Origin of the sequence: Segniliparus rotundus DSM 44985 (assembly GCF_000092825.1) — a bacterium.
In the GTDB taxonomy this organism is placed as follows: Bacteria; Actinomycetota; Actinomycetes; order Mycobacteriales; family Mycobacteriaceae; genus Segniliparus; species Segniliparus rotundus.
On record NC_014168.1, the window covers coordinates 2,021,989 to 2,135,402 of the forward strand.

Genomic DNA, 113,414 nt, shown 5'->3' on the forward strand with positions numbered 1-113,414 from the left:
GGCCGTACTCGGCAAGAATGGTTTTTTTCGCCTCAGCGCTCAACGCCATGAGGGTGCTCCTTTGTTTCAGCTCCGCAGGTCACATCTGATTGGCGCACCGCTGCGGGCCGCAGAAACGCCAGGTGTTGACTGTATCAGCAGAGAGCGAGGAACGCGAATCGTCACTGCAGGGCCTTGCGGGTGTCCTCCACGTCTTTCGCGATAGCGTCGATCAGCTCCTCGCGGGACTGGAAGGCCCACATGTCCCGCAGCCGCCGCACGAAGTCGACGGCCACGTACTGGCCGTACAGGTCGACGTCTTTGTCCAAGACATACGCCTCCACGGTCCGCTCCCGGCCAGAGAAGGTGGGGTTGGTGCCCACCGACACGGCGGCGGCGACCCTCCCCAGCGAAGCCCGGTTTTGCTTGCTCCCCGGCGCCGACGGGCGGGCCGGGCTCGAGATCGAGAACCATGCCGCGTACACGCCGTCGGCGGGGATCGCGGCATACATCGGCGGCGCCACGTTCGCAGTCGGAAAGCCGAGTTCCCGGCCTCGCCCGTCCCCATGCACGACCACACCCTCCACCCGGTGCGGGCGGCCCAACGCTTCGGCGGCGGCCGCCACATCGCCCGCCGCGACAACAGAGCGGATGTACGTCGAAGAGACCGTGACGTCGTGCTCGGCGAACAAGCGGACCGACTCCGCCTCGAAACCGAATCTTTTGCCCAGTTCGACGAGCATGTCGATGTTGCCTGTCGCTCTGTGGCCGAAGGTGAAGTTCTCCCCCACCAGCACCTTCGCCACATGCAACCTGCTGACAAGCAGCTCGTGCACGAATTCCTCCGCCGACTGCTTGGCGAGTTCCCTGGTGAACGGGATGACGCAAAAGACGTCGATGCCCAGCTGCCCGACCAGCTCTGCCCGCCTGGCGAGCGTGGTGAGCTGCGCCGGATGGTCCCCGGCCCGGATCACCTGGGCCGGATGCGGGTCGAAGGTGATCAAAGCCGACGGCAAGCGGCGTTTGCGAGCCTCGTTCACCGTGCGCCGGACCAATTCGACATGGCCTCGGTGCACGCCGTCGAAGGTCCCGATGGTGAGCACGCACCTTCCCCAGTCAGGGGGGATGTCTTCAATACCGCGCCAATGCCGCACGTGGTCAGCTTACCGCGCGCGCCCTGGGCGACGCCGTGTCGTATGCCCGCTACCCCGCGCCCAGCACGCTGTGCGCGCGCTCCCGGCGCTCACGCAATGCGTCCCGCCGAGCCGCCTCCCGTGCGTAGCGCTGCCATTCGCGCCGAGAACGCTCGGCGAGCACCGTGACGATCAAGACGCTCGCGGGCATGTCCGAAGGCGGCGGCGGAGAAACCGAAGCCGCGACCTCGTCCGCGATCCGCCGCTCTAACGCCTGCGAGACCTGGGGGCGCAGTTCACGAGCCCGCCGCACATACTGTTGGGCGAGCAGGGCCAATTCCGGCGAAAGCTTCGCGAGGGAGAGCGAGCGCGCCCAGGGCGCGAGCCCCACAGGCATCGGCAACGGGGGCGGGACGCGCTCGGCCCGCTCATTGATGACGACAGTTCCGGCGAACATATCGCCGATCCGTTTGCCCTTGGCCGAGACCAGCGAGCTGATCACCGCGGGGGCCGCGCCGAGCGAGTAGATCTCGAACACCGCCATCAGCCCCCGGACCAGGGCCTGCCGGAAACGGACCGGGCCGCCGTCTTCCGCGACCACGCGCAAGCCCATCGCCATCTTCCCGACTGTCCGGCCCCTGGTGAGCGTTTCGGCGAGCACGGGATAGCCCACGACGATCATGACGGCCAAAAAAAGAAACATCGCGAAGACCCACGCCCCGTCCATCCGGTGATAGGCGGCGGCCGCGACGGCGCCGAAACAGGCGACGAACAGCACCAGCACAAGCACGGCGAGCTGCAAGGCCGCGTCGATCAGCTTGGCGAGCGCGCGCACCGGCAACTGGGCGAGCTGCACGTCGAGCACAACGGCGTCCCCTGTCACCAGTTCCGGCATGGCCCGCAGTGTACTCGACAGCTGTCCTCCTCAGCGTTGCCGATCCACGCGCTGACGTTATGCTGAGCGGGTGGACTCGAACGCGTTCGCCAGCGTCCACGGGGAAAGCTGGCGCCGGCTCGAATCATTGCTGCGCCGCAAACGGTCCCTCACCGAGGCGGAGCTGGACGAGCTGGTCCAGCTTTACCAGCGCACCGCCACACATCTGTCCATGCTGCGCTCCGCGGCGGAGGACCCCGCGCTCATCAGCAGGCTCTCGGTGCTGACCGCCCGCGCCCGCGCGGCGGTGACCGGCGCGCACGCGCCCGCGTGGCGGGAGTTCGGCCGGTTCTGGACGGTCACCTTCCCTGTCGCGGCCTACCGCGCGAGATGGTGGTGGCTGGGAGCCGCCGTGTTCACAGCGGTGATCGCTGTGTCGGTGGGCTGGTGGGTGGGCCACGACCCCGCCGCGCAGGCGGCGATTGGCGATCCGGCGGACATCAGGCAGCTCGTCGAGCATGATTTCGAGCATTACTACAGCGAGCACGAGGCGAGCTCGTTCGCGACAAAGGTGTGGCTCAACAACAGCTGGGTGGCCGCCCAATGCCTGGGGATGGCCGCGTTGCTCGGCGCCCCCATCCCCTTTGTCCTCTTCTCGAACGCGATGAACGTCGGAGCGAGCGGCGGACTGATGTTCCACGCCCACAAAGGCGGGCTTTTCTTCAGCTTGATCGTCCCGCACGGCCTTTTGGAGCTCACCGCCGTCTTCCTGGCGGCTGGGGCAGGAATGCGCCTCGGCTGGCAAGTGATCGCGCCTGGACAACGGCAACGCGTCCAAGCTCTCGCCGAAGAAGGCCGGTCTATGATCGCGATCGCGATGGGCACGGCGCTGGTGCTGCTCGTCTCGGGCGGGATCGAAGCCTTTGTCACGCCTTCTCCCCTGCCGACCTGGGCCAAAGTCGGCATTGGGGCGGCAGCCGAGGCAGTGTTCCTCGCGTTCGTGATCGGGCTCGGCCGGCCCGCGGCCCGCGCGGGCGAGACCGGCGACGTGGAAAGGGCGCCCGACTACGCACCCGCCGCGTGACTACAGCTTGCCGGAAGCCTTCATCGCGATGTACTTGTCGGCGAGCGCGGGCGCGAGCTTCTCCGGCAGCTCGTCGACGACCTCCACGCCCATGGCGCGCAGCTCCTGCGCCACAAAGCCCCGGTCGGCCCGCATGAGCTCGGCGGCGGCGGCCCCGTAGACCTGCTCCGCGTCCGCGCGCCCAGCCGCGAGCTCCGCGATGCGGGGGTCGGCAACCGCTGCCAGCAGCACATGGTGGCGCGAGGTGAGACGACCCAGCACCGCGAGCCAGCTCTCTTCGAACGTGGACCGGGACAAATCCGTGAGCAGGACGACGAGGCTGCGGCGGCGGGCGCGCGCCAAGACCGTCTCGACGAGCCCGTCGGCGTCCACCTCGGCCAAAGCAGGTTCCAAGGGCGCCATGGCCTGGACTATCTGCGGCAAAAGCCCGCTCGGAGCAGCAGAAGCAGCCCAACCCCGCACACGCCGGTCGTAGGCGAGGAAATGCACCTTGTCCCCTGCCTTGCTGGCCAACGCGGCGAGCAGGAGCGCCGCGTCCATCGACCAGTCCAGCCTCGGCCAGCCAGCGGGGTCGGCAGACAGCGGGTCCACGCCGATCCGGCCTGCGCTGGTGCGCCCGCAGTCCAACACAATGAGCACTGGTTGGTCCCGTTCTGGGCGCCAGGTCCGGACCAGGACGTCGCCGCGCCGGGCTGAAGCGCGCCAATCGATCGAGCGCACATCGTCCCCGTCCACGTACTCCCGAAGCGAGTCGAACTCAGTGCCTTGTCCTCGGAGCAAGGCGAGCGTCTGGCCTTCGAGCTCGCGCAGCCGCATGAGCCGGGCGGGCAGGTGTTTGCGGGAGAGGAACGGCGGCAGCGCGCGCAGCCGCCACGGGACGAGGGCCGAGCGCTGCCTGCCCGCGAACCCGAACGGCCCGAGCGCGCGGACTGTCACTTTCGCCGCCTCCTGCTCGCCGCGCCGAACTGGCCGGAGCAGCGTCTCCACGGACATGCGCTCGCCCGGGGGCAGCGCGACGCGATGCCGCGCAGGGCTCGCCGACGCGCTCGGAGCCCACGCGTCGCGCAGCAAGCCCTGGACCTTGCGCTTGCCGAGATTCTCCACTGCGAGCCGCACCCGCGCCGTCTCGCCGAGCCGGACCACTTCGTCCCCCGAACGGGCGAAAGAGAGCTGTTTGGGGCTGCCCGCGAGCACGACGTCCACCAGCACGAGGACCACCGCGACGGCGAGGACCGTCGCGAAGACCGCCTCGGGGCGCGGGAGCAGGAGCACCGCAAGGGCTCCGCACGCGACGGCGGCGCCGACTCGCCAGGTCAACACCACGGGCGTCTCACCGCGCTCTGCGCGGCGGAACGGTGTGCCGCGACGTCGTGCGCTTCGAAGATCATCGGGGCACCGGCACCGCTGCGAGAAGCCCGTCGAGCAGGACGTCGGCGTTCATCCCTTCGAGCTCCGCCTCCGGGCGCAACGCGATTCGGTGCCGGAGGGCGGGCCTGGCCATGACCTTCACATCGTCCGGGGTGACGAACGCGCGGTCCGAGAGCCACGCCCAGGCGCGGGCCGAGGCGAGCAGCGCCGTCGCCCCGCGCGGAGAAACACCAAGGCGCAGCGCGGGCGACTGCCGCGTGGCCCGGACGACGTCGACGATGTAGCCCAGGACCTCCGGGCTGACGTGCACCTGCTGGACCGCTTCCCGGCCTGCCGCGAGGTCCGACGCAGAGGCAACGGGCTGGACGGCGGAGACGTCTCGCGGGTCGGCCGAATCAGCGAATCGCGTCAAAATGCCGATCTCTTCCTCCCGCTGCGGCAAGGGCACGACGAGCTTGAGCAGGAACCGGTCCAGCTGCGCCTCCGGCAACTGGTACGTGCCCTCGTGCTCGACGGGGTTCTGGGTGGCCGCGACGATGAACGGGTCCGGCAGGGGCCGCGAATGGCCGTCCACGCTCACCTGCCGCTCCTCCATCGCCTCAAGGAGGGCCGCCTGTGTTTTCGGCGGCGTCCGGTTGATCTCGTCCGCGAGGAGCAAGTTCGTGAAGACCGGGCCCTCGCGGAAGACGAATTCGGCGCTGCGGGCGTCGAAGATCTGCGAACCGGTGACATCGCCCGGCATGAGGTCGGGAGTGAACTGCAGCCTCTTGAAATCGAGGCCGAGGCCTCGGGCGAGACTGCGGACCAGCAGGGTTTTCGCAACACCAGGCACGCCTTCCAGGAGCACATGCCCCTGCGTCAGAAGCCCGATGAGCATGCCCGTGACCACAGAGTCCTGCCCGACCACGACTTTGGCGACCTCGTGTCGCAACGCGGCGAACGACGCCTTTGGATCTGCGATCGCCGGATCTGCGGCTGTGCTCATGCCCCGCGCACCTTCCCTTCACATACACCGTGTTCCACTTTGTCGAGTTCTTGCGCCAAAGCCACCAATGCCGAATCATCAGCAGGAACTGGACCGTACAATACCGATCTGATCTCGTCCTGGCCGCGCCCCAGCCGTTCCGCGAGCGCCGCCGTCATCACGCCCGAATCCCGAACGGGGACCGCGAGCCGTGTCGACAAGCGCCCCAACGCCGCCTCGCGCAACGCGGCCGCCGCTCTGCCTCTTGCCCGCCTCGCCTGGTACAGCTTGCCCAATCCTTCCGCGGTCTCCGAGGCGCGGACCACGACCGGCAACCGTTCGACGATCACCGGGCCAAGCCGACGCGCCTGCCAGAGCGCGGTCGCGACCACGGCGACAGCCAGTGTGCGCGTCGCCCACCAGACCCGCTCTGGAATGAGACCGGTGAGGCTCGGCCCGACTTTCTCACCTTTGATCTCAGGGAATTCCGGGGCGAGCCAGACCACGGCGCGGCGCGCGCCAAGGATGTTGAGGGCGAGCGCGGCGGAGCCAGGGGCGGCGATCCTCTCGTTGGCCATAAAGCTGCTGTCCGCGAGCACTGTGATGATCCTGCCGTCGTGGCGGTAGCGCAGAACCTCCCCGTCGTAGCAGGAGTCCTGGGTGTCTGGGGCGCGCAACGCCCAGCCGTTCATGCGCACCGCGCCAGCGCGCAGCGCGCCGCTCCACGCGCAACCCGGCTCGCGCGGGCTTTCGCTCTGATCGGTTCTGCTGTGCTCGACGCCGGGCGCGAGGACGCGCACTATGGCTGAGAAGGAGGCTTCCGCCACGACCCGGTCCCCTGGAAGCGCCGCGACTTGGCGCAACGTGTCCTCACCCGAAAGGTAGCCGCTGTTCGTGATGAACAGCAGGGTGTCGCTGGTCGTCGCCGACCGGGCCTCGTCCGCTGTCCGCGCGATGCGCAGATCGACGCCGTGCTGGCGCAGAAGCTCGGCCAGCGCGTGCCCGCCGTCCTTGCGCCAGCCCTGCGGGTCGAGCGGTTCTCGCGATCCCGAGTCCTCGCTGGAGAAGAACACGGTGAGCCCGACCAAGGCCGCCACAGCGAGCAGCAGGAGCGCCGACACCGCCGCTCCCCGCTTGCTGCGAAGCGCGCCCGTTCGGTTCACCACGACGGGGCCTCCCGGCCCTCGCGTTGCGGGACGTGCCCCAAGATTTGGGCCTCGGGGCCGCTGTTTTCTCCGTCGGCGCGGTGCTGCTGATCGGCTTTGGCCAAGGAACGAACAGCGCCCTCGATCGCCTCGTCCAGCCTGGCCGCTTCCTGGTAGGCGCGCTCCGAGCCCGGCCGCTCGCCGTAGACGACTTCGTCGAACGCGCGGGCGGCGGCGGTGAAACCGTCTTGGAGCTCGGGGAGGAGACCGCTGGCGAGGAAGGCGAACTCGTCCGCTGTGCGGCCAGGGGTGAGCGCGAGCGCCGAACGCTCGTCCAACTCTTTGACCACCGCCCGCACCCGTTCGGCGATCGCGGCCGACCAATCCCCCGCCGAAGCGGCGCGGCGCGCCCGCGCGCGGTGCTCCTCCGCCGAAGACAGCTCGGCTGATTCGTCCTCGAAGATCGTCTTCTTTTTCGCAGTTCCGCGGGTGGCCCTGCGGGCGAAGAAGACGACCAACGCGCCCAGCATGAGGACGACGAGGAGCACGAGGAGCGGCATGACGTTCGCGTCCCAGAAGCTGTCATGCGAGTGGGCGTGGGAGGAGCGATCAAGCGCATGCCTTCCAAGCCAGTCCACAAAATCTTCCCACCAGGTACGATGCTCGTAGCGAGGGTCGGTGAGCTCGCGTTGCGCTGCTTGCCGGGCGGGTTCTCGGTCCACTTCCACAGTCACGCCCCCCGTCCGCCGACAGCATCGGCGCTGCCGTCACCCGCGCTGATGCCGTCCACGCGGGCAGCGTCGGCCCCGTCTCCTGACCGCCCGAGCAGCACGAGGTCGTACGCCTCTTGGCGCATCCGCTGGTCCACGTACAAAAGCCCGGTCACGCCCGCTGTGAACGGCATGAGGATCGTCCTGGAGAGCAGCTGGCCGAGCGTCAAAACCACCACGGCCCACACGCCTTCGCGCTTGCCGGGGGAGGCGAAAACCTCGGCCGCGACAGTGAACGGCAGGGACAACGAGAGGCCGACGAACGCGGTGACGAATCTGGTGAGCAGGCCGACCCCGAGAATCTTCCAAAATCCCCGCCACACCACACGCGCAGAGCGGCGGCACGCCGCGAACACACCGAGGCGCTCGCTCATCATCGCAGGCGCGGACAGGGAGAGGAAGACACCGGCGACATATGCGAGCGGCAGAAAGACGAACATCGCGAAAATCAGCAGGAGCACGGCGGCGGGCAGGGCGAGGCCTGCCGCCGCCAAGAGCAGCACGGCTGCCACCGGGAGCAGCACGATCAACGCCTGCGAGAGAGGCACGAACAAGGAAAGCCCGAACAGCGCGAACCCTCGGCCCCGGACCTGCCGCCACACGCTGACGACCGCCTGGCGCGGCGCGGAGCCGGGGGCCGAGACCAAAGCTCTGGCGAGCACCGGCATCACGAACCCCGCGATCAGCGTCGCGGCGACCGCGGCGACCGGGGCGTCGGCCAAAAAGTCGGCCACCGATACCGTCGAGCGCGCATCAGAAGAGTCCGCGGCCGCCGAGCTGAAGACGCCGCTGATGGCCAACGCCCACCGCAGCGCCGGAGCCAACAGGGCCACTTGGAGCAACGCCCCGACTGCGAGCACGACGACTGAGAACGCGAGCGCCGCTTTCGCATTGGAGCGCAGAGCTGCCACAGCGCCGTTGTAGATTTCGGCGAGGCTCAACGGCCGAAGCGGGATCACGCCGGGCTGGAAGACGGAGCGCGCGCCGTCGGAAGGCGTGCGCGCCAGGGCCGCGCGGACGATCGCGTCCGCCAGGGCCCACGCCTCGCCGCTCGGCTCAGGCCGCTGCGCCGGGGGCGAAGCTGGGGCGTGGGGAAAAGGCCGCCCCGCCCCCGCGAGCCCGGACGCGCCCTGCCCGTCGGATTGCTCGGCCCCCAAAGCCGGGTAGGTGTAGTGCGCCGCGCGCGCTGCCCCCGGAGCTGTCATTTTTCCATTCTGGCAGAAATGTTCCCGGCCAGCCGCAGCAACCCGAGCCTTCTGCGCGCTTCTAGTACACGTCCCGGACGTAGCGCTTCTCGGCCGCGAGCCGCTTCTTATACGTTTTCGCCTCGTCTTGGGACATCCGCCCGTGCGTCTGGATGATCCGCACGAGCGTTTCGTCCACGTCTCTCGCCATCCGGCTCGCGTCGCCGCAGACATATACATACGCCCCGCCCTCGATGAAGCGCCAGAGCTTGGCTCCGTGCTCGACCATCCGGTCCTGCACGTAGATCCGCCGGCGTTGGTCGCGGGAGAAGGCGAGGTCGAGCCGGGTCAAGAACCCGTCGGAGAACATCCCCTCCAGCTCCGCCTGGTAGTAGAAGTTGTCGGCGCAGTGCTGCTCGCCGAAGAACAGCCAGTTCTTGCCGGTGTGGCCGAGCGCGCGCCGTTCGTGCAGAAAGCTTCGGAACGGCGCCACGCCAGTGCCAGGGCCGATCATGACGACCGGGGCTTGCGGATCGGCGGGGATCCGGAAGTGCGGGCAGCGTTGGAGGAACACCGGGACGAGCCGGTCGTGGGCCCGGTCGGCGAGGAAGCTCGAGCACACCCCCCCTCGGGTCCGCCCGTCCACGCCGAGGAACCGCACCACGGACACCGTGAGCTGCACTTCGCCGGGGGTCGCATGGGGGCTGGACGAGATGGAGTACTGCCGAGGGGCGAGCTTGGGCAGCACTTGCTGCCATTCCGCGAAATCGGCTTGAACGGGGAATTCGCGCATCAGGTCCGCGCCTTGCCTGCCGAACAGCCAGTTGTCCAGTTCGACTTTGTTGTCTCGGCGCAAAAGCTTCGCGAGGGCGAGGTCGTTGTTGCGGGCGGCGACGAAGCGCAACAGCTGCGGCGTGATGCGACAGATGTCGTAATGTGTGGTGAGCGCGTCCACGAGCGGGGCGGACGCGCCGTCCACGGCGACAGGCCGGTCTGCGTCGAGGCCGGTCGCCATGAGCCAGGCATCGACGTCCTCGGGGGCGTTCGCCGGGTACACGCCGAGCGCGTCTCCTGCTTCGTAGTCGAAGTCGTGGCCGGAGACGTCGAATCCGAACTGCCGCACCTCCTTGGCGGAGTTCGCGCCGGAGATGACTTGGTTGCGGCACATCGGCACGGCGATGCGGCGGTGTTTCGCAGGCGCGTCGCAGCGCTCTTCCCCGGTCTCCAGGACTGCGGGCGCGGGTTCGGCGACAGCGATGCGCGCAGCGGGCACGGCCGAGGGCTGCGCCGTCAAGGCGCCCACCACCTCGCGCAGCCAGTTCTGCGCGATCATGTCCTCGTCCGCCTCGCAGACCGCCAACGGCAGAACCCGAGCCGCCCCAAGCTCCGCAAGCCGGACGTCGAGGGCCTTCGCGTAGCCGCAGAAGTCGTCGTAGGCCCGGTCCCCGACGCCGAACACGGCGTACTGCAAGCCAGAGAGCTTCAGCTCCGCGTCAGCGTCCAGCCTGGCCCAGAAGTCCGACCCGTTGTCGGGCGGGCCCCCGGTCCCGAACGTGCTCGTCACCACCAGCGCCCGCGGGGTTCTGGCGAGTTCGGCGAGGTCCAGTTCGTCCATGTTGGCGCCTCGCGCGGGCAGCCCCGCTTCGACGAGCGCGCGCACGCATGTCTCGGCGAAGTCCTGCGCATTGCCCGTCTGGCTCGCCCACACGACGAGGACCGGGGCTTCGGCTCTGCTCTCGCGCGCAGGAGCAAGGGGGCTCTGGGCGGTTTCGGCCCGTGAGCACATGCCCGCGAGCAGGCCGTCGACCCAGAGCCGCACCTGTTCGCGCACCGGGGCGGTGGGCGGCAGCACCGGAACGCCCCCCGTTTGCGGCAGCGTCAGAGCGCCCTCCGTCTGCGGCAAGGACAGAGCGCCGGGGCCTCGGACCGCTCCGATCAGGAACCCCGAGACGTACAGGCCTTCCGCCTCGGTGAGCTGCGGCGCGGATATCAACGGGAACGGCAGTTCGCGCAAGGGCGTCGGCGTTGCCGCGTCGGGCAGCGAGAAGACTTCCTGCGCGGCTTTGGGCAGCGGTTCGAGCGCGACCGCGCAGGCTTTCAACTCCGGCTGGAGCGACTCGGGGTCCACCGCGTCACTGGTCACGGCATTGATGGCGAGGTTGTGGCCGTGGGTGTCGTTCCAGTGGAACGGCGCGAAGCAGGAGCCCTGCCGGATCCGGTCGGTGACCACGGCGGGCAGCACCGCTTCCCCTCGGCGCGAGCGGACCCGCACCTGTTGCCCCTCTTCGATGTCGAACTGTTTCGCGTCCACCGGGTGGATCTCCACGAACGGGCCGGGGTTGAGCTTGTTCAGTTTCGCCACTTTCCCCGTCTTGGTCATGGTGTGCCATTGGTGCTGCACCCGCCCGGTGTTGAGGATGATCGGAAACTCCTCGTCCGGCAGCTCTTTGGCCTCCATGTGCGGACGGGGGAGGAAGACCGCCTTGCGCGAGGGCGTCGGGAATGCCAGCCGGGGGGCGGCCCCGTCCTCCCCGACGTGCAGGCTCTGGCTCACGCCATCGTTGATGTACCGGATCGGATGGCGCCCGCCCGGTTGCCGCTCAGCGTGCGCGCCCGTGTCGCCCTCGGGCGGGCAGGGCCATTGCAGCGGAGTCTGGCGCAACCTCTCGTAGCTGGCTCCGCGCAGGTCCCACCCGGTCTGCGGGTTCCAAAAACCCCGCAGCTCGTCGAAAACCTCCGCGCTGGACGCAAACGCGAAGGCGTCCGCGAAGCCGAGTTCGGCGGCGACCATGCAGATGAGCTTCCAATCCGGCAGCGCGTCGCCGACCGGCGGGACCGCCTGCTGCAACAAGGTGAGGTTGCGCTCCGAATTAATCATCACGCCCTCGCTCTCCGCCCAGAGCGCGGCCGGCAGCAGCACGTCCGCGTAGCGGTTCGTGGCGGTGTCGAGAAAGGCGTCTTGCACGATGACCAATTCCGCCGCTTCGAGACCTTCGATCGCCACCTGCCGGTTCGGCGTGCTCGCCACCGGATTGGTGCATATGATCCAGCAGGCTTTGACCTTGCCGGATTTGAGCTGCTCGAAAAGCTCGACCGTCCCTGGGCCGACGTCGGATCGGATCGTCCCTGGCGCGAGGCCCCACGCCGCTTCGACGTGCTCGCGGTCCTTGGGGCTCACCACCGAGCGCTGCCCCGGCAGGCCCGGACCCATGTACCCCATCTCGCGTCCGCCCATCGCGTTGGGCTGGCCGGTGAGCGAGAACGGCCCGGAGCCGGGACGGCAGATCGCGCCCGTGGCGAGGTGCGCGTTGCAAATCGCGTTGGTGCTCCACACCCCGTGGGTGGACTGGTTGAGCCCCATCGTCCAACAGGTCATCCACTCCCCCGCCGCCGCGATCATCGCGGCGGCTCTGCGGATGTCCGGCTCGGGGAGCCCGGTGATCTGCGCGACCTTGTCCGGGGGGTAGTCGAGCAAGAACTCCTCCATGCCCTCCCAGCCCTCGGTGTGCTCCGCGATGAACTCGCGGTCGATGTGCCCGCCCGCCACGAGCACATGCAAGATGCCGTTGAGCAGCGCCACGTCTGTGCCAGGCCGAACAGGGAGGTACAGGTCGGCCTTGTCGGCTGTGGCGGTGCGCCGAGGGTCCACCACGATCAGCTTCGCCCCCGCTTTGAGCCGGTCCGCCATGCGCAGATAGAGGATCGGGTGGCAGTCGGCCATGTTGGAGCCTATGACCACGAACAAGTCCGTCTTGTCGAAGTCCTCGTACGATCCAGGCGGGCCGTCCGCGCCGAGGGACTGTTTGTAGCCAGTCCCCGCGCTCGCCATGCACAGCCGAGAATTGGACTCGATATGCGTCGTGCGCAGGTAGCCTTTGGCGAGTTTGTTCGCCAGATATTGGGCCTCGATCGACATTTGCCCTGAGACATAGAGCGACACCGCGTCCGGGCCGTGCTCGGCGAGAATTTTCTTCAGGCGCGCGCCTGCTTCTTGCACCGCTGCCTGCACAGCGACCGGCTGCAGCGCTGTGTCCTGGCCAGGGCCGCCGCGCTCAGGCCGCAGCCACGCCGAGTCCAGCCGCCCTTTCGCCCGCATCATGTCGGCGTGGGTCTGCCCCTTGGTGCAGAGCCTGCCGAAATTTGTCGGATGCGCTTTGTCTCCGGAGACCTTCGCGATCACCGGGAGGCCGTTCTCCTCTTTCGTCTCGACCACGATTCCGCAGCCGACACCGCAGTACGAGCACGCGGTTCTCGTCTGGGCCACCGCATCATTGTCCGCGTTTGTCCTGCCTCTGACGGTTCCAACCGCGTTAGGTTTGCGTCAAACCCGCCTCACAACCACTGAGGGGCGCGCCGTGCGGGCGCGGGGCCGCGGCCTCTCGGCGTTGACGCCTTTTTGGCCGCTGGGCTGCGCGAGCCGCGCTATCATGTGGCCGCCCTGCTGGCCATGCGCTTAGGATACCGGCATGGCATGTCAGAAATTTCCCCGAGCTTGGGCGTTGCTGTGGGCTGCGCAAATCCAATTCTTCCTCGCCTACGCTGTGACGCTCTCGGCGTGGACGACCCCGTTCCGATGGCAAGTGCACACGATCAGCGAATTGGAAGCCCCCTACTGCAAACGCGTGGGCGCCGACGCGCACTGGACGTGCTCACCGTGGCATGTCGTGATGCAGATTTCGTTCTTCGCCGCGGGCGTCCTCATGGCCGCAGGGGCGCTGCTCCTGCCGCGCCAGCTCGCTGGACGGGCGATGCGGGCGCTCTTTGTCCTCGCCGGCGCGGGGTTGGTCGTCGTCAGTCTGACGCCGAGGACAGAGAACGCCGCGGTCCACATGCCTGCCGCGATCACTTCGATTCTGCTCGGCAATCTTGGGCTCGTCCTGCTGGGCTGGCGAGGACGGCAGCGTTTGCGGTGGGCCGGGCTCGCCGCTGCGGCGCTCGGCGCTGTGGGCTTGGCGGGGTTCGCCGTCACAGTGGCGAGTCAGATCCTCTGGGCGGCAGACCAGCTCTGGCTCGCGTCCTGGTTCGGCGCGGTCGAGCGCGTCGCGGTGTACCCCACGTTCCTCGGGATGATCGTTTTAGGTTTGGGCGCGCTCAGCGCCAGACCGGGCGGGCACGAGCTTGGCGATCAGCCGCCAGCCGAGCAGAAAGACCGCCGTCGCGATGCTGGCGACGAGCAGGAAGCTCCACGCCACGCCCTGCCGGTCGAGCACTCGTAGGAGCATGCCCACGCAGACCGCGCACACCCACACCGCCAATCCGGTGGGAGCGATCGCGCGCGGCGCGCGCCAGCCCCGGCTGATCGCCCATCCGACAGCCGCGCCGACCAGGAAAGGCCATGCCGTGCCCAGCACGCCGAACACGTCGTCGTGCTTGTGATGGCTGTGGCGGCCGATGGCCGCGAAGACCAGAAGGGACGCCGCATCAGCCACCAGAGCGGCCAGGGTCCGCGTCCTCGTCAAAACTGCCGCCACACAGCCCACTGTAGACTCATCGGGTGACAAGGGCGCAGACAACCGGGACCCCGGCGTCCAGACGAGCGGCTTTGCAGGAGAAACGTCGGCGCACGGCGAAGCCGCCGAGGCCTGCGGGCGCGACGCTCCTCGACCGGATCACCAGCTGGTGGACGCTCGGCGTGTTTGCGGCAGCCTGCGCGGTCGCCGCCCTCGCCGTGTGGCTCTGGCCCAGGCCGTCCGAGCATCAGGCGAACCCGGCCGCGATGCGCGTCAGCGCCGACGAGTTCCCGCCCGAGTACACCGCGAAGGAGAACCTGAGCCTCGACTCCGTCGCCTACCCGCAACAGAACCTGCCCAACACCAGGTACGACCCGCCGCGATGCGCCGAGTTCACGACGCAAAAACCGCTTGCAGAGCTCGGCGACGGCAAAGCCTCCTACGGCGTGCAGCGCACGCGCGACGAACTTCGGGCGATGACGTTCGGCGTGGTCGACCGAGTGGTCTCGTGGGATCAGTTCGCCCAATTCGCCCAGTCCTGCTCGATATTCTCGATGACGAACGACTTCGGGGACGGGAATGTGCGCATCGCCTCGCTCGGGGCCCCGCCTTCTGCCGCCGATCAGGCTGTGAGCTATTTTTTGACAACGCGCAGCGCGGCGAGCGGCGCGAAGAAGAGCGCCGCCAAAGACGGGGCCATGCTCATGGTCCTCGCCCATGTCAGCGGCCGCACCGTGTTCGCGGGGCTCACGTTGCAATCGCTCAAACCGGCCTCGGCGGAACAACTGCCGGACAAGGAGGCCTTCATCAAGCTCTACGCGACGCTCGTGCAGCGGGTCAAAGACAACAGCTGAACAACACGCAGAGCGCGGGGCCGCATGCGGCCCCGCGCTCTGCGTGTTCCCCGGTGGCTACACGGTGTCGTCAAGCGGGTTGTCCACCCAGCTCATCAGACCGCGAAGACGCTTGCCGACCTCTTCGATGGGGTGCTCGGCGTTCTTCTTGCGCAAGGACTCGAGCTCCGTGTTGCCGCCTTCGACGTTGGCGACGAGGCGCTTGACGAAAGTCCCGTTCTGGATATCGGCCAGGATTTCGCGCATGTGCTGCTTCGCGGACTCGTCCACGACCCTGGGGCCAGAGAGGTAGCCGCCGAACTCCGCCGTGTCGGACACGGAGTAGTTCATCCGGGAGATCCCGCCCTCATACATCAGGTCAACGATGAGCTTGAGCTCGTGGAGCACCTCGAAGTAGGCCATCTCCGGGGCGTAGCCCGCCTCGACCATGACCTCGAAGCCGGTCTGGACCAGCTTCTCCGTGCCGCCGCAGAGCACCGCCTGCTCGCCGAAGAGGTCGGTCTCGACCTCTTCCTTGAAGGTGGTGGCGATGACGCCGGCGCGGTGCGCGCCGAGCCCCGCCGCGTACGAGAGGGCGAGGTCGAGGGCTTCGCCCTTGGGGTCCTGGGCCACGGCGACCAGGGCCGGAACGCCCTTGCCGTCAACGTACTGCCTGCGCACCAGGTGGCCGGGGCCCTTCGGGGCGACCATCGCGACAGTCACGCCCGCAGGCGGGGCGATCAGCTCGAAGTGGATGGCGAGGCCATGCGCGAACAACAACGCGTCGCCGTCTTTCAGGTGCGGCTCGATCTCTTCGGAGAAGATCTTGGCCTGCGAGGTGTCCGGGGCGAGGACCATGATCACGTCAGCCCACTCGGCGACCTCGGCGGGGGTGCCCGCGACCAGGCCCTGCTCCTCGACCTTGGCGCGGGAGGCGGACCCCTCGCGCAGGCCGACGCGCACCTCGACGCCGGAGTCGCGCAGGTTCAGCGAATGGGCGTGGCCTTGACTGCCGTACCCGATCACCGCGACCTTGCGGCCCGCGATGAGCGACGGATTGACGTCGCTCTCGTTGTAGACGGTGACAGACCCTTGTTTGCTGGGCATAGGAACTCCTTTATGTGTTGGCGTGGTTGTTGTCGGTCATTTGTGTTCGGATCACCAGCGCTGGTTTTGCGCGGTGATCGGTTTCGAGCCGCGCCCGAGAGCGATGAGCCCGGACTGGACGATCTCTTTGACGCCGAGCGGGTCGAGCACCCGCAGCAGGGCTTCAATTTTCTGCTGGTCGCCGGTGGCCTCGATGACCACCGTGTCCGAGGTGATGTCCACGACTTTCGCCCGGAAGAGGTTCGCGATCTCGATCACCTGGCCGCGCGATGCGGCGTCCGCGCGGACCTTGAGCAACACGAGCTCGCGGGCGACCGAGGTCTCCACCCGGTGCTCGACGATCTTGATGACGTTCACCAACTTGTTGAGCTGCTTGACGATTTGCTCGAGGACCGGCTCCTCGACGGTGACGGTGATCGTCATCCGAGAGATGCTCGGCTGCTCGGTCGGCCCCACGGCGAGCGAGTCGATGTTGAACCCTCGACGGGAGAACAGCGAAGACACCCTGGCGAGCACGCCGGGTTTGTCCTCGACGAGGACGGACAGTATCCGTGTCTGGATTGGTGCTGTTGTCGTGCTCATTCTAGCTTTCCGTGGCCGGGGAGGGGCAGGTCCTCCGAGTCGTCGAACAGCGGCCGGATGCCCCTGGCAGCCATGATCTCCGAGTTGCCGGTGCCCGCGGCCACCATCGGCCACACCTGGGCGTCCTCGCCGACCACGAACTCCACCACCACAGGCCGGTCTGTGATCGAACGAGCCTGGGCGATCGCTGAAGCGACGTCCTCTTTGCTTTCGCAGCGGATTCCGACGCAGCCCAGCGCCTCAGCCAGTTTCACGAAATCGGGGATGCGCAGCTTGTGCGTGCCGAGGTCCGTGTTGGAATAGCGCTCTTCGTAGAACAAGGTCTGCCACTGGCGGACCATGCCGAGGTTGCCGTTGTTGATGAGCGCGACCTTGATCGGGATGCCCTCGATGGCGCAGGTCGCCAGCTCCTGATTGGTCATCTGGAAGCAGCCGTCGCCGTCGACGGCCCAGACCTCGCGGTCGGGCTCGCCGAGCTTCGCGCCCATCGCGGCGGGCACGGCGTAGCCCATGGTGCCCAGGCCGCCGGAGTTGAGCCAGCTGCGCGGCCGGTCGTAGCGGATGAACTGCGCTGCCCACATCTGGTGCTGGCCGACGCCTGCGCAGAAAACCCCCTCCCGGCCGACCGCTTTGCCGAGTTCTTCGATGACGTACTCGGGCGAGAGCTTGCCGTCCGAAGGCCAGTCGTAGCTGAGCGGGTAGGTGTTGCGGAGCTGGTCGAGATACGCCTGCCATTCGGCGAGGTCGCTCTGGTCGCCGGTCGCGGCAAGCGAGCGGATCGCCTCGGTGAGCTCGATGATCGTCTCTTTGCAGTCCCCGACGATCGGCACGTCAGCAGCGCGGTTCTTGCCGATTTCCGCCGGGTCGATGTCGGCGTGGACGACTTTCGCGTACGGCGCGAACGAGTTCAACTGCCCGGTGACCCGGTCGTCGAAGCGCGCGCCGAGCGCGATGAGCAAGTCGGCTTTCTGCAACGCTGCCACGGCCGCGACGGTGCCGTGCATGCCCGGCATGCCGTAGTGCTGGCGGTGGCTGTCGGGAAAAGCGCCTCTGGCCATGAGCGTGGTGACCACCGGAATGCCAGTGAGCTCGGCAAGGGTCAAGAGCTCCGCGTGCGCGTTCGCCTTGATCACGCCGCCGCCGACGTAGAGGACCGGGCGCTTGGAGCCGAGGATGATCCGGGAAGCTTCCCGGATTTGCTTGGAGTGGGGCCGGGTGGTCGGCTTGTATCCGGGCAGGCGGCGTTGCGGCGGCCAATGGAAGGGGGCCTTGGCCGTCTGGACGTCCTTCGGGATGTCCACGAGCACCGGGCCGGGGCGGCCGGTGGCGGCGAGGTGAAAAGCCTCGGCGAGGGTCCTTGGAATGTCCGCGATGTCGGTGACCAGGAAGTTGTGCTTTGTGATCGGCATCGTGATGCCGCAGATGTCCGCCTCCTGGAAAGCGTCCGAACCGATCAAGCCCTTCGGCACCTGGCCGGTGATCGCGACGATCGGCACCGAGTCCAGGTACGCGTCCGCGATCGGGGTGACCAGGTTCGTCGCGCCGGGGCCAGAAGTCGCCATGCACACGCCGACCTTGCCGGTGGCTTGGGCGTAGCCGGTGGCGGCGTGCCCGGCGCCTTGCTCGTGGCGGACGAGGATGTGGCGGACCTTCTCGGAGTCCAGCAGGGGGTCGTATGTCGGCAGAATGGTGCCGCCGGGGAGGCCGAAGACGGCCTCGACGCCCAGCTCTTCCAAACTGCGGATGATGGTTTGCGCGCCGGTGAGCATCTCCGGGGCGTTTTGTTGCCGGGGCTGGGCCTGCATTTGCCCTTCTTGGCTGCCGTCTCCGAAATCGGACTCGGGCTGCATGGTTGAGGCGGTCACTGTTGTGCTCCTTTTCTCTTTTCCTCTGTTCGCCGGCCTCAGGATCACTGATGGCACGCGTTGTGCTGATCGCAGCACGCTGTGTTGGCCACGCGCTGTGCTGGCCACACAAAAACACCCCCGCCAGGATCTCTGGTCAGGGGTCAGGCGCGTCGTCGCTTCAGGCGGAAATCACTGGGCGCTGCGGTGAAGCGGGACGCGCCTAGATACGTACCTCAAGAAGCTGCTCACGCATGATCCAAGTGTAGCGCCGCGGCGGCGCGCGGGGCAAATCGTCTTTTGCCGCGGGCTCGGCGGCTGCGCGTTGCCCGGCTTTCGCTCATGCGGGCAAGGCCTCTTCCAACGCGTCGGCGACAGGTTCCGCGCCCTCCCCTTGTGGGTCCGCCGCGCAGACCATGACCTCCAAAAACACGTTGCGGCGCACTCGCGCGTCATAGGAGCAGCTGCGCGCCGGGGCGCCAGCTTTCTCCGAGCGCCACCGAATCGAATGCTCCTCGTCTGACGGCTCGACATGGAACGTCAGCGGGAACTCCGCGCCGATGGCGTCGGTTTCCGTCGCAGAGACGCCGTCGCAGGCGCGCAGCTCCGACACGAGCGAGACATACCGTCCGCGCGGTTTCGACTCGGAGGGATACAGCCCGACCGACATCACGATCTGCGTCGAGTCGTCGTCCTCTGCGGGCTGGACGGTGGTTTTGCGGAACGCCGTCCACTCCTCGCCGTACGCGGCGCGGGTGCCGACGGGGTCGGCGAGCAGGCACTGGTTGGCCGTCGTCTTGGAATCTGCTCCCGGCGCGGTGACGTCTCGCGACCAGGCAAGGGGCGCGTTCACAAGACCTGCCGCCTGATCGGCGGGGACGGCGATCGACTCCAGCGCGCTGGCAGGGACGAGCCGGGTGGCGTCGGGGACGGCCAACGGCAGGAGCCTCCCGTCCGGGGCGGCGTGTCCGGGCACGACCACAACCCCGGCCCAGGAGCCGAGGCCCATGCCGGTGAACACGGCGGAAGCCACGCACAGGCCGAGGGCGGCAGGGCCCCCGGGGAATTTTTTTAGCCGCCCGAAGGCACCTAATCGCATGAGCAAGTGTAGCGGCGCGGCGAGAGATTTCTCTGGGCGCCCAGCGCGGCAGCAGCCTCGCCGGCGCCGGTCGGGGCTGCGCGCGGCGGACCATGCGGTATCGTGAGCGCCATCACCAGCGGGGCCGCAGTCGCGCCGACACCAGGCCCAGCCGCACGCAACAGAGAGATAGGAAGCCATGCGCATGCTGTCGTGGAGAACCTCGGCGAAAGCGATTCTGGCCTTCGTCGCCGCCATCGCCTACACGCCAATAGCGACTCCGGCCCAAGCCCTTGCGGCTGCCGATCCTGGGCGCGGCGCCCTTGCCGCAGTCAGCTCCGCGAGCGCACAGGACTCGGCAGACGAGGACGACCCGCCCGCCGACGGCGACGATGACGCGGACGCTCCCCCTCCTTGCCTGCCCGGCAACGCGCCGAGCGCGGTCACCGGACGGTGCGTCCCCGACTTCCCCGAGCATGTGTGCCCAGACGGGGGCATGAGCATTTGGAACCGTTGCCCGCAAAGCGACCCGTGCGTCGGCGGCGGCGCGAGCGTCAACGGGCAGTGCCCCGGCCCGACCGAGCGTTTCTGCGACGAAGGCGTCAGCTTCGAAGGCTCATGCGGGGAGGACCGTGCGGACGAAGAGAGCTTTGCGGACGGGGAAAGCGCGTTGGAAAACCGGTTTGCCGCTGCCGCTTCGTCAAGATAACCCCCTGCGCCGCGCATCGCCGTCGCGTATCGCAGCCCATAGTTTTCGGTGAGACGAACTTTTGTCTTCGTCTGTACGATGACAACCGTGAACGTGCGCGTCAAGGCCTTGCGGCCGATCATCTCGCTCCTGGGCCCGGCTTTCGTGGCGTCCATCGCCTATGTGGACCCAGGCAACGTCGCCGCGAACGTCGCCGCGGGGGCGAACTACGGGTTCTTGCTGGTGTGGGTGGTCGTGGCGGCAAACCTGATGGCCTGCCTGGTGCAGTACCTTTCCGCGAAACTCGGGATCGTCGCCTGTCTGACCTTGCCAGAAGCAGTGGGGGCCCGCCTGTCCAAACCCGCTCGAATCGCCTACTGGGGGCAAGCAGAAATTGTCGCCATGGCAACCGACCTGGCAGAAGTCATCGGCGGCGCGATCGCGCTTTTCTTGCTCTTCGGGCTGCCGCCGCTCGCCGGGGGCGCCATCACCGGCGTGGTGAGCATGGCGATGCTCGCGGTCAAAGACCGTGAGGGCCAGCGGACTTTTGAGCACATGGTCATGGGATTGCTCGCCGTCATCGCCGTGGGCTTCTGCGCCAGCCTGGCCATCGCGCCGCCGGACGCCGGCGAGGTCGCCGAAGGGCTGCTGCCGCGATTCCACGGCTCCGGGAGCGTGCTCATCGCCGCGGCCATGCTCGGCGCGACGGTGATGCCGCACGCCGTGTACCTGCACTCCGGTCTCGCGAAGGACCGGCATGGGGCCGTCGAGCCCGCCCAGCGGGGCAGACTGCTCCGAGCCACGCGGTGGGACGTGGGATTCGCGATGGCCCTCGCGGGAACGGTCAATCTCGCGATGCTTCTGGTCGCGGCGCAGAACCTCACGGGAGTGACAGGAGTGGACTCGATCGAGGGCGCGCACGCCGCCGTCGCGGAACGAGTCGGCCCCTTCGCCGCGCTCTGCCTCGCGATCGGACTGCTCGCCTCAGGACTCGCGTCGAGCTCCGTCGGCGCGTACGCGGGATCGATGATCATGCACGGGCTCCTGGGCGCGAAGATCCCGCTGCTCGCCCGCCGCCTCGCCACCCTGGTCCCAGCCTTGGTGATTATCGCCTTGGGCGCAGACCTCTCTGAAGCGCTCGTGCTCTCCCAGGTCGTGCTCTCCTTCGGCATCCCGTTCGCGCTCATACCGTTGGTGCGGCTCACCAGCGACCCAGCGGTCATGGGCGAAGCGGCCAACGCGAAACCCACTCGCGCGCTCGGCTGGCTGGTCGCGGGGCTCATCACCGCCCTGAATATTCTCTTGATCTGGCTGACAGCGAAAAGTTAGGCTGACCTGTGAGCACATATCGAGCGCCCTTGCGCGTCCTTGTCTGCGGCGGCGCGATCGCCGGTCCGGCGATCGCGTTCTGGCTCGCCCGAGCCGGGCACACAGTGACCATCGTCGAACAGTCGGCAACGCTGCGCGGGGGCGGACACGCCGTCGACTTCCGAGGCCCGTCGCTGACCGTCCTGGAGAAAATGGGCGTTTTGCCTCAGGTGCGCGCGCAGGCGACGAACATGGGCCCGACCATCAGGGTCGACGCGCAGGGGAAGGAGATCGCCCGCCTGCCCGCCGAGGTGACCGGCGGGGAGCTGGAGATCGTCTGGAGCGACCTTGTCCGCATCTTGCACGACACTGTGCGCGGCGACGTGCGCTACCGTTTCGGGGTCCGGATCACACACATCGCCGACCTTGGCGAGCACGTCGACGTCGTCCTGAGCGACGGCTCGGCGGGCAGCTATGACTTCGTGGTCGGAGCCGACGGGCTCCACTCGGGCGTGCGATCGCTCGTCTTCGGCCCAGAGTCCGAGCTGGTCGCCCAGCTCGGCCGGATCTTCTGCCTCTTTTCCGTGGAGAATCATTTGAAGCTCGACCACCTGAGCATGGACTACAGGACCCCGGACGGCAGGGTGGTCCTGCAAGGGGACGATCCGGACAAGCCAGCCCGGGCGAATCTGTGGCTCATCGAACCCGACGTGTCCGGATTCGACCACCGGGACGCGCAGAAGGCGAAACAGCTCTTCGCCGAGCGCTTCGCTGACGGCGGTTGGGAGACCCCGAGGATCCTCGAAGCGCTTGCCGCCGCCGATCCCGTGTATTTCGACACGCTCGCCCAAGTGCGCCTCACGGAGTACAGCAAGGGCCGTGTGGTGCTGCTCGGGGACGCAGCCTGGTGCGCTTCGCCGCGATCTGGCATGGGCACCTCCCTCGCGATTGTCGGCGCGTATGTGTTAGCCCACGAACTGCTCCGCGCGAACGGCGACCACGTTGCAGCGTTCGCGCGCTACCAGCAGTTGCTCAAGCCGTATGTGGAGCGCTGCCAGAGATTGGCGCTCGACGGCATTCGGGCCGACACGCCCACAACAGCATTCGGCAGATTCAAGCGCCGTCTGACGCTGTGGTCGCTGCGCCTCCCAGGCGTGAGCGAGCGCGTCGCGAGACAGTCGCTCGCCGTGGGGCGCTCGTTCGCGCTGCCGGAGTACTCGGGCTTCTGAAAGGAGCTAGCGCAACTGGAAGACCGTGCGGTGCCAATCCTTCTTCGGCTCGCCGGCGATGTCGCTCATCACATGCTTCACCGTGAGATATTCCTCCAGCGAATAGGCGGAGAGGTCTTTGCCGAAGCCTGATGCGCCGAAACCGCCGTGCGGCATCTCGCTGACGATGGGGATGTGGTCGTTGACCCACACGCAGCCCGCCCGTATCTCGCGCGAGGCCCGCTGTGCCCGGTAGACGTCGCGGGTCCACACGGAGGCCGCGAGCCCGTACGCGGTGTCATTCGCTTGGCGGATCGCGTCGTCCTCGCCGGTGTGCGGGCGGGCGGTGAGCACGGGGCCGAAAATCTCGTCGCGATACGCCTCGGAGTCCTCGGCCACATCCGCGAGGAGCGTGGGCCGGTAGAACGCGCCAGGCAGATCGGGCGCGGCTCCGCCCGCCAAGACGCGGGCCCCGGCGGCTTTGGCCCGGTCCACGACTGCCGCGATCCGGTCGCGGTGCGCGAAGGAGATTTGCGGCCCGATGTCTGTGCCCTCGTCCAGCGGATCGCCTTGGACGACCTTCCCCATCAGTTCCGCGACTCCGGCGACGAAGTCTTCGTAGACGCTTTCGGCCACGATGGCGCGCGCGGCGGCGGTGCAGTCCTGCCCGGAGTTGATGAGCGCGCCAGCCACCGCACCGTGGATCGCGGCTTCCAGGTCCGCGTCGTCAAGGACCACGAACGGCGCTTTGCCGCCGAGTTCGAGCTGCGCTCTCGCGCCCCGCTCCGCAGCTCGCGCCATGACCTTGCGGCCAACGGCGGTCGAGCCGGTGAAGGTCACCACGTCCACGCCCGGATGCCCGACGAGCGCCTCCCCCGCCACCGGCCCCGTTCCGGTCACGACGTTCAGCACGCCGCGCGGCAGCCCGGCCTCGACCGCGAGCGCGGCGAGGCGCAACGTGGTGAGCGGGGTGAGCTCGCTCGGCTTGATGACGACCGCGCAGCCCGCCGCCAGCGCTGGGGCGGTCTTCCACACCGCCATCTGCAGCGGATAGTTCCACGGGGTGACCGCGGCGACCACGCCGGCCGGCTCACGCCGGATCGAGGAGGTGTGCCCGCCCGAGTACTCCGCCGACGCCTTGCCCTCCAAAAGCCGCGCCGCGCCCGCGAAGAACGCCACGTTGTCCGCGCTGCCCGGCACGTCGAACTCGGCGGCGAGGCGCGTGGGCTTGCCGGTCTGGGCGACTTCTTCGGCGACGAACTCGTCAGCGCGCTCCGCGAGCAGGGCGGCGAGTTTGGCGAGCACCCCGGCGCGGTCGGCCGGCGTCGCCCCGGACCACTCGGGCAACGCGGCCCTGGCCGAAGCGACAGCGGCTCCGACATCCGCCTCGGCCGCCACGGCGATGCGGGCCACCGCCTCGCCGTTCGCGGGATTGACCACCGTGTGGCGTGGACCTCCTGCCGCCGCGCGGGCTTCGCCGTCGATGAAGCAACCGGGCAGTTCATGCGTCGTCATAGCGGCCATACTACTGACAATTCGACGGATTCACAAGAAAAAACTCTAGTCATCAGCGTATTCCGTTGTAGATATTGATATTGACAATCGAAAACGTTAGAGTTGTCCGTGTGGCGACATATGTCAGACAACCTCTCGACGACCTCTCCAAAGCGATCATCGAGCAGCTTCAAGAGGACGGGCGGCGGTCCTACGCCGCCATCGGCAAGCTCGTCGGCCTCTCGGAGGCCGCCGTCCGGCAAAGGGTGCAGAAACTCGAAGACAGCGGCGTCCTGCAAATCGTCGCTGTGGTCGACCCGAAACAAGTCGGCTTCAGCCGCCAGGCGATGATCGGCGTCCGCTGCGCGGGCGACGCTCGCGAGCTCGGCGAACGCCTCGCCGACATCCCCGAGGTCAAATATGTGGTGCAGACAGCGGGATCGTTCGACATCCTCGCCGAAGTCGTCTGCGTCGACGACGGCGAACTGCTCGACGTCCTGGGCGGACGGATCCGGGCCCTGCCCGGCGTCGTCGCCACCGAAACTTTCGTGTATCTGAAAATAGCTAAGGACCAATACACATGGGCGAAACGCTGACCGTTCCCAAAAATCTCGCAGAGACCGCCAAACGCCACGTCTGGGGCCATTTCGCCCGGCACGGCGAGGACATCGCCCCGCCCGTCATCACCCGAGGCCAAGGCGCGCGGATCTGGGACGACAACGGCAAAAGCTACCTCGACGGGCTCTCGGGCCTGTTCGCGGTCCAGGTGGGCCACGGCCGCGCCGAACTCGCCGAGGCAGCGGCTGCACAGACCCGCGAACTCGCCTACTTCCCCGTCTGGGGCTACATCACCCCGCCGGTCGCGGAACTCGCCGAACGGCTCGCGGGACACGCGCCCGCGGGCCTGGACCGGGTGTTCTTCACCGTGAGCGGCAGCGAAGCCGTGGAAAGCGCGTGGAAGCTCGCCAAGCAATATTTCAAACTGGTCGGCAAGCCCGCCAAGCACAAAGTGCTCTCCCGCTCGCTCGCCTACCACGGCACTTCGCAAGGCGCGTTGTCCATCACCGGCCTGCCCGGCCTCAAAGTGCCGTTCGAGCCCCTCGTCCCCGGCGGCTTCCGCATACCGAACACGAACTTCTACCGCGCCCCGGAGCCGTACGCGTCGGACTACCAAGCCTTCGGCCTCTGGGCGGCAGACCGGATCGAAGAGGCGATCCTGTTCGAGGGGCCCGACTCTGTCGCCGCGGTTTTCTTGGAGCCGGTGCAGAACACCGGAGGCTGCTTCCCCCCGCCGCCCGGATACTTCCAGCGGGTGCGCGAGATCTGCGACCGCCACGACGTGCTCTTGGTTTCCGACGAGGTGATCTGCGCCTTCGGCCGGATCGGGCCGATGTTCGCCTGTTCCGAGTACGGCTACGTCCCCGACATCATCACCTGCGCGAAAGGGCTCACCTCTGGTTATGCGCCCATCGGCGCGATGATCGCCAGCGAGAAGCTCTTCGAGCCGTTCTCCGACGGGACCACCCTGTTCCCGCACGGCTCCACCTACGGCGGGCATCCGGTCGCGGCAGCCGTCGCCCTGGCGAACCTGGACATTTTGGAGCGCGAAGGGTTGAACGCGCATGTGGCGGAGAACGCCCCGGCCTTCAAAGCGACCCTCGACCGCCTGCTCGATCTGCCGATCGTCGGCGATGTGCGCGGCGCGGGCTTTTTCTACGGCGTCGAGCTGGTCAAGGACAAGTCGACAAAAGAAACCTTCAGCGCGGAGGAGTCCGAGCGCGTGCTGCGCGGTTTTTTGTCCACCGCGCTCTTCGACGGCGGCTTGTACTGCCGAGCCGACGACCGGGCCGAGCCGGTGGTGCAACTCGCGCCGCCGCTCATCTGCGGGCAGAGCGAATTCGACGAGATCGAGTCGATCCTTCGGGCGGCCCTCGCCGAGGCCTGGTCCAAGCTCTAAACGTTATGGTGGACGGATGCTCCGCTCAGCCCTCCGGAATGTCATCGCCATTGCGGCGGCCCTGACCGCCGCAATGGCCCCCGCCGACGCGGACCCCGCCAGCGGAGTGCTCCAACCCGCCGGATCGGCGCCGGCCCCCGAGGGCGCCGCGCCAGCATGGCTGGTCGCAGACCTGGACACAGGAGAGGTCCTCGCCTCTCGCGACGCCCATGGCCGCTACCGCCCGGCCAGCACCATCAAGACTCTGCTCGCGATCGTCGTCTTGGACGAGCTCGACACCGCCCAAAAAGTCACCGAGACCGACGCGGACGAGGTCGCGGATCGGGAGAGCGTCGTCAAATTCATCCGGCCTGGCGAGGTCCGCAGCGTGTACGAGCTGCTCGAAGCAACGCTCATGATCTCGTCGAACGGCGCGGCGAACGCCCTCGCCCGGTCGCTTGGCGGGGTCGGAGCGGCGGTCGCGAAAATGAACGCCGAAGCCGCTCGGCTCGGCGCGCTCGACACTCATGCCGCAACCCCGTCCGGTTTAGAAGCCCCGGGGGCCTCCACTTCGCCGAACGACCTTGCGCTTCTTTTCCAAGCCGCGCTGCGCCGGCCGGACTTCGCCGCAATCGTGGGCCAAGAATCCGCCGCGCTCCCCGGAGCCCAGCTCGTCAACAGGGACCCGCTGCTTGGCTCCTATCCGGGGATGCTGGGCGGGAAGACCGGTTTCACAGACGAGGCGCAGTACAACTTCGTCGGCGCTGCCGCCCGAAGCGGAAGACGGCTCGTCGTGGCGGTCATGCACAACCCCGGCTCCTACCCGGCGCGGCAAGCGGGCGCCCTGTTGGACTGGGGTTTCGAACTCGAACCAGGCCTGGGCGTCGGATCGCTGCGCTCGTCATAGCGACCTGAGGGGTTGGGCGGGGATCGCCGCCTCAGACGCGGCGGCGGGTGATCGTGACCGATGTGTCGAATTTCTTCAGTTGCGCGAAATGCTCGGCTGGCACGCCGAAGAGCGTCCCGAGCACTTCTGGCGGGATCGCGCTGATCGCTGAGGCGATCCCGATGTCGTCTTTGCCCTCCTGCGTGCTCGCGTTGAAAACAATCAGGACTTTCAGCGGCTCGTCGTCGGAGTTCTCGAAGTAGTGGAAATCGCCTTGGGACGCGAACACGACGTCGCCGGGGCCCGCCTCGAACACCTCGTGGTGCCCTTCTGGTTCCAGGATGGTCCATTTCGCTTTGCCAGAGACCACCACGTTGATCTCCCAGGCGCTCGGATGCCAGTGCGGTTCGCGGACGCCGCCCTTGTCCAAGGTCACCATGACGACGCTGGCCTGTTGTCCGGCGAGGATCGGGAAGTTCCTCTCGCTGGCCTGGCGCAACTCCCCGCCATCGAAGCGGGTCGGCTCCAATGCGCCGAGGTGGAACAGGTGCGGCTGTTTCGTGTCGAGCTCAGCGGGGATGCGCGGGTCCCCGAACCGGGCAGGGTCCGTTTCGGGGACGCCGCCATGCGGCGGGGGCGGCTCCTGGTGCGCGCTGAGCGCGCGCTCCGCGCCAGCGCCGCCGAGCGCGGAGGCCCCAACAAGCCCCGCGCCGCCAAGGACTTGTCTTCGGTTCAAGGTCATGGGGCCATGATAGTGGAATCCGGGCCGCGATGCGCCCGCCGCTCTGCGGCGGCATATGCTCTGCCATGCGGTTTTCCTATCGCTGGGCGGGGCGGGCGGCGACACAGCCGTGCCACGCCCATCCCGTTGTTGAGCTTTAGCACTCAAGCATGTAGAGTGCTAGTGGCTTCGCAAAGCGTCCTGCACCCGCGACACAGGGCGCGTGAGCGAGCCGAGAACCACTCAGGATCAAAGTGAAATTGGAGGCTCACCGCGATGAGCGTGAACATCAAGCCGCTTGAGGACAAGATCCTCGTCCAGGCGAATGAGGCCGAGACGAAGACCGCTTCTGGCCTGGTCATCCCGGACACCGCGAAGGAAAAGCCCCAGGAGGGCACCGTCGTCGCGGTCGGCGAAGGCCGGGTCACCGAGAAGGGCAACCGCATCCCTCTCGACGTCAAAGCCGGTGACACTGTCATCTACAGCAAGTACGGCGGCACCGAGATCAAGTACGACGGCACGGAGTACTTGATCCTTTCGGCGCGCGACATTCTGGCTGTGGTCGAAAAGTGATTGCAAAGCTCGCCCGCCCAGACCATCTGGGCGGGCGAGCTTTCATTTCTGCCCCTTTTTTCTTTTCCGTAGGTTTTCTCTTTTAGGACTTGCACCATGGCAAAACTCATCGAATACGACGAGACGGCCCGGCGCGCGCTTGAGCGCGGCGTGGACCGGCTCGCCAACACTGTGAAAGTAACCCTCGGCCCCCGCGGCAGGCACGTCGTGCTCGCCAAGGCCTACGGCGGGCCGACCGTCACCAACGACGGCGTGACCATCGCCCGCGACATCGACCTCGAAGACCCCTTCGAGAACCTCGGCGCGCAGCTCGTGAAGTCTGTCGCCACCAAGACCAACGACGTCGCTGGCGACGGCACCACCACGGCGACCGTGCTCGCCCAAGCCCTCATTCGCGAGGGCTTGCGCAACGTCGCCGCAGGCGCGAACCCGATCTCGCTCGGCTCTGGCGTCGCCAAAGGGGCCGACGAGGTGAGCGAAGCGCTTGTGAAGCTCGCCACCCCGGTCGACAGCGAGGAGCACATCGCCCAGATCGCCACCGTCTCCTCGCGTGACGAGCGCATCGGCCAGCTCGTCGGCGAAGCGCTGACCAAAGTCGGCAAGGACGGCGTGGTGACCGTCGAAGAGTCGGGAACGCTTGAGACCGAACTCGTGGTGACCGAGGGCGTCCGTTTCGACAAGGGCTTCCTCTCCCCCTACTTCATCACCGATCAGGACGAGCAAGAAGCGGTCCTGGAAAACGCCTCCGTGCTGTTGCACCGGGACAAGATCAGCTCGCTGCCCGACCTGCTTCCGCTCTTGGAGAAAATCGCCGAGGCGGGCAAGCCCCTCCTCGTCGTCGCAGAGGACGTCGAGGGCGAGGCCCTGTCCACGCTTGTGGTCAACGCTCTGCGCAAGACACTGCACGTCGTTGCCGTGAAGGCTCCGTACTTCGGCGACCGGCGCAAGTCGTTCCTTGAGGATCTCGCGGTGGCCACCGGCGCCCAGGTCGTCAATCCCGAGGTCGGTCTCGCCTTGCGCGAAGTCGGCCTTGAGGTGCTCGGCTCCGCCCGCCGTGTCGTCGTGACCAAAGACGAGACCACAATCGTCGATGGCGCGGGCTCGGGCGAGCAGGTGCAGAGCCGAATCGCTCAGATCCGCCAGGAGATCGAGAACACCGACTCGGACTGGGACCGCGAAAAACTCCAGGAACGCCTTGCCAAGCTCGCTGGCGGTGTCGCGGTCATCAAGGTTGGCGCTGCCACCGAGACCGAGGTCAAGGAGCGCAAGCACCGCGTCGAGGACGCCGTGTCCGCTGCGAAAGCCGCTGTGGAAGAAGGCGTCGTCCCTGGCGGGGGAACTGCGCTCGTGCATGCTGGCGCGGGCCTTCCCGCTCTCGCCGCGAGCCTTTCCGGCGACGAGGCGACCGGGGTGCTCGCCCTCGCCAAGGCGATCAAAGCTCCGCTGCACTGGATCGCGACCAACGCGGGCCAGGACGGCGCTGTCGTGGTGGACAAGGTGAGCGGGAGCCCGGAGATCGGCTTCAACGCCGCGAATCTGACCTACGAGAACCTTCTCGAAGCCGGGATTATCGACCCGGTGAAGGTCACCCGCTCGGCAGTGGTGAACGCGGCCTCCGTGGCTCGCATGGTGTTCACCACCGAAACCGCCATTATCGAGAAGCCGGCGAAAGAAGACGGCGCAGGCCATCACGGCCACGCCCACTAAGTCGCAGCGAGAGCGAAGAAGGAGGGCGGCCGGAGTACTCCGGCCGCCCTCCTTCTTTTTCTTTGCTCGCTCGCGCTTTTGCTAGCTCGCGAGCCTGCGTCGGCGCTTCTCCATGGCGACAATTCGCTCGGACTCGGACAGTCCGCCCCAAATGCCGTACGGCTCGCCGACGCGGATCGCATGCTCGCGGCATTGCATGACGACCGGGCATTGCCTGCAGAACTCTTTCGCCTTGTTCTCCCGCTGCCTGCGCGCGCGACCGCGCTCACCCTCAGGATGGAAGAAGATCGACGAGTCCATGCCGCGACAGACGCCCTTGATCTGCCAATCCCAAAGATCCGCGTTCGGACCAGGGAGGTGTGGAATCGACATCGTGATGGTGCTCCTCAATTTCTGATTCTTGTCAGCCTTACCTTTGACCAGAACACACGGAGCATCTTCGCCCTCCGAACGGAACCGGCCTTGACCACCTCGTTGTGTGGGAGCTACGGTACGAGGCGACGGCAGCGCCGTCAAGACCTCGAAGAGTGGTCTTTCACATAGTTTCACCCTGGTTCACCCTGTTGATAGGAGAAAAACTCCTTGATAACAGGAAATTCTTCGAAAAAATTTCATTGGTTAAATCCCTAGTAAACTGCGCTCTTGCCGATGCCGCTTTTGGCGGTCAACCAGGCCTGCACCCGTTGCCGATGGCAAAAACCCCGTATGAACGCTGGCTTCGCGCCGTGGCACTGGCAGGGCGGGGCTCTTACACCGAGGCTGCGGAAAACAGCAAACCGCTCCGCAAGAGGAACCACCCTGTCGAACTGCGATCCACAGCTCTGAGCCTGGACGCGTCCATGCTCCGCCAACAAGGCGAGCACGCGCGAGCTTTGGAGCTCGACACGCACGCGCTCGCCCTTCTGCCACAGCAGAGCCGTTCGGAAAGCCCCGAGCTCGCGCTCGCCCGCTGCGACGCGGCGACGGGGATCGCGGCCGATCATCTCGGCCTGGGAAGTTTCCACACAGCCCAGACGGCCTTGGCGGACGTCGCAGCGCTCGTCGACCAAGCCGCCAGGGCAGCATTCGGCTGGCGGGCACAAATGCGCTGGCACTGGGTGACTGCCGAAACGGCGATGGCCACTGGCGACTTCGACGGCGCGCTCCGCTCAGCCCAGGAGAATCACGGCCTCGCGCGGCTCTGCCCGAGCCTGCGCCATCGGGTCAAGTCGCAGCTGGTGCTCGCCGCCGCGCACTTCCTCGCCCAAGGTGGAGGCGCAGCCCAGGTGCGCGCCAACGCGGTGTTCCACGACGCCCAGACCAGCGGGCTGACACCACTGGCCTGGGCGGCCGCGATGCTGCTGCACGCCATCGAGCCGGAAAAGGGCTGGGAGGCCATCGCCGCTGCATTGCGCGGCCAGTGGAGGTGACTCGGGTTATCCCGACCGAGCCCATGTGCGCAGCAGTTCGATACGCTCCTTGAGCTGATGCGCGGAAGCCGCCGCGACTGCGGGCCCGCCGAGTTTCGCCCGCAGCTCTGTGTGCACGACGCCATGGGGTTTGCCCGTGCGGTGGTGGTACGCGGCGACGAGGGCGTTGAGCTCTCGACGCAGATCGGCGAGCGATTTCCCGTCGCCGCCCGCAAGCCGGGCCGGTTCCGGGGCCACAACGACCTGCGAACGCCGGGCAAGCTGCTCCTCTTGCCGCTTGCTCAACAGGGCGCGCATCTGTTCCGCGTCCAAGAGCCCCGGCAAGCCCAAGTAGTCCGCCTCCTCGTCCGAACCCGCGAACGTGGCCGTCCCGAACGAGTTCCCATCGTAAATCACTTGGTCCAACTCGGCTTGCGCGCCGAGCGCCTCGAACGCCTCCGGCGGCAGGTCCGCGGTGGACTGCGTGCGGTTCGCTTCCGAGAGAAGCTCGTCCTCCCAGCCTTCCTCGTGCCGCTTGGGGGCGCCCAGCACATGGTCGCGCTGGGCTTCCAATTCGCTCGCAAGGCCTAAAAGCACCGGCACAGAAGGGAGGAAGACGCTTGCCGTCTCCCCAGGCCGGCGGGCTCGGACGAAACGGCCCACGGCCTGCGCGAAATAGAGCGGCGTCGCCGAGCTTGTCGCGTACACGCCGACGCACAGGCGTGGGACGTCCACGCCTTCCGACACCATCCGAACCGCCACCAGCCACTTCGACGTGCCCTTGGAGAACTCGGCGATCTTCGCGGAGGCGCTCGGATCGTCGGAGACGACCACTGTCGGCGCCTCTCCGGTGATCTCACGCAGCCGCACCGCGTATGCGCGCGCTTTGTCCTGGTCGGTCGCGATCACAAGCCCGCCCGCGTCCGGCATGCCGGACGCGCGTTTGTGCTCAAGGCGCCGATGCGCGGCGGCGAAGACCGCGGGGATCCAGTCGCCGTGCGGGTCCAAGGCAGTGCGCCAGGCGCGGGCAGTGTGCTCCCTGGTGAGGGGGTCGCCCAGGCGGGCGGCGTACTCGTCGCCAGCGTTCGAGCGCCAACGCGCCTCGCCGGAGTACGCGAGGAACACGACAGGGCGGACCACCCCGTCGGCCAATGCCTGCGCATAACCGTAGTGGTGGTCGGAGCGGCTCATGAGCGATCCGTCTCCGACCGGCTCATATCGGACAAAAGGAATGGGATTGTCGTCGCTGCGGAACGGGGTTCCCGTCAATGCCACCCGGCGCTCGGCCCCCTCGAACGCCTCGCGCGTGGCTTCGCCCCATGATTTCGCATCGCCAGCGTGGTGGACCTCGTCGAGCAGCACCAGTGTGCGCCGGCGTTCGGTGCGCACCCTGTGGCGCGCGGGATGCGCTGCCACCTGCGCGTAGGTCACCACAACACCGTGGTTGTCGCTGGAAGTCGCGCCGACCGCGTTCGAGAAGCGCGAGTCGAGCAGCAGCCCGGCCGCCTCGGCGGAGGCAGCCCACTGATGTTTGAGGTGCTCTGTCGGAGTCACCACAGTGACCTGGTCCACCGTCCGGTCGGCGAGAAGTTCGGCGGCGATTCGCAGGCCGAACGTCGTTTTCCCCGAGCCGGGGGTCGCCACCGCGAGGAAATCCGTCGGGGCCGAGCTCAGGTACTTCGCCAGCGCACGCCGCTGCCATGCGCGCAACGGCCTCGTTTGGGCGCTCGCCTGAGTCAACCTGTTCGTCTCCTGTGCCTGTTCCCGTCTGCCTTGCCCATGATACGGCGGCGGGCCCGCTGTCAGAAATCCGAAATTTTTCTTTTGCGCTAGTTCACATTTCTTGTAGTATTGATACACACCACTCAGTGACACACACCATAATTTTGAGAAGAAAGAGATTTGCAGCATGGCATCGATACTGTCGAAAGCACCGGGCGCCGCATTGATCGCCGCAGTGGCCGCGGTCGCCTTCTTCGCCCCGACGGCCGCCGCCGACGAGGACGCCCCCTCCGGGCCGACGCAGTGGAACCGCCTTTCCGACGGCTCGCCCTATCCAAGCGATGGATGGCGCAGCTGCGCCGAAGCCGCCGCCAACGGCGTGATCTACGTCAAGCGCGGCCAACCGGGCTACAATCCGGCGCTCGACCCCGCGGGCAGCGGCTTCGAATGCATCGACGGCTGACCGGCGCCGCAACGGAAATCACCACCGCGCGACACGGGAGATCCACACCCTTCGTAATATTTGATTTACATCACATCTTTTGATAACATGATGTATACAACACACAGCGCGGCGCAGGCCGACGACAGATTGAGGTAGATGGCATGAGGAAAACGGCATGGGTGGCATATTTGCTCGGTGTCGCAGGCGCGCTCTGCATCCCCACGGCCTCACTGGCTTCGGCGGACGACAGCGACCCGCAGCCTTCCGCTGAAGCCGCTTCGGGACAAACACAAAAGTCCCCTGCCGTCGGCGGGACCGTGTGGGTGAGGGGGCCGTTCGGAGACCTCCTGCCCCTCAACGGGTGGCGCAACTGCAACGAGGCGAAAATGGCTGGCCACTTCCCGGTCACGCGCGGAGAACTAGGGTACAACCCGGAGCTCGACCCCGAGAACACCGGCCTGGAATGCACCTAATGCGCTGTCACGCCAGCGCGCGCTGAAGATCGGCGAGCAAGTCCCTCTCGTCCTCGATGCCGATCGAGAGGCGCAAGAACCCCTCCGGCACCGCGTCTCCCCACCGCGCCCGCCGGTCCGCTGTGCTGTGCACGCCTCCGAAACTCGTCGCCTCGGCGAAGAGTTCGCTTCGGGCGAGAAACCGCTGAGCTGTGCCCATGTCCTCGAACGTGACAGAGACCAAACTGCCGAACCCTTTCATCTGCCGCGCCGCGAGAGCATGCGAGGGGTCGGAAGCCAAACCTGGGTAACGCACTGATCGAACCTGCGGTTTTCCATTCAAAAATTCGGCCACCGCCTGCGCGTTGGCGCATTGCCGCTGAAAACGCAACGCCGCAGTCGCCAGGCTCCGGTGCGCGAGCCATGCTTCAAAGGGCCCTGTTGTGACACCAGAGACCGTCCGCTCCAGCGCAATCGCCTCGGCGAGATCGGCCCGATTCGTCGCGATGTAGCCGAGCGTGATGTCGCTATGGCCGCACAGGCCTTTCGTCGCGGCTGCGACAACGAGGTCCGCCCCAAAATCGAGCGGGGTCTGGCCGAACGGCGTCGCCGCCGTGTTGTCCACGACGAACATTGCCTCTGCCTCGCGGGCCGCAGTCGCCGTTGCGCGCAGATCGAGCACATCGAGTGTGGGATTGACCGGGGTCTCGGCGAAGACCACACTGGGCTGCGGGGCGCGCGCCAAAGATCGGACCGCTTCCGTGAACGCCTCGCAACGCTCACTGCGGACCTGGATCCCATACGCGGCGAGCCGCTCGGCCGCATAGACCCGCGTCTGGTAATAGCCGTCCGCCGGGACGAGGACTGTGCCGCCGCCGGAGAGCGCGCGCAGCACCGCGGTGATCGCCCCCATGCCGGTGGGGAAGACCAACGCCGCGTCGGCATGTTCCAACTCGGCGAGAGCCCTTTCAAGAACCCGCCAGGTCGGGTTGCTGTTGCGGCCGTAAAAATCCCCGGCTTCCCCGAGCGGCAGGGCGTGGTAGGTCGAAGTGAGCACCGGGCTCGGCGACAGCGGCTGGCCCGGATCGCAAGGACTGCCCGTCGCGCGGACGCAACGAGTGCTCGGGCCAATTTCTTCAGGATGGCTCATGCCTGATGAGCATAGAGCCCAAGTAGGCTCGCTCTGTGGACACAGGCGAAACAGGAGCCGGGCTTCCCCGGCAGCTGGACGAGGCAGACCTCGACGAAATCCGGTCGATAGCCGTGGAAGCCCTCGCCGAAATGGGCAAACGCGCGGTGCGAATCGCGCCGGACTCGCTGGTGCTCGACGACGGGGGACAGTTCCTCTTGGAGGACGTGGCCCTCGCCTGCTCTTATGTCGAGCGCTCCGAATGGCCGGCAGTCGCCGCCCATTACGCGCGCGCCATGGCCGCGCCGAGCGCGCTGGGCTCAGCCGGACTCTGCGAACAGGAGTTCCTCGATGTGACGCGGGCACGAATCGTCGGGCCCGAAGCATTCGACGAGGTCGCGCAGGCGCACGGCTACGCCCGCAGGCTCGTCCCCGACCGCCCCGAAACGTCTCCGCTCGTCGTGCTGTGCCATGATTTGCCGCACGCGGTGATCACCCTGGGCGATCTTCACCTCAAAGACCGCGACCACGACGCGGTGTGGGCCGCAGGTCTGCAGAACACCGCCGCAGAGCCTGTGCAAAACCATGACGTGTTGGAACAAGACGACGCCCAGGTCGAGGTGCTTCGGGGAGATTCCTTGTTCACAGCGGCAAAAGCGCTCGACTTCCCCGCTTTGCTCAGCGGCCGCAGTGCCGAGCACGGCGTCGTGTTCGCCATTCCCTTCCAACAAATCCTGCTGCTGCACCTGCCGCGCAACGCGGCTGAGACCGCGACATCGCTGAACATCCTGGCCCATCTCGCAGACGAGTGGCACGAACAAGCCGCGAAACCGATCAGCCCCGAAGTGTTCTACTGGCAAGACGGCGTCTACCAGCAACTCACCACGCACAACGCGCGCGGCGAGATCGCCGTCCACGTCGAGGGGCGCTTTTTCGACGCCCTCAACGCCCTCGCCGACGCGCGGGACTAAAATCGCCACATGCTCGAACGCCGCGCCGCCCTTCGGGGGCTTGCCCTCGCCCCCCTCGCGCTCCTGGCCCTGCCCGCGGCATTCGCGCCAGCAGATCCGGACGACGAGCCTGATCAAGGCGATGGCGGCGAAGGAACCGGGGAGGACGAAGCCGCGCCTGAGGACAACGGGCACCGCCCTCTCGGCTATGGCGTCGCGTTCACCGCGTTCGGCGTGCGCGTCGAAGTCGCCGCCCTCAGCTGCGCGCCAGTCGCAGGGTTCATCACCACCCCCACTGGCGGCAAGCTGTGGGAGGCGCAGATCGCCGTGCATGTGATCTCCGGCGACCATCCCGAAATCTACCTCCCCGGCTCGTTCACCTTCCGAGCTTTCTACGGCGACCAGCCCTTCCAGTACTACCTGCCCGAGTATTCCGGGGCAGGCGACTCGTTGCCCGTGATGCTGAAAAACATCAAAGCTGGCGACCGGATCACGGGGAAAATCCGTTTCATGGCTGATCGGGGCTCCATCCTGGAACTCGGCTTCTACGTCGGTTCGGTGGAGAGATTCGCGCCTTCTCTCTTCTGGGACGTCCCGCAGCCCGTCGAACTGTCGAAACAGACGGACGACACAGGCTTCTAAGCGCCGTGTGCTCTCCTGAGGGCTCCCCGGGCAGGTGTGCGGAGACGGGATCGAAGCCGCCGTCCGGCAGACCGTAGACTCATGCCCATGGTCGGGCACATCATTCATATGATCGTTGCAACGCTCCAGGGCATGCCGCCGTGGGCGTTGCTCGTCATGGCCTTCCTCTTGCCAGCGCTTGAGGCTTCCGTGTTCCTTGGCGTGGTGGTGCCCGGCGAAATCGTCCTCCTCCTCGCCGCAATCGGCGCTAGCAAGGGCCAACTGCCGCTCTGGGCGGTGATCGTCGCTGGGGTCCTCGGCGCGGTCATCGGCGACTTCGTGGGCTTTGAGGTGGGCAAGCGCTGGGGCCACTCGCTCCTGGAAAAATTGCCGAAACGGATTGTGAAGCCCGACCACATCGACAGGGCGAAAGCCGCGCTGCGCCGACGGGGCGCGCTCACGGTGTTCTTCGGGCGCTGGGCCGCCGCCCTGCGCGCTTTCGTCCCCGGACTGGCAGGCATGTCGGGTATGCGCCTTCGGGTCTACGCGCCCGCGAACGCGGCAGGCGGCTTCGTGTGGGCCGTGGCGGTGGTCCTCCTGGGCTTCACGATCGGGCAACATGTCGAGAAGTACCTGAGCCAAGTCTCCAACATCGTCACCGTTCTCGTGGCCGCGCTGCTCCTCTACTTCCTCGTCAAAGAAATCATCCGAGCACGCGCGAAGCGCGCAACGGCAACATCGGCAAGCAAGGAGGAATAACAAGCCATGCGCTCAGTCAGCGAAACAGACATCGTCTTCACCTCTCGGCAAGGCTCGTGCGCGGGTTCGTTGTTCCGCCCCGACGGGCCCGACGCGTTCATCCCGCCGCGCCCTGTCGTCGTCCTCGGGCATGGCCTCGGCGCAGTGCGCCAGATGCGGCTGTCCGCCTACGCCCGGCGCTTCGCACAAGCCGGATACCTTGCTATGACCTTCGACTACCGGCATTTCGGCGAGTCCGACGGCGAGCCGAGGCAACTGCTCTCAATCCGACGCCAGCAAGAGGACTGGCAGGCCGCCGTCCGATACGCGCGCAGCGTTCCAGGAGCCGATCCGCGCCACGTCGCTGTCTTCGGCACTTCTTTCGGCGGCGGGCATGTGATCGAGCTCGCCGCCAAAGACCATTCCCTCGCCGCCGTGATCGCCCAGTGCCCCTTCACCTTCGGATTGGCGTCCCTGGCCAAGGTGCGCCCTCCCGGCTCCATCAAGGTGGCGGCCCGCGCGGCCGCAGATCTGCTCGCCGCAGCACGGCGCAAACCCCCAGTCCTTGTCCCTCTCGTCGGGCCGACCGGCACGGCCGCGTTGATGAACGCCCCCGACGCGCTGGACGGCTATCTCGGGATCGTGCCCGAGGGGCTCGCATTCGCCAACGCGGTCTCCGCGCGCACAGGGGCGGCCATTCCGCTGTGGGCTCCTGGGCGGCTGGCTTCGAAGGTCACTGCCCCGATCCTGTTCGCGATCTGCGAACGAGACACTGTCGCGCCTGCGGGACCGACCCTGCGCTTCGCCCGCCAAGCCCCCCAAGCGACCATTCGCCGCTACCCCTTCGGCCATTTCGAGATCTACAACGGCTCCGCTTTCGACGAGGCTGTCGAGGATTACGTCGACTTCCTTCAGAGGCATGTGCCCACACCAGATCTTGGGCGGTGACCGACTCGCAAGGTGCGAGGTCTCTGCTGAACTCCGATACAGCGCCCGAACCCGCAGGCGCAAGGACGTGGCTTTGGGCGCTTCTCGCGCGACCCCGGTGCGGCTCAACTCCAGTGCGGAGGCCGCTCGCGTTCCAGATCGCGATCATGCGGCGACCCCTCCGCTGCGCGCCAATCCTCCGGGTCTGCGCAAGATTCCGACGCAGTCCGCGGAGCCGGCTCGCCGTTTCGGGGGGCGCTCACATCTTGTAGGCGTCGGGGATGCCGCTGCCGAGGGCGACATTGCCTGGGTTCGGCGTGTGGCCGTAGCGCTGACGGGCCACCTCGCCGGGAAGCCCGAGCAGACCACCAATCTGGCCCCAGGTGATACCGCTTCCCACCGCCTTCTCCGCAGCGCTTCGGACCATCTTCTCCCCGGCCTTCATCATCCTGATGCCCTCTTTGAGATCCGCCACGAAGTTGCCGCTCTCCCGGTGCTCTTCTTCCTGGGGCTCGTCGTCCGCTGCGATATCCGCGTTGCGCTCGTCGATTTCTTCGAGGTATTTCTCAAATCTCGATACCATGCTTTTGAGAATACCTGAGAAAAAGAGCGCCTGTCTGGCTAAGCTTTGCCTATGCTCCGCTCTGATTTCCTGCAGTGGCTGATCGATTGCAAGCATTGGCTCGACAGCCCGGCGCTGCGGGCGTTCGGCGGCCAGCCCGCCTCCTGGGCCGAGGTGATCGGTTTCGTCCTCGGGGTCGGCAGCACGGGGTACGGCGCTGTCGAATCGCCGTGGTGCTGGCCGTTCTCCATCGCCAACAACGTCGTCTGGATCCCCCTTTTTTTCACGGCAGGGCTCTACGCGGACACGTCGCTGCAATTCGTCTACGCGGTGCTCGGAGCCATCGGCCTCTGGCATTGGGCCACCGGCCGCGCAGCGGCGCGAGGCAAGCTGCCAGTGACCCGCACGCCGCAATGGGAGTGGCATCTGCAAGCGCTCCTGCTCGCCGTCGGCACATGGTGGCTGTGGGCCGTGCTCGTCCATGTGCACGACTCCGCGCCTTTCCTCGACGCGTTCACCTCAGTTTTTTCGATCATCGCCATGTGGGCGCAGGTGCGCAAGTACATTGAGACGTGGCCGTTGTGGGTGGCGATCGACTTCGTCTACATACCCTTGTACATCCACAAAGGGCTCATGCTGACCGCCGCGCTCACAGTCGTCTTCCTTGCCTTCGCGGTGTGGGGATGGGCCGTCTGGCACCGCTCGTTGCTCCGGGACAGCGCCGAGCCCGCCAAACCTGCGGCGGTGTTCGCCTAGCGGAACGACAGCAAGGAGAGGGCGTGGATCACCACGCCCGCCAGTGAGCCGACCACCGTCCCATTGATCCTGATGAACTGCAGATCCTTGCCAACGTTGAGCTCGATTTTGCGGCTCGCGTCGTCCACGTCCCAACGTTTGACCGTTTCGGAGATGATCGCCACCGCCTCCACGGAGAAGCGCTCCGCGAGGTACCGGGCTGTGCCGACGATCCAATCGTCCAAACGCTCACGCAGTTCCGCCGACTGCTGCAATCGGACTCCGACGCGCAACGCCGCCTCGGCAAGGCGTGCCTGCATCGCGCCAGTCGGGTCTTTGAGGGTCTGCTTGGTCTTCGTCCACAGCAGCAGCGACATATGCTCCACCGATTGCGGGGAGATGATCTGCGCTTTTATCTTCTCCACTCGTTCGATCATCACTGGGTCGCGCACGAGGTCGTCGGCCACCTCCATGAGCCATCGCTCCAAAGCCCGGCGCAGGCCGTGGTTTTGCTCGTAGCGAACCCTGGCGGTGAACTCCACGAATTCGCGGTGGATTTTGTCGCCGACGAGGCCTTTGACAAACTTGGGGGTCCAGCCCGGGGAGTCGTCGCTCACAAGCTTCTGAATGATCGGCTCGCTCGTGAGAGCCCACTCGTGCGCCCGCTCGAAAACAAGATCCATGAGCGCTTTGTGCCTGCCCTCCTCCAACACGTCCGAGAGAAGTTTTCCGGCGATCGGAGCCCAATCCGGCTCGCTGATGCGGTCGACGACCCACGTCTGCATGACGCGCGCCACGTCTTCGTCCTTCGGCAAGTCCGCAAGCTTGCCCAGGGCCGCCCCCAGCTCGGCGGCGACGCGCTCCGCGTGGGCGGGGAGCGCGAGCCAATCCCCCAGCCTGCGCGGCGCGCCCACCTCCCTGATCTGGCGCTCAACGAGGTCGGGGGTGAGGAAATTCTCCCGGATGAAGTCCCCGAGCTGTGTGCCGACCTGGTCTTTCTTCTTTTTGATGAGCGAAGTGTGCGGGATGGGCAACCCCAGCGGATGCCGGAAGATCGCCGTGACCGCGAACCAGTCCGCGAGCGCTCCCACCATCCCCGCCTCCGAACCGGCTTGCACGAATCCGCGAATGCCGACGAAAGAACCAGGCCACACCGCGCCATGCCAGAGCGTCGCGATGTACACGGCAGTCACCACAAGGAAGAAACCGGTCGCAACAGCCTTCATTCGACGCAGCTCGACCCGCTTGGCCTGGTCAGAGGACCATAATCCTCCTGATGGAGTGAGGCTCATCGGACAAGTCTAAAGCTTGGCCCGCACGCCCCGCTTTTCCATGAACGCGAAGACCGGTCCGGCGAAGAAGGCGACCAGATCCTGGTAGCGGGCGCCGAACAGCCGGGGGAAGAAATCGAGGCCCCACGCGTCAAGGCCGATCAAGATTCTCGGGGACCGCCGTTGCATCCCCCGCACAATGGTCTTGGCCGCGCCTTCCGGCGTGGTGCGCGCGATACGGTGGAACAACTCCCCCCGCTTGGCGCTGTCGTCGCCCGCGACGGAACGCGCGCTTGCGGCAATATTCGTTTTGATCCCGCCAGGATGCACGCAGCTCACCGCGACTGGGTGCTTCCCGATGAGCATCTCCTGCCGGAGCGCTTCAGTGAATCCGCGCACGCCGAACTTGGTGAGGTTGTACGCCGACTGGGTCGGCACCCCGACGAATCCGAAGACGCTCGACACGTTCACCACATGGCCGTCGCCCGACTCAATGAGGTGCGGCAGGAACGCCTTGGTCCCGTTGACCACGCCGTTCAGGTTGATTCCGGTGATCCAGTCGTAGTCCTCCCAGCTCATCTCCAGCACGCCGCTCATCACCGCCACACCGGCGTTGTTGACGACGACGTTGATCGCGCCGAAGTCGGAGCGCACCTGTGCGGCGTGCTCGAAAACAGCTTCCCGGTCGGCGACGTCGAGCCGGTAATGCTTGGCTTCGGCCCCGCGGGCGTGGCAAAGCTTCGCAGTGTCGACGACGCCCACTTCGTTGACGTCGGAGAGCGCGAGACGAGCGCCCTTCTCGGCGAGGTTCACCGCCAACGCCCGGCCAATGCCAGAGCCCGCGCCAGTGATAACCACGACTTTGTTAGAGAAGTCTCGCATCGTTCACCTGTCCAAACACCTCGTTGAGAAAACTAATAATCGCCGGGGTCACCCGCTTTGGCCGCGAACGGAGCGTCAAGATCGTCCCGACGCGGAGCAGTTGTCCGCCGACGAGTTCCGAGCATAGCCTTCCGGCGTCTGAAGCAGGATGGAACGGGTCTGCTTTGAGGACCATGATGAGCGCCGGAGCGGTCACCGAAGTGCGGACCCGCTTCGGCGGAGCCATCCGGCCGAGCGCGAGCCCGTGCAGCACGGCGCGGCTGCGCGCCGCCGGAGCGGTGAGCACATCCAGGAAGAAGTCTGCTGTGGCCCATCTGCCCTCGGGGACGAGCCGCGCGATCTTTTTGACGCACCACAGCGCCGGCCACCCCGCTGACAGCAGCAGCAGAAGCACCGACGAGACATAGCCGTACGCCGCGACGCCGTCCTCGAGGATCGGGCCTTCCAGGAGCAGCCCCGCCACCCGGTCCGGCGCCAATGCGGCCGCTTCGAGCACGACGCCCGCCCCCACAGACGTGCCGCCGAGCACAGCGCGGTCCACCCCCAGCCGGTCGAGCGCAGTGAGCAACTGCCTGCCGAGCGCTTCGGTGTCGTAGTGCTCGACCGACAAGGGGAAACCGCTCGCGCTCTGCGCGACCAAATCGACTGCGATGACCCGGAAACCGCGCTCGGCGAGGGCGCGCGCCCAATGCTCCTGCGTGCGGTGCGACGCGAGCAAGAGCGGCACGAGCACCACCACACGGCTTCCAGATCCGAACTCCGCGTACCGCAGGCGCTGTCCGCCTGCGTGGATCTCGCCTGTCTTCATTGCTGATCGAGACGCATGCGGCTGCTCAAGACTCATGCGGATCGCCTGGTGCAAAATGTCATATGCGCTCCTGAGGGTCCGGCGGCGTTGGCCATTCCAGCATAACCCGGTTAAATGCGGTGCCGCAGGCCGCTCAGGGCGAGCTTGAGGAAAGGACGGACGAATGGCGCGGTCCACCTGACCGGGAGCCACCACAGCAAAACAAGGCTGAACCCCGTGGTCCACTCGAGCTGCGTGCCGCCGTCCGCGACAGGTTCCAGGACGAACCGCTCGGTCAAGTCGCGCAGGCCCGGCAACGAGGAGCCGATGATGCTGTACACCAAGGTCTTTTCCGGTTCCACCACGACGAACTGCTCTTCAAGGGCGACGAAGAAAGTGCGGAGCGTGCGGCGCGCGCCCTCTTCGCGCGAATCGGACCGGTACGTGTGTCCGCGCACCGTCGGGAGCCACGAGAGGAACTCGTCGGCCATCAGTGCTCGCCACACCTTTTCCGGGCCGAGAGGCAGCACCAAACGGACCGTGGTGGAAAACATCGCCCGTTTGGCGAAATAGCGGTCCACGTCCGGCCTGTCCACACGCTGCACGAGAAAACGCCCGGACGAAGCCGGTCCGCCGCGCGCGAGCAAAGCGGCGAGTGCCGCGACGACGATCAGGGCAAGCACCAGGACGCCGACGAAGAACAGCGCCGCGCCGAAGATGTACTGCGGATCGACGTTCTGCAAGGCCGAGGCGCCTTTCACACGGAGCCTACTGGCCCTGCGGCTGTGAGGTCTGCCCTGGCTTCGGCGCCGGTTTGGCCTGGCCGTCCTGCGGTCCGCCGCCCGGGAAAAGCGGCGGGGCCTGATCCTGCGGGCTCTTGCGAAGGTCGTCCAAAGATTCGAGCCCCGAGACTGACTGGTCTTTTTTCTGCACGGTCACTTTGATGATCGTGCTCATCGAACGCGGGCCCTTGTCCCCTTTAAGGTTCAACGTCTGATGCCCCGCGACGACGACGACGGCCTCGTCCGGCTTGTCCTCGATCACATCGCTCGACACGATCTGGAATTGCGAAGAGGCTTCCAATGTGGTGAAAAGTTGTTTGATGGCGTTCAGCTGGTCGGGCCCGGTCGTCTTCTTCAGATCGCCAGAGATGCCTGCGCTCATGGCGGCGTTGAAGGAGTCCAAGTGGTGGAAATCGAAGTTCATCATGTTGTTCACGTACTGCCGCGCGGTCTCCTCCTCCTTCGTGCGGAGTTTGACCCCTGGCTCGGACAGCTTCAACCCGACGACCGAGCCGTTGGAGCCCGGCAAGGATTTCGCGTACAAGAACCATCCGATGACGCTCAAGGCGATGACGTTGCCGATCAAGGACAGGGCGATGAGGGCGGTTTTCGCCGCGGAGGAGCCGCCCGGCCGCTTCGTCTTGCGCTCGCCCGCGCCGAGCGCGAGCCTGCTGCGCAGCGACGCACCGCGAGAAGAAGGCTTCACCTTCGCCGACTTGCCGCTGGCCGGCTTGGCCGCAGGCCGCTTGGGCCGAGGGGTTTCGGCAGTGGTGTCGTTGTCCTTCGGTTCTGTCATATCAGTCGCCTTGTGCCATTCGTCTTTGCAATGTGTGTGAGCACTCCATTATCCAGCCATGTTGAGCACCACACGAGGCACCCCGTCTTGCGGGAGCATCTTCAAAAGCGCGTTCATAGTCGAAGCCGGGTCGAAGTACGTGGTGCGGAAGTACGCGGAAATCGGCCTGAGCGCCATCAGCAACGGATGCCCGTCGACGATGATATTGCCGAGATGCCGGTCGAGCACTCCCACGAGCCGCTCGGCGGCTTGCCATTTCGCCGGGGTCATCTTCTGCCCGAACACCTTGAACGCTTCGAGCTCCGCTTTTGCGGGGCCGACCACCGCTTGAAATTCCTCGGCGACCGCGGGCAGCTGCACGACGAGCGGTTTGATCAGGTCGAGATTTGTCTGGAGGTTGTCGAAGACGCGCCCGATCTCATCCCCGTGCTCGTAGTTGAGCCGAACGGCCTGGTTGATCAATTCGCGGAGCTCTTCGAACTCCGGGTCGAGCCCTTTGAAGATCTCGTCAGCCGTGTTCGCGACATCGTCGAGGACTTCGGGGTCGAGCTGGCCGCTGATGTAGCTGGCCTTCGACAACGCGTCGCCGACTGTGGCGGAGACATGGATCTGGCGAGGATCGTCGATCACCGCGCCGTCTTGGAAGAACGGCGCCTCGTTGTTCGGGGGCTGCATGAAGTTGAGGTACTGCTCGCCCGCGACGGACAAGTTCGCGATCACCAAGACGCTCTTCTTGGAGACCGGGTACTTCGCGTCGTACTCTCCTTCGACCTTCAAGCCGCCCGGCACCACGGTGATGGCGCGCACCCGGCCGGCATTCCGGCCGTTGATGAGCACGGGCGAGTTGTCGAGCAAGCCTCCGGAGGTTGGGATCATGACCTGGAAATGGACGAATTTCTGCGTCGGGCGCACACCCATCACCCCAACGCCCAGGTAGACCATGCCGACCAGGGAGAGGACCACCAACAAGACGAGCGACACTTTGCTGTCAAATTTCATCGCAGCACTCCCAGTAGTCGCAACGAGTTGATGATGTTGTCCGCGATAGGCCCTGTGGCCCCCTGCTGGTCGCCATCCGGGACATATCGCTCGATCTCGATGTTCTCTTCTCCGCCCATCCAGTACGGCAACAGGTAGTACGCGAAGAAGCCCTTGAGGCGGTCGAGGTTGTACGGGAAGGTGAGGTCGAACCGGGAGAGTTCGCGGGTGAAGATTTTGCCAGCCCCGATCATGTCGTTGAAGTCCCGGGCGTAAGGGATGAAGGTGTCGCCCAAGCCTTCCGCCGGGTAGGACAACGCGATAAAGAACTTCGTGACCTCGTCGATGACAGCTCTGAGCCCGAAAAGCCGTTGCGGCCCGTTCAGGGCGAGCTTGTTCAGATCTTGTCGGTGGTCGCCCAGATTCGTCGTGATATCGAGCAACTTGCGCAAAAGGCCGTCGAGCGCCGAGGTGTTGTGGGCGAGGTCGGCGAGCGTGCTCAACAGCGCGTCGCGCTGCCGCGCGAGTTCGTCCGGGTCCTGCGGGAACTGGTGGAAGGCATTGGTCTGGAGCCGGTAGATGTCCTGGATGGACCCGCCGGTCACGAGGTCCGAAATGCCCTGGAGCACGTCCTCCACCTGGTCGCCGGACATCGTGTGCTCGATGTCGATGACGCTGCCCTCGCGCAGGAGGCCGGACGTGTCGCCCGGCGGCGATATGACAGACAGGAAGGTGTCGCCGAACAAGGTGGACTGGCGGATCTGGACCGAGGCGTTCACCGGGATCTGCGCGCCCTGCATCAGACGCAATGTCGTTGTCACATGGCCGGTGTCCGGGTCGAGGCTGACGCTCTCCAGATAGCCGACCCGAACGCCGTTGGACACGACTTTGGCCCGGTCGGGCAGGTTCAGCACACTTTTGAAGACAGCTTTGATCTGGTAACCGCCCACGATGTGGTTCCCGGGGACGGGGATCTTCGCCGGGTCGAGCGAGTTGAGCGCCGAGCACGCCCCGAGGGACAGCCCGAGCACCAAGATCAAGAGCGATCGCATCACCCGTGTCATCAACGCCACCCTCCTTCACCGAGGACGAGCCGGACCAATCCCCAGTCGATGGTCGTGCCCATGCCCATGTCGAACGGGCAGATCGGAGCGATCCTCGGCGAGAACGTGTTCATCCATTCGCAGGTGCCCTTCGCGCTGGAGACCGCGAGGTCCAACGTGGCCGGGCCGAAGCTCTGCGCCCCTGGGTCGATACGGGGGTCGAACACAGCCTGCCAGTTGTTCAGCAAAGTCGGGATCTGCTCCAAAAAGTCGATGTTGTCATTGAGCAAGTTCAGCATCCGGTGCAACGCGGGCATGAGGAGTTGCAAGAACCTGGCGAGCGCGGGTTCGATCCGCTGCACGGAGTAGCTCAGGCTGCTGAGGACTTCAGCGTCCGCGTAGATGGCCTTCGAGAAGGAGGTGTTGAACTTGATCTGGAATTTCAAGAACCCTTGGATGTTGCTTTGCACGGTGAGCAGGTCCATGCGGTTGGTCGTGTTGAGCTCGCGCAGCAACAGATCCAGGTTCTCGATCAGATCCACCAGCAGCGGCTCGGGGAACACATCGGTGTTGAACAGCCGCATCGACTTGCGGAAGACCTCGTTGATCTCAGGGCCCTTGCCTGCGATCGACTCCTGCACCCGGCGCAGCAACGTCGCGATCTGGCCGACGGACTGGTTCGGGTCGGCGTTGCCGGTCAGCCCGTCGATGAAATTGGAAAGGGTCTCCAGCGTCCGGCTCGGCGGCACTGGCGTCTTCGTGTCGCCGTTCTTCGCCTCAAGACAATGCTCGCCGGTGAATTTCGGGCCGTCCTTGTACCCTTTGGTGAGCTCCACACGCATGTCCGCGACCACAGAGCTGCCGGTGGAGATGGCCTTGACATCGGCGGGGAGCTCCAGCTCCTTCGGCAGTTCGATGATGGTTTTGACCACGTCGCCCTGCGGCTCGACCGAGAGCACCTTTCCGACGTCCACCCCGAGGAGCGAGACGTTGTTCCCCGGGTAGAGCCCGAAGCCGTCCCGGAAGGTCGCGCAAATTGTCCGCTTGGGGGCGATTTTTTTGGCCAAAAGCCAGTTCGCGCCGAAACCAAGGCCTGCGAGAAGAACGACGGCGAGCACGAGAATCACCGCGTTGCGGACGTTTCTCATCAGCAGTCCTCCCGTCCGGCCCGGATGCAGGCGTTGCGGTTCTCCGGGCCGACCCGGCGCGGCTCCATGTCGTAGAGCACGCCTGCGCCCCGGAAGATCGAGTCAATGATCTGATTGATGGTGTCCATGGGGTTTTCCGGGTGGCGGAGCAGGTTCTCCAACAGATCCTCGATGTCGGCGATCGGGTTGGTCACGCGGTTCTCCAACGCGAAGACCGGCCGGGCGAGGAACTTGATGAAGTACGAGAACAGATCGAGCATTTCCGGGAATTCGTCTTGCATCTTCGAGAAGACCACGCCAGTTTTCGCGAAATTGTGCAGCGTCTGGCGGAGCATGTCTTTCTCCATGCCGAACTCTTTGAGGTACTCGTGGACCACGCTCACCGCCTGCCGCAGCTGTTCTTCCCGGGAAATGAGCAGATCGATGACTTTCGCGAACGCGTCAATGGTGACTCGGATGACGTCGGGCTGGCTGTCCAAAGCTTTCGTCACGATGTCGAGAACCTTGTGCAAGTTGCCCACGTTGATCTGCTGGATCGTCCCGGTGGCCTTGTCCACCACATCCAGGACCTCCCAGGGCTTGCGCTCTGAGAGCGGATCCTGGGGTTTGTCGTCGCCGAACTCGTCGAACGGGCTGTGGCTGCGCTCGACAGGGATCGTTTTGTCGCCGAGAGGCTCTTTGCCCTTGAGTTTGAGGTCGAGGTAATGCCCGCCGATCGGTGTGAGGAGCTTGACTTCTGTCGAGGACTGATCGCCCACCCGGATGTCGTTGTTGATGTCGAACTTGACCAAAACGTGGTCGCCTTCCAGCGCCACGCTGCGCACCTGGCCGATTTCGACGCCCGCCATTCGCACCGAGTCGCCCGACTTCAGGCCGCCCGAGACGTATTGCCGCACCTGGTATCGCTTCTCTCCGTACGGGAAGAAATAGACGATCGCGGTTCCCGCCAAAATCACCGTGACGACGAACGCGGCGATGACGCCCAGGACGAGTTGAAAGCGGCGCTCGGACTCCTCACTGCGGACTTTGCCGACGTTGCTCATGCGCAATCCTCCACGTTGCCCGAGAAAACTGTCGAGCCCAGCGGGCTCACAATTGCCTTCGGCTTGCAGACCTCAGGGGCGTTATCCTCGTGTGTCTTCTCCTGGTAGCCGTGCACAAGCAGCCCGGCGAGCCTCGGCTGATGGTCGGTGCCGACCTGCGCGGACTCGTACGGGGCAGGGATGAGCTCCGGCGCGATCGCGAACATGTTCGCGATGGGCCCGAGCTGCGGCAGCACTCGGAACAGGAATGCGTCCACTGGGCCGTACAGCTCGTCGTACGCCGTCTCGAGCTCCGAGAGCAACGGAATCAACGTGTGCTCCGCCCGCAGCGTCATGTCCACAGTCTTCATGATCACGTCGTTCTGGTCCGCGAACGCGCCGAACAGCCCGCTGAACTGCTGGAGAAGGTCGAGGATCATCCGCGACTTGCCTGGCAGCACCTCGTTGATCTTCGAGACTTGGTCGAAGAGCGCCCGGAAGAGCTCGTCACGGCTCTGCGCGAAGAGCGAGAGCGTTTTGATCTCGCTGAGAACTTCGCCGAGGTTCGTGGTGTCGCCCTGCATCAGGAGCAGGAGGTTCTCGTTGAATTTGTTCAGGTTCTCCGGGTCGACCTCGTCGAAGATCGGTTTCAACCCGTTGAACAGAGTTGAGATGTCGAAAGCGGAGATCGTCTGGTTGAGCCGGATCACCGATCCGTCTTTCAGCCTCTGGTTGCCCGGCCCCTCCGGCGGGATGATCTCCAAGTACCTGATCCCGAGAAGGTTCTGATAGCGAACCGCGAACCGGGAGTCCCGATACACCGGGTACTTCCGCTCCAACGTGAAGACGACATGGGCGTGGGCGAGGTCGGGGTTGTCCGGATCCGCTCCGTCCACCACCGGCTCCACTCGCTCCACCTTGCCGACGAGAACGCCCGACATGCGGACGTCGCCGCCCGCCCACAGTCCCGACACGTCGTTGAACACGGCGGTGAACCGGTCTGTCGCGCCCTTGACCGGGCTCGTGAGGATTCGGAACATAACCGAACTGCACACGAACACGATGAGCGCGAAGGCGAGGAATTTCAGAAGCGCCGACCCTGCCTTCATCGCGGGCCTCCTTCAGATTGCTTGGCGGGGATCGAAGCGAAATCGCCTGAGCCTTGTTTCTGGTCCGGACTCTGCTGCTGCCCTTGTTGTTGCGGGGCTTGCTGCTGGGCCTGGGCTTGCTCCTGAGGGTCCGGCCAGACATGGGCGACTTGGTCTTTGGGAACGCTGCCGAGAATCTGGGCCTGCAGCGCTTGGACTTTCTGCTGTTGCTCCGGGGTCAGCTGGCGTTGCGCGCCGGCCTGCCGGCTTTGCTCGTCCGGCTCCGGCATCGCGCGGGACGCAGGCAGAAGAACCTCCAAACGCAGCTTCACCTTCCCATCGATCGACGGCATCGCGTCCTCCACTCTGTTGAGGAACGTCTCCAGGTTGCCCCAGGCCTCAGCTGCGGAACCTGCCGACATCAGCAGCGGGTGCCCAATGTCGAGTATCGTCCCGAAAGCGTCGACGCCTGGGCTTTTAATGTTGTCGAAAGTGGCTCCGACCTCGTCGAAGATCATGATCCGGTGGTTGAGCAACGCCTCGACAGTGCGGTCGCGGCTCTCCGGGACGGAGAGGAATTCCGAGCTTTCGTAGATCGTGTCGATGGCTGCAAGGGCCGGGACGACCACTAAAGAAACTCCATTCACGAGCGGGGTGAGGTCCCTGATCTGGTCGATCACGGGCTTGCGCAGGTTGTCGGCGTAAATCTTGCCCAGGCTGAAGCCCGCTTGCAAGGCGCTGGCGAGGATGTCGCCGTTCTGCGTGACAAGGTGCAGCAGCCGCTGCACCTTGTCTGTGCCCAAGAGCGTGGTCAATGACGCGATCTGGCGCAACGCGCTCGTGATCGAGGCGACCTTGCCGCTGGAGTCGATTTGCACGGTGGCCCCCTCCTCCAGGGGGACAGTGCTGTTGCCCGACAGCAATTCGATCGCTGGCGCGCCGAAGATGTTGCTCGACTGGTATTTCGCGCTGGTGATCCCCCGCAGACCTTGGGCTTGCTTCGCATCGAGCGTGAGCCACATGTGCTGGTGGGTGATGCCGCGAGTGTCGATGGACTCCACCTTGCCAATGATCAAACCGCGGTATTTCACGTCCGCGCCGACGCTCAAGCCTTCGCCGATGTTCGTGGTCTCGACCTGGATCCGGAAAGTTTTGGTGAACCTGCCGGCTTCGTACTGCTGCGCGAGGAAGCCGAGCAACACAACGACGAGGACGAGGATCACGCCGCGCGTCAGCAGGGCTTTCCGCCCCGCGGCCCGACCAGAGAGATCTTGGAAAACTGCCATAGCGCTACCCCGATATCCTCACGCCAGGGTCTCGGCCCCAGAAAAACAGGGTCAAGAACATGTTCAGAACGGTGACGATGACGATGCTGGAACGGATCGCCCGGCCCGACGCGAGACCGACGCCCTCAGGGCCGCCGGAGGCGTAGTACCCCTGATAACCGTGGATCATGACCACGGCAACGATGAAAACAGCGGTCTTGATGAGCGACAAAACCACGTCACGCGGGACGAGGAAGTGCGAGAAGTTGTAGTCGTACGTGCCGGAGGATTGGCTGTGGAGGACGTTCACCACCAGCGAGCAGGCTTCGTAGCCCAATATGAGGGTCAAAAGGTACACGGGCAGGATGACGGCGACCCCGGCGATCACGCGCGTGGTGACGACGAAGGGGATGGACCGGATGCCCGTGGCCTCCAACGCGTCGATCTCTTCCGCGATCCGCATGGCGCCGATTTCTGCCGTGATGCGGCAACCGGCCTGGGCGGCGAAGCCCAGAGCGGCGGCCAAGGGGCCGAACTCCCTCGTCATGCCATACGCTGAGACGAAGCTGGTGAACGGGGCGATGTTGATGATGGATAAAGCGTTGTACCCCTCAAGGCCGATGACGCCGCCGATGGACAAGCCCAGCACGGCGAGCACGGACAAGGTCCCACCGCCGACGATGATGCGGCCATTGCCCCAGGTGAGGTCGATGAGGGTGTCTCGGATCTGGCGCCCGTACGAGCGGAAGGTGTGCGGAATGGCCCCCAACACCAAACCCAAGAAGGTGAGCACGTGGCCCATCTGCTCGAAGAAATTGAGCGGGCCGTTGAAGATTGCTTTGACGCCTCGCACGAACGGGGCGACAAGCGGGGGGTAGTACCGGGCAGGAGCAGTCATCTCAAATCACCTGTTCCGGAAGTAAAAGGCCAATGATCTGCGTGGCCACCACGTTCAACACAAACGTGGAGAGCACGCCCAGCACCACGGCGGCGTTCACCGATTCGGCCACCCCTCGAGGGCCGAACTTCGTCTCGAGCCCGCGCTGGCACGCGATGACGACCACAACGACGCCGAAGAAGAGCGCCTTGCCGACCGCGACGTAGACGTCCGAAAGCTTTGCGAACGCCCCCAATGAGCCGAGGTAGCTGCCTGGAGTCACATCCTGGTACATCACCGCGAGAATATAGCCCGCCGCCATGGTGATGAAGACGATGAACAGGCACAACAACGGAGCGACCAGGAGCATGGCGGCGAGCCTCGGAGCGACCAGGCGCTGCGTCGGGTTGATGCCGATCACCCGCATCGCGTCGATTTCTTCGCGGATAGTCCTGGCCCCGAGATCTGCCGCGATGGCCGAACCGGCCGCCCCGCCGAGCAGGAGCGCGGCGACGATCGGGGCGCCTTGGCGGATGACGGCGAGGCCGCCCGCCGCGCCGGTGAGCGAGGCAGCGCCGACCTGCTGGGTGATGTTGCCGACCTGGACCATGACGATGACGCCGAACGGGATCGAGACCAAGAGCGACGGCAACGCCGTGACGCTGGTGATGAACCAGCACTGGCGGATGGTCTCCCTCAGAGGGTAGCGCAGCATGACGCTGTCCACGACGAGATAGCGGAAGGCGTCCGCCGCGAGCATGAACCAGCGGCCGAGCGTGCGCAGACTGGTGAGGACGGTGTCGAAAAGATAGGAGACGAAGCGCTCAACGATCGAAGGACGGCCAGCCTGTTGCGTCGTCGTCATCGGCGCTCGGCCCTGCTGGCGAACCCTGTGCCGTATTGCGTACAGAGAGTTGTGGGCGCAATCACGGCCAGAATGTTACCAGTGCGTTGTCCCACAGGCATCCTTAGCTCGCTGAACCGCGTTTCGCTCATAGTTCGCACGGCAAGTCGACGGTCGGCGACTCGCCGTATGTCCGCTGCCGGTCGTCGTCGGCGAAAGCCCAGACCATCATGTGATACGTGCGAACCGCTTCGCTTTTGCACCTTCTGGTCTGATCGAAAACCGACGTTTTGCCGAACCGCTGCTCCAGCGGGCTATTGGCGACGAAGAGGTTGTAGAAGGCGCCGGAAAGATACAGCTCGCGGTGCAGCTCCACCCGCAAGTACTGCGTGTGGACAGAAGCCCCTCGGCATGTCTGCTTGGCCCCCCACTGCAAGAAACCGTCGACGACGCGGATCGGAGCGTAGAACGTCTCGCAATGGTTGTCTGGCGCCCAGTCGAGGACGAGGTCTGGTTCCGGTCCGGCGAAAGCCTGAGGGCTCAACGCTGTCAAGCCGAACATCAACGCCACCGCCGCAGCACGTCGCAAGTAGCCTCGCATCCTCTCCCTTGTCATCGCTCGCTTGTTTCTCATGGATTCGCACAGCATACAATGTGCCTAGTGTCACGTTCAAGCGACATGGTCATCGGAGCCATTGCGGCACTCGGAAGCTGTTTCCATCTCACCCCCGACCAGCTCTGCGCGCCCGTTGACGAACGGCCCGATACATCGACGGGCAGCAACACTCGCGACCTCAGTCGGTGAGGAGTGCCAGAATCCGATCGCCCGTCGCCACAGTGCCCAGGCCCGCAGGACGGTCGGCGAGATGGCTCGCAACCGCCCGGCGCACCCGCTCGGCGGCAGCGGGCTCGCCGACATGGTCGAGCAGCAACGCCACCGAGAGCACTGCCGCTGTCGGATCGGCCCGATCTGTGCCCGCGATATCGGGCGCGCTGCCGTGCACCGGCTCGAACATGCTCGGAAACGCGCCCTCGGGGTTGATGTTCCCGCTCGCGGCAAGACCGATGCCGCCGGTGATCGCCGCGGCGAGGTCCGTGATGATGTCGCCGAACAGGTTGTCGGTGACGATCACGTCGAACTGGCCCGGATTGGCCACGAGATGGATCGTCGTTGCGTCGACATGCTGATAGCCGACTTCGACCTCCGGATACTCCGAGCCGACTTCGGCGACGGTCCTGGACCACAACGATCCCGCGTTGGTCAACACATTCGTCTTGTGCACGAGCGTGAGCTTCTTGCGTCTGGACTGGGCCTGGCGGAAGCCTTCGCGCACCAAGCGCTCCACGGCGTAGGCGGTGTTGACGCTCACCTCGGTGGCGATCTCGTGCGGGGTGCCGGAACGGATGGAGCCGCCAACGCCGCCGTACGGCCCCTCGGTGCCCTCACGGACCACGACGAGGTCGATCTCGGGGTCGCCCGCGAGCGGCGACAGCACGCCCGGAAAGCTGCGCGCCGGGCGCAGGTTCACATAGTGGTCGAACGCGAAACGGAGCTTGAGCAGCAATCCCCGCTCCAAGAGGCCGCTCGGGACCTTGTGATCGCGAGGGTCGCCGCCAATCGCGCCCAGGAGCAAGACCTGCTGCGTTTTCAGCTCCTCCAGGACGGAATCCGCAAGGACCTCGCCCGTGGCGAGGTAGCGCCCCGCGCCGAGTTCGTAGGTCGTCGCCTCCACGCCGGGAAGCACAGCGTCCAGCACGCGCAGCGCCTGCTGGATCACTTCCGGGCCGATCCCGTCGCCGGGGATCACGCCCAACTTGAGCCCGCTCATCGGAGATCGACCTCGACGAGGCTGGTCGCTTCCACCGAATCCGCCACTGCGTGGCGCAAGTCCGCGGGGATCTCGTTGTCCACGCGAAGCACCATAGTCGCGCCGTCGCCGCTCGCGTCGTGGCTCACGGCAGCTGCTTGGATGTTCACCCCCGCGTCGCCGAGCAAGGTGCCGACCTTGCCGAGCGCGCCGGGGCGGTCGGCGTAGCTGATGACGAGGTTGAAGCCCTCGGCCCGCAAATCGAAGCCGCGACGACCGACACTGGTGATCTTCGCGACCTGGTCACGGCCGGCGAGCGTTCCCGCCACCTGCGACGTGCTGCCGTCCGCCGCGACTGCGAGCACCTCGACCAGGCTCCGATGGTTCGGGCTCTCCTGCTCGGTCCGCACAACGTGGCTCAAGCCCCGGCCCTCGGCCACCTGTGCGGCGTTCACGAAGGTCACCGGGGTTTCCACCAAGCCGGACAGGAAGCCGCGCAGCGCCGCAAGCCCGAGGACCCCGACCGGCTCCGCGGCCAATTCGCCGTAAACTTTGATCTCCAAAGCGACAGCCGCCTGCTCGGCCACAGCCGCGAGCAGCACGCCCAGCTTGCGCGCCAAGTCCAGCCACGGCAGCACTTCTTCGCCGACCGGGCCGGCCGAGACGTTCACCGCTTCGGGCACGAACTCGCCCGCGAGCGCGAGCTGCACGCTCTTGGCCACATCCGTTCCAGCGCGATCCTGCGCCTCGACGGTGGAAGCGCCCAGGTGCGGCGTCAGCACAACCTGCTCCAGGCCGAACAAGGGGCTCTCGCCGGGGGGCTCCTGCACAAAAACGTCCAGGCCCGCGCTGCGGACATGCCCCGAGGACACTGCGTCGGCGAGCGCCTGCTCGTCGATCAATCCGCCCCGAGCCGCATTGGCGATGACAACGCCCGGTTTGGTCCTGCGCAGGGCGGCCGCGTCGATGAGCCCGGCGGTCTCCGGCGTCTTCGGCAAGTGGACAGTGATGAAGTCCGCCTGGGCCAGCAGCTCGTCCAAAGTCACCAGCCTCGCCCCGAGCTGCGCGGCCTTGGCGGCGGAGACATACGGGTCGTAGGCGAGGATCTCGGTCTCAAACGCCTTGAGCCGCGAAGCGACCAGCTGGCCGATACGCCCGAAGCCCACCACGCCGACCGTTTTCTGATACAGCTCCACACCGAGGTACGAGGAGCGCTTCCACTGCCCCGCGTGCGTCGTGTCGTTCGCGGGCGGGATTTGACGGGCGGCGGCGAGCAGCAGCGCCACAGCGTGCTCCGCCGCGGAGTGAATGTTCGAAGTCGGCGCGTTCACCACGAGCACGCCGTTGGCAGTGGCGGCCTCGACGTCGACGTTGTCCAGCCCGACTCCGGCCCGAGCGACGATCTTGAGGTTCGCCCCGGCCGCCAACGCCTCCGCGTCCACTTGGGTTGCCGAGCGCACGAGCAGCGCGTCAGCCTCGGGCAAGGCGGCGAGCAACGCCTCCCGGTCGGTCCCAGTCACCCACCGCACCTCGACTTGATCGCCGAGGGCGGCCACAGTCGACTCGGCGAGCTTGTCGGCGATCAGCACGATCGGCGGCTTCGGATCAGTCACAGTCACTCCTCACACGGTCAATATCCGGCGTGTTCTCAGGCTTCGCACAGCCCGGTCTGCCAGACTCACTCGGTCTGCCACACTAGATGGCGGCCTCTATCCTGCTAGCGCCTACCCCGTTGTCCGGAGGATCAAGTGATGTTGAAGCGGAGCATCAGAGCTCTCGTCGCGGGGTGTGCGGGCCTGGCCAGCTTCGCGCCCCTTGCCACCGCCGCCCCGGCCGACGACCGCGTGCCGCTCGGGGGCGGGTCCCCCATCATCGTGGTCGGGCGGGAAAAGCTGGCATGCACGCTGACAGCGATCGGGCATGACGCGGACGGGAACATCGTCGGACTCACGGCGGGCCACTGCGGCGACCTGAAAGATTCGGTGATCTCCGAGGTGGCGCAGGAGGCGGGCAGCCTGGGGATTGTGGCGAAAAAAAGGTCCGACCCCGACATCGCTGTGATCCAATTCAACCCGAATCGGGTGATCCCGACGGCGACCACTGGCAACCTGAAGATCACCGGCCTTTCCCGAGAGCTGCCGCCGCCGCAGAGCTGGGTGTGCAAACTGGGCCGCACGACCGGCTGGGCCTGCGGGCCGTTGGTGAAGACGAGCAAAAACAAACACATCTCCTCCATGTGCGTCGCGAAGGGCGACTCAGGAGCCCCGGTCGTGATCGGGGGCACACTGGTGGGGATGCTCAACGAGTACGTCAACCAGTACTTCCTCGACCTCCCGTGCGCGCGCTACGAGGGCGGAACGAACATCGGCGCGGTGCTCGACAGCATCGGCCCAGGGGTGGGCGAGGGCTTCGAGCTGGAGCCGGCCTGATCTACTTGCGGGGCCGGTGGATGACCATGCCTTCTTGCGCGGAGCTGGCGACACGCACGCCGCTCTGGGCGTAGAAAGCCCCCGTTGAGAAGCCGCGCAACCCGGCGGCTGCCGGAGATTCGGTCGCGTACAGGTGCCATTGGTCGAAGCGGACCGGGCGGTGGAACCACAGCGAGTGGTTGAGCGTGGCGGCGATGATCCGGTCAAACCCCCAGGAGAGCCCGTGCTGGGTGATGATGGAGTCCAGAATCGTCGTGTCGGAGGCGTACGCAAGAGCCGCCTCGTGCGCACGCGGATCGTCCGGCAGCTCGCCCCGGGTCTTCATCCACACACGGTTGTGCGGCAGCGCCTCGCCCGCGTCCTTGGCGAGCCAGGAGGGGTTGTTCGCGTACCGCCAATCAATGGGCCTGAGCGCCTCCACGAACAAAGAGAGCTCCTGCTCCATCCCCACGAATGTCTCTTCCAGCTCGGGCAAAGCCGTTGGCTCCGGGACGGCGGGCATCTGCGAGGAATGCTCCAGGCCCGGCCTGCTGTGGAAGTAGGCGAGCAGCGCGGTCGCGATCACCTCGCCTTTCTGGCGCACCAGCACGTGGCGGTTCGCGATGGACCGCTCGTCGCGCAAACTGGAAACCTGGAACTCGATCGGCAGGCTGACATCGCCTCCGCGAATGAAATGGGTCTGCGCCGTGTGCAGGCCGAGCGCGGGCGACTTCACCGTCCGGCCGGCCGCGACAACCGCCTGAGCGACGATCTGGCCGCCGTACGTTCGGGAGCCGACCTTGCTCGGATGCTGGCCGATGAACGTGCCGTCACCGCCGTCTGCAAGGTCGAGAATGCCGAGCAGCTCTTGGAAATCGCCGCTGGCGTCGTCGATCAGGGATTGCGCTGAAGTCATCCGGCGACTCTACCAACGCGCGCCGCGGCGCAGCGCCGACGCTAGTGGTCGTGTTCGCCGATGCGGTGGGCGTTGATCGTGTTGGTGGAGCCCACCGTCCCCGGCGGGGCTCCTGCCACGACAATGACCAAGTCGCCTTGCTCGTACCGTTTGATGTCCAGCAGGGCCTGGTCCACCAGCCGGATCATCGAGTCGGTGGAGTCCACTTGCGGCACGATGAACGTTTCCACGCCCCACGACAACGCGAGCCTGCTGCGGACCGCGGGCACCGGGGTGAACGCGAGCAACGGCAACGCGCTGTGCAATCGGGCGAGACGACGAACCGTGTCGCCGGACTGCGTGAAAGCGACCAGCGCCTTCGCCTCCAACCGCTCCCCGATGTCTTTGGCCGAGTACGAGATGACGCCGCTTTTCGTCCTCGGTATCCGGATGAGCGGCGCGATGAGCGCGGGCTCCTTCTCCGCCGCCGCGAGGATCCGGGCCAGCGTGCGGACCGCGACGAAGACGTGCTTGCCGACGGAGGTCTCCCCCGACAGCATGACCGCGTCCGCGCCGTCGAACACCGCGTTGGCGGCGTCGGACGCCTCCGCCCTCGTGGGGGTGGCGTTCTCGATCATCGACTCCAGCACCTGGGTCGCCACGATCACCGGCTTCGCGTTGGCCCTGGCGAGCTGGATCGCGCGCTTCTGGACCGCTGGCACGTCTTCGAGGGGCAGCTCGACGCCCAAATCGCCTCGGGCCACCATGACCGCGTCGAACGCGAGGATCACCTCTTCGAGCTGGTCCCCCACCGCCTCTGGCTTCTCCAGCTTCGCGATGACCGGGACGCGCCTGCCGACTCGGTCCATCACCTCGTGGACCAGACGCACGTCGTCGGGCGAGCGGACGAAGGACAGCGCGACCCAGTCCACCCCGAGCCGCAGGGCGAACTCGAGGTCCTCGGTGTCCTTCTCCGACAACGCCGGAGCCGAGACGTTCACACCGGGCAGGGAGATGCCTTTGTTGTTGCTGACCGGACCGCCCTCGTACACCTGGCAGACCACGTCGTTGCCCTCGACGCGCAACGCCCGCAGCCCGACCTTGCCGTCGTCGATGAGCAGGGTGTCCCCCGCGACGACGTCGTTCGCGAGCTGCTTGTAGGTGGTAGAAACCCGGTCGTGGGATCCTTCAATGTCATCGACCGTGATCCGGACGGTCTCGCCGGTCGCCCAGATGGTGCGCCCCTCGGCGAAGCGGCCAAGCCGGATTTTCGGCCCTTGCAGATCGGCCATGATCCCCACCGCTCGGCCGGTCTGGTCGGAAGCCTCGCGCACCCAGTGGTACATCTGCTCGTGGTCCGGGTGGTCCCCGTGGCTGAAGTTCAGCCGCGCCACATCCAGACCCGCTTCGACGAGAGCTTTGACTTTTTGAGCAGACGCGGTGGCAGGGCCCAAGGTGCAGACGATCTTTGTGTGGCGAGTCATACCGAAGAGCCTAGTCGGATTGCTCAGCCGGTCCGACTTCGGATGAGTGAACGTCAGATATCGGCGACAGTTCGGAGGAAGCAGACTCCTCCGGCTGGGCGGGTTTCTCGGGCTCATCGGCGGGTTTGCCCCCTCGGGCCGCTTCGATCTCTTCGGGAAGCTCTTTGCCTTTTTTCGCGAACAGGAAATACGCCAAAGCGCCGATGATGAGCAAGCTCGATGTGTAGACGTTGACGCGATAGCCGCAGATCGTCGTCGCCGGGTCGATCCGAACGAATTCCAAACCGAGCCTGCCGAGGCTGTAACCGGCGACATAGAGCGCGAAAAGCCTGCCGTGGCCGATCTTGAACCGGCGGTCGAGCGCCACAAGGACCGCCGCGACGGCGAGGTTCCAGCACGCTTCGTACAGAAAGGTGGGGTGGACGAGCTTGCCGCTGAGCTCCATCTCCCCGCCGAGCCACGGCCTGCCGTCCGAGACGCCGTACACGTTGTCCACCGCGCCGTCGCGAATGCGCTCGTACAGCCGCAACCCCCACCAGTGGTTCGTCTCCCGCCCGAACAGCTCTTGGTTGAAATAATTGCCGAACCGCCCGATCGCCGAAGCCACGATGACGGGCGGGGCGACCGCGTCGGCGAACGCCGGCAGCGGGATTCCTTTGCGGCGGCAACCGATCCAAGCGCCCACGCCGCCCAATGCGACCGCGCCCCAGATCCCCAGGCCGCCTTCCCAAATGAAGAGGGCATGCACTGGGGAGCGGCCCTGGCCGCCGAAGTAGGTGCGCCAGTCGGTCGCGACATGGTAGAGCCGACCGCCGATCAGGCCGAACGGCACTGCGATCAGCGCCACGTCCACCACGTCCTCGCGGCGACCGCCTCGGGCGGTCCATCGCTTTGTGCCCCACCAGCACGCGAGCAAAATGCCCGCCAAAATGCAGAGCGCGTAGGCCCGGATCGGAATCGGCCCAAGGAACCAGACCCCCTGGGGGGGCGAGGGTATATACGCCAGAGTTGCCACGCGAAGACACCTTACCCGTCGCACGGGCCAGTCACCTCTGGTTGCCGCCGCCTCCTCCGTGTCGGTGTAGCGTAGAACACAAAGCGGCAACGTCTATTGCCAAAGCCATTCGGCAGCGGACGTGCGCGCGCTCTCGAGGAACCATGAGCACTCCCGATGGAAAAGGAGAAACCGTGAAACACGCAGCACCGGGCGCCGAGGGGAGCGCGCTCACTTTCCAAGCAAGCTACGACAACTTCATCGGCGGCGAATGGACCGCGCCTGTCGAAGGCGGATACTTCGACAACCCCTCGCCCGTGGACGGCCGCGTGTTCACCAAGATCGCCCGCAGCACCGAGGCGGACGTGGATCTGGCGCTGGACGCGGCGCATCGGGCCGCGGACACATGGGGCGCCACTTCGGTGACCGAGCGGGCCAATCTCCTGCTGAAGGTCGCCGACCGCCTCGAAGAGAACCTCACCGCGTTGGCCGTCGCCGAGACCTGGGACAACGGCAAGCCGATCCGGGAAAGCCTCGGAGCCGACCTGCCCTTGGCCGTGGACCAGTTCCGGTACTTCGCCTCAGCGATCCGCAGCCAGGAGGGCGGCGTCTCCGAGATCGACGCGGACACCGTGGCGTACCACTTCCACGAGCCGCTCGGCGTCGTCGGGCAGATCATCCCGTGGAACTTCCCGCTGCTCATGGCAGCGTGGAAACTCGCGCCCGCGCTGGCAGCGGGCAACTGCGTCGTCATCAAACCCGCCGAGCAGACCCCGGCCTCGATCATGGTGCTCATGGAGATCATCGGCGACATGTTGCCGCCGGGCGTGTTGAACGTCGTCAACGGCTTCGGCCCTGAGGCCGGCAAATCCCTCGCCTCCAGCCCGAAGATCGCGAAAGTCGCGTTCACCGGCGAGACCAGCACGGGCAAACTCATCCTGCAATACGCGACCGAGAACCTCATCCCGGTGACCTTGGAGCTGGGCGGCAAAAGCCCGAACATCTTCTTGTCCGACGTGATGGCCAAGGACGACGACTTCCTCGACAAAGCAGTCGAAGGCTTCGTGATGTTCGCGCTCAACCAGGGCGAGGTGTGCACTTGTCCGTCGCGCGCCATTGTCTGCGCCGACATCTACGACGAGTTCATCGCGCGCTGTGTCGAGCGGACCAGGGCCATCAAAGGCGGCGACCCGTTGGACGAGGAGACCATGATCGGGGCCCAGGCCAGCGCCGAGCAACAAGAGAAAATCCTCAAGTACATCGACATCGGCAAAGCCGAAGGCGCGCAGTTGCTGATCGGCGGCAACGAGCGCGTGGTGGACGAGCACCCGAACGGCCACTATGTCGAGCCGACTATCTTCAAGGGCACGAACACGATGCGGATCTTCCAGGAGGAGATCTTCGGCCCGGTTCTCTCGGTGACCACATGCGACTCTGTGGACGAGGCGTTGAAGATCGCCAACGACACCCAGTACGGCCTGGGGGCCGGTGTGTGGACCCGCGATATGAACACCGCCTACCGGCTCGGCCGGGGCTTGAAAGCAGGCCGAGTGTGGACGAATTGCTACCACGCGTACCCCGCGCACGCGGCGTTCGGCGGCTACAAGAAGTCCGGGATCGGACGCGAGAACCACAAGATGATGCTGGAACACTACCAACAGACGAAAAACTTGCTGGTCAGCTACGCGGCGAACAAAGTCGGCTTCTTCTGACCGACCGGCTCGGCGCGAGGCGGCCCAAGGGGTGCGCAGCGACCGGGGTTTCTCATCCCGCGCAATGCGCGGACTCGTAGAGCTCTTGCGGGATTTGGTCGATCCGCTCGACTCTGTCCCCGCTCCAGCGGTATTTGATATTGGCAGAGCCGGACATGGTGGTGGCAGACTCCTGGCCACGCGGCCATCGGTACTGGACGAGCACAGTGTCCCCTCGGGCCGACTTGACCGATGCGCGTCCGAACGCGCACGAGTCGGCCGTCCCGACGAATGCGCCTTTGTGGAAGAACAGCACCTGCCGCGGGCCGAGCGGGTCCGTGTCCCCTTCGAGCGCGACCACAGCCGCCGTGAGCTCGCCGCAATGGTCGTAGCGGCCCGTGTAGGACTGCGACCATTTTTTGCCCGCAGGCGCGGGCAAAGCGCCCGCCGCCGCGCGGACCTCCGGCGCGTCGGGGACCTGGGGGCACGGGTTCGGGCTGATCGCAGCCAGGCCGCTGCGCTGCTCGGCCATGGTCGCGAACCCCTGCGCCCCTTCTTCGGCCGTCGTGCCGGAGTGAGCACAGGAAGCGCAAAGAAACACCGCCGCAAAGCCCGAAAGCCACATCGTCCGCATGCGGTCCGAGATTACCGGCACAATGGACTGTCATGATGGACAAACTCGCCGCCTGGTGGTCACATCCGCGATTCGCCAAAGCGCGCCCGATGCTCATCGACACCGCTCTGCCCGCAGGCTGCTATTACATCCTGCACAGCTGGCTCGGGCACTCCGCCCTCTTCGCCTTCTCGGTCGCCGCCGTGCTCCTGTGCGCGCGCGTGGGCTTCACGGTCGCGCGGGAGCGCCGCGTCGATTCCTTCCAAATCTTGGTGCTCGCTTCGATCCTGGTCTCTCTCGCGCTCGCGATCATCGCCGACGACTCGCGGATCGCCCTGCTGCGCGGTTCGATTTACTCCACTGTGCTGGGCGTGGGCTGCGCGATCACGACGTTTGTGGGCAAACCGCTTTTAGAGCGGATCATGCGCCCCGGCCTTGCCCTCACCTCGCCGGGGCTCGAAGCGGCTTGGGAGCAGTGCTGGGACACCGACCAGCCGTTCCGCCGCAGAGTCCGCCAACTCAACCTGCTCTACGGGGCCAGTTTCCTCGCGAGCGCCGCGACGCGCGCCTGGGTGGTCTACCACACCAGCGAAGGCGTCGCCGTCGCCGCGAGCGGCGTGCCCGGCATGGTCATCTCCGGCGTGGTCGCAATCGCCACCGCGGTCCTCGCTATGCCGCTGGTCAGCGCCCTGGAGCGAGTCCGCAAACAGAATGCCGGGCATCCGGAGAAAGCCGAAGCCGGAATCTGAGTTCCGGCTCTTTCGCGGCGTGTGGCCCGATCAGGAAACCTACCGATCCGGCAGCCGTGGCCATTGCGCGGACGCGCGCACCCCGCCCAGCGCCGCACGGGCGGGCTGCGACCGCCCGAGACGCGGCGAAGCCGCAGGAGCCAGACCCGGACCCCTTACTATCCCATATACTGGGATAGTAATATCAAAATATGGACAAATGTCCCGGCTCGGCCTACCGCTGGGCGATGCTCGCCCTCGCCACGAGTTCGTCCGCGGCCGCCACCATGGTCATCGGCGCGGGCGGTTCCTCATCCCCGCGCTGCTCGCTCAGCGCGGGCTTTCCTTGCCTCAAGCAGGCCTCGTGGCCGCGATGACCTCGTTCGGGATCACGCTGACCTTGATCGGATGGGGCTTTCTCATCGACCGCCACGGGGAGCGGTGGACGCTGACAGCAGGGCTCGCCCTCGCTGGCACGAGCACCTGGACGGCCGCATTGGGAGGCGATCCGAGATGGATCGGCGGCTGTCTCTTCGTCGCCGGCATGGCATGCGGCAGCACCAACGCCGCGAGCGGGCGCATCGTCGTGGGTTGGTTCCCGAAAGAGCAACGGGGCCTCGCCATGGGAATACGGCAAATGGCGCAGCCGCTCGGCATGGGGGCCGACGCCCTGGCGCTCCCCGGTGTGGCGCAACACCAAGGCGTGGCGGCCTCGCTCATCATCCCAGCGGTCGCCGCCCTCGTCTTCGCGGCTCTCTGCGCCGTGTTCGCGCGGACCCCACAGGCGAAAAGCGCCGAACACGCGGCCGCGGATGGCGACAACCCGTACCGGAGAGGAAGTTTCCTGTGGCTCCTGCACGCAGTGTCCGTGCTGCTCGTCATCCCGCAGAACCTCGTGTGGACATACATGTTCACCTGGCTCAACCACTCCCTCGGGTGGGGCGAGACCCGAGCAGGGGCGCTCGTCGCGCTCGCGAACGTCCTGGGGGCCGCGGGGAGAGTGGCCGCAGGGATCTGGTCGGACCGGGCCGGGAGCCGAACATGGACCATCCGCATGATCGCGGCCATCGCCGCCGGGCTGCTGGGCTGCCTCGCGCTCGCGAGCTGGGGGCACGCGACACCGGCGGCAGTCGCGCTCATGGTCGCCGCCTGCGTCATCACCTGCGCGGACAACGGCCTCGCCTTCACCTCGGTGGCCGAGTTCGCCGGACCGAGCTGGTCCGGGCGGGCGCTTGGCGCGCAGAACACCTGCCAATACACCGCAGGCTTCCTCGTGCCGCCCTGTTTCGGCTGGCTCATCGAAACGACCAGCTACACCAGCTCTTTCGCTGTGTGCGCAGTGATCGCGGCTTCCGCGATTGCGCTCGTGCCCAAAGACGAAGGCGACCGAGCGCGCGGCGTCAGCGGGCGGCGCTGCGGGCCGTAATGGCGTCCCGAGAGATGAAGACGTCGTAATCGCCCGGATTCGAGACCACAACACTGCCGTAGGCCGAGCGCACAAATGGCTTGGTCCACCATGTGCGGTCCTGCATCTCTTTGAAGAAGTCTCTGTCGTCGTTCAAAATGACGGCGTCTTTGCTCGGGTGGTGGCCGTCCTCGAACTGGCCGTCGAGCCGGGTGATCTTGTAGCCGCCGCGAAGGCCGAGCGTGTTCGCCAATGGTTCGAGCTCGACGATATTCGCTTGCAGCGCCCATCTGTCGCCCTCGAGCTGATACGTCTTCCGGGAAGCGACACTGGTGTGGTCCTCCCCGTAGAGCGTCAGCTCGACGTTGAGCCGACCAGGGGCGTTTTCAATCTTCGAAGCCACGACGTGCGCGGCCTTGACCTCACCTGTCAGACCCAGGTACCCCTGGATCAGCGTGGTGATCCAGGTGAGGAACGTCGCGATCGAGACCATGACGGCGCCGCCGAAGCCGTGCTTGAGCCTTGGCCGCCAGCGGCGCTTCTGCTCCCCTGTCTGCTTCCGCCGCCCGACCAGCATCGAAACCAGAAGGCCGCCGCCGACGAGGAACACCGCCAAAAGCACAGCCTGCACCCAGCCGAATTGCAACGAATAACTCATACTGTGGTTTGTACCAGAAGAGGGCTGCTGATTCATGCCCATCGGGCTTTGTTCGCGCCCGCGCCCAGGAAACGCGGAGTTTGCGGCCAGTCCGGCCCGGAGTCTCGGAGACGAGAAAGACCCCCGGCTGGAGAGCCGGGGGTCTTCGCTGTAGCCCCGACGGGACTCGAACCCGCGCTACTGCCGTGAGAGGGCAGCGTCCTAACCGCTAAACGACAGGGCCTTGCACTCGATCTTGACGATCGCTCCGAATAGTATACACATTTTTTTGACACACTCTGACGTGTTTTCGACACACACGAAAGCGTGGCTGGGATACCAGGACTCGAACCTAGAATGAGTGAACCAGAATCACTAGTGTTGCCAATTACACCATATCCCAATTGGATTTTCAGCGTCCGCGAGTCTAGCAGACCGCGCAGTCACTGTCCAAGAATATCCCGGTGCGCCGAGCGCAGCCGGTGAATCGTCCGGTCCCGTCCGAGCAATTCCATCGACTCGAAGAGCGGCGGGCTGATCCGCGCCCCGGTGACTGCCACCCTGATCGGCCCGAACGCAGCACGAGGCTTCAATCCCAATCCGTCGATCAACGCGCTGTGCAACGCTGCTTCCAGCGCCTCGTGCGACCATGCGGGCGGCTCCCCGACCGCAGGATCGAGCACACCGAGGACGGCCTCCAGGACAGGCAGCGCGCCCGAGCCGAGCTCTTTCGCGGCGGACTGCGGGTCAAGACGGAAATCAGACTCCGGCGTGTACAGGAATTTCAGCAAATCCCAAGCCTCGCCCAACACCTGGACACGAGTCTGGACGAGTTCGGCCGCCACGCCGAAGAGCGCCCGGTCCTCCGAACCGGACAGACGGCCTTGGGCCACGAGGTAGGACCACAGCCGCTCCGCGAAATCCTCCGGCGCGAGCTGCCGCAGATGCGCCGCGTTGATGGCGTCCGCCTTTTTCTGGTCGAAGCGCGCGGGGCTCGACTTCACGTCGTGGACGTCGAACGCCGCCACCATCTCCTGCAAGGAGAAAACGTCTCGGTCTTCGCCGATCCCCCAGCCCAGGAGCGCCAGGTAATTGAGCAGGCCCTCCGGGACGAAACCCCGGTCGCGATGGTGGAAGAGGCTCGACTCCGGGTCGCGTTTTGAGAGCTTTGTGTTCTTGTCGCCCATCACATACGGCATATGTCCGAACTCGGGCGGTTTGCCCTCGGACGCCCCGATCCGGCCGAGCGCCTCATGCAACGCCAACTGCCGGGGCGTGGAGGACAACAGGTCTTCCCCGCGCAAAACATGGGTGATCCCCATGAGCGCGTCGTCAACGGGATTGACCAAGGTGTACAGCGGGTCGCCGCTCACGCGGCTCAAAACATAATCGGACTGCGACACGGCCGGGTAGGAGATCCTGCCGCGGACAAGGTCCTCCCACTCGTGGTCGCGGTCCGGCATTTTCAACCGGATCACCGGCGCGCGGCCCTGCGACTTCAGGCGCTTGCGGTCGGCCTCGTCCAATGTCCTGTCGAAGTTGTCGTAGCCGAGCTTGGGGTCGCGGCCAGCGGCGAGATGCCGGGCGGCGACCTCTTCCGCGGTCGAAAAACTCTCATACGCCTCGCCGGACTCCACCAGCTTGGCGAGCACGTCGCGGTACAAGTCGCGGCGCTGGGACTGGCGGTACGGCGCGTGCGGACCGCCGACCTCGGGCCCTTCGTCCCAGTGCAAGCCCAACCAGCGCAACGCGTCCAAGATCGCCTTGTAGGACTCTTCGGAGTCGCGGGAGGCGTCGGTGTCCTCAATGCGGAATACGAACGTACCGCCATGGTGACGGGCGAACGCCCAGTTGAAGAGGGCTGTGCGAACCAAACCGACGTGCGGCGTGCCCGTCGGGGAGGGGCAGAAGCGGACACGGACAGGCACACGCTCAGGCATGTGGCGCTCCTTTTTCTGAGACAACCGGGTTCGTCAAAGTCCCGACGCCTTCGATCATGATCGACACTTCGTCGCCGTCGACGATCGGTCCGACCCCTTCTGGTGTGCCGGTGAGGATGACATCCCCGGGCAAGAGCGTCATCGCACGAGAGCACCACGCGATGAGCTTCGGGATGCTGTGGATCAAAAGGCTCGTCCGGGAGTGCTGGCGCAGCTGCCAGGACTCTTCGCAAGCGCCGCGCACCTCCGTTCGTATCTCCAGGTCCTCCGGGTCGAGCTCGGTCTCGATCCACGGGCCGAGCGGGCAGAACGTGTCATGGCCCTTGGCGCGGGCCCACTGCCCGTCTTGACGTTGCTGGTCGCGGGCGGAAACGTCGTTGCCGACGGTGTAGCCGAGAACGACCGAGAACGCCTCGTCGCGCGGCACATTGCGGCACGGCCTCCCGATGACGACCGCGAGCTCGCCCTCGTGGTGGACGGTCTGGGCGTCGGACGGCAGCACGATCGGAGCGCCCGGTCCGACAATCGACGTCGAGGGCTTCAAGAAGATCAACGGCTCCTGCGGAGCCTCCCCGCCCATCTCCTTGGCGTGCGCGAGATAATTCTTGCCGACGCAGACCACTTTGGAGGCCAGAATCGGAGAAAGCACGCGCAGATCCGCGAGCGGCCAACGCTTCCCGGTGTAGGCGGGCTCGCCGAAGGGGTGGTCGGCGATCTCGTGGGCGACAGCATCCGGGCCGTCCCCCTCCACACGCACAAACGCGACGCCGTTCGGACTCGCTACCCTGCCTAACCTCATGGGCTTCGAGCCTACTATGAACGGCATGGGATTGATCCGCGCCGTCCTCATGCTCTGCACTGTCAGCCTCGGGGCGGCCGCCGACAGCGGGGGGCCTTGCGCGGTCTTCGACCTGGAGGCGCACCGAGGCGGGATGGGGCTGACCGTGGAGTCCACTCTTGCCTCGTTCGCGAAGGGGTTGTCTGTGGGCGTCACCACGTTGGAGATGGACGTGCAAATCACCAAGGACCATGTCGCCGTGATCACGCACGACCGCAAAGTCGACCCGTCGAAATGTTCCGGCCAGTACGCGGGGCGCTTCATCAAAGACCTCACTTTCGCCCAAATCGAAACGCTGGACTGTGGTTCCAAGACCTTGTCGAACTACCCCGAGCAGCACGCGGCGCCCCACGCGAAGATGCCCGCCCTGCGTTCGGTTTTGGAGCTTGCCCGCCAGCGGGGCCCCGGCGCGACCAGGCTGAACATCGAGACGAAAGTCGAGGCAGCGGCGCCGTCCGAGACCGCCCCCCGCGAGGAATTCGTCCGTATTGTCGCAGAGGAGATCCGGCGAGCGGGCCTCGCCGGACAGGCTGTCATCGAAAGCTTCGACTGGGGGGCGCTCGAACTGATGCGCCGCATCGCCCCGGAACTGCCGCTCATCGCGCTCACATCGCCCGCGTTCTGCGCCGATGAGACCTCGCGCAATCCGTGGCTCGGCGGTGTCGCCTTGGCAGACTTCGGCGGCGACGCCATCGCGGCGGCGAAATCCATCGGCGCGACGGCGATCTCCCCGCAATACGGCGACCCGCAAGACGGCAAGCTCGGCGATCCGGGTTTCCGACTGCTGACGACACAAGAGTACGTGGAACGCGCGCACGCAGAGGGCATGAAGGTCATTCCGTGGACCGTGGACGACAAGGCGACTATGGCCGCGCTGGTGGACTCCGGCGCGGACGGGATCATCACGGACTACCCGGACGCATTGCGCGAAGTCTTGGCCGAGCGCGACATGCCGCTGTCCCCAGCGTCGTGAGCCTCGGGCGAGCCGGTTCCAGGCGCTTCGGCACGAGCGCTCAGCGCAGCTCCACGCCCTTGCGCCGGGCGAACGAGACACCGGCGAACCTCATGATGAGACCGAGCGGGTCCGAGTACAACGAGCCGAACAGCCTCGGCACGGCATTGTAGAACCGAGCGTCCGCCCCGACCAAGATCCTGGCCTTGCGCTTGCCGACGCCTTGCACAATGGCCTCGGCCGCTGTGGCCGCATCGGTGAAAGACAGCAAATTGAACAGCTCGGCGATACCGGCTTTGTGCCCCTGCCCCGGATCGGACTTGGCGATCTGCGTGCGCACGAAGCCGGGGTGCACCGAGCTGACCCCGATAGGCCAGCGCAAGGCCTTGGCCTCTTGGCGCAACGCCTCGGTCAACCCGCGCACCGCGAACTTCGACATGTTGTACGAGCCGAGGAAAGGCATCGACATCAGGCCCTCGATGGAGGAGATGTTCACAACGTACCCGTCGCCCGACTCGATCAGGTGCGGCAGGAACGCCTTGGTCCCATTGTGCACGCCGTGCGCGTTGATCCCGATGATCCAGTCGTGCTCTTCCCACGGGGTCGCCAGGACGCTGCCGACGACCGCGACACCCGCGTTGTTGACGATCACATTGACCTTGCCGAAGTCCGAACGCGCCTGCGCGGCGTGCTCAATCACCGCAGCGCGGTCGGCGACGTCGAGCCGATACGCCTTGGCTTTTGCGCCAAGCCCGCGCACTTGCTCCGCCGTCTGCTCGACAGCCTCGAGGGAGACGTCCGACAGCGCGAGCACGGCGCCCCGACGGGCGAACTGCACCGCCAGCTCGCGTCCGATCCCCCGCCCGCGCCGGTGATCGCCACAACCTTGCCTGTGAAGTCTTTCATCGCACTATCCTTGCCGCATCTCGCACCGCGCCAGATATAACAATGTTAGCGCGTGGCGGAGCGCGGCGGCGGGGCTCCGGTGGCCTGAACCCATCCGGCGTATGCCCTCGGATACCACCGCCACCGCACCGGGCGGACACGCCACTCTTTCCCGATGAAACGCGCCTGCGCGCGGTATCGCCGCGCTTCCGAGCGGGTCCAACGAATCCCGAAGCGTTCCCGGACGACTTCCGGCAGCCCGCCGAGGTACGCGAGCCGCAACGGCGGCCCGATGAGCGAGCGGACCAGGCGACGGCGCAGCATGAGATTGCCGAAGCGGTGGTATTGCTCGGGGAACGGCAAAGAGGCGGGCTTGCCGATCTTGGGGAAAACGCGACCGTCGATGAGCTCGAGCAACCAGTCAGAAGCTTCGTTCGGCTGCAGAACCGCACGGCAATGCCGCTCCCATTCGGACTGGAACGCGGCGCGGTCCTTGGGCACCGCGGCGTCGCTCACACCGTAACGGCGGTACCACGCGACTCCCTCTTGGTAGAGCTGCTCGCGCTCGGCATCGGCGAGCGGGCGGGGCGAGTACACATCCGCGACATGCTCCGCCATCACTTGGAAGGTCGCGTGCGCCCACCAATAGACGTCCGGGCTGAGCGCGTGGTAGGGCCGCCCGTCCGGCAGCGCGCCTTTGATCTCCTTGTGGAAGTCTCTGACCATGCGCCCGGTCTGCGCCTCAGGCTTGTCGTACACCACGCCGACGATGCCGGGCAAGGAGCGGAACACCCGGTCCATCGGGTCTTGAAAGAAATCCGAATGGTCGAGCAGGGCCTGGCCGATCACTGGATGCATGGTTTGCAAGACGCCTGCCATGCCGCCCGCGTAAGCGATCCGCGAGTCCCCTGCCAGCTGCCACAGCAGCGAACCGGGCCCAATGCCGTCGAATTGCCCGGACCTCGCAGGCGCTCGGGCATTGGCAGACGCACTCGCATTTCCATGAGACGAGTGACACAAAGCAATTACTCGCGGTCCGGATCGCGAATCAGATGGGTGAACGCCGACAGGTTTTTGGTCGACTCTCCGCGCGAGGTGCGCCAACTCCATTCCCGGCGGATCGCTTCGGCGAAACCGAGCGAAAGCAGCTGGTTGAAGTCCGAGTCCACCGTCTGGATGATCTGCCCCAGTATCCGGTCAAGCTCCTCGGCGCTGAGGGCGGCTGTCGGGACAAACCCGACCAAATAGACGTCCCCGGGCTGGTCGATGGTGTAATGCACTCCGTACTGGCCCTGATTGCGCTGGAGCAAGAAACGGAACACGTCTTCGTGGTTCTCCTCAGGGGCGCGGCACATGAACGCCTCGATCCGGACCCCGGCCTCGCGCGGCGCGAGTGCGACGCCGACCTGGTGGCGGCGCTCCGCAGGCAGGACCACCCAGAAGACCTGGTGCTCGGAGATCTCCTCCGCGTCCAGTTCCAGCTCTTGCAAGCTCTTTTGCAGCGCCGCGCGCACCTTTTGCGTCCCGCTCATCCGCGCACCGCCCGCATCGGCGCGAGAGCCCCGCCCCGCAACGCGGCGCGATACGAGGCGAGGAGGCCGTCGGCTGTGGCCTCCCAGGAGAACCGGCCCGCGTGCGCGACGCCCGCCCTGCCCATCGCGCGCAGACGCTCCGGCGCGGCGAGGAGGCTGGCGATCTCGGCCTGCCAGCGCTCGGGAGCCCAGCTGTCCACCAGCACGCCGCTGACCTGGTCCGCGACCGCCACTGGCAGGCCGCCGACTTTGGCCGCGACCACTGGTGTGCCGCAGGCCTGCGCCTCAATCGCGACCAATCCGAAGGACTCCGAATGGCTCGGCACCGCGACGAGATCCGCGGCCCGGTAGACCTTCGCGAGTTGCGCCGGCGGCTGCGCGGGCCACATGGTCACATTGTCCGCCACGCCGAGGCGTTCCGCGGTCGCCATGATCCCTTCGGGGCTCAGGCCCGAGCCGGAAGCCTCGCCGACGACGAGCAGCCGCACACCCGGCTTCGCGCGCATGACCTCTGCCATCGCGGCCAGCAGAATGTCCGGTCCTTTGAGCGGCTGTATCCGGCCCACGAACGCCACGACCTGCTCGCTCGGGTCAAGGCCAAGCTCGGCCCGCGCAGCGGCCTTGTCGCCGGGGCGGAACATGCCCAAGTCCACACCAGGGGGCACCACATCGATCTTCTGCGGATCTGCCGCGTAGTACTGCGTCAAATGCCCGGCTTCCACTTGCGTGTTGGCGACCATGCGATCGGACTCCGCGACGAGCTGGCCCTCGCCGACCAACCGTTGCAACGGCTCAGGCACGTCGCCCTCGGCCAAGGTCACGTTCTTCACCGCGGCCAAGGTGTGCGCGGTGTGCACGAGCGGCACCCCGAGCCGGTCCTTGATGAGCCAGCCGACTTGGCCGGAGAGCCAGTAATGCGAATGGACGAGGCTGTGCCGCCACGCCTCATGCCCCACGCACTCTCGGAGCACCCCTGCGGTGAAGGCGCAGAGCTGGCTCGGCAGCTCTTCCTTGCGCAGCCCCTCGAACGGGCCTGCGACCACATTGTGCAAGGTCACGCCTGGGACGGGCTCCCAGCTCGGCGGATCGTCCGAAGAAGTCGCCCTGGTGAAGATCTCCACCGCGACGCCGCGCCGCGCCAACACGGTCGAGGTGTTGCGGATGTAGACATTCATCCCGCCCGCGTCGCCAGTGCCAGGCTGCGCCCAAGGAGACGTGTGCAGCGACAGCACCGCGACACGGCGCAAATACGGCGAAGACCTGGCGGGCAGCGCCGAAACCGCGGCGGGGCGGGGCGCAGCGGCAGTGTCCTGACAAGGGATGGCCATCCCTCCAGGGTAGGCCACATCCTCTCACTGCCGTCAAGTCACGCCGCGAGGCCCGCCTGCCGCCAAGCGCCGATAGGGTCGGCCCACACGGAGGAGAGCGCGACCGCGAGCGCGGCGAACTCTTGGATTTTCGCGCCGAGTCGGGTGGCGCGCACCGGCACGCCCGGAGTCGCCGAAGCCTCGTGGAACGCCTCCGCCACCTGTGCGGCGGCGTTCGGGTACGCGGTGAAAGCTTGGCCGCCGAGCACCACTTCGTCCGGGTTCACCAAACTCGCCGCGATGGCCGCGGACTCGCCGAAGAGGCGGGACCGCTCGCGCAAGAGCTCGTGCGCGAGCGCGTCGCCCGCAACAGCTTCGCGGATCACGTCCTGCACTGTCTGCGCCGATCGGGCCTGGGGCTTGGCCCCGGTGATCCGGGTCCAGGCAAGCGCCACAGCGCTGTCGCTCACGGCTTCGGCGAGCGCGCCGGAGCCGTCATGCCCGAGGAGCAGCTTCGAGCGCACCGGCAGGCGCGCGATCGTGCCGGGGCCGCTCTTGGGGGTGCGCACCCGCCCGTCGATCGTCAACGCAGTTCCAAGCGACTCACGGCCATAGAAATGCATCGTCGTGCGCTGCCGTGTCGGGCTCGTCGCGAGATGGTTGCTCGGGGGCAACAGCAATTCGGCTGCCGCGACCGCTTCCACCTGCGCCGCGAGCGAGGTGGGCAGGCCGAGCTTGGCGGAAATCGCTGTCGCGAGAGGCGCGTCTTTCCACCCCAGCTCCGGTCGGGTCGTCGTCCCGAGAACGGGGTCCACCGTGCCGACACTCGCGACTCCCGCCCACAGCGGCCGCCTGCGCGGCCAGCGCGCCAGGTACTGCCTGGCGCTCGAAGCGATCTGCTCAAGAGCGTCTTGCGCGTTCCCCCGAGGGGTCGGGAACTCAGCGGAGTCGAGAATCTTGCCCCGGATGTCGCCAGCGACAATAGAAACAGAGTTCAGGCCCACGTAGACACCGAGCACAAGGTACGGCGCATGGTCGATCTCGACCGGCACGCGCGGACGGCCCACCAGGCCGCTCGGAGCCAGGTCGGCCCGCTCGCGCAGCAGGCCCGCCTCCAGCAGCGCGACGACCTGGCGGTTCACGGTCGCGACGGAAAGGTCCGTGGATTTCGCGAGCACATCCCGGCTCACGGCGCCTTTGCCGCGCGCGGCGTGCAGCACTGCGGAGGCGGGTATGTCGGAGAAGCCGAGCCTCGGCTGGACCACCCGGCCCAGATCCCGGCGAACGGGAAGCCCGACCGGGCGCAGACGCGGGGCCTCGCCGCTCGCGGCGGACTCTGGGCGGACAAGCAACCGCGGCGGGACAGGGCCTCGGGCGGTGGAAAGCAAGGGAGATGCCATGGTTGGAATTCCTCTTCAAGAGCGCCAGCGCTTGTTGTCGCTGACGGAAAGTCAACTGTGAATGTCGGGGAAACAGTCAGAACAGAACAATCTTGAAGGCTGGCGGCCGCTGAGGGCCTGAAAACAGCGAAGACGAGATCAACTCTCGCGAGCGCGGCACGCGCAGCCGGTCAACAGCAGAAGAGACACAGTTCGCGAATGGGCGGCAGGCGATTGCCCAGAGCGTTGAACTCATGGGCTGGCAACTTGTTCGAGGCCTGCATGCGCATAGGTTAACACATGGACGGCGGAGTCGGCGAGCACATGGTTACGATGACCCCATGACACGTACTGCTGTGGTGACCGGCGCAAGTTCTGGCATTGGCGCGGCGACCGCCTCGACGCTCGCCGAGGCGGGATTCGAAGTCGTCCTTGGGGCCAGACGGCTCGACAAGTTGGACGCGCTCGCCAAACGGCTCGGCGGGCGGGCGTTGCCGCTGGACGTCACCGACCAGGCATCCGTCGACGCCTTTGCCGCCCAGCTGGGCGGCGTGGACGTTCTGGTCAACAACGCGGGCGGGGCATTCGGGCTTTCCTCCGTGGCAGACGCGTCCGTCGACGAGTGGCGCCAGAACATCGAAGTCAACGTCTTCGGCACCCTGCGGGTCACCAAGGCGCTGCTGCCCCTGCTCCGCGCCTCCGACGACGCGATGATCGTCACAGTGACTTCGATTGCGGCGGACACCGTCTACACGGGCGGCTCCGCGTACACCGCGGCCAAGCACGCGCAGTCCGCGCTGCACCGCACCTTGCGGCTGGAGCTGAAAGGGGAGCCGATTCGGATTTCTGAGGTCAAGCCCGGCGCGGTGAACACGGAGTTCTCGCTCGTGCGGTTCGGCGGGGACCAAGCAAGGGCCGACGCGGTGTACGACGGGATCACGCCTCTGGTGGCTCAGGACGTCGCCGAAGTGATCGGCTTCATCGCGACCCGGCCGGCGCACGTCAACATCGACTCGATCACCGTGAAACCCCGTTCGCAGTACGAAGGCGCACAGCAGTTCCGCGCCCCCCGGCAGGAGGGCTTAGGCTAACCCCATGCTTGAGACCCGCAACAGCACGCCGTTCTTTGTCGCCGACTCCGCCGCCGTCCTCGATGTGGTGTCCGAACGGGCGGCGCAGAGCCCAGGCCACGTTTTCTTCGAGCGAAGGGTCGGCGGCGAGAAACACCAAGTCACCGCCTTGGAGTTCTACGAGCAGGTGCGCAAAGTCGCCAAAGGTCTCGTCGCCTCTGGCGTGGAGCACGGCGACCGAGTCGCGATCTGCGCCCCGACCCGCTACGAATGGGCGCTGCTGGACTTCGCCGTCTGGGCGGCAGGCGCAGTCACCACGTCGATCTACGAGACTTCCTCGAGCGAACAAGTCCGCTGGATCATTTCCGACTCCGAGGCCAAGCTCCTCGTCGTGCAAGACGCGAAGCTGCTCCAAGCGCACGAGGCTGTGCTCGCAACCATTCCCACTTTGCGCGAGACGCTGGTCTTCGACGGGGACCCGGGCGCGGTCGAACAGCTTGAGCTGCGCGGCGAGAACGTGCCGGACAGCGAGCTCGACTCGCGTCGCGCCCAGCTCGGCGCGGACAAGCTCGCCACGCTCATCTACACCTCGGGCACAACCGGCAGGCCGAAAGGCGTGTGCCTGACCCACCGCAACTTCCTTTCCGAAGTGATCGCGACGCAAGAGCCGATCAAAGCGATGGCCCCGAAGCAGGGCCGCGCGAACACCGCCATGTTCCTGCCCATGGCGCATATCTTCGCCCGCGCGCTCACCATCACCTCGATGAGCGCCAACGTGCTCATCGAATTCCTCTCCTCCACCGCCACGCTGTCGGAGGACCTGCAGAAAATCCAGCCCACGATCCTTTTCTCCGTGCCAAGGGTCTACGAGAAGGTCTACGACTCGGCGAAGAAAAAAGCAGCCGCGGGCGGCAAAGAGGGGATTTTCGAGCGCGCGAGCGCCGTCGCCGTCGCGTACAGCGAGGCTGTCGAGAACGGCAAGCCCGGCGTCGTTTTGAAGCTCCAGCACGCGCTCTTCGACCGGCTCCTCTACAGCAAGCTCCGCGCGGCTGTGGGCGGCAAGGTCGTCGGCGCCGTGTCGGGCGGCGCGGCGATCTCCCCGAGGCTGGCGCATTTCTTCAACGGCATCGGGGTGAGCGTCTACCAGGGCTACGGGCTCACGGAAAGCACGGCGGGCATCACCTTCAACTCGCCTGTGGCGAACAGGGTCGGCTCGGTCGGCAAGCTCGTGGCCGGGTGCAGCGCCCGGATCGCGGACGACGGCGAAGTACTCCTCGCCGGACCGGTGGTGTTCAGCGAGTACTGGCGCAATCCAGAAGCCACCGCCGGCGCGATCGAGGACGGCTGGTTCCACTGCGGCGACCTCGGCCGGATCGACGAAGACGGCTTCCTGTACATCACCGGGCGCAAAAAAGACATCATCGTCACCGCCGGGGGCAAGAATGTCGCCCCTCAGGTGCTCGAAGAAGTGTTGAAAGAGCACAATCTGGTCAGCCAGGGCGTCGTGGTCGGCGACGGGCGCCCGTTCATCGCGGCGCTGCTCACCCTCGACCCGGAAGCAGCGGCTTCCTGGGCAGCGGCCCACGGGCTCGCCGAGGACACCCCGGTTTCCGAGCTCGCGCAGAACGCGGAGCTCAAAGCCGATCTGCAAAAAGCGGTCGACCAGGCGAACAAGCACGTCTCGAATGCCGAGGCGATCAAGAAGTTCGCCGTCCTGCCGGAGGACTTCTCCATCGAAGGCGGCACGCTGACTCCGACTCTGAAAGTCAAACGAGACGTGGTGTCCAAACAGAACGAGGCCGCCATCGAGGCGCTGTACTCCTGATCCGCGCGCAAGGCCCCGGATCTACTACAAATTGTCGTAAAAACTACGATGGGCTTGTGACACCAGCCCCGACAGGCCGCCTCGCCAGCTGGCGGCCAAGCCTTCAGCAGCAATGGCTCGCCGCGCTGGCGTGCCTGGTGACCCAGGGCCTCATCACTGTCACCGGAGCAATCGTCCGCGTGACCTCGTCCGGACTCGGCTGCCCCACCTGGCCGACCTGTTTCCCGGACAGCATGACGCCGAGGGCCGACGCGCTCGTCCCCTGGCAGCACCAGGCGATCGAGTTCGGCAACCGCACGCTCACCGGCCTGGTGAGCCTCGCCGCGATCCTCGTGGCAGTCCTGGTCACGTTGGCGCGCCGCAAGCGGCCAGTGCTGGTTTTGGGGTGGGCGATGATCGGGGGGACGCTCGCCCAAGCGGTGATCGGCGGCATCACTGTGCTCGCAGGGCTGAAGTGGTGGACCGTGGCGATCCACCTCGTCGCCTCCATGGTGATGATCTGGTTCGCCACCCTCCTGGTCGCGCGTGTCCGCGAACCTGACGACGATCTGCCCGCGGGCCGCGCAGACCAGCGGCTGCGAACCAGCGCGGCCGTCTCCGGGGCGCTGCTCGCGCTGGTGCTTGTCGCGGGCACACTCGTGACTGGAGCCGGACCCCACGCGGGAGACAAAAGCACAACAAGACCAGTGGCGCGGCTGGACGTGCCGATCCCCGAACTCGCCCGCTGGCATAGCGCGCTCGTGCTGTGCTACCTCGTCTCTTTGGCCGCGCTCAGCTGGTTCGCGCGTTCCGCGAACCCTCCAACACGCCGCGCCGCGCGCATCGCCGCCGGCCTCGCGCTGGCCCAAGGCGCGCTCGGCGAGGCGCAATACTGGCAAGGCGTCCCCTCGCTCCTCGTGGTGCTGCATGTGGGCGGCGCAGTTCTCGTGGCGTCGGCGACAGCGTTCGTGTGGGCGCGAACCACCACAAGGCCGACCCTCCGCGCGGACACCGCCCCGCCCGGCGTCGTCACGGCTGCCGCGCGCGCCCGCTGACTGTCCCGAGCGCCCATCGCGCGCTCACCATTGCAGCGCGCTGATGCCCCGCTCTTCTCGATAATATTGGTCGAGTTCTTGCCTCCAGCGGGCGTTGGCCAGCTGGGGCCTGCCAGCCCGGTCAGCGGATTCCCGGTACCACGCCGCCTCTTTCGGGGGCAGGCCGGCAGGATCGTACAGCCCGTCAGGGTCGAGCCGCGCGAGGTCCTGGGCGTGCTGGAGCGGATGGGCCTGCTTGAGCGCAAGCTCCTGCGCGCTGAGCGAGCGCGGGTCCGCGACGGCTTTCTCAGGCGCGTCGCCCAGGTCATAACCGGGGCGGCCGGGCCAATACGATTCCACCGGGTGGGGCATCGTCGCCAACGCATGCACGGCCTTCTCGTCCGGCTCCTCCAAAAAACACACCGCGACCAGCCGCCACGATCTATCACCGTCCAAACCTTCGGCGAGCAGCCACCGCGCGAGCCCGCACGCCAACAATCCCGGTTCCGTGATGTGGTCTGTGCCCGCTGGCGCTTGAGAGCGGTCCAAAATCCGCGTCCCCTCCGCCAAGCGCATCGCAGGGTCGAACTCGCCGAGCCAACCAGTGGTGGTCGCTCTCGCGACCACCGGGCGGCACACGCCTGCTGCCTCGTTCGGCGCAACCCGCATGTCGTGGAACAGGAACCCCAGCGCGCCGAGGGGCACATGCTGGAAGGGCGGCCGCTGCACGCGGCCCCATGTCACACCGTCCGCGAGGAAACCTGCCCGGCCCGCGCCGCGCACCACGCCGCCGCAGGCGATCAACGCGGCGAGTTCGCCCGCCCCCGAAGCAGGATGCGCCTGAGCCAACGAGCCCTCCAAACCGCCGAGCGCAGACAAAAGCGCGGCTGTCTGCCCGTGCGCCGCCTGCAATGCCGTGTGCGAAAGCTCGGTGGCGCGCGCTGTCCCCAACACATCCCCATGCCCTGCAACACGATCCGCCGCCCGTGCGGCCCCAGCCGCTGCGTCACCGGTGCGCAACGCGTCCTTGAGCGCCGCTTGCTGCGCCGACTGCGCCTGCGTCGCTCCATGCGCCGCGCCAACGGAGCCGCCGCCACGGCTCAGCCCAGAGCCGTGCTGCGAACCTGCACCGGAGGACGCGGGCGAAGCGGCAAGTTTCTCTGTCGCGACGGAGCCTTGCGCGGCAGTGCGAGGAGCGTCGCCGCCGCCCGCGCCGCCGACGCTCGCGATCCGACCAGATTGGCCGGGTCCGCCGAGGGGGGCTGCGCCAAGGCCCCCGATCAGGGGCGCAGACGCGCCCCTGGGAGAGCCTGACGGGGGTGGCGCAGAAGCAAGATGTTCGGCCACCGCGGCGCCCGATTGCAGTCCCGTGGACGCGCTGCCAGAAGAAGCCCCCGCGCGGCTGGAGACGGCTGCGGGGCTTTGCCCGCCGCCAACAGATCCTTGCCCTCCCCCAGAAGAGCCATCAGAAGCAGACTGCGCACCAGAGCGCTGATACTCGCCCCCGTGCATGTTCGTATCCCGGCCAGCGTACGCAAAGCCCCCGCCGCCGAAGGAGGAGCGGTTGCTCCCTGATCGCTCAAGATCGCCCCCGCCCATTGCAGGCTGTCGTGCGCCGCCCTGTTGGAAGCCACCGCCGCGCATGGAGGACTGATCGTTGCCGGACCGCTCAAGATCGCCCCCGCCCATGCTCCCGTCGGTCCAACTCGTCGGCTGGCCGTCGAAACCGTATTCGCCGTCAGCCGGAGGCTTGTAGCTGCCCTGAAGCGTTTGGACTCTTCTGTCCTTGTTGTGGGCCATCTCGTCTTCGAGTTGTTTTCTGGCTTGTTCCAGATGCGTCTCCTTACCAGCGCGATGCAGTATCCAGTCTGGCCAGAACTGGGTCTTTTGCATCGTCTCCAACGCCTTGTGCCCCGCGTCCTGATCGCTGGACTTCGAGTTTCGCACCGGCGCTGCCGCAGCTTCCATGAATTGTTGGCCGGCAAGGGCTTTCGCGGCCAACGCCCCGCCTTTGTGACGGAATTCCTGCCGCCGTTCCCGCACTGCGGCATATGCGTCCGACTGCTTGCCGTCCAACTCGAACGCGCCCAACAGCTCCGTGTACGCCTGATCGGCTTCCTCCAAAGCCGACTGCAGATCGGCCAGCCCTCTCTTGTGCGCTTCCGCCGATGTATGGAGCACCGACTCGTCCGCGTCCGAGTAGTACTTGTCAGCGATATCCTTGAACGCGCCTAATTCATCCGGCCAATCCATACCTGACATGGGGAATCCTCATCTATGAACAGCTAATTCGGGCAAACTTTGGTGAAATCATCAACGGCGTGGCCGAAGTCATTCGCCAGGGGATTTATTTCGTCCGCAGTCGAGTGCGCTCCAGCAGCCTCGGAAAATTTATCCGCAGTGTCAGCAAAATTTTTGACGGCCTCCACAACATCCTTCGGCGCTTCGGGACCTGGCAGAGCCCTCAGGAGCGGCAACGCCTTCGCCGCTGCTTCTCTGAATTTGTCCGCGGCTTCGTTGACTTGTGCGTCTCCAAAACCGGATTGCAGCACCAGGTTCCAGTACGTCTGCGACGGGTTGTAAATCTCTCGCGCGCGGCCGCTCGCGCGACTGCAGAGCTTCGCCCGGTCGTTGATCGGGCTGACGCTCGGCGGAGCCGAGGCCGGGGCCGAGCTCGTGCCGCCACCCGCAGGAACGACCGTCTGAACGACCGTGGCCGGGCCGCGGCCCCCTCGCTCGGTGCAGGCCGAAACACCCAAGACGGCCACAGCGGCGAGCATCGCCGACGCGCAACCGCGCCCATGCCGTTGCCCCGTGTTCCACAACCCCTTCGCGTTGCGCGCGCTCGAACGCCCTCTTCTCATTCGAACCTCGCAAGATGGCCGCGCCCCTCGAAACGCACATCGCGCAGCACGGCTGCGTTTGCGCCTTCGGATTCGGCATATTGCCGGGCCGCCGAACGGGCCGATTCTTGGTCCTTTTCCGCGACTTCATTCGTGTCTGCGTACTGCTTGTTTTTATTTTCCTGGTCGGCCTGGGATTGCTGTTGGAGGTTGCCGTTCTTCTCGTTGCTCCCCGCAGCGCCGCAAAAATCTCTCGTCTGCGCGTTGAGCTGATCCACCGCGGCCTTGACCGCCTGGATCGCGGATGCGATTTTGGCTTCTGCCGCATTGATGTGGTCGACGTCGACTTGGGTTCGCGCTGTCACCTCACATTGCCTTTCCGTCTCGAATTTGGATCTGTGGGCCTTCGACCAGTTCGGTGAATTTCGCTCTGGCCTGCGCTGCGCACGACGGGATCACCGTGTCGAGACGAGAGCCGACGCGGGCGAAAACCTGCGGATGCAGCCACAGCGTGAAAGGGCTCGTGTAATCGGCCGCGACCACCACGGAGGGGTCGTGCTCGTCGTCCTTGCCCTCGAATTTCACGCTTGCCGGATCGATCCGGCGCAAGCGCTCCAATGTCCGGGCTGTCCGCTCCTTGGCCTCGACGACCTCGGGGGTGAGCGCCACCCCCGGCTCCGAGCGCAGGACTTTCTTCGGGTCGGACGGCAGGCCTGCGAGAACGCGCGCGAGGCGCTCCCCTGCCGCCCGCTCGTCCGCCTCGCGCTGATGTTCCGCCGTCGGCTTTGGCCGCCGCGCCGCTTTGCGCTGCTGAATGTGTTCGTCCACGGAGTCCGGGCGCATGTCTTCAGGCAGGCTCCAATACTCGTCGTAGTATTGATTTTCTAAATCGGCGCCGCTCGGAGCGGGTCGATGAAAAACGTCGTTCACCGCCACAAGAAGTTTGCGGATCGCGGCCACCACAGTCGACTCGATGGTCCGCGCCAGAAGTTCCGCGCCGACGAGTTCGTTGCGTGGGCCGCGCCGGTGCTCCAATGCCGTCCGGAGGGCTTCCCAGTCCAGCCACAGATCGTCCAAGGAGCACCCCTGTCCGACTGTGGCGCGCACCATGGCGCAGTTCGATTGTTCGGTCACGGTCAGCTTCGGCAACACTTCTTCGAGAAGCCGCAAGCGTTCTTCGTATGGCCGCAGTTCCCGAGGCGGCGGCAAAGCATCACCCGGACTAGCTGCCATTCCCCGTCTTCTTCCGCCTCAAAGACTTCATAAGACCAAGTTTGGAACGGAAAACGAAGGCCGAAAAGCTTCCGAACGACCCGGTGTTCTTATGCGGGCAGAAAATTTCTTATTGTTTCGCGGCAGCGCTCAAACGGGCATTTCTGCGCTCTTCTCTGCGATATCTCGCTCTGTGAATTAAGTCACAATTTTTTCGTCTTGTGCCTGCTGCCGGCTCTCACGAAAAATCGCCGTGCCTGCCCCGGCCTGCGGCGAACTGCGCCGCGCCGAGCACAGCCTCGTCCGCGAGCGAGAACAGCCCATGCCGCCACTCGTTTTTGATCGCCTCGTCAAGGGACAGGTGCTCCTGCTCGTACACCGAGAGCCGGTCGTGCCGCATGCATTGCTGGGGGAAATCCGCGAGCCGCTCCGCGAGCGCGAGCGCTTCGTCCAGCACTGCGCCCGCCGCGCTGACCCGGTTCGCCAGGCCGAAGGCCAACGCCTCCTCCGCGTGGACCGGGCGACCCGTGAGCACCATGTCCAAAGCGCGCGACTGACCGATGAGCCGAGGCAGCCGGATCGTCCCGCCGTCGATGAGCGGCACCCCCCAACGCCGGCAGAACACCCCGAACACCGCGCCGGGGTCCGCGACTCGAAGGTCCGCCCAGAGCGCGAGTTCGAGACCGCCCGCGACGGCGTACCCCTCCACAGCGGCAATCACGGGTTTTGAGAGCAAGAGCCGGGTCGGGCCGATCCCGGCGATCCCCGGCTCGCCAGGCGGGACGATATGGCCGACCCTGCCCTCGGACACCGCCTTGAGGTCGAAACCGGCGCAAAAACTCCCGCCCGCCCCATAAAGGACCGCGACGTTGGCCTCCTCGTCCTCGTCGAAGGCCAGAAACGCGTCGACAAGCGCCCCGGCATGCTCCCCATCGATCGCATTGCGGACCTCAGGACGGTCCAAAATGACGACTGTGACCGCGCCTCGGCGCTCGACACGAACAGGCATGACGCGACTCTACCAGTGCGCAATCACACAATTCCGTACGACGGCTCCGCGCGCTTGACGAACTTGATCGCCTGATACGTGACCGGCATGACGAGAAACTCCACAGACGACTTCCACAAGAAGCCGAACACAGTGTAATTGATGAAATCGCGCCAAGTGGCGATGCCGATCGCGCTCGCGGCAATCGAACAGAAGACGACGGTGTCCACGAACTCCCCCGCCAAAGTCGAACCCGAAAGCCTCAGCCAGAGCCGCCGCTCCCCGGAACGACGCTTGAGCGCGACCAGGACATAGCTGTTGACGAGCTCGCCGCAGACGAACCCAGCGAGCCCCGCCGCCAGCAGCCACGGCGTCGCGCCGAGCACCGAGGCGAACGCCGCCGTCCGGTCGAAGAACGGCGCGGCGGGCAGGCTGATGGCCGCGCGGAAGCACAACGCGGCCAGGACAAGGCCGGCGAATCCCGCCCACACCACGCGGCGAGTGGCTTTGAAGCCGTACACCTCGCTCAACACGTCGCCGATCACATAACTGAGCGGGAACAGCAAGAACGCGCCGTCCGTCACGACCGGGAGGATTTGCACCGGGCCGAGGGCGAGCGAGAACCCTGAGAACAGCTCCACGCTTTTGGTGGCGGTGATGTTCGAGATGATCTCGACCGCCATGAACATTTGGGCGAGGAACACATACGGCGTGCTCGGCGCCGAGGCCCAATGGACCCGTGCGCCGCGTTGCGGCTCGGACATGCCGCCATTGAACCATGAGCGGCAGTGGCGGCACGCCCCGAGAACAAGTACTCTGAGGAAGCCTACTGTCAAGTATCTACAACGAGCGGGAGTTTCGATGAGCCTGGGCGAAGACCAGCCGCATGACGTCGCGGGGTCTGGCGAGGCGACCCTGCCCGCCCCGGAGCGGCCCGACGAACCTCCCCGGCCGAGCGCCCCGCCGACGAGCGAGCGCCGTTCTGTGCAGCTCGCGCAGACCGCCGACCGGTTCTCGTTCCACTCCACGGCGACGACGACTTCCTCCGACGGGATGTCGGTGGTGCAGGTGAACCGCTTCGGCGAAATCCTCGACATCCGCCACCTCGGCCCAGATCCCCGCACCGACTCTTGGGTGCTGCGTTTCGCCGAGATCGGCAAGATCATGGCGCAGGCGAGATGGACCTGGTCCGTCGCGCTCGCCGCGATGGGCGACATGTCGGTGGCCGAGCATTTCGGACTCGAAGGGCTGCCCGAGCCGACCGCCGAAAGTCATCAGCACAAAGCGGTCGCGCCACGGGCGGTCGCGCTCAAGCACGACTTCCCCGGCGGGGTGGAGCTGTCGTTCGGGGCTCCGCGCGCGCCTCGGCCAGCACCGGGCGCCAGCGCGTGGGCCGAAGAGAACGAAGACGGCCAAAAGCCCTTCCCCCCGTTGCTCTTCGACGTCGACTGCCCGGACCCCGGCTACCCTGACCTGCTCGCAAAGGCGCGGTCCTGGTTCTTCAGCGGCTCCCAAGACGAACGGGTGAAAACCATCGTGGACGCGGCGGGCCGGCAAGTCGCGTGGTACACCCGAGGCGACCTCGCCAATATCTACACCAAGGACCAGCTCGCCGATGTCGTCCAGCACTGCCTCTTGCTCGCCAGGAGGGAAGCGCAGGCCTGGCTCGCCAAGCATTTCGCCCCGCTCTGGCAGAACTACCCCACCTGGCTCGTCGCGAACAGGCCCGAGGATCGGGATTGGGGGGCCGAAGCCGACCAAGTGCCCGATTCGCTCATCGGACCCGGATGGGTCGAAGGCTCCGCCCGCACCTACGACGCCCTGCCCGACTTCCTCGCCCAACCGGTGGGCCGTTGGCAGCCCAACGACGCGAAACGGTTCGGCTGGCCGGGCGACTCGTTCGGCGAGCTCGCGGCGAAACAGACCGAGACCCGCGACGCGCTCGACGGCAGGCTGTCGCTGAGCGTTGACTCCAAAGGGCGGGTCGTGTCTTGGACAGCAGACCCAGACCTGCTCCGCTGGCATACCCTCGGCGAAATCGAATGGATGCTGACCAGCCTTTATTTGACTATCTGCAAAGATCTTCAACTCCGCTTGTCCGCGCTCGCGCGGCAGACGGACCCGGATACGGGCATTCGGACGCTCTCGATCGGACTCGTTGATTTCTCCGTGCACGCGCCGGAATTCTCCCAGCTCCGCTGGTGCAGCGCGGCCCCGATGCGCCAGGACTACGAGCCGTTGCCGAACCAGACCGACGCATTGGCCGAGAAATTCGGCCTGAGGATTCGCGTGCCGACAGCCAACAGCGACCGGCGAGACCTCTATAGCGAGGCTTCACAGATCGCGGTCACCTGTGTGGACGGCCCCGGCTCTGTGCTCGCGGTGAGCGTCGGCGGCGACTGCGCGCCCCTGGCCGTGCGAGTCGCTCCGAGCTGGCCCCAGCACTACGCGGAAGAGGATGTGCCCTGGGCTCTCGACAAGCTCTACCAACGCGGCGTGGACGTGATCCTCGGAGCACAGATACGCGCGCTGCGACCGGTGTGGCGCACCCCTGAGCATCTGGTCGTGGACCGCGATGTGCCTCGCCTGTGGTTCCTCGCCGACCTCCCCACGCCCTTTCACCACGCGCCCGGAGCCGTCCTCGACGATTGAATTCACCCCGATGAGACATGCCCGCCGGGCAACACCTCTCGCGCCACTTGTGCGCATGACGCGCAGCGCGATCCTCGCTCTGGCCCCCGCGCTTGCTGCCAGAGCGTTTGCCTCCCGCCAGAGGTATCCGGTAGAGTTGCAAAGCTGAGGTCAAAGCCTTACTGCCGATGTAGTTCAATGGTAGAATAGCTGCTTCCCAAGCAGCATACGCGGGTTCGATTCCCGTCATCGGCTCTCTGCGGAGCTACCCTTTCACCGCTCCGGAAGTGAGCCCAGCGACGATTTTGCGCTGGAAGAGCACCACGAAAATCACAATAGGAACTGTGATGACCACCGCGGCGGCCGCAATGGTGCCGGTGGGCTCTTCGAACTGCGAGCTCCCGCTGAAGTTCGCCATCGCGACGGGCGCGGTGATAGAACGTTCCGTCGCGGTCAAAGTCGACGCGAACAGCAAATCATTCCACGCGAAGATGAAGACGAGAATCGCCGTGGCCACTGCGCCGGGAGCCGCCAACGGCAGAATCACCCGGCGGAACGTGGTCATCGGGCTCGCCCCGTCCATGGAAGCCGCGTCCTCCAAGTCCCGCGGGATCTCGCGGAAGAACGCGGCGAGGGTGTACACGGCCAGAGGCATCGCGAATGTCGCGTACGGCAGCACCAGGCCCGCCCACGTGTCGAAGAGCCCGAGCTTGCGTTCCACGTCGAAAAGCGGGGTGGCGAGGGAGATCTGCGGGAACATCATGACTGCGAGCAGGACCGCGACGAAGACTCGTTTGCCCTGGAATTCGACCCGCGCCACGGCGTACGCGGCCAGCGCCCCAGCCGCGACCGCGACCGCGGTGGCGATGAGCGCCACCGCGACGGAGTTCGCGAGCGCGACGGTGAAACCGCCTGTGTGGAACACCTGCCGGTAGTTCTCCAGCGTCACATCGCGCGGAACGAAACGCCCGTCGCCGATGGCGGAACTCGGCTTGAGCGACAGGCTCACAATCCACCCCACCGGAACGAGCGCGTACACCAGGGCGAGCAGGTCCAGCGCCGTCCACCCGACGAGCGCGCGTCGCGCGCTGGCGCTCACCGGTCACGCTCCAGGCCGGGGGCCGAGGCGCCGAATATCCTCATGAACACGGCGACGATGAGCGCGACGCAGACGAAAACGAGCACGCTGATGGCAGAGCCTGTGCCGAAGTTGAAGGCAAGGAACAGATTGTCGTAACCGAGGAGAGACACAGACCCGGTGCCCGCAGCGCCTTTCGTCATGACATAGATGTTGTCGAAGACGCGGAACGCGTCCACCGCGCGGAACAGCAAGGCCACCATGATCGCGGGCTTCATCGCGGGCAGAACAACCCGGAACAGGCGGGTGAGCGCTCCTGCGCCGTCCATCTGAGCCGCGTCTGTCATGTCTTGGGGCACCTGCGCGAGGCCGGTGAGGAGCAAGAGCGACATGAACGGGCTCGTCTTCCACACCTCGGCGAGGATGATCGCCGCGATGGACGTGCCCTGCTGGGTGAGCGGAGCGCTGCCCTGCGGCAGGAGGTTCGCCAGATAGCCCGTGCCCGGCGTCCACGCGTAAAGCCACGAGTACGCCGAGACCACGGTGACCATGCCGTACGGGATGAGCACCAGCGTGCGCACCAGTGATTTCCCGACCAAGGTCCGATGCATGAGGAGCGCGAGCGCGAGACCGAGCACGAATTCGAAGGCCACGGAGACGACGGTGATGAGGACGGTCACCCAGAGCGCCCGCCACCAGTACTGGTCCGACAGGACCGCCTCGTAATTCGCGAACCCGACGAAAGCCCGGTCCCCCGGTTGGCTGAATCGGTACCGCTGCGTCGAAAGCCAGAGCGCGTGGGCCACCGGGTAGGCGCCAACACACATCAACAGCACGCAAGCGGGCGCGACCAGGAACCAGCCCCGGCGTGTGGACGTCATGGCACCAGCCCCTCTCCGGCCACAGCCTTGCGCACCTGCTGGTCGATCACGTCTGCCGTGCGCTCCGGGTCGATGTCCCCCGGCGGGCTGAGCTTCGCCGTGACGAGCTTGGAGAGCGTCTGATAGACGGGGGTCGCGGGGCGGATCGCGGCGGAGTCGGCCTGGAGCTGCCCTAAGACCTGCTGCCACAGCGGGTACACCGCCTGGAAGCGGGGATCGTCGAACACCGCTCGAATGGTGGGGGGAACCCCGTTGTCCACGGAGGTTAGCCGCTGCTCTTGTTCGCCGGTGATGCACGCGGCAGCGCGCAACGCGAGGTCGCGATGCCTGCTCGTCGACGCCACTGCCAGGTTGAACCCGCCCAGCGTCACCCGTGCGGGTTTGTCCGCCTGCGCCCTCGGGTACGGGCTGTGCCCGAGGTCCTGGGGCGCGAACACCACGCCGCCGGTTTTCGCGTTCTCGTTGACGCTGTTGAGCACATACGGCCAGTTCAACTCGAAGGCCGCTCGGCCTTGTTCCAGCGCGAGCCGCGACGTGGTCTCGTCCGCCTGCGCGATGGACGGGTCCGCGCCCCGCGCCCGCGCGACGTCCCGGATGATGGTGAGCGCTGTGACGGTCGCCGCCCTGTGCTGCGGGGTGTCCGTGAGGGTGGGGGTTTTGCCGTCCGGCGCGAGGATCGCGCCGCCCGCGCTGGCGAGCAGCGTGTTGAACCAGGCCATGAGCCCTTCGTAGGGAGCGCCTTGGACGGCCACTTGCCCTGGCTCTCCTGCCGAGGCGAGGCGCTGCGCCTGGTCGATCAGTTCAGCCCAGGTGCTCGGGGCATGGTCCGCGAGGTCTTTGCGGTACCAGAGCAGCTGGGTGTTGGTGTTCGCGGGGAAGGCGTAGAGCACGCCTTTCCACAACGCGGTCGAGTATGGGCCGGGCAGGGTTTTGGCGCGGACTTGCGAGAGGGTCTGATCCGGCAGGGGCACCGCCCAGCCAGCCTCGGCGAATTCGGCGGTCCACACCACGTCGAGGAGCATGAGGTCCAAGCCCGCGTCGTTCCCGGCGAGCCGCCGCGCGAGTTGGAGCCGCTGCGAATCCGTGTCTCTCGGCAGCAGCCGGGTCCCGATCCGGTATTGGGGAGTGCTGCAGTCCTGCGCCGCGCGGCGGTATTGTTTCGCTTCATTGCCCGACACGTAGAACCACAACATGAGCGGTCCGGGCGCAGGCGAGCACGAGGCGACAAGCCCGACGGCCAAGATCGCCGCGGCGATGGCTCTGGCGACTCGGCTCATCGGCTCAGATTACCGCCCGAGCGAAGCCAGCACCGCTTTCGCCATACCGTCTTCGCCCTCGGCCAGTGGGTGCAGGGAGATGTCGCTGCCGAGAAGCGCGCCGCCGCCGGTGACCCAAGGGGTGTCGGAGCACACGCCGTGGCCTGCGGCCGCGGCGGCGGCGTCCACGTACTTCGACCCGGTCTGGGCGGCCGCCTTCTTGAGCGCGTTGTTCAACGTGCCTTGGACGCCGTCGATGTACGCGGCGTCCTGGGCGTTGTACGGCCCCCAAGCGGGGCACCAGGCCGAGCCGACCCTGATGTAGCCCACAACCTCCACCGTGGCTTTCGGCGCGATCTGGTGGATCTGGCGCAGCGTGTCGGCGACCGATCCCTCCAGCCGCGCGGAGAAGTCGTTCATATCGGCGAGCTGCGGCTTGGCCTGCACCTTCTGCTCGCAGCCGCCCCCGCCGATGTTGCACTCGAAGAACACGGCTTGGGCGAGGCCGTCGTTGTTCGCCCCGACGGTGAGCGTCACCAGATCAGTGTCCGGTGTGACCGCGTCCAGTTGCGGCGCGCGGGAGTCCCCGAGCGGGCCGGACTCCCCGCCCGTGATGCCGTACGAGGAAGTCCCGCTGCAGCTCTCGTCGATGAACGACTCGCCTCGCTCGAGGCCCAACGCTTCCGCGACCTGAGAAGGGTAGTTGCGCAGAGAACGCGAGCAGCTGCCCGAAGCCCCGTCCACCGGGTCGACGCCCGGAGCGGCCGCATAGGAGTCGCCGAGGGCGACGTACTTGTGGAACTGGGCGTTCTTCCCGCCGGGCGCAGGGTCGGCGAGCGCCGTCTGGGCGCACAGGCAGGACAAGGACACAGCAGCGAAGAGCGCAGCATTGCGCAATCGGAGAGACACAACCATGGAGGCTACATGACAAAACCGGCGGCAAGGGCGAACTCAGCGCTTGAGGGCAGCGAGCACGGCGCGGGCGGCGGCCGTTTGCCCTGCGGGAGACGGGTGCAGCGCGATGTCGCCGCCGAGCGACGCACCACCGCCCGCCACCCACGGATCGTCGGCGCAAACCCCGTGGTCGCTCGACACCGGGTTCACGTCCACGAACGTGGACCGGCTCGCGACGGCGGCTTCCTTGAGCGCGTTGTTCAACCGCGCTTCAAGCCCGTCGATGTACATCGCGTCCTGGGCGTTGTACGAGCCCCAGGCGGGGCACCAGGCGATGCCTGCCCGCAGGTAGCTCACGACGAGCACGGTCGCTTTGGGCGCGGCCTGGCGGATTTGGCGCAGGGCGTCGGCCAGCGATTCCTTGAGTTCGGGGAAGAAGCCGCTCATATCGCCGAGCTGAGGCTTGGCCCGCACCTTCTGCTCGCAGTCGCCCCCGCCGAGGTCGCAGTCCGAAAAGACGGTCTGCGCGAGGCCGTCGTTGGCCGCGCCGATGGTGACAGTCACCAGATCGGCGTCCGCGTCGACCGCGTCCAGCATCGCGCTGTGGCCGCCTGCGACCCCCTGCGGCCCTTCGTCCTCAGTGATGCCGTAGGAGGTCGCGCCGCTGCAGGTCGCATCGACGAAACCGCTGTCCCTTTCGAGGCCGAGGCTGTCTGCGACCTGGGAGGGGTAATTGTTCAGCGATCGCTCGCAGCCGCCCGAAGAAGGGTCCACCGGGTCTTGGAACGGCGCGGCGGCGAAGGAGTCCCCCAGGGCGACGTACTTGCGCGCATGCGCGTGCTTCCCTCCGGGCGCGGAGTCTGCGAGCGCCACCGGGGACGCCAAGGCGCAGACGAACGACACTGCTGTGAGACGGGCGGCCGCACGCCAGCGGGGAGACATGCAGAGCACGGTACTCCTCAGGCGGGCAATGGGTACCATGGACAGGTGAGTTCGACAACCGAAGTCCGACAGGAACAGCTTCTCGGAGCGCTGGGGCGTGTGGTCGATCCAGAGATCCGCAAGCCCATCACGGAGCTGGGCATGGTGAAGTCCGCCGAGCTCGGCGAGGACGGCGTCGCGCGAATCGCGGTCTATCTGACGACGAAGGCATGCCCGCTCAAGGACGAGATCGCCAAACGCGTGCGCAGCGCCGTTCTGGACCTGCCCGGCGTGCGCGAGGTGCAGGTGGACCTCGACGTGATGAACGACGAACAACGCGCCGCGCTGCGCAAATCCTTGCGCGGCGACGCGAAAGACCCGGTCATCCCCTTCGCGCAGCCGAAATCGCTCACCCGCGTGTACGCGGTCGCGAGCGGCAAGGGCGGCGTCGGGAAATCCACCGTGACGGTGAACCTCGCCGTGGCGCTCGCCGCGAGAGGACTCGCCGTCGGCGTGCTCGACGCGGACATCTACGGGCACTCCGTGCCGGGGCTTTTGGGATCTCTCGACCGTCCCACGCAGGTGGAGAGCATGATCATGCCGCCGTTCGCGCACGGCGTCCGGTTCATCTCGGTCGCGCAGTTCACCAAGGACAACACACCTGTGATCTGGCGCGGGCCGATGTTGCACCGCGCGCTGCAACAATTCCTCGCCGATGTCTACTGGGGCGATCTGGACGTGCTGCTGCTCGACTTGCCGCCCGGCACCGGCGACGTCGCGATCTCGCTCGCCCAGCTGATCCCGAACGCGGAGCTGCTCGTGGTCACCACCCCGCAGCACACCGCCGCGGTGGTCGCCGAGCGCGCGGGCGCGATCGCGGTGCAGACCCGCCAGTCGATCGCAGGCGTCATCGAAAACATGTCCGGCGGGGTGTTCGGCGAAGGCGGCGGCGAGCAGGTCGCGAACCGGCTGTCCGCAGTGGTGGGCGGCAAGGTCCCCCTCCTGGGCAGCATCCCGCTGGACGCGGGCCTGCGCGTCTCCGCAGACGAAGGAGCCCCCCTGGTCGTGAGCGAGCCGGAGAACCCCGCCGCGGTCACGTTGCGCGAAGTGGCGGCTCGCCTCGCGGTGAAACCTCGAGGGCTTCTCGGCATGTCGCTCTCCGTGGATCCAGTGCGGCATTGATCCGATGACCGCACAACCCCACCCTCGGGCTGGCGCGCGCGCATGGGTCGGCTTGACCGTCCTCATGCTGCCCGGCCTCCTCATCGCCGTCGACGGCACGGTGCTGGGATTCGCCTTGCCGAGCCTCGACGCGGGGCTGCGCCCCTCGGCCACGCAGACGCTCTGGATCGTGGACGCGTACGCGTTCGTTCTGGCCAGTCTCTTGGTGGCCATGGGCAATGTCGGGGACCTGGTCGGACGGCGCAAGCTGCTCATGATCGGCACAGCCGGTTTCGGCGCGGCTTCTCTTCTATGCGCCTACGCGCCAGACGCCCCTGCGCTCATCGCCGGCCGGGCGCTGCTCGGCCTGGCGGGGGCCACCCTCATGCCGTCCACGATATCGCTGCTGCGCAGCATGTTCCAGGAAGGCCAGCAACGGGTGTTCGCCATCGCTGTGTGGAGCACCGCGTTCAGCGCGGGCTCAGGCCTGGGCCCCATCATCGGCGGCTGGCTGCTGGACCATTTTTGGTGGGGCTCAGTCTTTTTGATCAACGTGCCCGTGGTGCTCGTGGCATTGGTGTGCGTGCCGCTCTTCGTCGACGAGTCCCGCAACCCGGAACCCGGACAGATCGACCTGCTCAGCGTCCTGCTGTCCCTGCTCGCCATCGTGCCGGTGGTGTACGGGGCGAAAGAGACCGCCAAACACGGGCCGAACCCGGCCGCATTGGCGGCCGTCGTTTTCGGCTCTTTGATGGGTTGGGTGTTCGTGCGCCGTCAACGCGGCCTCGCCGAGCCGCTGCTCGATGTGGCGCTCCTGCGCGACCGTCGGTTCTCGTCGGCGGTCGCGGTGAGCTTTGTCGTGGTGTGCGTCCTGGTGGGCACGCAGTTCCTCATTCCTCAGTATTTGCAACTGGTCCTCGGGATTCCCGCAAGCCGCGCGAGCTTCTATCTGCTGCCCGGCGCGGCGGCTTCGGTGGTGTCGGGTTTCGTCGCGGCAGCGGCGATGAAACGCGTCTCGGAGCGCTCCCTGATCCTCGCGAGCCTGTTTCTCATCGCCGGAGCCAGCGCCGCGTTGTTGGGCCTGAACGCTGAGCACGGGGCAGTCCTCGTCTCGGTGAGCGGCATGGCAGTGACTTTCGGCTTCGGCGTGGCAATGACCGTCATCAGCGCCATCGTCCTCGACGCGGCGCCGCCACAACGCGCCGGGGCGGCGGCGGGGCTGTCGGAAACCGCGATCGAACTCGGGGTGGCGATGGGCGTGGCCGTGTTCGGCAGTATCGTCAACGCCGTCTATCAGCTCCGGCTCCGCATCCCCCCCGATGCGGAACCGGCAGCAGCGCAGGCGGCGAAGGAAACGCTCGCCAACGCGCTCGCCGCCGGTCTTGGCTCCCCTGCCCGCGTCGCGTTTGTCAGCGGCCTGTGGGCCGCAAGCGGGGCAGGCGTGGTCCTGACCGGGCTCGCGGTGCTCGCGATGCTGCGCCGACCGGCTCAGAGCGAGACAACAGCGAGAGCGGGCGAATAGAGCGAACCGCGCCAAAGCTCTCCCGAGTGCTCGCGCATCCCTGTCACCATGTGAAACTCCCGGCGCTTGACCCGCACCTCGCGGACGACGTTGCCGTCCGGGGCCAGGCACACACCGTTCGCGAAGGACGAGGCTGGCGGGGTTGTCTTCCCTGTGCCGATGTGGACCACGAACGCCCGGCTGAGGCGACGCAGACCACGAGCTCGTCTTCGCCGCGCATTTCCACCCCTTGCGGTCGATCGCCCTGGATGTGGGAGATGACGCGGGGCGGGGCGTCCGCTGCTATGTGGCGTCGGTGTCGAAGACAGGAGGACCAGAGCGCCGCTCATGGGGAACGGGCGGCGGCGCCTGCGGCGCGTGTGGCTTCGGCGCGTCAGCCCGCTTCGGCGAGAACGGGTTGAACAAGCTGTCCGCAGACTCGCCATCGAGCAGGTGTTTCGAAACGAGGGCGGACGGCGAAGCCCTGCGCAGCTTGCTCAACTGCTGGATCGGCTCTTGCAGTTCGGACAGCTCGGGGCCGAGTTGCTCACGAAGCTGGCCCGAGGCGTCTTGGGCGAAAGCGCGCACCTGGCGCAGAGACTTCGTTGCCCAGGTGATCGCCCCGGGCAAACGCTCGGGGCCGAGGATCACCAACCCCGCGATCAGCAGGACGAAGATCTCTCCCCAGCCTATGGAGCCAAACACCAAGCGCTCATTTCTGCTTGTCCGAGTCCGGGGTGACCTGGAGTTCCACCGGCTTGTTCTGCCCCTCGCCCCGAAGCACCTTGACCGTGGTCGCCTTCCCGAGCGGCATCTTGCGCACGCCGACGAGGAACTCGTCCAGACTCGTGACCGGGCGGTCGCCGATCTGGACGATCACGTCGCCCTGTTTGATCCCGCCCCGGTCCGCAGGGCCTCCTGGCTTCACATCGGCCACCGCGACGCCGCTGCCTTGGTCATTCACCACAGGACGGGCCGAGACGCCGATGACCGGGTGCTCGACCGAGCCGGTTTTGATGAGCTGGTTCACTTCGCTCTGCGCGTCGTTCGACGGAATCGCGAAGCCGAGGCCAATGCTGCCGTTGTCGTTCGGCGAGAAGATCATCGTGTTGATGCCGACGATTTTCCCGTTCAAGTCCACGAGCGGTCCGCCGGAGTTGCCGTGGTTGATCGCCGCGTCGGTCTGCACGGCGTCGATCACCGACGAGGCGGCGACGTCGTCGGGGCTGTCTTTGGAAGGCAGCACGATCGCCCGGTGCAGAGCGCTGACAATACCGCTGGTCACCGTCTTCGAAAGGCCGAACGGGGCGCCGAAGGCCACCACTTCCTCGCCGATGTGGACGTCTTTGGGGTTGACGAACTCCAAAGTCTTGTCCAGTTTCGCGTCGACTTTGACCACAGCGATGTCGCTCTTGGGGTCCCGGCCCACGATCTTTGCGGGCATACGACGGCCATCGGCGAAAATGACGTCGAGTTTCGCATTGTTCTCCGGCACGGCCGCGCTCTCGACGACGTGGTTGTTCGTGACGATGTACCCGTCGCCAGCGATGACCGCGCCCGAGCCGGTCTCTTTCACCTTGTCGCCGCCTTGCGTGTACACCGACTCGATGGTCACCACCGCGGGCGCGACCGCGGCGGCGACCTTTTGCACCGCCTCGGCGTTCGGCGCCGGCGGGGAGCCGGCGAGGTTGATCTCCGGGTGGCTGTCGTCCGTGAGGGCGCTGTGGGCTTTCGAGACCAAGCCGCCGACGAGGCCGCCGACAAGAGCGATGGCCAAGGCGAAGCATCCGAGCGCGGCGAGCGCTTTGGGGCTGACCTTGCCGCCGAAAAGCACTTCCCGCGCGCCGAGCCTGCGGCCTGGCGCCGGGTCGGGCGCTGTGGGCTCCGGGTACGCGGCCCCGCCGAGCCGGACCACGGCGGCGGGGTCGCGCCACGGGTCCTCGGGACGCGTCTCTTCCTGCTGCCCCGGCGCCGAGTGCGGATCGCGCTGCAAGGTGTCCGTCTCGCCAGGCGGCCGGGAGAACGCCTCCCGCAGAACCGGGTCGGGCGGCGCGAGGGTGTACCCAGATTTCTCCGGCGCGTCGCCTGCCGCGCCCGGCAAGAACGAGCCTTGCACGCCGTCCGGCCTGCCGAAGAACTGAGCGCTGGCCGCGTCGACGTGCGGGCGCTGCGGGGGCCGAGGCGTGTACTGCGGCCGACCGTCCCGCAGGGGCCGTTCCGTGTCTGTGGAGTTCATCGAGCCGACCCCCCACGACGCTTCTCGTCGTGGGCGGGGAAATCGTCCGCGCGGACAGCCGTGCGCGAGGGAATGGCGCAGAGCGTTCCGAGCAGTTCCGAGGGGACTTGCACACGAGGCGAATGGCGCAAGGCCGCTCGCGCTTGCATCTGGGCCTGCAACTGCTCTGAGCATTCCGGGCACATTTGGAAATGCTCCCTGGCGCGGGCCGAGGCTTTCTCCCCCAATTTCCCATCGGCGTAAGCCGCGACAGCCTCGAAGGAAATGTGGTCGACAGACCAGAAATTTTTCGGCGCGGACTTGGTCCCCAGAATCAGCTCCGACCCCCGAGACCAGTGCGCTACGCCACCCTCAACGTTGCGGGGGAGGATCATGAGACCAGGTCCTTCTCTCTGCGTTCGACGACCGCGGGCTGTGGGCCCTGCGAATACCTACCTATATTCGCAGTATAGCGGCTTCCGGGCTCACCGGGCGGCGAGGGCGAGCTCGCGAGCCATGTCACCACTGCCCCGTCGGCCTCCTTGGGCGAGAAGGCTGTCGCGAATGGCTTGACGGGCCCGATGCAGGCGCGAGCGAACTGTTCCGAGCTTGACTCCCAGCGAGGTCGCGACTTCTTCGTAAGAAAGGCCTTCGATGTCGCAGAGCACGACGACGGCCCGAAAATCCGGCGGCAGACTGTCGAGCGCCGACTGCAACGCGGGGTCCAGGTCCGCGTCGACGAGGACCTCCTCCGGGCTCGGAGCCCCGGAGGGCACTCGCTCGTAATCCTCGGGCAGCGCCTCCATGCGGATCTTCGTCTTGCGCCGGGCCTGGTCGAGAAACAAATTCGTGGCGATCCGGCGCAGCCACCCCTCGAACACGCCGGGGCGGTACGCGTGCAGCGAGCGGAACACGCGCAGAAAGGTCTCCTGCGTGAGGTCTTCGGCGTCCTGCTGGTTGCCGGTGAGACGGTAGGCGATCCGGTACACGCGGGCCCCGTGCTCCCGCACAAGCGCTTCCCAGCTGGGCATGTCCGACGCTTGCCCAGTCATGTCGAACCGGGCCGTCCCTTCGAGCCCCGCGTTCGCGGGAGGGGCGGCCACGTCGCCGATTTCGTTTTCGACCTCGTTGTCGGCGGCTTGAGCGATCTGCTTGCTTCGTGCCATGACGATCACCTTGTCAGGTCCGGATATGACAATCGTGTGGGAAACCTGAGCCGAGGCTGAGAATACCAGCCGCGCATCAGCCAGTCCACTGCTTGCCAAAGCTTGCTAGGCTGCATCCATGCGTCCTCATTCGCGTCTCGCCCCTGCGCTTGTTTTCACGGCTGGCTTCGTCTCGCTCGTCCTCACCGCCTGCCAGACCAACGGGCCCGGCATTGCTGCGGGCGCGAGCTCAAGCGCCGCCCCTTCCTGGCACGACGCCTTCGCGGACATAGGCCCTCTGGACGAGGCAACCGCCGCCTGCGACGACTTCAACACGCACGTCAACAAGATCGCCGAGGAAAAACTGCAGATCCCGCCGAGCGAAGTCGCGATCGGCGCGTTCAACACCCTCAGCAACAAAGTGCGCGACAACCTGCACGACATCCTCGAGTCTGCCGCGAAGGACGCGAAGCCCTCCAATGCCCAAGGGCTGTCGGACCGCGACAAACTCGGGATTCTCTACCGCTCGGCCCTGGACGAGGCGACCATCGAAAAACGCGGCTTCGACCCGATCAAGCCGGAACTCGCCAAGATCGCGGCGATCACCGACACCGCCGCGCTGCTGAAATATGTCGTCCAGACCGCGGGCGAGGGCCGCTCGCCCGTGCTCGGATTCGGCGTTGGCGCCGACCCGAAGCACACCGACGTCCAGATCGTCAACGCCGCAGCGGGCGGCACCGGACTGCCGACCAAAGACTTCTACACCGACCCGAGGTACGCCTCGCAGCGCGAGGCCTACCACACGCTGATCGAGGGCACCCTCAAACTGATCGGCGTCCCCGAAGACCAGGTGAAAACACAGGCTGACCAGGTTCTCGACATCGAGTCGAAAATTGCCGTCGCGGAGCTCTCGCCGGTGGAAGAGCGCGACCCGAACGCCACGTACAAAATCGTCTCGCTCGCGGACGCGGACAAGGCAACGCCCCATGTGCAGTGGGAGGACGTCTTCGCCGCCGCGAAGATCGCCGCCCCGCAGTCGCTGAACTTGGCCCCGGAGCGCCTGTTCACCACTGTGGACACGTTGCTCTCCGCGATCCCGGTCGGCCAGTGGAAAGCATATTTGGCCTTCCACCTCGCCTACGAGGCCTCGCCCGCCCTGTCCAAGCCGTTTGTGGACAACGTCTTCGAGTACACGAAAGCCACCAGCGGCCAGAAAGAGCAAAAGCCCCGTTGGCAGCGGGCCGTGGGCAGCACGGACAAATCCATGGGCGACGCGCTCGGCAGGCTCTACGTCGAGAAATACGTCTCCCCTGAGACGAAGAGCAAGGCGACCGAGCTCATCAAGAACATTCTCGAAGCGGTGAAGGCCAGGATCGAGAAGGTCGAATGGATGACTTCGGAGACCAAACAGAAGGCCTTGGACAAATGGTCCAAGATCGGCCTTCGGGTCGCCTACCCCGACACATGGCGCAACTGGGACGGTTTGGCCCTCTCGGACGGGAAATATTACGAGAATCTGCAGTCCGCGAAGAACTTCAACCGGGCGTGGGAGCTTTCCCACCTCGGCAAGCCGACGAACAAGGAAGAGTGGATCACCGACCCGCAAGTGGTGAACGCCTTCTACAACCCCGAGTACAACACGATCAACTTCCCCGCCGCCATCCTGCAGGCCCCGTTCTACGACCCTGATCGCGACCTCGCCGCGAACTACGGGGCCATCGGCGCGGTGATCGGCCACGAGACCACGCACGCCTTCGACGACCAAGGCAGGCAGTACGACGGCGACGGCAATCTCACTGACTGGTGGACCGCGCAGGACGCGGCGCAGTTCAAGCAGCGCACGCAGAAGCTCGTGGACCAGTTCAACGCCTACCACCCCTTCCCCGACCAACCCGATGTGCATGTCAACGGCGAACTCACCCTCGGCGAGAACATCGCCGACCTCGGCGGCCTGCTCTCGTCCTCAGACGCGCTGCAGAAGTTGATCGACCAGAAAGCGGACGTGATGCGGCCCCACGCCGGTGTGACGCCCCAGCAGCTCTTCTTCTTGAGCTTCGCCACGATTTGGCGTGAGAAGATCGAGGAGCGGACGCAGATCCGGCTGCTCGCCTCAGACCCGCACTCGCCGAACCAGTACCGGGTGAACGGCACCGTCGCCAATGTTCCCGCTTTCGCCGCCGCGTTCTCCTGCAAGCCCGGCGCCCCGGAGGCGCACAGCGGAGAGAGCCTCGTCTCCATCTGGTGACCAGGCCCCACAGGTTCGCGTCCACAAGTTCGCCCGCTCCAGTGGCGCCTGCCGGTCCTGTCGCGGCGCAAGCGCGCGCAGCGCTCAACGCTGATGTCGTCGCGGCTGACGCCGTGTCGGCGTCTGCCAGCTCTGATGATCGCTGGCCCTGATCCAGCCTGCTAGGCTGGACAGGATGTCCCCAGTAGAGCCCCCGGCCGCCGAAAAGCTCCTCGCGTACGCGGTCTCCACCGCAGCCGAAGACGAGCCGACCCGCCAAGCGCGGCTTGCCGCCGCCGAGCTCGACGTCCCGAGCGTCGAACCCTCGGTGGGCGCGGTGCTCGCGCTGCTCGCTGCGGCCGCTTCCGCGAAAGCTGTCGTGGAAATCGGCACCGGAGCCGGAGTCAGCGGGCTGTGGCTGCTGCGCGGTATGCGCCCAGACGGAATCCTCACCACCATTGACGCAGACCCTTCCTGCCACAAAGCCGCGAAAACCGCCCTCCACTCAGCGCGCGTCCCCACTGGGCGGACGCGGCTCATCACCGGCAAAGCGCAAGACGTGCTCCCGCGGCTCGCGGACGGGGCCTACGACCTCGTGCACATCGACGCCGAGCCGACCGAGCAGCCGCACTTGATCGCGGAGTCAGTGCGCCTCCTGCGCCCTGGCGGAGTTCTCGCGGTGCACGCGGCATTGCACGCTGGCGCGGTCCTCGACCCTGACCGCCACGACCGGGCAGCCGTCGCCGGGCGGGAAGCGGCCCGCGCCATCGCCGAGGACGAGCGGCTTCTGCACATTTTGGTGCCCTTCGGCGAGGGACTGCTCGTGGCGGCGGTGCGGCACGAGCCTGTTGAGAGCTGAGCGCGCTTCGTCGTTTGCGTTCTGAAACGCTCCAGTCGCGGCGCCCCTTCGGGAGCAACGGGATTTCACCGCGCACAGCCGCAGGGAACACAGCCGCGCCAAACAGCCACACGCCTGAGCGGGTGGAGCGGCACGGGCCGCGGCGGCGGCGCGATCAGCGAACGTTGGACTGCACGAACGGCAAATCCACGACTTCGCAACGCAGCTCACGGCCTCGCACATCAATGCCGACCTGGTCGCCGACCGCGACGGCGTGCGCCGCGTCGACGAGGGCGAGCGCGACACCAGTTTTCAGCGTGGGCGAGAAGGTGCCCGATGTGACTTCGCCGATCGCCTCGTCGCCCTTTCGGACGGGGTAGCCCCGCCTCGGCACGCCAGACTCCAGCGCTTTGAGGCCGAACAGCTTGCGGCGCGGCCCCTGCTCTTTCTCCGCCACGACGGCTTCGCGCCCGAAGAACTCGGGTTTCTTCCAGCCAACAGCCCATCCGACCCCGCCTTGAACCGGCGAAATGTCCAAGGCGAGCTCATGCCCGTGCAATGCGTAGCCCATCTCTGTGCGCAGCGTGTCCCGCGCCCCGAGCCCGGCAGGCTCCCCGCCCAATGCCTTGACCTGCTCCAAGACCGCAGTGAACACTGCGGGCGCGTCGGCCCAGGAAGGGATCAGCTCGTAACCGCGCTCGCCGGTGTAGCCGGTGCGGCAGATCCGCACCGTCGCCGCTCCGGTCTCCACCGGGACCTGCGCGTCAACGTACGCCATGTACTCCTCGGGGTACGCGGCGCCCAGTCCGTCCAGCACCTCCTGCGAACGCGGCCCTTGCACGGCGAACACCGCGTAATCTCGATGCTGGTCGGTCACCCGGATCTCCGGCGGCGCGACTGCTTCCAGCGCCGCGACCACGCTCGCGGTGTTCGCCGCGTTGGGCACCAAGAAAATCTCCTCATCGCTCACGTAATAAGCGATCAGATCGTCGATCACCCCGCCGTCAGGAGCGAGGCAGAGCGTGTACTGGGCTTTTCCTGGACGGATGCGGCCGAGGTCGTTGCTGAGCGAGCGATTCACGAACTCTGCGGCGCCAGGACCGGCGACCAAGGCTTTGCCGAGATGGCTCACGTCGAAGACGCCGACCCGTTCTCGGACCGCCGTGTGCTCAGAGACGACGCCCGCGTACGACAACGGCATGCGCCATCCGCCGAACGGGGCGAATTTCGCCCCGAGCGACTCATGGATCTGCGGAATCGGGCCTTCGTTCACGAGTTCGGGTTGATCGTCAGTTCCCATACTCGCTACAGTAGCCGATTGTACAAAGGCAGTGTCGCTCGAACCAGCAGTAAGGACGAGCCTCAGCGAAGAAAGTCGAGATGTCCTCATGGTTCAGCCGAAACAAAGCAGTCCTGCGGCTTCGCTGCCAAAACTCCTCCTGGACTCCGCGTTGCGCCAGGCCGACGAGGTGCTGCTGATCGGTGTGGTCTCGACCGGGGACGACGAGATCGAACCTCTCGGTTCCGCGCTTGCTTCCGGGCAGGCGGACGAGCTGGCCCGAGCCTTGCGCGCCGTGGGCGCAAAAGGCAAAGCCTTCGAACTGGTCCGCGTTCCCGCGCCGAGCGGCCTGAACACCACCAGCGTGCTCGCTGTCGGCCTTGGGACTCGGGAGGAGAGCAAGAACCCCGAGCGGGTCCGCAGGGCAGCCGGCGTCGCCGCGCGGGCCTTGAGCGAGGCAGGCAACGTCGCGACCACGCTTTCCGAGCTCGACCTCGGCGCGACAGTGGAGGGGTTCGTCCTCGGCGGCTACCGGTTCGACGCCTATAAAACCAACACCGCGAAAAACGGCGCCGCCGCACCACCGGATCGGGCGCAACAGCTGCGGCTTTTGGTCCAAAGCCCGCGCTCCGCGCAGGCCAAAGCCGAACTGGCGCGCGCGCGATCCATCGTGGAATCCGTTGCAGCCGCCCGAGACTTCGTCAACACCCCGCCGAACCACCTCTACCCGGACAGCTTCGCCGCCCGCGTCGTCGCATTGGCCAAAAGCCTGGGCGTCCAAGCAGAGGTCCTTGACGAGAAACAGCTCGTCAAAGGCGGCTACGGCGGCGTGGTCGGAGTCGGCCAGGGCTCCTCGCGCCCGCCCCGGCTCGTGAAGCTGGAGTACCGGGGGCGCAGCGGCAAGGGCACGGAGGTCGACGTCGCCCTGGTCGGGAAAGGCGTGACGTTCGACACCGGCGGTATCTCGATCAAACCGGCCGTGAATATGGAGAACATGACCTCTGACATGGGCGGGGCCGCAGCGGTCGCGGGCGCGGTCTTCGCCGCCGCGAAGCTCGCGCTCCCGCTCAACATCACGGCCACCCTGCCGATGGTCGAAAACATGCCGTCGTCCACGGCGCAACGCCCCGGCGACGTCATCACGCAGTACGGGGGCACGACGACCTTGGTCATCAACACCGACGCAGAAGGGCGGCTGATCCTCGCCGACGGCATCGTTTTGGCGTGCGAGCGCAAGCCGGCGTACCTCATCGACGTGGCCACGCTCACTGGCGCGCAGATGATCGCCCTCGGCTCTCGGACACCTGGGGTGATGGGGACCGAGGATTTCCGAGACCGGGTGTCAGAGATCTCCCGGTCGGTCGGCGAGGGCGGTTGGCCCATGCCGTTGCCCGAAGAACTCGCCGACGACTTGAAATCCCCCATCGCGGACCTGGCGAACGTCACAAACCACCGCAACGGGGGCATGCTCTCCGCCGCGCTCTTCCTCAAGGAATTCGTCAGCCCCGATGTTTCGTGGGCGCATCTCGACGTCGCCGGCCCCGCCTACAACACGGGCTCCGCGCACGGCTACACGCCGAAAGGCGGAACCGGCGTGCCTGTGCGCACGCTGGTCGCCGTCCTTGAGGACATCGCCGAACGGGGCTAGCACGAGTGCCCGCCTCGGTCGCAGAGTAGGCTTTCGGGCGAGGACAACCAAACTCCACCAGACCACGTGAGGAGACACCAGGACATGGCTATCTCGGTTCGGATGCCTGCGCTCGGCGAGAGCGTCACCGAAGGGACCGTCACCCGCTGGCTCAAGAACGAGGGCGACACGGTCGCCACCGACGAGCCGCTGCTCGAGGTCTCCACCGACAAGGTCGACACCGAGATCCCCTCCCCCGGCGCAGGCGTGCTGCAGAAGATCGTCGCTCCAGAGGACGCCGTGGTCGAGGTCGGCGGAGAGCTCGCCGTGATCTCCGAGGACGGCGAATCCGCCCCCTCCGCTTCTGAGGCGGAGCCCGCCCAGCAGGAAGAAGCGCCGGAGCCCCAGGAGCCCGCTTCCGAAGAGGCCACGCCGCAAGAGCCCAAGGCCGACGACGCCCCTGCCGCCCAGTCCGCGCCCGCTTCTGATGCTTCCGGCACCACTGTGACCATGCCGACCCTCGGCGAGTCCGTCACTGAGGGCACGGTCACCCGCTGGCTCAAGCAAGAGGGCGACACGGTCGAGGTCGACGAGCCCCTTTTGGAGATCTCCACCGACAAGGTCGACACCGAGATCCCCTCCCCCGCCGCAGGCGTGCTGCAGAAGATCATCGCCGCCGAGGACGCTGTCGTCGAGGTCGGCGGCGACCTCGCCGTCATCGGCTCGGGGTCAGCCCCGGCCGCCGCGCAAGAAACCAAGAGCCCCGAGCCGGAAAACGCCCCCGCGCCAAAGACGGAGGAGCCTCAGGAGCAAGAGAAGCCCGCGCCCGCCGCCCCGACGCAGGAGGCTCCCGCCCCTGTTGAGGAAAAGCCCGCCCCCGCGAAAGAGGAGCCCGCTCGCGCCGCAGAGGCCGCGCAAGACGAGGCCGACGGCGCGAACCCCTATGTCACCCCGCTCGTGCGCAAGCTGGCCCGCGAGCACGGCGTGGACCTGGCGACGATCACCGGTTCCGGCATCGGCGGGCGTATCCGCAAACAAGACGTGCTCGACGCCGCCGAAAGCAAAAAAGCACCGCCCGAACCCGCCCAGAAGACTCCGGCTGCACCTTCGTCCCCGGAGGCTTCCTCCGCCCTCGCCCATCTGCGCGGCACCACCCAAAAAGTGAACCGGGTCCGGCAGATCACCGCGAAAAAGACACGAGAGTCCCTGCTCTCCACCGCGCAGCTCACCCAGACCTTCGAGGTCGACATGACCAAGATCGCGGCCTTGCGGGGCAAAGCCAAGGCAGGCTTCCAAGAACGCGAGAAAGTCAACCTCACTTTCCTGCCCTTCTTCGCGAAAGCCGTGGTCGAGGCGCTCAAAGCGCATCCGAATGTGAACGCCTCCTTCGATGAGGAGGCCAAAGAGATCACCTACCACGACGCCGAACATCTCGGCATCGCGGTGGACACCGAGCAGGGCCTGCTCTCACCGGTGATCCACAACGCCGGAGACCTCTCCTTGGCCGGGCTCGCCCGAGCCATCGCCGACATCGCGGCGCGGGCCCGCTCTGGCAATCTCAAGCCTGACGAGCTGTCGGGCGGCACCTTCACCATCACGAACATCGGCAGCCAAGGCGCGCTCTTCGACACCCCGATCCTGGTGCCGCCGCAGGCGGCCATGCTCGGCACCGGCGCGATCGTCCGGCGCCCCGTCGTCGTGAAAGACGACACGGGCGAAGAAGTCATCGCGATCCGCTCGATGGTGTTCCTGCCGCTCACCTACGACCACCGCCTCATCGACGGCGCCGACGCCGGGCGTTTCCTCACGACGGTCAAACACCGCCTCGAAGAAGGAGCCTTCGAGGCGGATCTCGGCCTCTGAGCGTATGAGAGGATATACCGCTATGAAGATCACTCGCGCCGACCTGCCAGTGTTGGCCGCCCTGTGCCTTGGCTCCTCGTGGCTGCTCGCCCCGTCCGCGTCCGCCGACATCAACGCCAAGGACGCCTGCAACCAGTACCGGGACGCCAATCAGAAAGCCAACGCCCGGTGGATCGAGTTCAAGGACGGGCACGAGGACGACGACTCGAAGCAGTACTGGCATGATGTCGCCGCAGACCTCAACGACGCCGCGCTCACCGTCAACGACTTGGCCAAGGACAAAGGCTACGGGGACAACATCCAGAACGCCTTTGTCAGCTACGCCCACTCGATGCGCGAGCTCGCGGAGGCGGTGAACCGCCAGGAGCAGTACGACCGGTTGCAGCGTCCCCTCGGCTCGGTCCAAAAGGCGCAGCAGGACGTCCAAAGCGCCTGCAAGCAGTACTGGGGCTGATTTTTCCAGCAGAACGCCGCAGCACACACAGCCACGCCTCGACAAGAGGATGGCTGTGGTGCTGGTGGTTTCGCCTTTCCCGACTGCTCGGGCCTCGCGATGAGGCTCTTCCCGCCGGCTGAGTCCGTTGCCGCGGCCACCCCGGCCAGCAGAGACCGTGTGATCGATCTTCTCCGGATCCTGTCGTTGTCCGTTGTGGTCGCCGGACATCTGCTCCTGGTCGTCCTCTATTTCGACGCGTCCTGCCCGGAGCCGAGGCAGTGCGTCCGAGCGGCAGGAGCGCTCGACAACTCCGCGGCCTTGCAGTGGGCGACCTGGGGCCTGCAGATCATGCCGCTCTTCTTCTTCGCAGGAGGAGCCGCGAACGTCGGCTCCTGGCACGAGGGGGCGAGCTGGGGAGGGTGGCTCTTCGCCCGCTGCCAACGCCTCTACCGGCCTGCCTTGTGGTTCGTCGCCGCCATCGTCCTCCTCCTGCTCGTCTGCGAGCGGTTCGTGCCCTCGGACGCTCTGGCAATCGCGACGCCGCAGGTCTTTGTGCTGCTCTGGTTCCTCGGGGTGTACACCGTGTGTCTCGCGTTCGTCCCGCTGCTCGCGAAGATCGCCACCGGCCGCCAGCTCGCTTTGGTCGTCGCGGTTTTGTTCGGGCTCGCCGCGCTCATCGATCAGGCTCGGCGGACATGGGGGTCGGACTGGAGGGTCGGCGCGGCGAACTTCCTGTTCGTGTGGCTCATCCCGACGGCGATCGGCGCCGGCTACCGCCGGGGGCTCGTCGCAAGGCCCGTCGGAGCCGCAATGTTTGCGGGCGCCCTCGCGCTCGATTTGTCGCTGTGCCTCCTCGGCCCGTACGCAGTCTCCATGCTCAGCACGGCGGACTCGGACCGTATCTCGAACTTCACGCCGCCGTCGATGCTGTTGGCAGGGCATTCGGTGTGTTTGTGCGGACTCGTCGTCCTCGTCGCCCCACAGCTGCGCGCGTTCGCGAGCCGCCCGCAGGTGTGGCGGTTCGTCACGGTCGGCAACTCGGGGGCGATGACGCTCTACCTATGGCACTGGGCGGCGCTCTTCGGCATGGACGGCGCGCTGATCGTCGCTGGCCTGTTGCCGGTGTCGAATGCTTCGCCGGGGCTCTGGCCGAGCAAAGCGCAGCAGGCTCCGCTGTTCCTCTTCCTGGTCTTCGCAGCATTCCTGCTGCTACGGCCGCTTGAGACAAAGCCGCTGCCGTGGTGGGACGACAGCGTCACCGCACGGGGGTGGCGCAACCCCGTCGTCGGGGCGCTGTTGCTCTGCGCCGGAGCCAGCACGCTCGTGTTGGCCCGGCTCGGGCCCCAGGCCGTCGGCCTTTGGGGAACGGCTGCCCTGGCGGTCTTTTTGGTGGCGGCCAGGGCGAGCGCTACGACAGTTATTTCTGAAGCTTCTGCCTCTGAAGCTTCTGCCTCTGAAGCTTCTGCTTCTGAAGCTTTTGTTTCTGAAGCTTCGCGAAAATCTCCAGAGCAAGCTCCTGAGACTTCTTGACCTTTTCCGGGCTGTCTCCCCAGCCTTGGAGCACGGAAGCCCCCAGCGGCAAGAGCACGGACCGCAGCCCCGCGTCTTCGTGCCCGAGATAACCTGCCAGCTCAAGGAGCACGTACCCGTGCATGGCGCTCCAGAATTGGAACATCATCGACAGCGAATCGCCGTTGATCCGACCGGAGTCCACAGACCGCTGCATCGCGTCGGCGAGCACATGGACTATGCCGAGTTCCGGCCGAAGGCCCTCCTTGTTGAACTGGGGCACGGTGAATTGCACAGGGACAGAGACGCCGTGCGCCGAAGCCTCGCCGAGCATGAGCCGGTACAGGTGGGGGTTCTCCAAAGCGAAATGCCGGTACAAGAAGGTGTACACCGCGAGGTCGGCCACGGGGTCCTCGCCCGGCTCGACGATCTGCAACGTCTTGGCGAACCGGCGCACGCCCTCGTCGGACACGGCGGCGAGCAGTTGCTTCATCCCGCCGAAATAGGTGTAGACGGACATGGTCGAAGTGTCGCACGCGGCGGCGACCCGACGTGCTTGCAATGCGTCCGGGCCGTGGTCGGCCAAGAGGCCGAGCGAGGCTTCGACCAACTCTTTGCGAAGATCTCGAGCTGAAGACATCGGCAAAATTTTCTCACTATTCTTTTCACGGGCTCCTCGTTGAGCTCCTTACTGCGCCGCTTGGCATAAAGCCGTGGCGGATAGCTTGGACAGTATGCCACGAAATTCTGCCTGAGACGGGACCCTGCCCAGCAGGAGCGGGCACAGCGGCGCCCAGTCATGCGGCCCGGCCGTATCGGTGATCGTATTTGGCGAAAATCAGCGAAGCGTGTAAGGTGAACCACGCTCAAATCGCATATGGGGCTATGGCGCAGCTGGTAGCGCATCACACTGGCAGTGTGAGGGTCAGGGGTTCGAGTCCCCTTAGCTCCACCCAAGGTCGCGCTGGTCAGCGGGTATTTTCAAATCCGCCCCAGTGCCCCGTCAACATTGCGGTCAATATCGCAGGTGCGGGTTCACCACTTCGGGGCCAAAACCTGTGAAGGTGGCCGTCATGTCCAGCATCAGAGTCCGCGCCCGCAAGGACGGGTCGAGCTACACCCAAGTCATGTTCCGACTGCACGGGAAGCAGACCTCGGAGTCGTTCGATGACCACCGGGAGGCGTTGAAATGGCAGGCGCTCCTGGACCGGGTCGGCCCGGAGAAAGCCCGCCTTGTGCTCAACAGCGCTCAGGAGCCCCAAACACTGATGACCGTGGAAGAGCTGGTCGTCCGCCATATCGAGCAGCTGACCGGGTTGGAGAGGGGAACCTTGCAGAAGTACGAGCGGTACCTTCGAAACGATATAAGCCCGTGCATCGGATCGCTGCCCGTGGCCTTGTTTGACGAGGAAGCAGACGCTCAATGGGTCAACTACCTTGCGGCAAAGGGGAACTCTCGCAAAACGATAAAGAACAAGCATGGCTTCCTCTCCTCGGCCATGAAGACCGGCATGAAGCTCAGCAATGTCCCCCTCACTCATAATCCCTGTCTCGGTCGCAAACTGCCGAAAACCGGAAAGAAGCAGGAGATGGTCGTCTACACCCCCGAACAGTTCCTTTCCCATCTACGATTCGTCCCGACGCACTGGCACACACTGATCCATTTCTTGGCCCGGTTCGGGCCGCGCTGGTCGGAGGCCACGGCGTTGATGCCTATGGACTTCGACCGAAAACACAAGGCGGCCCATATCCAACGGGCGTGGAAGTGGACGGGCACCAGCGAGACCCGGCTGGGTCCGCCCAAGACCGAGACGTCGGACAGGCACCTTGAGTTCGACGAGGAGTCGTGGGACATGATCGAGCCGTTGTTGTTCGGCCCGGACGACAAGTTCGTCTTCACGAACACCGTGGGCGGCCCGATCAGGATTCAGACCTTTTACAACAACGCATGGAAGCCTTCTATCTGGCTGGCGAACGGGTGCGAGTCACCGTCGCAGCTGACGCACCCCGACTTCCGTCCGCCCCGGCGCGTGCCGAAAGCGGGGATGTGGCACGGGATCGAACCCGCCCCCGCGCACGAGCGGCTGGGGATTTGGCCGCGCATCCACGACTTGCGGCACACCTGCGCGTCATGGCTGATCGACGCGGGATACGACCTCTTCGCCATCTCCCGTCTGCTCGGCCACGAGTCCACGGACACCACGACTCGGATCTACGGCCATCTCGTCCGGGGCAAGCTCAGGAACCTCGCTTCCGGAGTGTCCCAGCAGCTCCGCGCCGCAGAAGAGGGGCAACGGGGAGCAGGGCGGACGGACACAGCCGCCGCGTGAACAGATCGCGGCAGCGATTTGTTCATTGAGACCTTTCTTTGCGCTCGATTCGCTACCAGTATGCGTATAGCCGATATTTGTGTTGGCGGGCGAGGGTTGCGATTCGGCGAGGCTAGGGCTCGAGTGATCCGGAAGAACGTCGAAGCGTCGGGGGCGGAAATCTTCGCGTCTCGGCCTGGACTATGGGAGAGAACTGCATGCGCTCGCACTGCGTCAGGCTGCTTGCGGAACCCCTTTTGACCGCCCGCGCCGCCCAAGGGCGCAAGGTCACCGCATGAGCACCCCGAGCAACACCACCACTGGCAAAAAAGAGTGAGCATGAACAAGACCACAGACGGCAAACTGGGATCGGGCGAGCTACGAGCGCAGACACCGGGGCGAAAGCGCCCCCGAAACCACAGAGCGCACCAGAGACGACACCGACACCGAACGCGCCGACCATCCCAGAGCCGACACCAAGCGCGGCGAAATCCGCCGCTCTGGCTGTCCCATCGCAGAGGACTCACCCCGGCACGCGATTCTTGGCGCGCTTCGTCCACGAAGTGATCACTCCGGGTATGAAGTGGACGGCGAAATGGTCGGCCACCCTCTGCGGCGGCGACCCAACGGCGATGGTCGAGCAGTACCGCGCCAACCTAGAGGCCTTGGCAGAGGAGACAAAAACGAAGGACAAACTGCATAAGCATTTGAAAAACTTGCACGACATCCGCCGACAGCAACGGCGTGTCCATCTGCGCGTTCGAGGACACGGCGGGAATACGGACCTCGGCTATGCGGAAGACATACAGCTGCCCCTCCTGCTGCATTCCAGCCTGCACTTGCAGATGCTCGACGCTTGCGAGAAGCCCCTGAAAGGCTTGCCCGCACTCAAAGCGGGGAAAATTGCTAGAAGCCAGGCGCAGTGTCTATGAGGGATACGCCGACCGGACTGGGAACTGCTCTGGCAGGCCAAAAGCGCAGCGCCCAACGAGCACGCCTCCGCAGGGGCGGCGCTCGCTCTGCGCGGCAAACGGGGCGAAGTCAAGAACTTCCATGAGACGGACAACTTGAAAACGGCATTGTCTTCGTGATTGGCGGTGGTGGCGGGGATTCAACCCGCTGGCCGCAGCCGCAGGCAACACCGCCACCCGAACGCCAGGCTGAACGCGAACGACAACCTGACCGGCACATGGCTAGAACTGACCGGCTACCTATAACACGCGAAAAGGCCCGCCAGCACAATGCTGGCGGGCCTTTTCTGTCATGCCTGACAGGGCTAGTGCTCTCGGGGGGCGGCGGCTTTCGCCTTGGGCGCAGCGCCGCCCAGCAGATCGCGCAGAGCCTCCAAACTGTCACGCGCGCCTTGCCCCCCTTGCCCCGCCGGAACGGGCGCCGGCGCCACGCAAAGCTCCGCGGTGGACGAGAGCAGATGCTTGTACGCGAGCGCACCAGTTCCTGTGTTACCAATCCCCAAGAGGACGAATACGACTTGATCCCACACGCCCGGGCCACCGGGCAGGCTCACCCCGTACGCGACCAGCAACGGGCCGATGGCGATCCACAACGCGTACAGGGCTCTGCGAACGTCCGGGGTGAACACGCGCTCAATCACTTCCCCTCCCCTTGCACCAGGCACGCGAGCGCTTCGGCCATCGTCTGCTCCGCCGTCCGCTGCTCCTCACGCCATTCGGAGAGGAAGTCGGAGAGATACCGCAGGAAGTCCACCACCGAGTTGCCGTAAAGCTGCTCCCCGCCGGCGAACCCCGACCCGACGAGCTGGTCGAGGCTCGCTGTCGGCTGTGTGGGAGCGGCCGTCCCCAACAAGGCCAGCAGATCCTCGCGCGTGCCCCGGAAAGCGTTCACGTCCACGGTCTTGCCCGCCACATGCCCACTTGAGCTGAACTGCAAGATTATCGGCTCATTGCCGCCGTAAGGCTCCCAGCCCCGCCAGTCGTCGCCCGGATACAACACGGACGCGTACCCGGAGCCGTTCACGTACGCCGACGCCCACAACCCCGGCGCGCCGCTGATGTCCGGCGAGCCGATCTGCTGCCAGTACCAGCGCGGCACATAGGACAAGGCGACCCGCATCCCGCGCCGCTGCACCGCCGCACTCACCGCTTGGAAGTTCGCCCAGCCGCCGCTGTTCGCCTCGAAGTCCAACGCGACCGGCACCGCAGGGTCCCCGATATGCGCGGCGAGGTTCGCCGCCTGCCCTTCCGCGTCGCCGTCGCGGACGTAGTGGTAGCCGATCAGGATCAAACCGTTCGCTCGCGCCGCGTCCCGGTTGCGCGGCCAAAAGGAGTCGTTGAACGAAGAGCCCTCGGTGACCTTCGCGGCCACGAACTCGAACCCCTCCGCTCTCACCTGCGCGAGGTCCACGGCCCCGTTGTTGTTGCTGATGTCCACGCCCCACAAAGGCATGGGTGCTCCTTCCTGCTCGGTCGCCTGGCCGATCCAGGCAAGCGGGTCAATGGCGTGCCGCTGCGTGAGCGGCCCGAGGTAGACGCAGAGATGGGCGTGCGGGCCGCTCGACTGCCCCTCCGAGCCCACCGAGGCGACCTGCTGCCCCGCCGTCACCCGCCCGCACGAGGATCGAGACGTGCGGCATATGCCCCAAGCACCAGTCGAACCCGTCGCTAGTGCGCCCCCACACCCAATTCGAATAGCCCGACACGTCGAATAGCCCGGTCCGCGCCTTGCACGATCACCGAGTCAGCCGGGGTGACATGTTCCCCTCCGACCGGACGCCAAGCCTGTCAGGATGATGTCTGGCAGAGAGAGGAGTCCGTATGCCTGTCACGCATCCCGAGGAGTTCCGCCGTCGTGCGGTGGAGCTGGCCCGAACGAGCGAGCAGCCGATCCGAAGATCGCCAAAGATGTGGGGATCAACGAGCAGACGCTCAGGAACTGGGCGGGCCGCACCGATGCGGACGAGGGCAGGAAAGAAGGTTTGAGCAGCGACGAGCGCAAGGAGCTGGTCGAGTTGCGCCGCCGCAACCGGGTCTTGGAGACGGAGATCGAAATCCTCAAGAAGGCATCGGCGTATTTCGCGAGGGAGAACGCCCTGCCGAACCCAAAATGATCTTCCTGCTGGTCCACGAGATGGCCGACGACGGACTGCCCGTCGCCGTGGCCTGCCGGGTGTTGCACGTGTCCCGATCCTGGTATTACGAGTGGAGAGATCGTCCCCCGAACCCGCACGAGGTCGCGGACGAGGCGTTGAACAGGAGAACGATCCGCGAGGTGTGGTCGTGCTCTCGCGAGACCTACGGGGTCCGGCGGGTCCGGGCCGAGCTGGGCCTCGGGCTCGGCGTCGCAATCAGCCACAAGAAGACCCACCGCCTGATGCGCTCGGCTGGCATCGCCGGGATCCACCGCTGCGAGTTCCGCCGCCACAAGCCCGACCGGATGCGCCGCCAGTTCGTCGCCGACAGGCCCGATAAGCTGTGGGTCACCGATATCACCCAGCACCACGCTTCGGGCGGCTGGGTCTACTGCGCGGTGGTCTTGGACGTGTTCTCCCGCAAGGTCGTGAACTGGTCTATCACCGACCACATCCGCGCCGAATTGGAAGCGGCCGTCTCGGACATGGCCAGGCCCGGCGGCACAAGCCCCGTAGGACCGTGGTGCATAGCGACAGGGGCTCGCAATACGTCTCGCGGCTCTTCGGCCACCGCCTGCGAGAAGCGGGTCCGCTCGGGTCGATGGGCGCCGTGGCCTGCGCCTTCGACAACGCCCTGGTGGAGTCCTTCTCCGGCTCCATGCAGATCGAGCTCCTCGACCGCAAGACCTGGGCCAGCAGGGCCCGAGCTCACCCAGGCGGTCTTCGAGTGGATCGAAGCCTTCTACAACCCCGTCAGGAGACACAGCGCGCTCGGCAACCTCTCCCCAGCGGAGTATGAGACCCTGCCGCAGCAAGTGCGGCATGATCCGAATACCAACCTGTCCGGCCGGAGGGAGCACGTCAGATCCGGCGCAACCGACTCACCTCCAATGGAGAACCAGGATCAGCGCGCCCCAACTACCACCGGCCACACTCAACCGCAGGCTGCAAAACACCCGCCACCCAACTCCACACCCGCGTCACCAACGTCCACGCCTCATACACTTAGGCGCTGAAGTAGTTCTTGTCGTTCGGGCGCCCCGCCGAGTCGAGGGCGATCATGGGGGGAAGGCAGGTGGCGATGGGGAAATCCGGCGGGGTCGAGTCCGCAGGGACGGTGACGTTACCGCGGAAGTCGCCGAGCAGGTTCATCTCGCACTGGTAGGCGTCGCGCGGATCTGAGCCGTCGGCGTGGTACACGCTGAGGGACGCGGGGAAGAAGCCGGGTTCCGGCTTGGGCATCGTCAAGGTGAGCTCCCACGGCAGCGCGACTTCTTCTTCGACGGGGACGACGGTCTGCCCCAGTAGTTTTATCGGCTCCTTCGAGTGCTCGCCGCGCGCGGCGGGGTCGCTTTCGGGGACGATGTATCTGACCTTCGCCCGGACGGGCTGTTTGGCGCTGGCCTTGTAGCGGATTTTCAGCTCTCCCGGGGCAAAGGAAGGCTGCGGAGTCGACGCGGGGCCGCTCGCCGCCGCCCGCTCGGTCGGAGCGGCGGAGCAGGCGGCGAGGGCGAAGGCGAGCGCCGCCTGCAAGGCGCACACGGCCTGTCTGCGCATCATCAAATCCTGCTCGCCCTTCACTGTCCGACGGCGCCGCATCCGCTACGGCTTTTCGGACATTGTAGACCGCAGGCTTTCCCGCGGCGCCGCCTCCTGCCTGGGGATGCGCTGTGGATTTCCCGGAGCCGGACCGCCCGCCGTGCCGTGGACGCCCGCAGGCGGGCG

The 113,414-nt window shown here is 66.2% G+C and carries 106 protein-coding genes, 4 tRNA genes and 2 pseudogenes (1 of these 112 running past the window's edge); 42 read left to right on the forward strand and 70 right to left on the reverse strand.

From position 1 onward, the window contains the following. From rpsO to SROT_RS10000, 3 genes are all read right to left on the reverse strand, one after another. On the reverse strand, positions 1-49 hold the beginning of the coding sequence (rpsO, locus tag SROT_RS09990) for a 30S ribosomal protein S15 (RefSeq protein WP_013138908.1). It extends 221 nt beyond the left edge of the window; only the first 49 of its 270 coding nucleotides appear in the window; the start codon lies at positions 47-49; its stop codon lies off the left edge, out of view. A 112-nt stretch (positions 50-161) separates the two neighbouring features. Continuing rightward, entirely contained in the window at positions 162-1,133 is a 972-nt protein-coding gene (locus SROT_RS09995; protein ID WP_013138909.1) for a bifunctional riboflavin kinase/FAD synthetase, read from the reverse strand. Positions 1,134-1,182: 49 nt separating this feature from the next. Next, on the reverse strand, positions 1,183-2,007 hold the full coding sequence (locus SROT_RS10000; protein ID WP_013138910.1) for an RDD family protein: 825 nt from the start codon (positions 2,005-2,007) through the stop codon (positions 1,183-1,185). Positions 2,008-2,077: 70 nt separating this feature from the next. Here SROT_RS10000 and SROT_RS10005 point away from each other — a divergent pair, with 70 nt between their 5' ends. Then, positions 2,078-3,070 carry a stage II sporulation protein M gene (locus SROT_RS10005; protein ID WP_013138911.1) on the forward strand — a complete coding sequence of 331 codons (993 nt, stop codon included), beginning with the start codon at positions 2,078-2,080 and terminating at the stop codon, positions 3,068-3,070. On the opposite strand, the gene SROT_RS10010 is transcribed toward SROT_RS10005, so the two are convergent. From SROT_RS10010 to SROT_RS10035, 6 genes are all read right to left on the reverse strand, one after another. Beyond that, complete coding sequence (locus SROT_RS10010) at positions 3,071-4,393, reverse strand: DUF58 domain-containing protein (RefSeq protein ID WP_013138912.1); 1,323 nt, start codon at positions 4,391-4,393, stop codon at positions 3,071-3,073. Positions 4,394-4,454: 61 nt separating this feature from the next. Then, positions 4,455-5,423 (reverse strand): AAA family ATPase, encoded by a 969-nt coding sequence (locus SROT_RS10015; RefSeq protein ID WP_013138913.1) that lies wholly within the window; start codon positions 5,421-5,423, stop codon positions 4,455-4,457. Next, a complete protein-coding gene (locus SROT_RS10020; protein WP_013138914.1) occupies positions 5,420-6,568 on the reverse strand; it encodes a DUF4350 domain-containing protein in 1,149 nt (382 codons plus the stop codon). The genes SROT_RS10015 and SROT_RS10020 overlap by 4 nt, the downstream gene beginning before the upstream one ends. Then, positions 6,562-7,281 carry a DUF4129 domain-containing protein gene (locus SROT_RS10025; RefSeq protein ID WP_013138915.1) on the reverse strand — a complete coding sequence of 240 codons (720 nt, stop codon included), beginning with the start codon at positions 7,279-7,281 and terminating at the stop codon, positions 6,562-6,564. The genes SROT_RS10020 and SROT_RS10025 overlap by 7 nt, the downstream gene beginning before the upstream one ends. Continuing rightward, positions 7,278-8,522, reverse strand: coding sequence for a hypothetical protein (locus tag SROT_RS10030; RefSeq protein WP_013138916.1), 1,245 nt, complete (start codon positions 8,520-8,522; stop codon positions 7,278-7,280). Before SROT_RS10030 ends, SROT_RS10025 begins: the two co-directional genes overlap by 4 nt. Positions 8,523-8,583: 61 nt before the next feature. Then, on the reverse strand, positions 8,584-12,765 hold the full coding sequence (locus SROT_RS10035; protein ID WP_013138917.1) for a bifunctional nitrate reductase/sulfite reductase flavoprotein subunit alpha: 4,182 nt from the start codon (positions 12,763-12,765) through the stop codon (positions 8,584-8,586). 202 nt (positions 12,766-12,967) lie between these two features. On the opposite strand from SROT_RS10035, the gene SROT_RS17110 reads away from it, so the two are divergent. Continuing rightward, the gene (locus SROT_RS17110; protein ID WP_013138918.1) at positions 12,968-13,717 is read left to right on the forward strand and encodes a DUF998 domain-containing protein; all 750 of its coding nucleotides are present in this window, start codon (positions 12,968-12,970) and stop codon (positions 13,715-13,717) included. Here SROT_RS17110 and SROT_RS16115 read toward each other — a convergent pair. Continuing rightward, positions 13,685-13,981, reverse strand: a pseudogene (locus SROT_RS16115) (DUF3054 domain-containing protein); the annotation flags it as partial. The gene SROT_RS17110 and the pseudogene SROT_RS16115 sit on opposite strands and share 33 nt — an antisense overlap. 14 nt (positions 13,982-13,995) lie before the next feature. Between SROT_RS16115 and SROT_RS10045 the strand changes: the two are divergent. Further along, on the forward strand, positions 13,996-14,805 hold the full coding sequence (locus SROT_RS10045) for a hypothetical protein (RefSeq protein ID WP_148223415.1): 810 nt from the start codon (positions 13,996-13,998) through the stop codon (positions 14,803-14,805). Positions 14,806-14,862: 57 nt separating this feature from the next. On the opposite strand, the gene ilvC is transcribed toward SROT_RS10045, so the two are convergent. The 4 genes from ilvC to SROT_RS10065 form a co-directional block, all read right to left on the reverse strand. Then, a complete protein-coding gene (ilvC, locus tag SROT_RS10050; protein WP_013138921.1) occupies positions 14,863-15,891 on the reverse strand; it encodes a ketol-acid reductoisomerase in 1,029 nt (342 codons plus the stop codon). Between the two features lie 51 nt (positions 15,892-15,942). After that, entirely contained in the window at positions 15,943-16,473 is a 531-nt protein-coding gene (gene ilvN, locus SROT_RS10055) for an acetolactate synthase small subunit (RefSeq protein ID WP_013138922.1), read from the reverse strand. Continuing rightward, positions 16,470-18,323 carry an acetolactate synthase large subunit gene (locus SROT_RS10060; RefSeq protein WP_049773343.1) on the reverse strand — a complete coding sequence of 618 codons (1,854 nt, stop codon included), beginning with the start codon at positions 18,321-18,323 and terminating at the stop codon, positions 16,470-16,472. The genes ilvN and SROT_RS10060 overlap by 4 nt, the downstream gene beginning before the upstream one ends. Positions 18,324-18,657: 334 nt before the next feature. Beyond that, positions 18,658-19,416: a sensor domain-containing protein gene (locus SROT_RS10065; protein ID WP_013138924.1), complete on the reverse strand. Its 759-nt coding sequence runs from the start codon at positions 19,414-19,416 to the stop codon at positions 18,658-18,660. 184 nt (positions 19,417-19,600) lie between these two features. On the opposite strand from SROT_RS10065, the gene SROT_RS10070 reads away from it, so the two are divergent. The 3 genes from SROT_RS10070 to SROT_RS10080 all read left to right on the forward strand — a co-directional run bounded on the left by SROT_RS10070 (position 19,601) and on the right by SROT_RS10080 (position 22,620). Beyond that, on the forward strand, positions 19,601-20,104 hold the full coding sequence (locus tag SROT_RS10070) for a hypothetical protein (RefSeq protein WP_013138925.1): 504 nt from the start codon (positions 19,601-19,603) through the stop codon (positions 20,102-20,104). Between the two features lie 78 nt (positions 20,105-20,182). Beyond that, complete coding sequence (locus SROT_RS10075) at positions 20,183-21,412, forward strand: Nramp family divalent metal transporter (RefSeq protein ID WP_013138926.1); 1,230 nt, start codon at positions 20,183-20,185, stop codon at positions 21,410-21,412. 8 nt (positions 21,413-21,420) lie between these two features. Further along, positions 21,421-22,620, forward strand: coding sequence for an FAD-dependent monooxygenase (locus SROT_RS10080; RefSeq protein ID WP_013138927.1), 1,200 nt, complete (start codon positions 21,421-21,423; stop codon positions 22,618-22,620). 6 nt (positions 22,621-22,626) lie between these two features. Here the strand turns inward: SROT_RS10080 and SROT_RS10085 are convergent, their stop codons facing one another. Beyond that, entirely contained in the window at positions 22,627-24,114 is a 1,488-nt protein-coding gene (locus SROT_RS10085) for a gamma-aminobutyraldehyde dehydrogenase (RefSeq protein WP_013138928.1), read from the reverse strand. A gap of 110 nt (positions 24,115-24,224) precedes the next feature. On the opposite strand from SROT_RS10085, the gene SROT_RS10090 reads away from it, so the two are divergent. From SROT_RS10090 to SROT_RS10100, 3 genes are read left to right on the forward strand one after another with little or no spacing between them, the layout of a single operon-like run. Next, positions 24,225-24,689 (forward strand): Lrp/AsnC family transcriptional regulator, encoded by a 465-nt coding sequence (locus tag SROT_RS10090; protein WP_013138929.1) that lies wholly within the window; start codon positions 24,225-24,227, stop codon positions 24,687-24,689. Next, on the forward strand, positions 24,674-26,050 hold the full coding sequence (locus SROT_RS10095; protein WP_013138930.1) for an aspartate aminotransferase family protein: 1,377 nt from the start codon (positions 24,674-24,676) through the stop codon (positions 26,048-26,050). Before SROT_RS10090 ends, SROT_RS10095 begins: the two co-directional genes overlap by 16 nt. Before the next feature lie 16 nt (positions 26,051-26,066). Beyond that, on the forward strand, positions 26,067-26,936 hold the full coding sequence (locus tag SROT_RS10100; RefSeq protein WP_013138931.1) for a D-alanyl-D-alanine carboxypeptidase family protein: 870 nt from the start codon (positions 26,067-26,069) through the stop codon (positions 26,934-26,936). A gap of 31 nt (positions 26,937-26,967) precedes the next feature. On the opposite strand, the gene SROT_RS10105 is transcribed toward SROT_RS10100, so the two are convergent. After that, on the reverse strand, positions 26,968-27,657 hold the full coding sequence (locus tag SROT_RS10105) for a cupin domain-containing protein (RefSeq protein ID WP_013138932.1): 690 nt from the start codon (positions 27,655-27,657) through the stop codon (positions 26,968-26,970). A gap of 255 nt (positions 27,658-27,912) precedes the next feature. Here SROT_RS10105 and groES point away from each other — a divergent pair, with 255 nt between their 5' ends. Together groES and groL are read left to right on the forward strand one after the other, a co-directional pair. Then, the gene (gene groES / locus SROT_RS10110; protein WP_013138933.1) at positions 27,913-28,209 is read left to right on the forward strand and encodes a co-chaperone GroES; all 297 of its coding nucleotides are present in this window, start codon (positions 27,913-27,915) and stop codon (positions 28,207-28,209) included. A gap of 96 nt (positions 28,210-28,305) precedes the next feature. After that, complete coding sequence (gene groL, locus SROT_RS10115) at positions 28,306-29,916, forward strand: chaperonin GroEL (protein ID WP_013138934.1); 1,611 nt, start codon at positions 28,306-28,308, stop codon at positions 29,914-29,916. Between the two features lie 81 nt (positions 29,917-29,997). On the opposite strand, the gene SROT_RS10120 is transcribed toward groL, so the two are convergent. Further along, positions 29,998-30,288 carry a WhiB family transcriptional regulator gene (locus tag SROT_RS10120; RefSeq protein WP_013138935.1) on the reverse strand — a complete coding sequence of 97 codons (291 nt, stop codon included), beginning with the start codon at positions 30,286-30,288 and terminating at the stop codon, positions 29,998-30,000. Between the two features lie 317 nt (positions 30,289-30,605). On the opposite strand from SROT_RS10120, the gene SROT_RS10125 reads away from it, so the two are divergent. After that, the gene (locus SROT_RS10125; RefSeq protein ID WP_148223416.1) at positions 30,606-31,325 is read left to right on the forward strand and encodes a hypothetical protein; all 720 of its coding nucleotides are present in this window, start codon (positions 30,606-30,608) and stop codon (positions 31,323-31,325) included. A gap of 6 nt (positions 31,326-31,331) precedes the next feature. Here SROT_RS10125 and SROT_RS10130 read toward each other — a convergent pair whose 3' ends face one another. Beyond that, positions 31,332-33,215, reverse strand: a complete 1,884-nt coding sequence (locus tag SROT_RS10130) for a DEAD/DEAH box helicase (RefSeq protein ID WP_425358185.1) — start codon at positions 33,213-33,215, stop codon at positions 31,332-31,334. On the opposite strand from SROT_RS10130, the gene SROT_RS10135 reads away from it, so the two are divergent. Further along, a complete protein-coding gene (locus SROT_RS10135; RefSeq protein WP_013138938.1) occupies positions 33,214-33,489 on the forward strand; it encodes an excalibur calcium-binding domain-containing protein in 276 nt (91 codons plus the stop codon). The two genes, SROT_RS10130 and SROT_RS10135, sit on opposite strands and share 2 nt — an antisense overlap. Before the next feature lie 143 nt (positions 33,490-33,632). Further along, positions 33,633-33,944, forward strand: coding sequence for an excalibur calcium-binding domain-containing protein (locus SROT_RS10140; RefSeq protein ID WP_013138939.1), 312 nt, complete (start codon positions 33,633-33,635; stop codon positions 33,942-33,944). Between the two features lie 7 nt (positions 33,945-33,951). On the opposite strand, the gene SROT_RS10145 is transcribed toward SROT_RS10140, so the two are convergent. Next, on the reverse strand, positions 33,952-35,073 hold the full coding sequence (locus SROT_RS10145) for a cystathionine gamma-lyase (protein ID WP_013138940.1): 1,122 nt from the start codon (positions 35,071-35,073) through the stop codon (positions 33,952-33,954). 35 nt (positions 35,074-35,108) lie between these two features. On the opposite strand from SROT_RS10145, the gene SROT_RS10150 reads away from it, so the two are divergent. The 4 genes from SROT_RS10150 to SROT_RS10165 all read left to right on the forward strand — a co-directional run bounded on the left by SROT_RS10150 (position 35,109) and on the right by SROT_RS10165 (position 38,309). Continuing rightward, positions 35,109-36,023: a hypothetical protein gene (locus tag SROT_RS10150; protein WP_013138941.1), complete on the forward strand. Its 915-nt coding sequence runs from the start codon at positions 35,109-35,111 to the stop codon at positions 36,021-36,023. A 9-nt stretch (positions 36,024-36,032) separates the two neighbouring features. Continuing rightward, positions 36,033-36,644, forward strand: a complete 612-nt coding sequence (locus SROT_RS10155) for a hypothetical protein (protein WP_013138942.1) — start codon at positions 36,033-36,035, stop codon at positions 36,642-36,644. 87 nt (positions 36,645-36,731) lie between these two features. Continuing rightward, the gene (locus tag SROT_RS10160) at positions 36,732-37,382 is read left to right on the forward strand and encodes a DedA family protein (protein WP_041407179.1); all 651 of its coding nucleotides are present in this window, start codon (positions 36,732-36,734) and stop codon (positions 37,380-37,382) included. 6 nt (positions 37,383-37,388) lie between these two features. After that, positions 37,389-38,309 (forward strand): alpha/beta hydrolase, encoded by a 921-nt coding sequence (locus SROT_RS10165; protein WP_013138944.1) that lies wholly within the window; start codon positions 37,389-37,391, stop codon positions 38,307-38,309. A gap of 238 nt (positions 38,310-38,547) precedes the next feature. Here the strand turns inward: SROT_RS10165 and SROT_RS10170 are convergent, their stop codons facing one another. Next, on the reverse strand, positions 38,548-38,871 hold the full coding sequence (locus SROT_RS10170) for a hypothetical protein (RefSeq protein ID WP_013138945.1): 324 nt from the start codon (positions 38,869-38,871) through the stop codon (positions 38,548-38,550). Positions 38,872-38,922: 51 nt separating this feature from the next. On the opposite strand from SROT_RS10170, the gene pnuC reads away from it, so the two are divergent. Continuing rightward, positions 38,923-39,606 carry a nicotinamide riboside transporter PnuC gene (gene pnuC / locus SROT_RS10175; protein ID WP_013138946.1) on the forward strand — a complete coding sequence of 228 codons (684 nt, stop codon included), beginning with the start codon at positions 38,923-38,925 and terminating at the stop codon, positions 39,604-39,606. Here the strand turns inward: pnuC and SROT_RS10180 are convergent. The 16 genes from SROT_RS10180 to serA form a co-directional block, all read right to left on the reverse strand. Beyond that, positions 39,603-40,877 (reverse strand): DUF445 domain-containing protein, encoded by a 1,275-nt coding sequence (locus tag SROT_RS10180; RefSeq protein ID WP_013138947.1) that lies wholly within the window; start codon positions 40,875-40,877, stop codon positions 39,603-39,605. The genes pnuC and SROT_RS10180 overlap by 4 nt on opposite strands. A gap of 9 nt (positions 40,878-40,886) precedes the next feature. Continuing rightward, a complete protein-coding gene (locus SROT_RS10185) occupies positions 40,887-41,738 on the reverse strand; it encodes an SDR family NAD(P)-dependent oxidoreductase (protein WP_013138948.1) in 852 nt (283 codons plus the stop codon). Next, on the reverse strand, positions 41,722-42,546 hold the full coding sequence (locus SROT_RS10190; protein ID WP_013138949.1) for an alpha/beta fold hydrolase: 825 nt from the start codon (positions 42,544-42,546) through the stop codon (positions 41,722-41,724). The genes SROT_RS10185 and SROT_RS10190 overlap by 17 nt, the downstream gene beginning before the upstream one ends. Before the next feature lie 110 nt (positions 42,547-42,656). Next, positions 42,657-43,286 carry an SRPBCC family protein gene (locus tag SROT_RS10195; protein ID WP_013138950.1) on the reverse strand — a complete coding sequence of 210 codons (630 nt, stop codon included), beginning with the start codon at positions 43,284-43,286 and terminating at the stop codon, positions 42,657-42,659. A gap of 7 nt (positions 43,287-43,293) precedes the next feature. After that, positions 43,294-44,103, reverse strand: coding sequence for a hypothetical protein (locus tag SROT_RS10200; protein WP_013138951.1), 810 nt, complete (start codon positions 44,101-44,103; stop codon positions 43,294-43,296). A gap of 48 nt (positions 44,104-44,151) precedes the next feature. Next, positions 44,152-45,102: an MlaD family protein gene (locus SROT_RS10205; RefSeq protein WP_013138952.1), complete on the reverse strand. Its 951-nt coding sequence runs from the start codon at positions 45,100-45,102 to the stop codon at positions 44,152-44,154. After that, positions 45,099-46,145, reverse strand: a complete 1,047-nt coding sequence (locus tag SROT_RS10210) for an MlaD family protein (protein WP_013138953.1) — start codon at positions 46,143-46,145, stop codon at positions 45,099-45,101. The genes SROT_RS10205 and SROT_RS10210 overlap by 4 nt, the downstream gene beginning before the upstream one ends. After that, entirely contained in the window at positions 46,145-47,272 is a 1,128-nt protein-coding gene (locus SROT_RS10215; RefSeq protein WP_013138954.1) for an MlaD family protein, read from the reverse strand. Before SROT_RS10215 ends, SROT_RS10210 begins: the two co-directional genes overlap by 1 nt. Next, positions 47,272-48,315 (reverse strand): MlaD family protein, encoded by a 1,044-nt coding sequence (locus tag SROT_RS10220; RefSeq protein WP_013138955.1) that lies wholly within the window; start codon positions 48,313-48,315, stop codon positions 47,272-47,274. Before SROT_RS10220 ends, SROT_RS10215 begins: the two co-directional genes overlap by 1 nt. Beyond that, the gene (locus tag SROT_RS15690) at positions 48,312-49,403 is read right to left on the reverse strand and encodes an MlaD family protein (protein ID WP_013138956.1); all 1,092 of its coding nucleotides are present in this window, start codon (positions 49,401-49,403) and stop codon (positions 48,312-48,314) included. The genes SROT_RS10220 and SROT_RS15690 overlap by 4 nt, the downstream gene beginning before the upstream one ends. Beyond that, entirely contained in the window at positions 49,400-50,668 is a 1,269-nt protein-coding gene (locus tag SROT_RS10230; RefSeq protein WP_013138957.1) for an MlaD family protein, read from the reverse strand. Before SROT_RS10230 ends, SROT_RS15690 begins: the two co-directional genes overlap by 4 nt. Positions 50,669-50,672: 4 nt before the next feature. Beyond that, positions 50,673-51,545, reverse strand: coding sequence for an MlaE family ABC transporter permease (locus SROT_RS10235; RefSeq protein ID WP_013138958.1), 873 nt, complete (start codon positions 51,543-51,545; stop codon positions 50,673-50,675). A 1-nt stretch (position 51,546) separates the two neighbouring features. Further along, positions 51,547-52,389: an MlaE family ABC transporter permease gene (locus tag SROT_RS10240; RefSeq protein ID WP_013138959.1), complete on the reverse strand. Its 843-nt coding sequence runs from the start codon at positions 52,387-52,389 to the stop codon at positions 51,547-51,549. 127 nt (positions 52,390-52,516) lie between these two features. Beyond that, complete coding sequence (locus tag SROT_RS10245) at positions 52,517-53,002, reverse strand: hypothetical protein (protein ID WP_245535284.1); 486 nt, start codon at positions 53,000-53,002, stop codon at positions 52,517-52,519. Positions 53,003-53,162: 160 nt separating this feature from the next. After that, complete coding sequence (locus SROT_RS10250; protein ID WP_013138961.1) at positions 53,163-54,197, reverse strand: 3-isopropylmalate dehydrogenase; 1,035 nt, start codon at positions 54,195-54,197, stop codon at positions 53,163-53,165. Continuing rightward, on the reverse strand, positions 54,194-55,789 hold the full coding sequence (gene serA, locus SROT_RS10255; protein WP_013138962.1) for a phosphoglycerate dehydrogenase: 1,596 nt from the start codon (positions 55,787-55,789) through the stop codon (positions 54,194-54,196). The genes SROT_RS10250 and serA overlap by 4 nt, the downstream gene beginning before the upstream one ends. Before the next feature lie 138 nt (positions 55,790-55,927). On the opposite strand from serA, the gene SROT_RS10260 reads away from it, so the two are divergent. Continuing rightward, the gene (locus SROT_RS10260) at positions 55,928-56,605 is read left to right on the forward strand and encodes a chymotrypsin family serine protease (protein WP_013138963.1); all 678 of its coding nucleotides are present in this window, start codon (positions 55,928-55,930) and stop codon (positions 56,603-56,605) included. 1 nt (position 56,606) lies between these two features. Here SROT_RS10260 and SROT_RS10265 read toward each other — a convergent pair whose 3' ends face one another. From SROT_RS10265 to lgt, 3 genes are read right to left on the reverse strand one after another with little or no spacing between them, the layout of a single operon-like run. Beyond that, a complete protein-coding gene (locus SROT_RS10265) occupies positions 56,607-57,500 on the reverse strand; it encodes an acyl-CoA thioesterase (protein ID WP_013138964.1) in 894 nt (297 codons plus the stop codon). 41 nt (positions 57,501-57,541) lie between these two features. After that, positions 57,542-58,963: a pyruvate kinase gene (pyk, locus tag SROT_RS10270; RefSeq protein ID WP_013138965.1), complete on the reverse strand. Its 1,422-nt coding sequence runs from the start codon at positions 58,961-58,963 to the stop codon at positions 57,542-57,544. 10 nt (positions 58,964-58,973) lie between these two features. Next, positions 58,974-59,978 (reverse strand): prolipoprotein diacylglyceryl transferase, encoded by a 1,005-nt coding sequence (gene lgt, locus SROT_RS10275; protein ID WP_013138966.1) that lies wholly within the window; start codon positions 59,976-59,978, stop codon positions 58,974-58,976. Between the two features lie 143 nt (positions 59,979-60,121). On the opposite strand from lgt, the gene exaC reads away from it, so the two are divergent. Beyond that, entirely contained in the window at positions 60,122-61,669 is a 1,548-nt protein-coding gene (gene exaC, locus SROT_RS10280) for an acetaldehyde dehydrogenase ExaC (RefSeq protein WP_187288028.1), read from the forward strand. 52 nt (positions 61,670-61,721) lie between these two features. On the opposite strand, the gene SROT_RS10285 is transcribed toward exaC, so the two are convergent. Next, complete coding sequence (locus SROT_RS10285) at positions 61,722-62,180, reverse strand: LppP/LprE family lipoprotein (protein WP_013138968.1); 459 nt, start codon at positions 62,178-62,180, stop codon at positions 61,722-61,724. 134 nt (positions 62,181-62,314) lie between these two features. On the opposite strand from SROT_RS10285, the gene SROT_RS10290 reads away from it, so the two are divergent. Then, positions 62,315-63,010 carry a VC0807 family protein gene (locus tag SROT_RS10290; protein WP_013138969.1) on the forward strand — a complete coding sequence of 232 codons (696 nt, stop codon included), beginning with the start codon at positions 62,315-62,317 and terminating at the stop codon, positions 63,008-63,010. A gap of 191 nt (positions 63,011-63,201) precedes the next feature. Next, positions 63,202-64,415 (forward strand): annotated as a pseudogene (locus SROT_RS10295) (MFS transporter). Here SROT_RS10295 and SROT_RS10300 read toward each other — a convergent pair. From SROT_RS10300 to SROT_RS10320, 5 genes are all read right to left on the reverse strand, one after another. Then, a complete protein-coding gene (locus SROT_RS10300) occupies positions 64,390-65,052 on the reverse strand; it encodes a hypothetical protein (protein WP_013138971.1) in 663 nt (220 codons plus the stop codon). The pseudogene SROT_RS10295 and the gene SROT_RS10300 overlap by 26 nt on opposite strands. 151 nt (positions 65,053-65,203) lie before the next feature. Further along, a tRNA-Glu gene (locus SROT_RS10305) sits at positions 65,204-65,275 on the reverse strand. Positions 65,276-65,359: 84 nt separating this feature from the next. After that, positions 65,360-65,434, reverse strand: a tRNA-Gln gene (locus tag SROT_RS10310). Positions 65,435-65,474: 40 nt separating this feature from the next. Continuing rightward, positions 65,475-66,971, reverse strand: a complete 1,497-nt coding sequence (gltX, locus tag SROT_RS10315; RefSeq protein ID WP_013138972.1) for a glutamate--tRNA ligase — start codon at positions 66,969-66,971, stop codon at positions 65,475-65,477. Further along, complete coding sequence (locus tag SROT_RS10320) at positions 66,964-67,770, reverse strand: fumarylacetoacetate hydrolase family protein (protein WP_013138973.1); 807 nt, start codon at positions 67,768-67,770, stop codon at positions 66,964-66,966. The genes gltX and SROT_RS10320 overlap by 8 nt, the downstream gene beginning before the upstream one ends. A gap of 25 nt (positions 67,771-67,795) precedes the next feature. Between SROT_RS10320 and SROT_RS10325 the strand changes: the two genes are divergently transcribed. Continuing rightward, the gene (locus SROT_RS10325; RefSeq protein ID WP_245535285.1) at positions 67,796-68,782 is read left to right on the forward strand and encodes a glycerophosphodiester phosphodiesterase family protein; all 987 of its coding nucleotides are present in this window, start codon (positions 67,796-67,798) and stop codon (positions 68,780-68,782) included. Positions 68,783-68,822: 40 nt separating this feature from the next. Here the strand turns inward: SROT_RS10325 and SROT_RS10330 are convergent, their stop codons facing one another. The 5 genes from SROT_RS10330 to SROT_RS10350 form a co-directional block, all read right to left on the reverse strand. After that, positions 68,823-69,599, reverse strand: a complete 777-nt coding sequence (locus tag SROT_RS10330; RefSeq protein ID WP_222829192.1) for an SDR family NAD(P)-dependent oxidoreductase — start codon at positions 69,597-69,599, stop codon at positions 68,823-68,825. A gap of 113 nt (positions 69,600-69,712) precedes the next feature. Further along, entirely contained in the window at positions 69,713-70,588 is an 876-nt protein-coding gene (locus tag SROT_RS10335; protein WP_049773429.1) for an oxygenase MpaB family protein, read from the reverse strand. Between the two features lie 83 nt (positions 70,589-70,671). Further along, complete coding sequence (locus SROT_RS10340) at positions 70,672-71,178, reverse strand: type III secretion system chaperone family protein (protein WP_013138976.1); 507 nt, start codon at positions 71,176-71,178, stop codon at positions 70,672-70,674. Beyond that, positions 71,175-72,506 (reverse strand): D-inositol-3-phosphate glycosyltransferase, encoded by a 1,332-nt coding sequence (gene mshA, locus SROT_RS10345; RefSeq protein ID WP_245535287.1) that lies wholly within the window; start codon positions 72,504-72,506, stop codon positions 71,175-71,177. The genes SROT_RS10340 and mshA overlap by 4 nt, the downstream gene beginning before the upstream one ends. A 38-nt stretch (positions 72,507-72,544) precedes the next feature. Then, on the reverse strand, positions 72,545-73,885 hold the full coding sequence (locus SROT_RS10350) for an ROK family transcriptional regulator (protein ID WP_013138978.1): 1,341 nt from the start codon (positions 73,883-73,885) through the stop codon (positions 72,545-72,547). A gap of 320 nt (positions 73,886-74,205) precedes the next feature. Between SROT_RS10350 and SROT_RS10355 the strand changes: the two genes are divergently transcribed. From SROT_RS10355 to SROT_RS10365, 3 genes are read left to right on the forward strand one after another with little or no spacing between them, the layout of a single operon-like run. Further along, the gene (locus SROT_RS10355; RefSeq protein WP_013138979.1) at positions 74,206-74,955 is read left to right on the forward strand and encodes an SDR family oxidoreductase; all 750 of its coding nucleotides are present in this window, start codon (positions 74,206-74,208) and stop codon (positions 74,953-74,955) included. Between the two features lie 4 nt (positions 74,956-74,959). Next, entirely contained in the window at positions 74,960-76,759 is a 1,800-nt protein-coding gene (locus tag SROT_RS10360) for an AMP-dependent synthetase/ligase (RefSeq protein WP_013138980.1), read from the forward strand. Positions 76,760-76,815: 56 nt separating this feature from the next. Further along, positions 76,816-77,793 (forward strand): COX15/CtaA family protein, encoded by a 978-nt coding sequence (locus tag SROT_RS10365; protein ID WP_013138981.1) that lies wholly within the window; start codon positions 76,816-76,818, stop codon positions 77,791-77,793. 24 nt (positions 77,794-77,817) lie between these two features. Here the strand turns inward: SROT_RS10365 and SROT_RS17115 are convergent, their stop codons facing one another. From SROT_RS17115 to SROT_RS10395, 6 genes are all read right to left on the reverse strand, one after another. Continuing rightward, positions 77,818-80,034: a hypothetical protein gene (locus SROT_RS17115; RefSeq protein WP_013138982.1), complete on the reverse strand. Its 2,217-nt coding sequence runs from the start codon at positions 80,032-80,034 to the stop codon at positions 77,818-77,820. A gap of 23 nt (positions 80,035-80,057) precedes the next feature. Next, entirely contained in the window at positions 80,058-80,540 is a 483-nt protein-coding gene (locus SROT_RS10375; RefSeq protein ID WP_245535288.1) for a hypothetical protein, read from the reverse strand. Between the two features lie 92 nt (positions 80,541-80,632). Further along, positions 80,633-80,980, reverse strand: coding sequence for a hypothetical protein (locus SROT_RS10380; protein WP_013138984.1), 348 nt, complete (start codon positions 80,978-80,980; stop codon positions 80,633-80,635). Position 80,981: 1 nt separating this feature from the next. Then, positions 80,982-81,785, reverse strand: coding sequence for a hypothetical protein (locus SROT_RS10385; protein ID WP_245535289.1), 804 nt, complete (start codon positions 81,783-81,785; stop codon positions 80,982-80,984). 280 nt (positions 81,786-82,065) lie between these two features. Then, positions 82,066-82,836, reverse strand: a complete 771-nt coding sequence (locus SROT_RS10390) for a crotonase/enoyl-CoA hydratase family protein (protein ID WP_013138986.1) — start codon at positions 82,834-82,836, stop codon at positions 82,066-82,068. A 23-nt stretch (positions 82,837-82,859) separates the two neighbouring features. After that, on the reverse strand, positions 82,860-83,579 hold the full coding sequence (locus tag SROT_RS10395; RefSeq protein WP_013138987.1) for a queuosine precursor transporter: 720 nt from the start codon (positions 83,577-83,579) through the stop codon (positions 82,860-82,862). Positions 83,580-83,676: 97 nt separating this feature from the next. Between SROT_RS10395 and SROT_RS10400 the strand changes: the two genes are divergently transcribed. Beyond that, positions 83,677-85,467: a hypothetical protein gene (locus tag SROT_RS10400; RefSeq protein ID WP_013138988.1), complete on the forward strand. Its 1,791-nt coding sequence runs from the start codon at positions 83,677-83,679 to the stop codon at positions 85,465-85,467. A gap of 163 nt (positions 85,468-85,630) precedes the next feature. Beyond that, positions 85,631-85,701 (forward strand) — tRNA-Gly (locus SROT_RS10405). Positions 85,702-85,711: 10 nt separating this feature from the next. Here the strand turns inward: SROT_RS10405 and SROT_RS10410 are convergent. Genes SROT_RS10410 through SROT_RS10430 form a run of 5 tightly spaced genes read right to left on the reverse strand, consistent with a single transcriptional unit; the run spans position 85,712 to position 90,497 of the window. Further along, positions 85,712-86,545: a carbohydrate ABC transporter permease gene (locus SROT_RS10410; RefSeq protein WP_013138989.1), complete on the reverse strand. Its 834-nt coding sequence runs from the start codon at positions 86,543-86,545 to the stop codon at positions 85,712-85,714. Further along, a complete protein-coding gene (locus tag SROT_RS10415; protein WP_013138990.1) occupies positions 86,542-87,405 on the reverse strand; it encodes a carbohydrate ABC transporter permease in 864 nt (287 codons plus the stop codon). Before SROT_RS10415 ends, SROT_RS10410 begins: the two co-directional genes overlap by 4 nt. Then, positions 87,402-88,682: an extracellular solute-binding protein gene (locus tag SROT_RS16525; protein WP_013138991.1), complete on the reverse strand. Its 1,281-nt coding sequence runs from the start codon at positions 88,680-88,682 to the stop codon at positions 87,402-87,404. The genes SROT_RS10415 and SROT_RS16525 overlap by 4 nt, the downstream gene beginning before the upstream one ends. Before the next feature lie 9 nt (positions 88,683-88,691). Next, positions 88,692-89,576 (reverse strand): SGNH/GDSL hydrolase family protein, encoded by an 885-nt coding sequence (locus tag SROT_RS16530; RefSeq protein ID WP_013138992.1) that lies wholly within the window; start codon positions 89,574-89,576, stop codon positions 88,692-88,694. A gap of 36 nt (positions 89,577-89,612) precedes the next feature. Beyond that, on the reverse strand, positions 89,613-90,497 hold the full coding sequence (locus SROT_RS10430) for an SGNH/GDSL hydrolase family protein (protein ID WP_041407191.1): 885 nt from the start codon (positions 90,495-90,497) through the stop codon (positions 89,613-89,615). Between the two features lie 45 nt (positions 90,498-90,542). Between SROT_RS10430 and SROT_RS10435 the strand changes: the two genes are divergently transcribed. Next, entirely contained in the window at positions 90,543-91,658 is a 1,116-nt protein-coding gene (locus SROT_RS10435) for a P-loop NTPase (RefSeq protein ID WP_013138994.1), read from the forward strand. Between the two features lie 4 nt (positions 91,659-91,662). Then, complete coding sequence (locus SROT_RS10440) at positions 91,663-93,159, forward strand: MFS transporter (RefSeq protein ID WP_013138995.1); 1,497 nt, start codon at positions 91,663-91,665, stop codon at positions 93,157-93,159. 282 nt (positions 93,160-93,441) lie between these two features. Here SROT_RS10440 and tatB read toward each other — a convergent pair whose 3' ends face one another. The 4 genes from tatB to sigE all read right to left on the reverse strand — a co-directional run bounded on the left by tatB (position 93,442) and on the right by sigE (position 96,519). After that, positions 93,442-93,843, reverse strand: a complete 402-nt coding sequence (gene tatB, locus SROT_RS10445) for a Sec-independent protein translocase protein TatB (RefSeq protein WP_013138996.1) — start codon at positions 93,841-93,843, stop codon at positions 93,442-93,444. Positions 93,844-93,850: 7 nt separating this feature from the next. Next, positions 93,851-95,374: a S1C family serine protease gene (locus SROT_RS10450; protein ID WP_013138997.1), complete on the reverse strand. Its 1,524-nt coding sequence runs from the start codon at positions 95,372-95,374 to the stop codon at positions 93,851-93,853. Next, positions 95,371-95,748 (reverse strand): anti-sigma factor family protein, encoded by a 378-nt coding sequence (locus SROT_RS17280; RefSeq protein WP_013138998.1) that lies wholly within the window; start codon positions 95,746-95,748, stop codon positions 95,371-95,373. The genes SROT_RS10450 and SROT_RS17280 overlap by 4 nt, the downstream gene beginning before the upstream one ends. Positions 95,749-95,838: 90 nt before the next feature. Further along, complete coding sequence (gene sigE, locus SROT_RS10460) at positions 95,839-96,519, reverse strand: RNA polymerase sigma factor SigE (RefSeq protein WP_013138999.1); 681 nt, start codon at positions 96,517-96,519, stop codon at positions 95,839-95,841. A 118-nt stretch (positions 96,520-96,637) separates the two neighbouring features. Here sigE and SROT_RS10465 point away from each other — a divergent pair, with 118 nt between their 5' ends. Then, the gene (locus SROT_RS10465) at positions 96,638-98,743 is read left to right on the forward strand and encodes a M13 family metallopeptidase (protein WP_013139000.1); all 2,106 of its coding nucleotides are present in this window, start codon (positions 96,638-96,640) and stop codon (positions 98,741-98,743) included. 175 nt (positions 98,744-98,918) lie between these two features. Continuing rightward, positions 98,919-99,581 (forward strand): O-methyltransferase, encoded by a 663-nt coding sequence (locus tag SROT_RS10470; RefSeq protein ID WP_013139001.1) that lies wholly within the window; start codon positions 98,919-98,921, stop codon positions 99,579-99,581. A 154-nt stretch (positions 99,582-99,735) separates the two neighbouring features. Here SROT_RS10470 and gcvT read toward each other — a convergent pair whose 3' ends face one another. Then, entirely contained in the window at positions 99,736-100,860 is a 1,125-nt protein-coding gene (gene gcvT, locus SROT_RS10475) for a glycine cleavage system aminomethyltransferase GcvT (protein ID WP_013139002.1), read from the reverse strand. A gap of 88 nt (positions 100,861-100,948) precedes the next feature. On the opposite strand from gcvT, the gene SROT_RS10480 reads away from it, so the two are divergent. From SROT_RS10480 to SROT_RS10495, 4 genes are all read left to right on the forward strand, one after another. After that, a complete protein-coding gene (locus SROT_RS10480) occupies positions 100,949-102,487 on the forward strand; it encodes a leucyl aminopeptidase (RefSeq protein ID WP_013139003.1) in 1,539 nt (512 codons plus the stop codon). 84 nt (positions 102,488-102,571) lie between these two features. Then, positions 102,572-104,329, forward strand: a complete 1,758-nt coding sequence (gene sucB, locus SROT_RS10485) for a 2-oxoglutarate dehydrogenase, E2 component, dihydrolipoamide succinyltransferase (protein ID WP_013139004.1) — start codon at positions 102,572-102,574, stop codon at positions 104,327-104,329. A 22-nt stretch (positions 104,330-104,351) separates the two neighbouring features. After that, the gene (locus tag SROT_RS10490; RefSeq protein ID WP_013139005.1) at positions 104,352-104,783 is read left to right on the forward strand and encodes a hypothetical protein; all 432 of its coding nucleotides are present in this window, start codon (positions 104,352-104,354) and stop codon (positions 104,781-104,783) included. 159 nt (positions 104,784-104,942) lie between these two features. Next, positions 104,943-106,295, forward strand: coding sequence for an acyltransferase family protein (locus SROT_RS10495; RefSeq protein ID WP_049773345.1), 1,353 nt, complete (start codon positions 104,943-104,945; stop codon positions 106,293-106,295). On the opposite strand, the gene SROT_RS10500 is transcribed toward SROT_RS10495, so the two are convergent. Continuing rightward, entirely contained in the window at positions 106,183-106,914 is a 732-nt protein-coding gene (locus SROT_RS10500) for a TetR/AcrR family transcriptional regulator (RefSeq protein WP_013139007.1), read from the reverse strand. The genes SROT_RS10495 and SROT_RS10500 overlap by 113 nt on opposite strands. Positions 106,915-107,153: 239 nt before the next feature. Between SROT_RS10500 and SROT_RS10505 the strand changes: the two genes are divergently transcribed. The 3 genes from SROT_RS10505 (at position 107,154) to SROT_RS10515 (ending at position 109,515) form a co-directional block, all read left to right on the forward strand. After that, a tRNA-Ala gene (locus tag SROT_RS10505) sits at positions 107,154-107,226 on the forward strand. A gap of 121 nt (positions 107,227-107,347) precedes the next feature. Continuing rightward, on the forward strand, positions 107,348-108,604 hold the full coding sequence (locus tag SROT_RS10510) for a tyrosine-type recombinase/integrase (protein ID WP_013139008.1): 1,257 nt from the start codon (positions 107,348-107,350) through the stop codon (positions 108,602-108,604). Between the two features lie 557 nt (positions 108,605-109,161). Further along, on the forward strand, positions 109,162-109,515 hold the full coding sequence (locus SROT_RS10515; protein ID WP_013139009.1) for a hypothetical protein: 354 nt from the start codon (positions 109,162-109,164) through the stop codon (positions 109,513-109,515). Positions 109,516-109,859: 344 nt separating this feature from the next. Here SROT_RS10515 and SROT_RS10520 read toward each other — a convergent pair whose 3' ends face one another. Continuing rightward, positions 109,860-110,195, reverse strand: a complete 336-nt coding sequence (locus SROT_RS10520; RefSeq protein ID WP_013139010.1) for a hypothetical protein — start codon at positions 110,193-110,195, stop codon at positions 109,860-109,862. Further along, positions 110,192-111,163 (reverse strand): glycoside hydrolase family 25 protein, encoded by a 972-nt coding sequence (locus SROT_RS15695; protein WP_013139011.1) that lies wholly within the window; start codon positions 111,161-111,163, stop codon positions 110,192-110,194. The genes SROT_RS10520 and SROT_RS15695 overlap by 4 nt, the downstream gene beginning before the upstream one ends. Positions 111,164-111,464: 301 nt before the next feature. Here SROT_RS15695 and SROT_RS10530 point away from each other — a divergent pair, with 301 nt between their 5' ends. After that, positions 111,465-111,668 (forward strand): hypothetical protein, encoded by a 204-nt coding sequence (locus tag SROT_RS10530; protein WP_083777867.1) that lies wholly within the window; start codon positions 111,465-111,467, stop codon positions 111,666-111,668. Next, the gene (locus tag SROT_RS17435; protein ID WP_013139012.1) at positions 111,665-112,705 is read left to right on the forward strand and encodes an IS3 family transposase; all 1,041 of its coding nucleotides are present in this window, start codon (positions 111,665-111,667) and stop codon (positions 112,703-112,705) included. Before SROT_RS10530 ends, SROT_RS17435 begins: the two co-directional genes overlap by 4 nt. On the opposite strand, the gene SROT_RS10540 is transcribed toward SROT_RS17435, so the two are convergent. After that, entirely contained in the window at positions 112,695-113,249 is a 555-nt protein-coding gene (locus SROT_RS10540) for a hypothetical protein (RefSeq protein ID WP_148223417.1), read from the reverse strand. The two genes, SROT_RS17435 and SROT_RS10540, sit on opposite strands and share 11 nt — an antisense overlap. Positions 113,250-113,414 lie beyond the last annotated feature (165 nt).

Bases quoted from the DNA above. Each gene is read 5' to 3' on its own strand.
- SROT_RS16530 (WP_013138992.1), bottom strand. From the start codon at position 89,576: ATGGTTGTGTCTCTCCGATTGCGCAATGCTGCGCTCTTCGCTGCTGTG.
- SROT_RS10220 (WP_013138955.1), bottom strand. From the start codon at position 48,315: ATGAGCAACGTCGGCAAAGTCCGCAGTGAGGAGTCCGAGCGCCGCTTT.
- SROT_RS10095 (WP_013138930.1), top strand. From the start codon at position 24,674: ATGGGCGAAACGCTGACCGTTCCCAAAAATCTCGCAGAGACCGCCAAA.
- SROT_RS10185 (WP_013138948.1), bottom strand. From the start codon at position 41,738: ATGCGAGACTTCTCTAACAAAGTCGTGGTTATCACTGGCGCGGGCTCT.
- SROT_RS15690 (WP_013138956.1), bottom strand. From the start codon at position 49,403: ATGAAGGCAGGGTCGGCGCTTCTGAAATTCCTCGCCTTCGCGCTCATC.
- ilvC (WP_013138921.1), bottom strand. From the start codon at position 15,891: ATGCCCAGCAAACAAGGGTCTGTCACCGTCTACAACGAGAGCGACGTC.
- SROT_RS10340 (WP_013138976.1), bottom strand. From the start codon at position 71,178: ATGAGCGGGACGCAAAAGGTGCGCGCGGCGCTGCAAAAGAGCTTGCAA.
- SROT_RS10250 (WP_013138961.1), bottom strand. From the start codon at position 54,197: ATGAGCGGGCTCAAGTTGGGCGTGATCCCCGGCGACGGGATCGGCCCG.
- SROT_RS10030 (WP_013138916.1), bottom strand. From the start codon at position 8,522: ATGACAGCTCCGGGGGCAGCGCGCGCGGCGCACTACACCTACCCGGCT.
- SROT_RS10350 (WP_013138978.1), bottom strand. From the start codon at position 73,885: ATGGCATCTCCCTTGCTTTCCACCGCCCGAGGCCCTGTCCCGCCGCGG.
- SROT_RS10120 (WP_013138935.1), bottom strand. From the start codon at position 30,288: ATGTCGATTCCACACCTCCCTGGTCCGAACGCGGATCTTTGGGATTGG.
- SROT_RS10230 (WP_013138957.1), bottom strand. From the start codon at position 50,668: ATGGCAGTTTTCCAAGATCTCTCTGGTCGGGCCGCGGGGCGGAAAGCC.
- SROT_RS10085 (WP_013138928.1), bottom strand. From the start codon at position 24,114: ATGACGACGCATGAACTGCCCGGTTGCTTCATCGACGGCGAAGCCCGC.
- SROT_RS10440 (WP_013138995.1), top strand. From the start codon at position 91,663: ATGACCGCACAACCCCACCCTCGGGCTGGCGCGCGCGCATGGGTCGGC.
- SROT_RS10540 (WP_148223417.1), bottom strand. From the start codon at position 113,249: ATGATGCGCAGACAGGCCGTGTGCGCCTTGCAGGCGGCGCTCGCCTTC.
- SROT_RS10075 (WP_013138926.1), top strand. From the start codon at position 20,183: ATGACAACCGTGAACGTGCGCGTCAAGGCCTTGCGGCCGATCATCTCG.
- SROT_RS10205 (WP_013138952.1), bottom strand. From the start codon at position 45,102: ATGAAATTTGACAGCAAAGTGTCGCTCGTCTTGTTGGTGGTCCTCTCC.
- ilvN (WP_013138922.1), bottom strand. From the start codon at position 16,473: ATGAGCACGACAACAGCACCAATCCAGACACGGATACTGTCCGTCCTC.
- SROT_RS10360 (WP_013138980.1), top strand. From the start codon at position 74,960: ATGCTTGAGACCCGCAACAGCACGCCGTTCTTTGTCGCCGACTCCGCC.
- SROT_RS10450 (WP_013138997.1), bottom strand. From the start codon at position 95,374: ATGAACTCCACAGACACGGAACGGCCCCTGCGGGACGGTCGGCCGCAG.
- SROT_RS10415 (WP_013138990.1), bottom strand. From the start codon at position 87,405: ATGACGTCCACACGCCGGGGCTGGTTCCTGGTCGCGCCCGCTTGCGTG.
- SROT_RS10400 (WP_013138988.1), top strand. From the start codon at position 83,677: ATGAGCCTGGGCGAAGACCAGCCGCATGACGTCGCGGGGTCTGGCGAG.
- SROT_RS10125 (WP_148223416.1), top strand. From the start codon at position 30,606: ATGGCAAAAACCCCGTATGAACGCTGGCTTCGCGCCGTGGCACTGGCA.
- SROT_RS10180 (WP_013138947.1), bottom strand. From the start codon at position 40,877: ATGAGCCTCACTCCATCAGGAGGATTATGGTCCTCTGACCAGGCCAAG.
- SROT_RS17435 (WP_013139012.1), top strand. From the start codon at position 111,665: ATGATCTTCCTGCTGGTCCACGAGATGGCCGACGACGGACTGCCCGTC.
- SROT_RS10515 (WP_013139009.1), top strand. From the start codon at position 109,162: ATGAAGTGGACGGCGAAATGGTCGGCCACCCTCTGCGGCGGCGACCCA.
- sigE (WP_013138999.1), bottom strand. From the start codon at position 96,519: ATGGCACGAAGCAAGCAGATCGCTCAAGCCGCCGACAACGAGGTCGAA.
- SROT_RS10065 (WP_013138924.1), bottom strand. From the start codon at position 19,416: ATGCGATTAGGTGCCTTCGGGCGGCTAAAAAAATTCCCCGGGGGCCCT.
- SROT_RS10480 (WP_013139003.1), top strand. From the start codon at position 100,949: ATGGTTCAGCCGAAACAAAGCAGTCCTGCGGCTTCGCTGCCAAAACTC.
- gltX (WP_013138972.1), bottom strand. From the start codon at position 66,971: ATGCCTGAGCGTGTGCCTGTCCGTGTCCGCTTCTGCCCCTCCCCGACG.
- SROT_RS10200 (WP_013138951.1), bottom strand. From the start codon at position 44,103: ATGACAGAACCGAAGGACAACGACACCACTGCCGAAACCCCTCGGCCC.
- SROT_RS10170 (WP_013138945.1), bottom strand. From the start codon at position 38,871: ATGGTATCGAGATTTGAGAAATACCTCGAAGAAATCGACGAGCGCAAC.
- SROT_RS10500 (WP_013139007.1), bottom strand. From the start codon at position 106,914: ATGTCTTCAGCTCGAGATCTTCGCAAAGAGTTGGTCGAAGCCTCGCTC.
- pyk (WP_013138965.1), bottom strand. From the start codon at position 58,963: ATGACTCGCCACACAAAGATCGTCTGCACCTTGGGCCCTGCCACCGCG.
- groL (WP_013138934.1), top strand. From the start codon at position 28,306: ATGGCAAAACTCATCGAATACGACGAGACGGCCCGGCGCGCGCTTGAG.
- SROT_RS10265 (WP_013138964.1), bottom strand. From the start codon at position 57,500: ATGACTTCAGCGCAATCCCTGATCGACGACGCCAGCGGCGATTTCCAA.
- SROT_RS10000 (WP_013138910.1), bottom strand. From the start codon at position 2,007: ATGCCGGAACTGGTGACAGGGGACGCCGTTGTGCTCGACGTGCAGCTC.
- SROT_RS10245 (WP_245535284.1), bottom strand. From the start codon at position 53,002: ATGAGAAACAAGCGAGCGATGACAAGGGAGAGGATGCGAGGCTACTTG.
- SROT_RS10465 (WP_013139000.1), top strand. From the start codon at position 96,638: ATGCGTCCTCATTCGCGTCTCGCCCCTGCGCTTGTTTTCACGGCTGGC.
- groES (WP_013138933.1), top strand. From the start codon at position 27,913: ATGAGCGTGAACATCAAGCCGCTTGAGGACAAGATCCTCGTCCAGGCG.
- SROT_RS10290 (WP_013138969.1), top strand. From the start codon at position 62,315: ATGATGGACAAACTCGCCGCCTGGTGGTCACATCCGCGATTCGCCAAA.
- SROT_RS10015 (WP_013138913.1), bottom strand. From the start codon at position 5,423: ATGAGCACAGCCGCAGATCCGGCGATCGCAGATCCAAAGGCGTCGTTC.
- SROT_RS10355 (WP_013138979.1), top strand. From the start codon at position 74,206: ATGACACGTACTGCTGTGGTGACCGGCGCAAGTTCTGGCATTGGCGCG.
- SROT_RS10130 (WP_425358185.1), bottom strand. From the start codon at position 33,215: ATGCTGCAAATCTCTTTCTTCTCAAAATTATGGTGTGTGTCACTGAGT.
- SROT_RS17280 (WP_013138998.1), bottom strand. From the start codon at position 95,748: ATGATCCTCCCCCGCAACGTTGAGGGTGGCGTAGCGCACTGGTCTCGG.
- SROT_RS10490 (WP_013139005.1), top strand. From the start codon at position 104,352: ATGAAGATCACTCGCGCCGACCTGCCAGTGTTGGCCGCCCTGTGCCTT.
- SROT_RS10160 (WP_041407179.1), top strand. From the start codon at position 36,732: ATGGTCGGGCACATCATTCATATGATCGTTGCAACGCTCCAGGGCATG.
- SROT_RS10325 (WP_245535285.1), top strand. From the start codon at position 67,796: ATGGGATTGATCCGCGCCGTCCTCATGCTCTGCACTGTCAGCCTCGGG.
- SROT_RS10285 (WP_013138968.1), bottom strand. From the start codon at position 62,180: ATGGCCGAGCAGCGCAGCGGCCTGGCTGCGATCAGCCCGAACCCGTGC.
- SROT_RS10135 (WP_013138938.1), top strand. From the start codon at position 33,214: ATGGCATCGATACTGTCGAAAGCACCGGGCGCCGCATTGATCGCCGCA.
- SROT_RS10390 (WP_013138986.1), bottom strand. From the start codon at position 82,836: ATGCCTGTTCGTGTCGAGCGCCGAGGCGCGGTCACAGTCGTCATTTTG.
- gcvT (WP_013139002.1), bottom strand. From the start codon at position 100,860: ATGGGAACTGACGATCAACCCGAACTCGTGAACGAAGGCCCGATTCCG.
- sucB (WP_013139004.1), top strand. From the start codon at position 102,572: ATGGCTATCTCGGTTCGGATGCCTGCGCTCGGCGAGAGCGTCACCGAA.
- SROT_RS10165 (WP_013138944.1), top strand. From the start codon at position 37,389: ATGCGCTCAGTCAGCGAAACAGACATCGTCTTCACCTCTCGGCAAGGC.
- SROT_RS10395 (WP_013138987.1), bottom strand. From the start codon at position 83,579: ATGTCCGAGCCGCAACGCGGCGCACGGGTCCATTGGGCCTCGGCGCCG.
- SROT_RS10145 (WP_013138940.1), bottom strand. From the start codon at position 35,073: ATGAGCCATCCTGAAGAAATTGGCCCGAGCACTCGTTGCGTCCGCGCG.
- SROT_RS10470 (WP_013139001.1), top strand. From the start codon at position 98,919: ATGTCCCCAGTAGAGCCCCCGGCCGCCGAAAAGCTCCTCGCGTACGCG.
- SROT_RS16525 (WP_013138991.1), bottom strand. From the start codon at position 88,682: ATGAGCCGAGTCGCCAGAGCCATCGCCGCGGCGATCTTGGCCGTCGGG.
- SROT_RS10100 (WP_013138931.1), top strand. From the start codon at position 26,067: ATGCTCCGCTCAGCCCTCCGGAATGTCATCGCCATTGCGGCGGCCCTG.
- SROT_RS17110 (WP_013138918.1), top strand. From the start codon at position 12,968: ATGGCATGTCAGAAATTTCCCCGAGCTTGGGCGTTGCTGTGGGCTGCG.
- SROT_RS10155 (WP_013138942.1), top strand. From the start codon at position 36,033: ATGCTCGAACGCCGCGCCGCCCTTCGGGGGCTTGCCCTCGCCCCCCTC.
- SROT_RS10240 (WP_013138959.1), bottom strand. From the start codon at position 52,389: ATGACGACGACGCAACAGGCTGGCCGTCCTTCGATCGTTGAGCGCTTC.
- SROT_RS10060 (WP_049773343.1), bottom strand. From the start codon at position 18,323: ATGCAGCCCGAGTCCGATTTCGGAGACGGCAGCCAAGAAGGGCAAATG.
- SROT_RS10140 (WP_013138939.1), top strand. From the start codon at position 33,633: ATGAGGAAAACGGCATGGGTGGCATATTTGCTCGGTGTCGCAGGCGCG.
- SROT_RS10190 (WP_013138949.1), bottom strand. From the start codon at position 42,546: ATGAAGACAGGCGAGATCCACGCAGGCGGACAGCGCCTGCGGTACGCG.
- SROT_RS10070 (WP_013138925.1), top strand. From the start codon at position 19,601: ATGCTGTCGTGGAGAACCTCGGCGAAAGCGATTCTGGCCTTCGTCGCC.
- SROT_RS10430 (WP_041407191.1), bottom strand. From the start codon at position 90,497: ATGTCTCCCCGCTGGCGTGCGGCCGCCCGTCTCACAGCAGTGTCGTTC.
- SROT_RS10105 (WP_013138932.1), bottom strand. From the start codon at position 27,657: ATGACCTTGAACCGAAGACAAGTCCTTGGCGGCGCGGGGCTTGTTGGG.
- pnuC (WP_013138946.1), top strand. From the start codon at position 38,923: ATGCTCCGCTCTGATTTCCTGCAGTGGCTGATCGATTGCAAGCATTGG.
- SROT_RS10215 (WP_013138954.1), bottom strand. From the start codon at position 47,272: ATGAGAAACGTCCGCAACGCGGTGATTCTCGTGCTCGCCGTCGTTCTT.
- exaC (WP_187288028.1), top strand. From the start codon at position 60,122: ATGAGCACTCCCGATGGAAAAGGAGAAACCGTGAAACACGCAGCACCG.
- mshA (WP_245535287.1), bottom strand. From the start codon at position 72,506: ATGGCCATCCCTTGTCAGGACACTGCCGCTGCGCCCCGCCCCGCCGCG.
- SROT_RS10210 (WP_013138953.1), bottom strand. From the start codon at position 46,145: ATGACACGGGTGATGCGATCGCTCTTGATCTTGGTGCTCGGGCTGTCC.
- SROT_RS10235 (WP_013138958.1), bottom strand. From the start codon at position 51,545: ATGACTGCTCCTGCCCGGTACTACCCCCCGCTTGTCGCCCCGTTCGTG.
- SROT_RS10320 (WP_013138973.1), bottom strand. From the start codon at position 67,770: ATGAGGTTAGGCAGGGTAGCGAGTCCGAACGGCGTCGCGTTTGTGCGT.
- SROT_RS17115 (WP_013138982.1), bottom strand. From the start codon at position 80,034: ATGTCAGGTATGGATTGGCCGGATGAATTAGGCGCGTTCAAGGATATC.
- SROT_RS10260 (WP_013138963.1), top strand. From the start codon at position 55,928: ATGTTGAAGCGGAGCATCAGAGCTCTCGTCGCGGGGTGTGCGGGCCTG.
- SROT_RS10300 (WP_013138971.1), bottom strand. From the start codon at position 65,052: ATGAGTTATTCGTTGCAATTCGGCTGGGTGCAGGCTGTGCTTTTGGCG.
- SROT_RS10510 (WP_013139008.1), top strand. From the start codon at position 107,348: ATGTCCAGCATCAGAGTCCGCGCCCGCAAGGACGGGTCGAGCTACACC.